This is a genomic window from Enterococcus sp. 9E7_DIV0242, from assembly GCF_002140975.2.
In the GTDB taxonomy this organism is placed as follows: domain Bacteria; phylum Bacillota; class Bacilli; order Lactobacillales; family Enterococcaceae; genus Enterococcus_L; species Enterococcus_L clewellii.
In genome coordinates, this window is record NZ_CP147247.1 from 3239386 (window position 1) to 3354728 (window position 115343).

Consider the following 115343-nt stretch of genomic DNA (forward strand, 5'->3'; position numbering starts at 1 on the left):
CGGCATATCACCTGTATCGGTTTTTCAATGGGTGGCTTGTTGACGATTCAGCAATCTCATCGAGCCTCTGTGGATCAAATCATTTTATGCAGTACCCCCATCTATCTTTATAATTTTCCAGTGATTTTTTATGATATCAGTCATGGGCTCTTTTCAAAAGATAAAGAGCGATTAAACTACTATTTTCAATCTTCGAGTACCCCATTGAAGGCTTGCCTGCAATTTTTACAGTTATTTTTCCTGACCAAGAAAAAATTGAAGCTTGGGTTGAAAGAAGAAATCAAGAAAAATATGCTGATTTTGCAGAATCGTCGGGATGAAACGACGAACTATAAGAGCGCCAATTATCTTTGGCAGGTAAGTGGTGGCCAAGCCTCCGTTCGTCTCTACGAAGGCGGCACGCATCAGTTGTTTATGGGAGAAAATAAAGAACGGGCAGTTGCAGACTTAGTGGCGTTTATTCGAGCAAAAAGTTATTCGTTGAATAGTATTTAATAAAGAGCAGAAAACTGTTAAGGGCGCTTATCTAAAAAGCATCCCTAGCAGTTTTCTGCCCGTTTTACCTATTTTTATCTTGTTGCTTGGTTGAATTAATCGTCTTCTAAAGGGATAAAGCTTTTCCGAACAATCAGCTCAGAACCCAGTAGGACTGTTTTCGTTGTTTTTCGCGGATAAATCAGCTGATCGACGAGCATATCGATGGCTGTCTTTGCGATTTCCTCTACATCGATCCTGAATGTCGTCAAAGGGGGCGAAACGAACTTTGCGATATCATTATCATTGATACTCAATAATTCCAAACGTTCAGGAATCAAGATCCCCTTTTCATTGAAGGCTTGAAGGGCGCCTACGGCAATAGTATCCGAAGCGACAAAGAAAGCATCTGGCAGGTCGTTGTCAGAGGTCTCGATCAGCTCGGTAGTCAAGCGATAACCTTGGTCTACAGTAAAGTGGCCACCAGAAAAAATATATTTCTCATTCAACAACCCTTTTTTCTGCAAATAGTCTCTAAAGACAGTCTCTCTACTGTCTTTTTCTTCTGATCCGGTATCTGGATCAAAAAAGGCGCCGCCAATAAATCCGATTTTCTGATGTCCTTTCTGAATAAAGTAATCGATTGCTTTTCGGGTCATATGGTCTGTATCTGGTTTCACTGTATCGAAGAGATCCGGCTGAGGATTGATCTCCAAAAAGACACCGTTTGAGCATCGGTTTTTCAGCTGTTTGATTTCTTTGCTGGTAAAAGAACCAATACCAATAAATCCGGAAACAGTCTTTGGCAACGGATCGATTCCTTCCTCGTGCTTCAGCATGACAATCTCCATGTTGTTGATCTTTGCATATTTTTCGATGGAAAGCCGGAGCTGACGAAAGTAAAGGTCTTGAAGTTCTTCTTGATCAGTTAACCAAAACAGTACGGCAATTTGTTCAATAGTTGTTTTTATTTTCGAACGATCATAACCCATCGCAAGTGCGGTGTGGATGATCGTTTTTTTCGTTTCTTCTGCGATAGATAAGCTGGTATCTCCTTTTAGCAAGCGAGAGACCGTTGCCTGAGAAAAACCAGCTTTTTCAGCAACTTGTTTGATAGTAACCATAATTTCACCTCGAAATCAGTATACATTAATTAGTTGATTTAGTAAATATATTTACTAAATTGTTTTATTAGAATGTGCAACGATATTTTCTAGAAATTTATTGTCCTTACTAATTGTAATCTGCATGAATAGTAAGCTGCAGCGTGTTTTCTTTTCTATGAGCTGTTTTTTTTTGAGGTGATTGGTAAATAAAATTAACCTTTTAAGGAAATTAATTTTATAAATAACTTTACTTATTTAGTAAATTAATTTATTATAGTGGTATGGATAGCGTTTTCAAAAAATGGAAGGTGGAAGATTACTATGAAAAAAGGAAAAAATCTTTTATTACTAGGCGCATTAGCATTAGGTTTATCTGCTTGTGGTCCCCAGGCAAGCAATTCTACTGACGGATCAGGTTCTTCTAAAGGAAACAATAAGGACTATGACTTGCTTGTATGGGAAGATCAGTCGAAATCAGTAGGTATTGAAGAGGCCGTAAAAGCTTTTGAAGAGGAACACGATGTTACGGTAAAGGTTGTTGAAAAAGCCTATGCAGATCAGCTTGAGGATCTACGTTTGGACGGGCCGGCAGGAACGGGCGCGGATGTGATCACGATTCCGGGAGACCAGATTGGAACAGCCGTGACAGAAGGCTTATTAAAGGAAATGGATGTAGAACAAGCAATACAGGATATCTATACGGAAGCAGCCATGCAATCTCAAATTGTTGATGGAAAAGTCTATGGCTTACCCAAAGCTGTGGAAACACAAATTTTATATTATAACAAAGCACTTATATCAGAATCCGATCTTCCGGAAACAACCGATGAATGGTTAACTTATTCTAAAAAAGTGACGACTGACAACAGCTATGGTCTTCTGGCGTTATGGGATCAAATCTATTATGCACAAGGTGTATTGAGCGGTTATGGAGGCTACGTCTTCGGTAGTGATGCTGATGGCAATTACGATCCGGAAGATATTGGACTCGCAAATTCCGGCGCCATCAAAGGGGCAGAGTATATCAAAACGTTTTATGATTCCGGTGTATTTCCAACGGGGATTGTGGGTGAACAAGGGATCAATGTATTAGATTCTCTATTTACGGAAGGAAAAGCGGCGGCAGTGATTTCCGGGCCATGGAACTTGACGCCTTACGAGGAAGCTGGGATTGATTATGGCGTGAAGGAACTACCGATGCTTGCTAACGGCGAACATATGGGATCCTTTATAGGAGTGAAGAGCTACAATGTCAGCAGCTATTCAAAAAATACTGATTTAGCAGAAGAATTCGTGGCTTTTATTGCCAATGAAGAAAATTCAAAAACTCGTTTTGAAAAAACAGCAGAGATTCCAGCTGTTGAAGCCTTAGCAAATGATCCGGCGATTTTGGATAGTGAAAGTGCAACAGCAATTGCTACACAATCAAAATATGCAGAGCTGACACCTGGGATTACAGCGATGAACAGCGTTTGGGAGCCAATCGATTCAGCACTACAAACGATTGCGACTGGAAAAGCAGAACCGAAAACTGCGCTACCTCAAGCGGTCGAACAAATCAAATCAGCAATTGCAGCCACTCAGAATTGACGAAGAATGATCCATGAATGATGCTACTCCGTCATATGTTAAAGAATTAATAATTCGGTTTTAGAGAAAGAAGGGAGCGAGAACGAAGTTGACTCGCTCTCTAGAAGGAGGTTCTATCAATGGAGGCTGTGAAAACCAATGGCTCACAGGCTAAAAAAGCGGCTCTGCTAGCCATTATTCCGGGTGGAGGGCAATTTTATAATCGTCAAAAGCTGAAAGCTGGACTGTTTTTCTTTTTCTTTGTAATGTATCTATTTGTTTTTAAAGACTTATTCAATATGGGGATTTGGGGACTGCTCACACTTGGGACTGAAGTTCCTCGAGATAATTCCATTTTTTTACTTGCTGAAGGATTGGTTGCACTGATCGTAATTGCTTTTGGCTTGTTCTTTTACTACCTTAACATCCGTGATGCGTATAAAAATGGCGAATTGATCGATCAAGGCCTAAGAGTGAATTCACTGAAGGAAAGCTATCACGCGCTTTTGAGTGAGGGCTATCCGTATTTACTAAGTAGTCCTGCCTTTATTCTTCTAGTATTTTCAGTGATATTCCCTATTTTATTCAGTATTGCGTTGGCATTTACCAATTATGATCTGTATCACTCTGCACCGGCAAATTTAGCAAACTGGGTCGGCTTAGAAACGTTTAAAAAGATATTTACTGTCGATATTTGGCGGAATACATTCTTTGATGTTTTAGGCTGGACGGTGATTTGGACGTTGGTTGCATCAACACTTCAGGTAGCGATCGGTATTTTTCTGGCCGTTGTCGTACACCAAAAGGAACTCCGATTCAAAAAGCTCTTTCGAACAATTCTTGTTTTGCCTTGGGCCGTTCCCGGGTTCGTAACGATTTTGGTGTTTGCTGGTCTGTTCAATGACAGCTTCGGAGCAATCAACCATTCATTGTTGAGCTTTTTAAACATTTCACCGATTCCTTGGTTGACCGATGCCAATTGGACACGATTAGCGTTACTGTTGATTCAGGGCTGGTTAGGCTTTCCGTATATTTTCATTGTGACGACCGGAACCTTGCAATCGATTCCCGATGATTTGTATGAGGCTGCAACGATCGATGGAGCTTCATCCTTTCAAAAGTTTCGTCGGATTACCTTGCCGTTGATTCTTTATTCGATGGCACCCATTCTCATCACACAGTATACGTTTAATTTTAACAACTTTAATATTATCTATCTTTTCAATGCGGGCGGTCCAGCAGTACCGGGTTCGACTGCCGGAGGTACGGATATTTTGGTTTCTTGGATCTATAAATTGACGATGCAGAATAGTCAATATGCATTGGCTGCTGCTCTGACCATTTTATTATCGATTTTCGTGATTGGCATAGCTGTCTGGCAGTTCAGACGAACCAATTCGTTTAAGGAGGAGGCATAACAATGAAGGCACATCATTCAAGTATTCAACGACAGCGTCATATAAGGCTTGCTTTGACCTATCTGCTGCTGATTTTTATGGTAGTCGTCATTATTTACCCATTGCTTTGGACGATCGGTGCGAGTTTCAATCCTGGGAACAGTCTGATCAGTACCAGCCTGATTCCTGAAAATCCTACAACAGGACACTATAGTCGCTTATTTGCGAATGAGGGAACCTTACTTTATGGGCAATGGTACATCAATTCTTTAAAAATCAGTTTCTTCACGATGCTGCTTTCCTTGGTTTCCGTTTCAATGACTGCTTACGCGTTTTCTCGTTTCCGCTTTACTGGAAGAAAAAATGGGCTGACGTTGTTTTTACTGCTACAGATGATTCCACAGTTTTCCGCATTGATCGCTATCTTTGTGTTAGCACAAATGCTGGGTCTTATCAATAGTCACTGGCTCTTGATACTTATCTATGTCGGCGGACAAATTCCGATGAATACGTATCTTTTAAAGGGCTACTTTGATTCGATACCAAGAGACTTGGACGAGAGCGCTAAAATCGATGGTGCCAGCAATACACGGATATTTTTACAGATCATTCTACCATTATCACGACCGATGCTGGCTGTGGTAGCGATGAATGGTTTTACCGGACCTCTAGGAGATTTTGCTTTGTCTTCTGTTTTGCTGAGAAATCCGGAGTATTACACCTTGCCTATTGGGCTGTATAAATTAGTCACGGATAAGATGGGGGCAAGCTATACCACCTTTGCGGCGGGAGCGATCCTCATCAGTATTCCAATTGCGCTAGTCTTCCTGTCTCTGCAAAAGCACTTTGTGTCAGGACTGACAGCTGGAGGAACGAAAGGATAGGGAATTCATATGAGACGATACGATTTAGAAACGCGCCTACTTCATGGAGGGGATTACAATCCGGACCAATGGCTGGATTATCCGGAGATATTGGCAAAGGATCTCGAATTAATGGAGAAAGTGAAAGCCAATACTTTTTCATTAGGCATTTTTGCCTGGAGTACGTTGGAGCCGGAAGAAGGGGTTTTTCATTTTGATTGGCTAGATAAAATCATGGACGACATCTATAAAATGGATGGAAATGTTATTCTAGCAACACCGAGTGGGGCCCGTCCCGCCTGGCTTTCTCAGAAATACCCAGAAGTGCTACGCACAAATGAAAGACGAGAAAAGCAGCTTCATGGAGGGCGCCATAATCATTGCTTCTCTTCTCCTGTCTATAGGGAGAAGGTAGGGATCATTAATAAAAAGCTGGCAGAACGTTATGACGATCATCCGGCATTGTTGATGTGGCATATTTCAAATGAATATTCAGGAGACTGTCACTGTACGTATTGTCAGGAAAATTTCCGTCGTTGGTTGAAGAAAAAATACAAGACACTTGAAGCTTTGAACAAAGCTTGGTGGGGCCCGTTTTGGAGTCATACGTATAGTGATTGGTCTCAGGTTGAATCCCCGTCTAGCATAGGGGAAACGATGGTTCATGGGTTGACCCTTGATTGGAAACGATTTGTTACCGATCAGACGATCGATTTTTACCAGCATGAAATCAAAGACATCCGTCGGTTGACACCGGATATTCCGATCACGACTAATTTTATGGCTGATACGAATGATTTGATTCCTTTCCAAAGTCTCGATTATGGAAAGTTTGCCCAGCATGTGGATGTGATAAGTTGGGATTGCTATCCTGCCTGGCACAATGATTGGGGAACAACAGCGGATCTTGCGAGTAAGGTCGGTTTCATCAATGACCAGTACCGTAGCCTCAAGCAACAGCCTTTTTTGATCATGGAATCTACGCCGAGCGGTGTCAATTGGCATGCGGTAAATAAAGCAAAACGACCAGGCATGCATCTGTTGTCTTCGCTGCAATTTATCGCTCATGGCTCAGATAGTAATCTGTATTTTCAATGGCGTAAATCTCGTGGTTCCTCAGAAAAGTTCCACGGAGCAGTGATCGATCATGACAATAGTGAAGAAAATCGAGTCTTTCAAGAGGTGGCGGAAGTTGGTCAAGCACTTGAAAAAATCAAAGCTGTGAAGGGAAGCAATAAAAAAGCAAAAGTGGGGATCATCTTTGATTGGGACAATAATTGGGCCTTGGAAGATGCTCAAGGGTTTTCTCAACAGAGCAAGCGCTATTGCCAGACGTTGCAGGAGCATTATCGTAGTTTCTGGAATGCAGACATTCCAGTAGAAGTGATCACGCCGGCTTTTGATCTGACGAAATATGATTTAGTCGTTGCGCCTATGCTCTATTTGATAGAAGAAACGACGATGGATAAATTTGCTGCGTATGTAGCGCAAGGCGGTCATTTGGTTACTACATATGTGACTGGTTATGTGAATGAAACCGATTTGACCTATCTTAATGGTTGGCCTAAGAAGCTTCAAGAGCTATTTGGTATCACCTTAAAAGAGACGGATACTCTTTATCCGAAGGATCGGAATCAATTGGAGTACCAAGGAAATGTTTATGAAATTCAAGATTATTGCAGTATTATTCAGCTTAAAGGAGCAGAAAATCTGGGAAGCTACACACAGGATTTCTATGCACAGCAGTCAGCTGTGACGAAGCACAAGGTTGGAACAGGCACTGCCTACTTCATAGGAGCAAGAACCCAACAGGATTTTTTGAAGGATTTCTATGGGACGTTGATAGAGGAGCTGGATCTGACCAATCCTTGGATCATAAAAGGGCATCCTGATGTTTCTATCCAAGCCCGTGATTTTGACGAAGAAAGCTTTTACTTTGTCATGAATTTTTCTGAGAAAGTACAAGTCATTGAAGTAGCAGAGGAACGGACTGATTTACTCACAGGAGAAAGAACAGGGCAGACGATTCAATTGCAGCCGTATGGTGTGAAAGTATTACATTGAAGAAATTGATACGTGTTGGAAAATAGTGGATTAAGTAAGTGGATCATAAAGTGAAGAAGAGGGGGCTGTGACATAACTCATTGTGAGAGCCTATCAAAAAGAAGCGAACCAAAAAATTGTAAAATAATTTTTTGGTTCGCTTCTCTTTTTGATTTTTAGCCCTTTATTTTGGTTCTATGTCAAATTGTGTTGGTAGGACAAAAAACTGAATAAAATCGAAGGACTTGAAACAAAAAACAGAGAAATCTCTGATTTTGTTTTAAGTTCTTTTTTTGAAAGAAGGAAAACAGCGCGAATGATCTGGGCAGCTGGCCGGAAGCGACTTGGCAAAAAACGCCAATTCCATTCCTAAATCGAGTCAAAGCAGCTGTAAGAACTTGGATACACAGCTGCTAATTCCCGATTTTCCTATATAGCTGCGGAGATATTCGCTTATTTCTCCTGTTAATGCTATGAAAAAATAAGCCCTTGAATGATATAAATACGAGAACGAAAATGATAGAAATTACGGTAGCCATAAGCAACCCGTTTGATTACCTTGATTTTGTTATTCAAGCCTTCTGTAATCCCATTAGAAAAAGAAAAACTGAACGCATTGGTAATTCCTTGTTTGTGCTTCTTGAAGAATCTCAATTTCTTTTTGAACCAGAAAGGCAGTCGGGGATCTAGTGCATCAAGTTCTTCAAAGAAACGCTTAACATCACGATGAGTAAAGACATATTTGAGAAATTGAACAGTATCGTAAGCAATACGCAAGGTTGAATCATAGCTGAGTAATTCATCGACAATGTCTGTCTGAGTTAATGGACGTTTGAATAGTGAATGATAGGGACGATGTTGACTATCCAATTCAACTGAATCTTTTAGAAGTAACTTCCAATACCGTTTGAGTCGACGGTATTGCTTCTGTTCTTGTGGTGAGGAATGCCGAAAGGCATTCACTGTCTTTATCCGCAGTTGATTTGATGCTCGATTCATCTGTTGGACAATGTGAAATCGGTCAGTGATAAGTTGGGCATTTGGAAACACAGTCTTAATCAACTGATTATAGCTGGCATTCATGTCCATGACCAGGTACTTCACGTTTTCTCGCGCTTCTTTTGTGTATCGCATAAAGTGTCGGGTTAAGTGTATCAGTCGACGGTCTTCAAGTACTTCAAGAATCTTGTTGGTTTCTCCATTAACACAAATAAAACTCATCGCTCCTTCACAAGATTTCATTGATTTGAATTCATCAATACATAAAATCTTTGGAAGAAATCGCCAATTTGGAGAATAAGAAGCAGCTAGCTCCTCCATTAAGCGAAGGACCGTCACGTCTGAAACGAAATGTTTTTGTGCAATCTCTTTCCTAGAAACATTTTTCTTTAAATCAAGTATGATTTGGAGACAGAGCTGCTTTGATAAATGATGATGTTCTTCAACTAACTCTGTCTGAGCGTGAAAAGTTGAGTGACACTCATGACAACGAAAGCGTGAACGTTTTAGTTCCAATAAAGTCAGACGACCATTAAACACAGGTAATTGAGTGTGTGTCCGATGGTAACCATTTTTGATGATCTGTCCTTGATTTTTTATCCCACAGTTTTTGCAATGAGTAGGTATATACGTAAGAGTTGCTTTGATGACCTGAGCCTCGACCCCTTTTAAATGTCTGTATTCAAGCCAATCCTCTCCAAAGGAGAGATGTTTATCTGTTAGTCCAAGCAATAATCTGGTATTCTTATCCATAGAGGAACAACCTTTCTGATGATGTGTGGTTTTTGTCGATTTCATTTTATCAGTTTGTTGTTCCTTTTTTGTGCTTAAACACTTAAAAAGTGTTGGTAGATTTTCCTTAAGGATTTTCCACCAACACAAAATATTGTAGAACCTTTATTTTTCTCTCTAACAGCCAGTTTCATCATATTTAATGCCATGACAACGATGCCTGATTCCTTTCGGACGTTCGCCAATCCTCGAACATGGTATCGTGTGAAACCTAAACAAGCTTTCATACTTCCAAAAACAGTCTCCACATCAATCTTTCGACGCGCGTAAATCTTACCTGTTTCTGAAGTTGAAAGCAATTCTCTTTGTTTTGCCTTAAAATATTCCCACGAAGGATTGACCGTAATCTTTCTTCTGTTTCCTTTTCGAGTCAAAGCTTCTGGAATCACCCGTTTATTCTCATCATACTTCTCTGCTTGGTATTCTTTGAAATCTCGTACAAATCCCTCTTTATCAGGACGTTTTCGATAGGCATTAAAATTGAATCGAACTCCTTTGGAGTCAATGTAATAGTCTTCTTCTGCATGATACATCCAGTTCATTATTTTTCGTTCATCCGTTTGCCATTTACGACTTTTTTCTTTGCGCATTGTCCCATAAGGGATCAATGCAGTATGTGTCGATAACTCATCCTCCAAATAGCGATAGTTTCTTTCAGAACCGTAGCCGGCATCTGCTACAAGGTATGTCTTCTCTTGTTCAGCTATGTTCATTCTTTCCAACAATGGAATCAGTGTTTTTGTGTCTGTTGGATTTTGATAAACGTCATAGCCTAACACAAACTGGTTACAGGTCGCAATTTGTAAATTATAGGCAGGTTTTAATTGACCATTTCTCATCGGGTCTTCTTTGACTCACATAAAAGTAGCCCCATAATCTGTTTTTGAATAACTATTTCGAGTACCACAAATAGACAGTCGAGTTTGGTGTTCAACCATCCTTTCACGCCGTTCTATCAACTTAGGTTTCTGTGATTTTAGTGTCCGCCGTTCTTGTTTCGCTGGGTTAGGAGAGACCTTCTTGGTCTCCTTCACTTTCTCCTCTAACTCTTCAAGACGCAGCTCCATTCGAGTAATGACTTCATCAACCATCTCTAGCGTGAGGGATGAACCATCAGGGATTTGCTTGTTTCGATAAGCTTCTTTCAATTACGCCATCATCTGAAGAATGGTCTCTCGATTCATCTGATCAAATTTAATAGTGCTCTTTTTCCAGACAAAGCTGTATTTATTCGCATCGGCTAGAATTTTCGTTCCATCAATAAACACTGCGTCATCAATCAATTGACATTTCCGCAGATAATCGACCAATGAATCCAGCCCTTTAGTAAGTAGGTTCTCTATTTCGACAGAAACCCTAAAACGAGCAATTGTCCGATAAGAAGGCAGCTGTTCTTGCGTCAACCAACGAGCCGGTAGGCTCTCTTCTGCCAGTTGTTCAATCTTACGACTACTGAACACACTACGAGTGTAGGCAAATAAAACTAATTTCAACATAGCAGCTAAGTCGTATTCTCTAGGTCTTCCAAAAAAATACGGGTCACTGATTTGAAGCGATTCAACCAGTTCATTGATGAACCAAGCCGTATTCTCTTTTTTAGGAATATAGGAAGTAGTAATATCTAAAGTTAGTTGATTCATGTTATAATAAGTATGCATGATTTTAGTCCTTTCGAGGATTAGTGTGAAAACTAATCCATCTAGGATAAGAAGCAGTCCAATAAATAAAGCGCACACCAAATAAACGTCAAAAACGACAGGTCCGACGATAAAAAAGTTATTTAGATGAGTGGTGCTAAGTCTTTTCTAACAAAATCATCTGGTAATAAACCTTCTGAAATGAGTAGTTTGGTTGCTTGTTTAAGAGCTTTATCTTTCTGCTTTTGAATAAGATTGTCTGGCATGTCAATCTTATACAAGTCAGTCGGATTCCAAACTTCTCCAGTCGAAAGCATATGGTAAATAGCTGTAAGCATCATCCGAGCGATTGCGATGATCGCGCGCTTTTTACCTCGTCGTTTATAAATACGCTCATATTTTAAACGGTAATAGGGATGCTTCTCTTTCGCTTTTACCGCAGCGTGAGCACACTGGACAAGTGTTGGTTTTAAATAAACGCCAGCTCGAGAGATGCGGACAGATTTCTTTTTACCAGCAGATTCATTACTACTAGGAGAAAGTCCTGCCCAGCAACATAATCTTTTTGACTGTGAGAACTGAGACATATCAATGCCAATTTCAGAAATAATTTGGATAGCTGATTGGCGACGAATCCCTGGAATCGTCTCTAGTAGTTGAATAGCTGGTTCGTAGGGTTCAACCATTTGGTCCAATAGGTAATCAAGGAAGCTAATCGAGTGATCAAGGTAAGTTTTGTGTTCTTCAATCAGTTGAATTCGAATAATCTGTTCATTTGTAAAAGAGTAACCTTCAATTGATTGGATGAGCTCCTGTCCTTTAGGCTTCATGCTTCCATGAAGCAAGTCGAGCACATGATTCGGATCAAACGCTTTACTTGAAATCAAATAATCTCGGACTCTCTTAGAGCTGACACCAAACATGTCAGAAACTACAGAGTCCATGGCAACATTACCAACGGTAAAGGCATTTTGAAGTCGATTTTTCTCGCTAGAACGATGACTGACTAATCGGGTCCGATAACGAGTAAACTCACGCAAGACTCGAACATCTTTTTCAGGGATAAAACTGCCTCTTACCAATCCCATACGGAATAGTTCGGCAATCCATTTGGAGTCCTTCTTATCATCTTTGTTTCCTTTTACTGCACGAACCCATTTGGGGTTCGCAATCGTGACGTTCATCACGTCTTCAAGCAAATTGGAAACGGGGACCCAGTACTTACCGGTACTTTCCATACAAACATCGTAGCACTTGCATTCTAACAGCCAGTCTTTCAATGCCAGAATCTGGTTGTTAAAAGTTGAAAATCGTTTTTTCTGATAATGCGGCGTTAATTCGCCAGCTTTCGTGGTGATGACGGTAGCTATTAAAAAGCTTTTGTGCACATCAATACCACAACAAACGGGATAAACGACTTTCATGATTCTTCGCCCCTTTCTATAAGTAGCGGAGAGGCAGTGACTGGCCGGGGCAGCATTTAACAGAAGTTGTTAAAACAATGATTAGTGTGCGGACTCTAACGTTCCACTCATTTGTGCTTGAATGCCCTGGCCTTACACTGGTTAGAATACTGGTTTAAACCGGAGGTTTCCTACAACTTACCTCACCGTGCTTTGTAGTGTGCCTCTCCTAGTTCCATTATAAACTGAAATCCGCATCAGTTTTCATTACTATTTGACTCGATGAGCGGAGCGAGTCGAGATGGAGGTTAGAATGGGAAGAGTACGGAGTGCAATCTGTACTCTTTTATTGTACCCAAAAAACCTTATGAAATGAACTGGTTTCAGTCGTTTCATAAGGTTTTTTACTTTTAAATCTATGACTTATTATACGAAAACTAAAACTCTAAAAAAACAAAAAAAGGCTACCTCCTACTAATCGCGTAGTTAGCCAAAATGGTATAGAACACTTCAGTTAATCGTGATTGAGGTGTTCTTTCTATTTGATAAATAATTTCCTCCAAGTTCTTGGTAACGTGACTGATCGGAAAGCATCCGATAAATGATTCGCAACAGTAGATGTACTGTCGCAATAATTGCTTTTTTATGACCGGCGTTCTTTCTTAAACGAAAGAAAAATGCCCGTATTCGATTAGATTTCCCTTGGGAAATCGCCGCTGCTCCTTGAGCCAATACTTTTTTCAAATAAGAATTGCCTTTCCTTACTCTTTTACTTCGCGTTTTTCCGGCGCTCTGGTTGTTTCCTGGACAGACCCCCGCCCATGAAGCTAAATGCCCGGCTGTCGGAAATACCGACATATCTAACCCAATTTCTGCTAGTACAACAGCTGCCGTTCGGCGATTGATTCCTGGTATTTCCTCTAAACGTTCCACATACTCTTCATAAGGCGCGAGATAGTCGTTGATTGTTTCTTCGACTTCTTTTATTTGATTTTCCAAACACTCGATTTGAGTGAGATGAAGAGCTAACATTTTACGATAATGTGGTGTCATAAATCCTTCTAAGGATTCCATCAATTGAGGAACTTTTCTACGCAAAGTCGTATAAACACACGTAAGAATGAGACTTTCTGTAATGGATTTGTCCTCAATCAAGGCATAAAGTAAGGCTCTTCCGGATTTCCCATAGATATCTTTTATCACTGAAGTTAATTTGATTCCGGCATTCTGTAAGACCATATGCCCGCGATTCTTTTCCCGAGTCAAGTCTCTCAATTCCTGAATCGGTTCCGGTGGAACGAAACTGGTAGGAACGACCCCCAAACGAGTAAGGCGGGCGATCCATTCCGCATCCTTCATATCGGTTTTCTTCCCTGGGATATTTTTGATCTGACGAGGATTGGCCAATTGTAGCTCAAAATGGTTCTGTAGAATCCGCCAGACACATTTCCAATAGACTCCAGTACTTTCCATACTGATATGTGTGACGTCATAGGACACCAACCAATCAGATAATTCGAACAACCCACGAGTAGTGGTATCGAAGCTGGCGAAAAACTTTTCCGGGCGTTTTTTTCCATCAATAGAGCGAATAACACAGGCAACAATGACTTTTTGATGGATGTCTAATCCAGCACAACAAGAACGAAGTACATCTTCCATAATAAAAAACCTCCTTGAAAAAAAGGGCAGAAGAGGCTATTCTACTTATAGAAACGATTTATTTTTATACGCAGGTTCTATGACCTAATGATTGGTACAAATAAGTAGAATGATCTAGTTTGTCACTCAAGGTCAACTTGGAGAAGAACCTCAATAAGTAATCGACCTACAGGTCATTTCCTGTCAGTTTTAGTATGACAGGAAATGACCTGTAGGTCGATTCTTTTTTGTTTTCATTCTGTTTGGTGGCGGGAACCGCCATGGGTGTTTGGTGTGCTCCCCGTCAATAGGACAGTGAAATAGTAAAATAGATTTGCAGACTACTTATCAAAATAGATAGGTAGTCTTTTTGATATAGTTCGATGATTTAAGCAGCTTTATAATAATTATTGTGAAACTCTATAGGTGTCATTATCTGTAGTCTTCGTTGATAACGCCCAGTATTGTAATACTCAATATAGCTAGAGATCATGGCAACGAGTTTCTCACGACTAGTGAACTTGCGTCCATAGTAGTTCTCTCGTTTAAGCATTCCCCAAAAACCTTCCATTGGCCCGTTGTCGATACATTTCCCTACACGAGACATACTCGGAATCATGCCGGCTTTTGTGATTCGGGTAAAAAAGTCAGCGTGGGTGTATTGAAACCCTTGGTCACTGTGAAAAAGAGGGTGAGCCTTTGGCTCTAACTCAACCGCTTGATCAAACGTATTGAAAACCAGATTCAAATCATTGGTATCACCTAGTGCATAAGTGACAATGCGATGATCATAGAGATCAAGTATCGCACTTAAATAGAGTTTATGCACAGTGGAACCAATAAAATACTTGTTTATGCTAGTTTAAAAAGGGGCCACTTTTCATAGAAACGATGGTTGAAAAAGGGACCACTACTAACTCACAATAAGTAAAGAATCAATTTACTTATTGGAGGTCTTGGAGTGATAACTTTTATGGATAAATTAACAATCATTCGTCTGCTGGAAGGTGGCCGTTCTCAACGTTCTGTTGCGAAAGAACTGGGTCTCAATCGAAAAACTGTTGGTCGTTACTGGCGGCAGTATCAAGCAGCACAACGATCATTGGAACAAGATCCTGCCAATCCGATAAAAAAAGAGCAGTTAACGGCTCCACCAACTTATCAAACAGAGAATAGGCAACCTAGAAAATATACACCTGAAATCGACCAACGGGTCGAAGAAATTCTCGCATTTGATCAATTAAAAGCCAAACAGCTTGGTCCTCATAAACAACGATTGACCACTGTAGCGATTCACGAAATGTTGGTATCAGAAGGGTTTGATATTGGACAGAGTACATTACGTCCATATATTCGAGAAAAACTTCAAGCAAAAAAAGAGGCGTATATCAAGCAGCTTTACCCATTGGGTTATCGAACCGAGTTTGATTTTGGTGAAGTAAAATGTCTGATCAACCAACAAAAGAGAACATTGACGATCGCGGTATTCTCTTGCCCAGCTTCTGGTTACCGCTGGGGAAAGCTCTATGAATCTGCCAACCAACAGGTTTTCTTGGATGCCCATATTTGTTTCTTTGAACAGCTTCAGGGTGTTTACTCTACGGTTGTTTATGACAATATGCGAAACGTAGTGAAACGCTTTGTCGGCCGACATGAGAAGGAACTCAATGACGAGTTAGTGAAAATGGCTCTTTATTATCGCTTTGAGCCAGTGGTGACCAATCCCTTCAGCGGCCATGAAAAGGGACACGTAGAGAAAAGTGTGCAGGTTTTACGCCGAAAAGCGTTCACAAAACAGTATGAGTTTGAATCGATTGGACATGCCCAAAAACATTTAGATCAAGCTATACTTGAATTAAACTTAGACTCGACGATCGCTGTGGAACAGGCACAATTACAGCCGCTCCGAGGATTTTATGACTACGGTATCACTACAAAGCAAACCGTAGATAAATATAGTTTTGTCCATGTGAATGGCAACTACTATTCCGTTCCAGATTATCTGGTTGGTCAGAAAGTCATCGTGAAACGTTATCTCAATGAACTGAAAATTGTCGGTTCCAGCCAGATTATCGCGACACACCTTATTCAGAAGGGAGAAAAGCAATACTCGATCGATATTCGTCATTATTTAACGACTTTTTTACGGAAGCCTAAGTCATTGGAACACTCGCTTGTTTTGAAGAAGACACCTAAGTTGCGGCATTGTTTTCTTCAGTATTATCAAAAGACCCCGCGTAGATTTCTTCAATTTATTGAAAATCATTTAAGTATCTCTTTGGATCAATTGATCATCCAGTTAGAAGAAGAAGCGTTGAAAGACCATAAGGTCTCTAAAACACCACCTAGTCGAGCGGTAAATGAAGCGAGAAACCAACTGCAGGAATATAATCTGATCCACCAAGTGAGAAAGGCGGCCAATAAATGATCGAAGCATATGCCAAGCAATTAAAATTACCTTATCTGAAGAAAAACTATTCCACTTTACTCCAGCAAGCGATCGACCTGGATCAAAATTTTGAGGAGTTTCTTACACAGCTGCTTACGTTAGAGATTGAACAGCGGCAAAACAATCGGATTCAAACACTGATTCGTCAATCAAAATTGCCAAGTAAAGTGACGTTCGATGACTACATGGACAGTCATTTAGAAGTGAAAATGAAGAAACAAATCAAAGAGTTGAAAACATTACGATTCATCGATCAAAAAGAGAATCTTATTTTAATGGGCAATCCTGGCGTTGGGAAAACCCATTTAGCAACTGTTCTCGGAATGGAAGCCTGTCTTTCCGGAAAAAGTGTCCTCTTTACGAATATCCCTAACTTGGTCATCGAACTAAAAGAATCCATGAGTGCGAACCAGTTGAATTTTTATAAGCGCCGGTTTGGCAAATACGACTTAGTTATTCTAGATGAATTAGGTTATGTGTCATTTGATCAAATAGGAAGCGAGATTCTCTTTAATCTTCTCTCGAATCGAACGACTGCCGGCTCGATGATCATCACGACGAACCTGTCCTTCGATCGCTGGGAAGAAACCTTTAAAGATCCAATGCTTACAGCAGCAATGGTGGACCGTTTGGCCCATCGGGCTCATGTGTTGGATCTCAGTGGTCCATCTTTTCGTGTAGAAGATACAAAGAAATGGCTAAACTAATTTTTGGCCCCTTTTTGAATCATCCAGTGGCCCCTTTTTCAGTTGCGTTTAACAATACTTGAATTCAGAAACATCAGTTACCCATTTCTGATTGGGTTTCTCCGCGTGAAACTGCCGATTCAAGATATTCTTCGCTTTATGGTAAGGCACATAAGCATGCCTCGTGATGCAATTCGCTGGATGCTTAATCATAGACTGGATTTGTTCATGACGACAGATGCGCAAAACCCGTTTATCATTAATAATCATGTGATAGGTTCGTTTCAGTTCATCTTTGATGCGGCGATACCCCATATCCGGATGTTTCTCGTGGATGGTATGGATTATCTCTGCAACTTGACGATTCGCTTGTTCGCGCATACTTTTCGGTTGTTTTAACCAGTTATAATAGGCTGAACGTGTGACTTGCAGGAAGGTGCACATCGGTTGGATAGGATACTTTTTTTCTTCGTGTAAGCGCTTGATCGCCTGATAAGCTAAAGCTTTTTTGAATTGCCCCAACGATTCCTCCCTTCTAATTCCTTTAGTTTTTTTAACAAGTCGTTCTCCATGGTCAAACGCTCAATTTCTCTCTTCAACTTAGCCATTTCAATAGCGGTTTCTTCCTCCGAAGTACGGCTAATCTGCTGGGCTTTCCGTCGACCGCGTCGATCTTGTAGTCCTTCAACTCCCAAAGCTTCATACTTCTTTACCCAGTTGTAAACATTTTGATAGGAGACCTGGTATTTAATTGCCATAGCGCCATAGTCCTTATCATGTGCCAGACAATCCAACACAATCATTTGACGTTCTTGTTGACTGGTTTCACGAGATTGACTCATTCTACTTCCACCACTTTCTGACTTGAAGTCTTTATGAGTATTATACCTCCTGACCCAATTAATTAGCTGTGTTTTACTTCTTAATCCATATTTATGGGCGATAGTCATCAGACTTCCATAGCCAGCGAGGTATTCGTGAACAGCTGCCAGTTTAAGTTCTTTGGGATAGCTCTTATAATTCAAAGGGGGCAGTAAGCCCGTGGGACCTTCACTTTTATATAAGGCACACCATTGCCTCATCGTTTCTGTGGAGACAGTTGCTTTCTTCGCTGCACTACTTAAACTGATTTCATGTCTGAGGTATCTTTCGACAATTTCTACGCGTTCTTCTGGGCTGAGATGTATTCTTCTTTTTTTCATGCTAAATACCCCTATCTAGGATTTAATTATTTCCTTGTCCTAGATAGGGGTAGCATACCAGTTTGTCACAGTCCCTTTTTTTATGAGAGAAAACTTTAGTTGTCTAGATTACATAACATGAATCGTTTTAAGTAACATACCTCTTTTTAGGTAGAAAGGATTTTAACAGCAGCTGGAAAAACTGCTGTTTTTTTGTACTTTTTACGTGGAAATTATTTAAACTCTTGCACTTATTTTAGCACAACAATTATTTTGGCGGATTTTATTTGGAATTACTTTGTTACTTTTATTTAGCGCTAATATAATTTTTAGTAAACAAACGACGTTTGCTCCAGTTGATAAAGAGGGTTCTATTGGACATAAATCAATTCCTGCAGAAGAGCAGCTTTCTAATATATTGAGTATAAATGGGGTAATAGAAACAATATACACAGTTGAGGTGATGAATCCCACTATAATGGCTGTCTTAAAAGATACAGAAATATTTGGTGATAATTTATGGTTTGGTAGTGAATATGCTAGTCCGAAGTATGATGACTCGTATTCATTATTAGATATGTCTGTATCTTATTTGCATGGTGAACCATACATTTTAGAAACTGGCGAAAGATTGGATAGTGATATGGATCCAATGTTGCAACATTAGGAGAAATTTGTGAAGACCTATTTTTCTATATATATTAACGATTTTCGACAGATAACCATCGCTTATCGATGCCATGTACATTGCTATATACACAATCGAAATAAGTATATGTGGTATTTGTACCAGAGAATGATGATGTGGCTTGAGAAGCGTATCAACCAAGTCTCATTTCAACCCAACGGGTTTCGTCCTAATTCTATCACTCTGATTTCCGGAATCACTGTTCTTGTCAAGTGTAAACTTAGACTTGGAGTGCTGTCATCTTCAATAATATCTCTAGCCTTCTCTAAAGTTATGGGGTTAGGGTTTGTTTCACAATTTAACTTAATTACAGGTCCACTTACCATATTATAGACGAAAGCTTCCCTTGAAAAAAAACGTTAGGTAGTTGAAGTACCTTTTCACTATAGAAAATGCAGTAGTTTCCAACATTACAGTAATCAGTAACTTTCTAATTTTCCTATTTTGGTATCTTATTACATTATTAACGATATTGCAAACGTTCATCGAAGGAAATTATTTGTTTCTAAAAGTTTTTTTAAAATAAAAAAAGAGGATTTTTTGCGAACTTTATGTCCGCTTTTTAATGGTAATCTATAATTATCAAAAAGACGTTTTTGTAAATATTACTTGTTAGGCCTAATAAATAGAAATTGAGGAGGAAAAAATATGGTTAACGATCCGTTAATGTTTAAAGTGCAAAAATGGTTAAACGATACGTACGTAGGAAAATCAGGATTCTATATAGTAGAATTGACTGGAAAAACTGGTTGGGATACGGTAAATGCACTAACAAGAGCACTACAAATAGAACTTGGAATAAGCGAGTTGTCTAACAACTTTGGGCCGACTACTTACCGACTTTTTGATCAAATTGCACCCACTTTAAAAATCAATGGTAGCTACTCAACTAACGTAGTTAAGATCTTGCAATGTGCATTATGGTGTAAAGGATATAATGCATACGATCAAACTTATTTCGGAGAATTTACTACTTATACAGAAAGAGCAATAAAGCAAATTCGGGTAGACTGTGGTCTTGCCGACAGTATCGATGACTCTAGAGCAGTGGGGAATTTGAACTCGATGCTTATGAAGGCTATTCTAAATATGCAGTCATTTGTACTGATCCCTTGGGGAGACCATCGTATAAGAGATATGCAGAGAAAATTGAACAGAGAGTATTACCCTTACTTTGGTTTGCTACCCTGTGATGGTGTTTATCAACGGGACACGAACCAAGCGATTATTTATGGGCTACAATGTGAGATGGGAATGCCTGTGGGAACAGCGAATGGTTTCTTCGGGGTTGGGACAACTGCTGGATGCCCTACATTGAGTAAAACACAGGGAACAGCAGCTAATATTAAATTATTACAATACGCTTTATATGTAAATGGAGAGTATACTTGGTTGTTTGATGGCAAGTTCTCTGAACATGTAGAAAAAGCTGTAATCAATTTCAGGAAGTTTATGAAAATTGGAAATCAAAACTCACCTATCGCAGATATGCCAGTTATTAAAGCATTGCTATCTACTACCGGGGATACCGCTCGGTCAGCACAAGGATTTGATGCTTCAACTAGAATGACTCAGGAAATGATTAACACTGTGAAATCTTCTGGAATGAGCTATGCGGGACGCTATTTGACGGGAACCGTTGGTGTGGGTGCAAATAGAAGAGCTAAAAATTTGACTATTCCAGAGGCAAAATTATTGCTGGAAAATGGAATCAATATTATTCCAATCTACCAAGATAATAGCGCTCAACTTTCGGATTATACTAGGAAAATTGGAGAAATCGATGGGAATGCAGCGTTTCAACGAGCATTTGAATTGGGGCTGCCAGCAGATACTATTATTTATTTTGCAGTAGATGTCGATATAACTAGCGACCAAATAGAAGAATATATTCTGCCATACTTCAAAGGAATAAATGATGCATTGGTTAGCTTTGGTTTAAAATGGGATTATTTTTACACGTACAGAATTGGTGTATATGGTCCAAGAAATGTCTGTAAAATACTTGCTGATAAAGGCTTGGCTAGTCCAAACTGCTACGTTTCCAATATGTCTTCAGGTTTTTCAGCAAACTTGGGATACCCTCAGCCGAGAGAATGGGCTTTTGATCAATTTTATGAACCACCTTATGGAGTAGGTTCTGGTGCAGGACATATTTACATTGATAAAGTGGCTGTTTCGGGAAAAGATTCAGGAGTTAGCCATATTCAACCTGAAATGAATCAAATGAAAGAATTACTGAAGGAATTGAATCTGCCTTCTTTGACTAACTCACTAAATAGTGGGTCTATACTATTCGGAAAAGAAGTAACAATTGCAGATTTAGGTGTTGCTAAATTAACATTCAAGCCAACATTTGGTCTTTCACCAACACAAGGAGATCAAATATTTAATATTTCCAATGGAAAGCTTGATGCAAAATTTACTCAGGAGCTTGCTAAAAATTTTGATGCTACTTATATACAAAGTTTGAAAGATGGTGCAGAGTCTCTTTCCGCAAGAGTCAAGAATGGTAATATCTCAGTTGCTGTAGGGGCAACCTCTTCTGGGAAAATCTCATACGCAGTCACTGTAAATGTTATTGATCATGAGTTTGAACAAGGTGCAGGAAAAGTTTCGTTTTCTTTTACCTTCAAAGTCGAAATTCAAAAAATATTTTTTGATGATAACCAATTAAGCGATGTTTGGGAAACATTAATGGTAGCTTCAGTAACAGTATTAGCAGTAGTAGCGGTTGTTCTGCTTTTTCTATCTTCGGGTGGGTTAGCATCAGTAGGGGCGCTGGCAACATTTTTCTCTTTTTTGCTGATTCCTTAGAATAAAATAAGAAAATTTAAAATTCCCCGAAAAAGTGCTTATGCCCCCTTTTTCGGGGTGAACATTTTAGTAAATAGTTTATGGCTGGTACTCAATGGGAGTGCTTCTCTTTTTTAAGGAATTAAGAACTTCTTGTAAATCCGTGTTGGAGTCTACTGGATTCATTATATTTATTACAAGAGAGATACCACCTTTACTAAAAGTCGGCCTATAGATTTCTATAAATACATTTTCAATTTGGGTAACTCTAGTGGCATTCAATATAGTTGAAAAAAGCTTATCATCAGTTCTTGATGAAGTATATAGTCTGAATTTGTAAATAGAGATGCATATTCTGCTCCTATTTTTCACTAAACATTTTTTTATATAAAGTTCAATCTTTTTCCTCTGAATGAATTTAGCATAAATGGGTGCTATTTTTAGAAGTATAAATAACCCTACTGAGTATGGAATTAATGAGATAAACAACATAATAATAGCTAGCATTATTCCGTGATTTAGAGCATATATTATATTGATAAAAATAATAAGAGTTGTCATAGCAAGGATTCCTGACCTTATTATGTCCTTAGATTCTTTAAGAAAAATTTCTCCAGAATTACTAGAATCTATAAATTTAGTAGCTATTCTTTTAGGAAAATCATTGCATTGTTGATTCATGTATTTCACACTCCTTTTTGATTACTAGAAAGTAACTATCACTTTGTAAAAAAAAGTTACTCTTATAAATAATAATGTATTTTCAATTTTTTGAAAATACAATGTATCCTAAGTTGTGAAGATTTATTCTTATCCAGAAATAATTTTTAATAACATTCAGAGTATTTTAAATATTATATATTGTTTTAAAAATTAGCATATGGTACTATTTAATAAAAGAGGCATACTTGTATTTAATATAAGGAGAGATTGCGGTGAAAATCAAGGTATTGGGTGCATTAGTAGTGATTTTAGGATTAGTTTTTATCTTCAATGAAAGCATACTACAAACTAAGGATGTAGACAAAGTTTTAGCAAAAGAACAACCAGTGATGGAACAAATGACTATTAGTTCAAGTGATGTAACAGATGAAAGCTCTCCAATTGTCAATTTTGAAAATTTAGATGGGGAAGCACTTTACAATGTTTTTAATGGACCTAATGTTGCTGAAATCATCGATCTTTTAAATATGTATAATGATGATTTAGATAGAGTTGTTGTAACTACAGATGGAGAGATTATGACGGGACAATTCGATTTAAAAAATGGAAATTCAGATAAAATTAGAATAGATGCTGATACTGATCCAAATAGCTTGACTATTCTGGAGCTTAAAGAATTAGTTGAAGCACACCAAGATGAGATAAATGAATTGGCGAAGAATCGTAGTCAATAAATTTATATATAAAAAAAGGAGTTTTGAAGATGAAAAAAGTAATGTTGATTGTTTTATTGGGTGTTGGGATTTCTATTTCAAATAGTCAAGTAGAGGCTGCAGAATATAAAGAACTGGAAGCTGCACCCAAAATGACAGCGGTAGAAGCTGCTTTTGCAGGCTTAGAGGACACAGATAAGGTTGTACAGTTGCCAGATGGAACATTTCTATATGGAGAAGCTACAATTGGAGAAGTTGGAATTCATAGGAACTCCTCTGTTACTGTGAATAGCGAGACAGCAGAGAATGCTGTAACAGTTGAAGAAGCAAAAAATATATTAGAAGAACATAAAGATAAGGTTCCTGATAAACCAATGCTTCGAGGAGTAGTTTCCTCCTTTAACTACAAAGGACTAAGATATGGAGCAAGAGTATCTGGCTATTTTTCAAGAAACACAGGTTGGAACTCTCTAAATACAGTTTATCAATCTACAGAAGGTGGTTCATTTTTAAGATATTACTCAGGTTATGATTCTGCAAGAGTTGGTAGTGCACAACAAGCATTACAGACCTTTTCAGGTATAATTTCAGGGTCAATCGTGTCTGCAGGGAAATATCAGTATTTTAGTGGAATAAATACAATGTATACGTATTATCCAAGAGATCCAGGTCAATGGCAATCGTATCAAATTGTTAATATTGATTAGAAAATACTAATAATCGGATGAACAGGGCACAGCAAGGAAATTTGGTTCCTTGCTGTGTTTTTATTGATGACTTTAGTCGGTTCCAATCACTAAAGTGATTGGAACAAAAAAACACGCGTACTGCGCGCGGAAGAAGTAGCTTTAGCGATAAAACTCCTTTCGATATACTATATAAAGGCTACCGACCGTTATCTAGTATATCGAAAGGAGTTTTTATGTCAAACGACGATAAAAGTTCGGCACACACTCGATGGAATTGTAAGTATCATATTGTATTTACTCCTAAATACAGAAGGAAGGTCATTTATGGAAAATTGAGACAGGATATTGGGGAAATATTGAGAAAGCTGTGTGAGATAAAGGAAGTAGAGATTATCGAAGCACATGCGATGCCAGTCCATATCCATATGTTGGTAAGAATTCCACCAAAACTGAGTGTATCAGCTTTTATGGACTTTTTAAAAGGGAGAAGTGCAGTGATTATCCACGAGCGTCATGCCAATCTCAAGTATAATTATGGGAATCGCTTGTTCTGGTCAAAAGGCTACTATGTGAGCACTGTAGGGCTAAATCAAAAAATAATTGCCAAGTATATACGAGAACAAAAAGCAGAAAATCGAGTAAGAGATAGCGGGTGGCTACTTACTATAATAAAATGCGCAAATTTTATAATCAAGTTAGCCACCTAAGAAACTAAAAAAAATCATAGTGAAAATCGTGTATTATTTAGTTTCCGACACCAATCAATAAGGAGATTTTCACTATGACTTATCCACATTCTTCACCAAAACACAAAAAGGGTGGACACTTATCTGCCATTGAACGAGGAAAAATTGCGGGTTGGTTAGCTGAAAAGCTGTCCAATTGTGAAATAGCTCGAAGAATTAGCGTTCATCATACTACCATCGCGAATGAATTGGAACGTGGACAAGTAAAACAGATCCGGAAAATTAATGGTATCAAGTATATTTATGTGACCTACAATCCTGAATATACCCAAAGTAGTTACGAAACAAAGCGCCAGAAGTGTCATCGGCCCACCAAGTTCAATCAAGTAAAAGCCTTCCTAGCCTACTTTGTCGAAAGGTTCCAAACAGTTGCTTTCGCCCCAGATGTTGCAGTAGGAGTTACCAAGTCAACGGGGTTGTTTCACCTGTCTGAAATGGTCTCAACGACCACTCTTTATAAATATATCGATGAGCAGCGGTTGGAGATCAGAAACATTGATTTTTTGCACAAGCTAGGGCGAAAAAATAACCAAAAGCGGACGTTGATGAACAAAAAAATCTTAGGTAAAAGCATCGAAAGTCCACCGGAACACGTTGAAAGTAGAGAAGAGTTCGGCCATTTCGAGATCGACACAGTCATTGACAAACGAAAGGGAACGGAAACAGCACTATTAATGCTTTACTGAACGCCAAACTCGTTTTGAAATCATTCGACTGATTGATGGAAAAGATGTCGATTCCGTTGCGTATGCGATAACCTTGCGAGGCTACATAGACGTTTACTTCACGCATCCATATACTTCCTGTGAGCGAGGAATAAACGAAAATCATAACCGAATGATTCGTAGAATGATCCCCAAATCCAAAATTCTCGAAGGATATGAACGCAAAGACATTCAGCGAATTGAAGACAGGATGAATGATTTACCTCGAAAGATTCTTGGTATGACACCCCCAGACAACTATTTGAACAAGAAGTTCAGACAGTGGTTCGTTAAGTTGACAGCGAGTCTCTTGGTCTGTGGCTTATGCCAGACTGTCTGTCATACTACCACAGACCAACTCACTGTCAACTCAAAAAGGAATCACGAGATAACAGACGATATTCATTTTTTTCTAAAAGTGGCTAACTTGTTCTTGAAATTTTGGGTTGATCTTTGATTATTGACTAGTGAAAAGAGTCACAGCTCGTTATTTAGTGAGCTGTGACTTTTTCAATGCCTGCTGAATATCCTCAATCAAATCCTCGACTGCTTCGATACCAATTGATAACCGTAACAAATCATCTGTCAGGCCATAGGATTCCCGCAACTCTTTCGGAATGTCGGCATGCGTCTGTGTGGTTGGATAAGTAACTAGGCTTTCTACACCGCCCAAGCTTTCTGCAAAAGTAAACAGATTTAATGCTGCTAGAAAAGCTGGGATTTGTTCTGCAGTCTGCAGTTTAAGACTGATCATACTGCCTTGTTCAGGATAGAGTACTTCCTTAATCTGAGGCGCTTGTTTTAAAACGGCGACTAATGCTTGGGCATTTTCTTGTTGCTGTTTCACTCTCAAGGATAGTGTTTTAAGACCGCGAATCAACAGCCAAGAATCGAACGGCGACAAGACGGCTCCAGTGGTATTCAAGGCAAAAGCCAGCTTTTCACCAAGAAAGTCAGAATCTGTGATGACTGCCCCAGCTAATAAATCATTGTGTCCACCTAGGAATTTTGTAGCGGAATGGACCACGATATCTGCACCAAGAGTCAATGGTTTTTGAAGAATCGGTGTTAAAAACGTATTGTCGACGATCAGTAATGCCTCATATTCTTTAGCAATCACCGAAGCAGCAGTGATGTCTAGCTCATTCATCAGGGGATTAGTTGGCGTTTCCAGAAAGACAGCCGCCGTTTCGGTATCGATCAAGTATTCCAGCTCAGCCAATGTATCAAAATAGGTAAAGTGACAGCTGCCCTTTTTTTCCAAATCATTGAAATAGCGGTAGCTGCCGCCGTATACATCTCGAGAAACAAGAAAGTGACTGCTACAGGGAAACAATTCAAAAACGAGTTGAATGGCACTCATCCCAGAGCTTGTTGCGAAACCGTAGCGACCATGCTCCAACTGCGCTAATGCTTGTTCGACAACCTGTCGTGTGGGGTTAGCTGTTCGCGTGTAGTCAAAGCCTGTACTTTGACCCAACTCGGGATGGGCATAGGTCGTGGATAAATAGATGGGGGTGCTGATAGCGCCCGTTTGATTATCTGTATGGTTGCCGATTTGAGCCAACTTCGTTGCTTCCTGCCAGTGCGCAGAGTCAATAATTTTCTTCATAAACATCCTCCTCGATTGTCGCAAACCCATAATCACGAATATGTTTTTTCAAAGTCTCCAAATAATGACTTCCTAATGGTGAAAGTGTAGTACGTTGACTTTTGATCCAGCCAATTTCAATTTGTTCAGGAACAGCTAATGGAACCGCAACGATACTGTCGTCATTCAGCTCCCGACTGATGATCCCAGAGCTAAAGGTATAGCCATTCAAGCCAACCATCAAATTGAAAATCGTGGCTCGATCGCTGACCTTGATATGTTTTTTGTAAGTACGGGTACTGAGGATTTCTTCAGAAAAATAAAAAGAATTGCTGTTTCCTTGTTCAAAAGAAAGATAAGGAAGATCGTCCAGTTCTTCCAAGGTAACGGATTCTCTTCCAGCCAACGGATTGTCCTTACTGACAAAGATATGTGGTGTGGCATAGAACAGGGAAGAGAAGACCAAATTTTTTTCTTCAAACAGTTTTTCCAATATTTGTCGATTGAAGTCGCTCAAAAAGAGAATCCCCAGCTCACTGCGAAACCCAGCAACATCTTCCAAGATATTTTGTGTTTCGGTTTCTCGCAAGGTAAATTGATACCCATCATCTTCATAAGCGTGGATAAATTCAACAAAAGCATGAACAGAAAAAGCATAATGCTGAGAAGAAATTGATAGTCGGGAGGTCCGTGTATAGCTGTGCTTATAACGTTTTTCCAGTAGATCGACCTGATCGATCACCTGTTTGGCATAGGCTAAAAATTCTTGACCTTCTTCTGTGAGTGAAACGCCGGATTTACTCCGATGAAGGAGACAGATACCCATTTCGCTTTCCAACTCCTTGATTGCATTTGATAGTGTCGGCTGTGATAAAAATAAGCTTTTTGCTGCTTCGTTGATCGATCCGATTGCTGCGATTTTTTCTAAATATTCTAGTTGTTGTATACGCATAAGCCTGCTCCTTTCATGAAATAAATAAAAAAACGCCCTTTTTCTATATAAGAAAAAGGACGAATGATTTCGCGTTACCACCTTTGTTTGTCGTTGCCTTACGAAAACGACCTTAGCCAGTACGAGCTTCTGCTGATACTGCGTTGCTGTAACGGGCACCTCCGTCAGCTGCTTATGTCACCACTCACCACTGAATGCTCAAAGACCATCTTCCAACTGATTTTCTCTGCTCCTTCTCACCTGCCGGAGCTCTCTGTACGAGCCTTTCGAGTTGTACTCTTCTTTTCTGCGCATCTATATTGTCCTATACTATAGCTAAAATTTTTTCAGATGTCAAATGATTCTCTCACTATTTTTTCACTATAATGCCAGATTCATTGTCTGACTTCTCTAATTTAGGAACGAGGGTGTGATAGAGGTGGTCAGCTTCAAGCACCCAGCCAGTTTTTCTAGTTGTCTAGCTTTACAGGCTAACTCCTCTCAACAATAAGGGGAAACATGTCTCATGATAAAGAACATCATGTGTCAGTTTCCCCTTATTGTTCGGGAGCTGTGCGAGCCTGTAAAGCTTTTCTATCTATAGCTTTTTCCTATAACGGGTTATAAAAATTAACAGTTAGTCAGGTGCTCTAGGGTTGTGGTAAAGTTTTTCTCATAACTATTTAGGAGGCGATTCCATGAAAACAACGATCATTGGCTTCCCGAGAATCGGGGAAAACCGTGAATTGAAGCGTGCAACAGAAAGCTATTTCCGCGGAGATATCACACAAGAAGTATTAGTGGACAAAGGAAAGCAGCTGAAGCGAATGCACTGGAATCTGCTGAAGGAAAAAGGAATATCGTTGATACCGAGTAATGATTTTTCTTTTTATGATACGACATTAGACACGGCGGTATTGCTGAACATCGTTCCAAAACGTTTTTCAGCGTTAAAGCTTTCTGCATTGGATACCTATTTTGCGTTAGCGAGAGGGTATCAGGGAGAAGCAGGGGATGTTACTGCATTGCCAATGAAAAAATGGTTCAACACCAATTACCATTACCTGACACCGGAGTTCGAAGCGGACACAGAAGTGAAGGTGGTTGGGACAAAGATATTTGATGACTATTTGGAGGCCAAAGAAATCGGTATTGAAACGAAACCGGTGATTTTAGGGCCGTTTACATTGATAAAATTAGCTGCATTTAAAGGGACGACACAAGAGGCTCATTTACCTGCTATTTTATCCGCATATAAGGGGATCATCACGACCTTAAGTGGCTTGGGTGCATCGTGGTTACAGTTCGATGAGCCAGCTTTAGTGAAGGATCTATCTGCAGAAGATAAAGTGCTATTCCAAGAAATCTATCATGAGTTAGGTGAAGTACCTAGAACAGCTAAGCTATTGCTTCAAACTTACTTTGGCGATGTACGAGACATTTATACAGAGCTTCTGACACTGCCGATAGATGGGATTGGTTTGGATCTGATCGAAGGGAAAAAGACGCTTGAGCTGATTGAGACCTTCGGCTTTCCTCAAAATAAGCTGCTTTTTGCAGGGGTGGTCAATGGGAAAAATATTTGGCGGAACGACTATCGTCAAACATTAGGGCTAATTGAGAAATTGCCACAGGATCAAGTAGTGTTGTCGACATCCTGTTCACTGCTTCATGTGCCTTTTTCTGTCGAGCAGGAGGCGTTCCCGACAGAAACATCTCAGCATTTTGCTTTTGCGAAAGAGAAGCTAGGTGAGCTGACTGATCTGGCGGCCATTATCGGACAAACAGCTGATACATTGATCAATGAGCCATTGGTAAAAAATCAACAGCTTTTCAGTGCAGAACGTGTGGCAGAAAATCAAGAATTGACGCAAAAATTAGCAGGACTAACACCCGTCGATTTTCAACGGCAGCCAGCATTTGAAGCGCGAAGTATTGTGCAGAAGTCTGCGTTGGAGCTGCCTATTTTACCCACAACGACAATCGGTTCTTTCCCTCAAACCAGAGAGGTGAAGGCCACTCGAGCGAAATTTAAAAAAGCAGAGATTCGTACGGAAGAATACCACAAGTTCCTGAAAGAAAAAATTGCGGAATGCGTTGCTTTTCAAGAGGAGATCGGTCTGGATGTTTTGGTTCATGGGGAATTTGAACGAAACGACATGGTGGAATATTTCGGAGAGAATTTGGAAGGCTTCCTTTTTTCTAAAAATGCTTGGGTTCAATCCTATGGCACACGTTGCGTAAAACCGCCGATCATCTGGGGAGATGTTACGCGTAAACGCCCGATTACGGTTGCTTGGTCTACGTTTGCTCAGGAACTGACGGACAAGCCGGTGAAGGGGATGTTGACGGGGCCGGTAACGATTTTGAATTGGTCATTCCCAAGGGAAGATATTTCGATAAAGGACTCTACCTTGCAGATTGCTTTGGCCATTCAAGACGAGGTGTTGGATTTAGAAGCTAATGGCATCAAGATTATTCAAATCGATGAAGCGGCGTTAAGAGAAAAGCTGCCTCTACGAAAAAGTGACTGGTACCAAGAATATCTGGATTGGGCGGTACCGGCTTTTCGACTGGTTCACAGCAAGGTTTCCGAACAAACACAAATCCATACGCATATGTGCTATAGCGAATTTGCGGATATTTTATCTGCAATTGATCAGATGGATGCAGATGTGATTTCTTTTGAAGCATCACGTTCCAATTTAGATTTGCTGGACGCGTTGATTGCCCATCATTTTAAGACGGCTGTTGGACCGGGCATATATGATATCCATTCTCCGAGAGTTCCTTCGGTTGCGGAATTGACAACGACAATTAAGAAGCTATTGGAAAAGCTGCCTGTAGAAAAGCTGTGGATCAATCCAGATTGTGGGCTAAAAACCAGAGGGGAAAAAGAAACTTTTGAAAGTTTGAGCAATTTGACACAAGCAGCTGCTCAAGTAAGGGAGGCGCTTGTGTATGAATCTGTCAGGGAATAACAAGCCAAGTCTGTCCTTTGAGGTTTTCCCTCCTTCCACAGAGGCTACGATCGATAGTCTATACAGCTCTTTACACCAAATGGAGGACTTGCGACCGGACTTTATCAGTGTCACTTGTAGTAATCGACAGCTTTCTTTAGAGGAAAGTACGGTGAAGCTTGCGACGCATATCCAAAAAAAGCATCAGGTACCTAGTATTGTCCATTTAACTGCTGCTTATTCAAGTAAAGAAGCGATTGACAAAATCCTTGCGTCGTTGCATCAGAAAAAGATTCGAAATATCTTAGCATTGCGGGGGGATCTTGATGCTACATTGACCAGAGGAACAGATTTTCTTTATGCAGGTGACTTGATTGCTTACATCAAAGCGTGGGACCAACACTTTTCGATATCTGCGGCTTGTTATCCGGAAGGCCACCCAGAGTCTGTTAACACGATCAATGATATCTATCACTTGAGAGAGAAAGTACAAGCAGGGGCAGATCAACTGATTACACAGCTGTTTTTCGACAATGAGTTGTTCTATCGATTTCAAGAAAAATGTTGGTTGGCAGGAATCGAGGTGCCGATAATTGCTGGGATCATGCCCATCGTGAACAAACGTCAGGCGGAACGGATCATCCGAACTGCCAATGTCCAACTGCCGAAAAAGTTTTTGGCTATATTGGAAAAATACGCAGATAATCCTGTTGCATTACGTGATGCCGGGCTGGCATATGCGATCGATCAAATCGTTGATTTAGTGACTCAGGGAGTTTCCGGTATTCATCTATATACGATGAACCAAGCTAATATTGCACGAAGTATTTACACGGCGACGCATTCCTTGTTTGAGCTAGAATCTCGCGAAGCGTCGTTTATATCCTAATGCTTGCGTTTAAAGTAAGGTGCTCGCATTCAAAATGAGAACAGGCGATGAACTGAATATTATCCCCAATAGTTTTTAATTGAGGTCGGGACAGAAGTTGCTTCTGTCCCGCTGTTTATTTAGGTTTAGATGTATAAAGGAATGTGAGCTTGGGTATATCCCAAGCTCATTTTTGTCTATATAAATCAATGTTTGAACGTGAGATAGCGGAGTTTTGACGGATGAGAAAAGCTGCTTACGTGATGGGAGCCTAGGCAGAATTTTATTATATTATGTCTGTATGTGTTACGCTTTTTTTGAAATAAATAGCTGAGGAGGAAACAACGATGAATGCATTGATTCGGCTGTACTTTTTATGTGCGGGTATTTTTCTGATTTTTGATCTTTTTTGGTTATTGGTTGTTTCAAAAAAAATGTATCAGCATTTTATTGGGTCTTTAATGGGTGAAACAAAAATTGTTCCAGCCATTCTTTTTTATCTTCTTTATATTGTTGGCGTTCTGTTTTTTGTAGTTGTACCGGGAATTGAAAAAAGTAGTCTTTGGTATGTACTTGGCAGTGGGGCGCTGTTTGGGCTGATTTGCTACGGGACCTATGATTTGACCAATCTGGCTACGATAAAGGACTGGCCGGTGATGATGACTGCTATCGATCTTGCTTGGGGGATGTTTGTTACGGCGGCAGCTTCCGGGCTTACGTATTGGTTAAATATTCTGTTATTTGGAGGGAAAGTCTGATGCTGGAAGAACTAGAAGGACGGCGTGTGTTACAAGGCTTTTTTAATGGTGCCTCTATGCTGATCGACAGAAAAGAGGAACTGAATAAAATCAATGTTTTTCCTGTTGCTGATGGTGATACTGGGAGTAATCTGGCTTCTTTGATGCAAGCAATTTTAGACAGTGTTTCTCCTGAGCTCTCTTCCGTTGAATCAGTTTTAGCGGAGATTGCTGATGCTGCGTTGATGGGTGCGAGAGGGAACTCGGGCATTATTTTTGCACAATATTTAAATGGTCTCGCGCAAGCGTTTGACCAGACAGAAAAACAAGCCGAGGATTTTGTTCGAGCATTGAATCATGCGGTTTCCGAGGCATATCAGGCGTTGCTTGAGCCGAAGGAAGGGACGATACTCACTGTCATGCGTACATGGGCAGAGGCTGTTCATCATGCTTTTTCCAAAGAGCATTCTTTAACGCAAGCCTTGCTTTCAGGTCGGGAAGCGGCGGCGAAAGCTATGCACCAAACAGAATTTCAAATGGAAGTATTGAGGAAAAATAAACTGGTGGATTCCGGTGCGAAAGGCTTCTATATATTCATAGACGGATTCACTATGGCTTTTTCCAATCAACTAAAGGAGCGTTCGACCGAAAAAGCGAGTTGGTCAACGACTACATTTCAGACAGAAAGAGTGACGACTCAACCAACCTATCGTTATTGTACGGAGCTGCTGTTGAAAAATGTTGGTGCAGAGAAAGAGACCCTAAAAGAAACGCTGAAAAATGCAGGAGATTCGTTGATCTTGGCCGGTGATTCACATCTTTTAAAGCTTCATGTACATACGAATCATCCCCAACAGGTCTTAGAGACGGTTGAGCAATACGGCGAGATTGTACAACAAAAAGTGGATGATATGCAGTTACAATTTGAAGTGACAAAACAACGAAAGTATCCGATTGCAGTGGTGACTGATTCTGTGGCAGATTTGCCTAAGGAATTCTTATTAGAAGAGCAAGTACATGTGTTGCCGATGAATATTTTAGTAGATGAAATAAGCTATCTGGATAAGCTGACGATCGATAGTGCCTCGATAAAAGGCAAATCAGCACATAGTGAAAAAGTATCAACTGCTCAGCCAACAGTAAGAAGTGTCGATGCGCTTCTATCTTTTTTAGAGGATAAGTATGAAACGATTTTAGTCATCACTGTTTCCGCTCAGCTAAGCGGAACCTATCAGCTTTTGAAGCAACGAGTGAAGGCGAAGCAATTATCGGATGAAAAAATCCAAATTATCGATTCGAGGCTTAATTCAGCAGCGCAAGGGTTACTGATTAAAGAAGCCGTCCAGCTTCTTAAACAAGGGCTGTCTTTTGAAGCAGTGTGTGCGGAAGTAAAAGAGATACGGGAACGCTGTTTTATCTATGTTGCCGTTGCTGATTTAGCTCCTATGGTAAATTCCGGACGAATACCTAAGGGATTGGGGCAGCTAGCTCAGCGTCTTCATTTGTACCCAATTGTTAGTCTGGACATTGAAGGAAATGGAAAACTAAACGGCATTGCATTTAGTCAACGACAGAGTACGAGAAAAATCATAAAGAAAGTTCGGAAATTACAAGCCAAAAATCAATTGACTGCGTTAGCCATTGCTCATGCAGATAATCCAGAAGAAGCCAAAAGACTTGGGACATTGCTTGATATGGAGCAGTTTTGGGTCGATTACATTGTGGACAGCTCTGCTGCAATCACAAGTAGTGCAGGCGTTGGGAGCGTTGCAATAGCTGGAATCAGAAGGGAGGAGAAAGAATGAATTATTCGATAACTGCATTGGTATTATTGGGGTATTTTATTCTTTGGTTTGTTATTTCAAAAATAAAAGATAAGTATTCGTTGGTCGATATTGCCTGGGGATTAGGATTTGTTGTCGTTGCTTGGACGGGCTTTTTCCTCAGTGGACAGTTATATGTTCAAACGGGACTCATTTTATTACTGGTCACTCTTTGGGGCTTACGTTTGTTCATTCATTTAGCCAGAAGGAACTGGAATAGTCCGGAAGATTATCGGTATGTAAAGATGCGTAAACGATGGGGAACAACATTGGTTGATCTCAAAGCATTTCTTAACGTGTTCTTTTTACAAGGAGTCCTGCTATTTCTTATTTCTTTGCCTATAATAACCAGCTTTGCTGATCCGAAAAAGACAATGGCATGGTGGCAGGTTCTGGGTGTATTCATTTGGCTTATTGGTTTCTTTTTTGAAGTCCTCGGAGATCGACAGCTAGAGCAATTTAAGAAAAAAGAAGCAAACAAAGGGAAGCTGTTGACTAGTGGGTTATGGGCATTGACTCGCCATCCTAACTATTTTGGGGAAGCGACTTGCTGGTGGGGGATTTTTCTGATTTCTCTCACAGGCATAGGCAATTTGTGGTTAATCATCAGTCCGATGATCATCACCCTACTTTTGTTGTTTGTGTCAGGCGTGCCACTTTTAGAAAAGAAATATAAGGATAGACCTGATTTTCAGGAATATGCAGCGAAAACAGCCAAATTTTTCCCGATTATTGGAAAAAAAGGGCTGTAAACAAGTAAAACCTGCAACAAAACCCTCTGGAGAAGGAAGCTCTCAAGAGGAATTGTTGCAGGTTTTCTTTAGGTTGCTTCGATTTAGGAGTTTGCCAATAGAACGACATTTTCTCCTTGTTTTTGTAACGTTGAGACGTGCATGGTTCCCCATTCGCAAAGGTTATCCAGCACATTACTCAAGGTATCACCGTAACTGCTTAAAGAATATTCAACCTTTGGCGGTACCTGATTATACGATTTACGGTCGATGATATTGGCGTCTTCCAATTCGCGCAGCTGTTGGGTCAGCATCTTTTGACTGATACCGGGAATTTTTCGTTGTAGATCACTAGGTCTTAAAGCCCCATGACGTAAATTACATAAAATTATCGGCTTCCATTTTCCGCCAATAACATCCATCGTCGCTTCAACACCGATATTATACGTTCGTTCTTCCATTATTTTTTTCTCCTTAAAAGCTTTGTTTGCACAAAACTTACTTTTTGGTGTGTATAGAACAAAAAAGTGGGTACTATACATAAATGTATCTTCATTATATGATAATTCCAGAAAATTACAAGGAGATGTTTACATGATTCACTCACTAAAAGATACAATCACATTAAATAATGGGACAAAAATTCCAGGTCTGGGCTTAGGTGTCTTCCAGATTCCAGAGGAAGAAACAGCGGAAGTTGTAAAAACAGGAATCATTAATGGCTATCGTCTGATCGATACCGCTCAGATTTATGGAAATGAGGCTGGAACTGGCGAAGGGATTAAACAGGGCTTGGCAGCAACTGGCTTGACACGTGAAGACCTTTTTGTGACGTCAAAAGTTTGGAACAATCATTTAACATATGAAGAAACAGTCACAGCATTTGAAGAAAGCTTATCTCGTATGGGCTTGGATTATCTTGATTTATATTTGATTCATTGGCCGGGAGCAGATGCTTTCAAAGAGTCGTGGAAAGCATTAGAAGACCTATATAGAGCAGGTAAAATCAAAGCGATCGGTGTCAGTAATTTTCAGATTCATCATTTTGAATCGTTACTTTCTTATGCCACAGTTGTACCGGTTATTAATCAAATCGAACTTCATCCTAAACTATCTCAGGGAGCACTTCGTGAATTTGGTGAAAAGCATAACATCAAAATCCAAGCATGGTCTCCATTGATGCAAGGGCAGCTGCTGAAGCATCCGGAAATTTTAGAAATCGCAGCGAAATACAATAAATCGACTGCCCAAATCATTCTACGATGGGACATTCAACAGGATATTTTATTGGTGGTAAAGTCTGTCCACGCGGATCGTATGATTAGCAATTCTGCTGTTTTTGACTTTAAATTAGATCAAGAGGATATGGATCGTTTGAATGCGCTAGATGAGTCATTGCGTGTTGGACCAGATCCGGACAGCTTTGATTTCTAAGCAAGTAGGAGGAGAAAAATTATGGATTTAGGCTTGAAAGGAAAAACGGCACTAGTCACTGGATCAACAAAAGGTATTGGCAAAGCGATTGCTATTGAGTTGGCACGCGAAGGCGCAGATGTCATCATCAATGGGAGGCAGGAAGCCTCTGTGAACGAAACTGTTGCAGAATTGAAGAACCTATTCCCAACTACTAATCCGCAAGCAGCAGCTTATGATGTCTCAGATGAAGCTGCACGAGAAAAGCTATTTACGACTTTTCCTGCGGTCGATATTTTGATCAACAATATGGGGATTTTTCAACCGATGGATTACTTTGAGATTACGGATGACATCTGGGAACATTTCTTTTCGGTCAATGTCTTAGCTGGAAATGCACTGGCGAAATTCTATCTACCAAAAATGTTGGCGGAAGATTTCGGGCGGATCATTTTTATTGCCAGTGAGGAAGCTGTCATGCCTTCGGGGGAAATGGCTCAGTATAGTATGACAAAAACAATGAATCTTTCGTTGGCTAAAAGCCTATCGAAATTGACGAAAGGCACGCAAGTCACTGTCAATACGATTATGCCGGGCTCAACATTGACGGAAGGTGTTCAAGATATGTTGGAGGAAATGTATAAAGATAGCTCATTGAATGAAAGCGAGTGGGAGCATGATTTTATGCTGAATCATCGCCCATGGTCTCAAATCCAGCGTTTAATCCGACCGGAAGAAATCGGGCGTTTTGCGGCTTTTGTTGCCAGTCCTTATGCCTCATCATTTTCCGGAGCTGCGCTCAGAGTAGATGGCGGCATGGTTCCGACGATTTATTGATTCTATGTTAGTCACGCAAAAAGGTAACAGGGATAAGAAGCAGATAAGTGCCTAATTATTTTAGTATTGAAAGAGTTTGGAGTGCTATAATTCCAAGCTCTTTTTGCGTTATGGTTCGTTAACTTACTAGGATTAAGCAGGAAAGAACGGACGAAAAACTGTTTTTAGAACACGGCTTATTCGATTTCAAGGAACTAGGGTATACGTATGCCGCAGTCACGAGTTATCTTTTTCAATTTTTGAGTTATTTTGCTACTATAAAAGAGAATGGCAACGTAAGATGGCTATTGACTAGCTAGTGAGTCGAATACTTGCTGGATGAGTGCACAAAAGGGAGATGTTAGAGATGAAAAAAATGTATCGAATACCTACAGTTGCAGCGGTATTGCTATTATTTATGCCTTTTATTCTTTCTGTATTGACGGTGATTTCCGCCTATGCAGATGAAGAGAACCAACAGCTTGTGCTGGATGAAGCGGGAAAAGCAAAGGTGGCACTTACTTATGAGGAGGTAGGTGATGAGCTGCATTGGCAGGTTTCGGTAACGAAAGCAGCCAGTGAACAGCCTCGAGAACTGACAGTAAAGCTGGGGCTTGAACAAGAAGGTCTGGAAAATGCGGTGATTACCAGTTCGAATGCACAGCTCAACGATGGCTGGATCGACTACCATCAAGAAGCCACAACAAATGAGCAGATAGATACGATTTCATTTACAACACCAAATGATGTTGCAGATTATACCTATACATTTGTTCCGGAATTGCAGGAATTAACCGAAACATCTGAGCTTGAAAAAATTGCCTTTGAAAAAGAACAGTATGAAGTGAAGACAATGGTAAGAGCTAATGAAGATGAAGCTACCACTGATTCTTCTGTACAGACAACTGAGTCTACCGCTAGACGTTCAGAAACGGCTGTGCCAAATCCACTGGCAGGAATGATTGGACAAGGCCTGCTAGAACGTGCTGTGCCAACGACCTATGCGTTTGACTATGCCAGTGATAATGGGAATTACCTCACGAATGGTGTTGCTGATGGAAATACGTATAACTATGCATATGGACAAACAGGAGAAGTGCCTTTTGATGATGAAGACTATGTTAATTACGAAGACATTGCGTATCTAAAAAAGAGTGTGGCGGAAAATGCTGCGAAGCAAGGGTTGTTTGATGTCACATTGGATGTGAAAGGGAACCAGACAGAGAACCCGATCGATCTTGTTCTGGTGATTGATTATTCTTCCTCTATGACAGGTGACAAGCTGCAAAATGCAATCAAGGGTGTCTCTGATTTTCTTGAAGAAATCAAGGGTTCTCTGGGTGAGAATCAGGTGAAAATAGCTATTGTTGCGTATAACCGTTATGTGTATTCAACAGGTGGATTTTTAACGGATGCATCACAGCTTCTTTCTTTCATGAGTAACACAGCAGAAAGCCATACGGGCACGTTTATCCAAAAAGGCTTGTATGAGGCAGAATCGCTATTTAATACTGCCGGGCGTAGCAATGCACAAAAAATGCTTATTCATGTTGGTGACGGTAGTGCCAATCGCGCGTATTTGGAGCAGGAAGATGCAACGGTGTATCAAAACAACGGAGAAATCCGCCCACTCAATGGCTACTCTGCTGCCACATATATCACTGATTTTCAGACGAACAGCTCAAAGTACTACAATACTAGCGAGTCTTCTGACAGTGCATCGATTCTATTAGGTAAAACGGAGCTGGCCAATTTGACTTTGGGAACAGCAGTAGCATTGAAAACGCAAGGGATTGAGATGTACTCTGTCGGTGTAAATACTTCCAGTCGCGGGGAGTATATTGCTCAAAATTTAGCAGTAAATGCCAGCCATTACAAATCGATTGATGAGAATCTGGAAGGCTTGGGCGAAGCATTGGGCTCTGTTGCTTCTCAAATCGATAAAACGATTAACAATGGCAGTATTTCCGATCCGATGGGGGATCATATTTTGTTACAAAAAGAGGGGGAAACCCTCGGCGCAAATGATTACCAACTGCAAGGCTGGCGGAAGGATGCAGCTGGCAATTGGCAATCAGCCCCAGAATTGACTACGAATGTAACGGTTTCGGAGACGAACGGGACTATCCAATTACAAGGGTTGAGCTTAGGTAGAGATGAGCGGGTCACCTTGACCTATCAAGTACGTATCGACACGGAAGCAGCTGATTTTCAAGCAGATACTTGGTATCTGGCAAACGGCAGAACAACTTTAGATCCTTCCAGTAACGGGGCGTTGTTAGATTTTCCAATTCCTTCGGTCAAGGCTCCGGGTGTAACGTTGTCTGTAACGAAGAAATGGGAGGATGATGGTTTTTCAGCCAAGCGTCCAGAAGCGATTCAAGTGATTATTCACAGAGAACAGACTGTTAACGCGGATAGTTGGCAAGAAAGCGAAGCAATTGACTTATCCTCATCAGAAAATTGGTCCAAGGAAATCAGCGAAGTGATACCAAAAGGAGCAACAACAAGCTCTCAACTACCACTTTATAACAATCAAGGGGATGATTTTACTTACTCCGTGAAAGAGGTACTGGTCGACGATTCGTATGTCAGCTCTGTAGTTAAGGAAAACCATTACGAGTTTACGATCACCAATACACTGAGAACAACTGACCTGCAATTTACGAAGCGAGCAGTAGATAATGTACCATTATCGGGGGCTGTATTTGAATTATATGATGCTGAGGGCGAGTTGATAGATACGGTCACAAGCGGTAGCGACGGCATCATTCGTTTTACGGATCTGACTATTGGTCTCTATACATTAAAAGAGATACAAGCGCCTTCCGGTTATATTGCTCTTGATCGTGAGATTCCTCTGGAAGTTCGTGTGAATGACTCAGATGAGCTGGAGATACTGATTGATTATGGCGATGGTTTTACTGAATGGCTTGATGATGCATTGTATAACCTGCCGGATGTTTTAGAACCGGATTTGAAAACCAATTTTCTCTTTACAAAGCTTGGAGAAACCAGTGGCAGCAATATTCCGTTAGAAAATGTTCAATTTAGACTAACCTCACTTTTAGATAGAGGAAAGGTGATCGAAGCAACCTCTAATGAAAAAGGGGAAGTATTGTTCAATGATTTGACAGAAGGGGTTTATATTCTAGAGGAGATCTCAACACCAGACGGTTATGACCCAATCGATCCAGTAATTATCCGCGTTTATCGCACGCAGATCAATACCTTAGCTGTAGCTTATCCGGAAGACATCTTTAGTAAAGATGGCGAGACGATTTCTTTGATGAATCAAGCCTCTCTAAATCTTGAGCTATTGAAGGTCACAGATAATGATCAACCACTTGCCGGAGCAGTCTTTGAACTGCAAAATGAGGCTGGTGAACGAGTTGCTGGCCCAGTTCGTTCTGATGATCAGGGCAAGATACTATTTGAAAACATCACCAAGGGAACCTATTATCTAGTAGAAACCCAGACACCTAACGGGTATCAAGGCACTGAAAAAATGCAGCTAGTTGTTGATTATGATGACCAAGGGCAATTGGTCGTCACTAAGCCTGAAGCTTGGGATGGAAAAATTATTAATAAACAGATGACAGATTTCACTTTTGAAAAGCAGAATGAAGAAGGACAACCTCTTAGAGGTGCCGTGTTTGAACTACAGGATTCAGATGGAACGACACAGTATGGGCCAGTTGTTTCAGACCGTCAAGGGAAGGTGACTTTTACAGGAGTCACCCAAGGGACCTATCAGTTGGTAGAAACGGGTGGCCCTGAAAATTACTATTTGGCAGATCCGATTTCGGTAGTTATCGGTTACGATGCAAACAATCAGCTGACAGTATTACAACCAACTGACTGGCAGGAAATCGTTGTAAACAAGGCCAAACGTTCGGATTTTTCTTTTACCAAAATAGGTGAAAATAATCAACCGCTTGCCGGAGCAGTTTTCGAACTGCGAGATGGTCAGGGAAATCTTGTTCAAGGACCAAAAACGTCCGATACTTCCGGAAAAGTGACCTTTGAAGGAATAGCAGTTGGTACGTATTATTTAGTAGAAACAAAGGCACCAGATGGCTATGAGACAATTGATCCTGTGAAAGTAGTTGTGGATCTTGATGGATCTGGTCAGCCGACAATTACGCAACCGTCTGGCTGGAATGATAACTATCAAGTAAAAAATACGCAGTTACGAACAGATTTTATTTTCACAAAAGTAGACTATCTGGGAGACCCGCTTGCCGGAGCAGAATTTGAATTGCGAGATACAGCCGGAAATCTTGTTCAAGGACCAGTAACGACGACTGATGACGGAAAAGTAATTTTTACCGGATTGACGGTAGGCGAGTATCAGTTGATTGAGACAAAGGCACCAGACGGCTATCTCCAAAGAGAACCGATCCCGATTTCTGTTTATGTAGATGATAACGGCCGACTCGTAGCTACGCCTGATTTAGGCGATTATAACGAACTTTGGGATGGCAAAATATATAACATGCCTGATGTAGAAGAACCAAAACCCAACACCGAATTTCCATTTATCAAAATGGGTGAGACGGCCCAAGGGAATATTCCTCTACAAGGGGTAAAATTTGAGTTGACTTCTTTATATGGTGGTCCGTCTTATCAAGCCGTTTCAGATGAGAGTGGAAAAGTTAATTTTACTGGTGTGACTGCCGGATTTTATGCCTTGAGAGAAATAGAATATCCAGATGGGTATGTTCCGAATGCACCAATTCCAGTGCGGGTTTATTGGGATATCCATGGATTTTTACATGTAGAGTATCCGGAAGAGGAATTTGAGAAGAATGAAAATGGGCTGCCGATCATAGTGAATAGACAGGCCACAGCGTTACGATTGACTAAGACGGACGAGCAGGACCGTCCATTAGCAGGCGCGGTGTTTGAGCTTCGAAATGCGGCTGGTGAGGTAGTTGGTAGTGCTCAGACATCTGATGAGCAAGGGAATTTGGTGTTTACAGATGTGCAAGCTGGAACGTATCGTTTGATAGAGACGAAGGCTCCAGATGGATTCACATCAATAGATCCAATAGAAATCACTGTTGCTTATGATGCTGAAGGACAGCTCGTAGTCACAAAACCAGAGGCTTGGGATGGTAAAATTGTGAATAGACAAGTAATCGATTTGCCGATCACGAAGGTCAATGAGACCGGCGAAGTACTGTCAGGCGCGGTGTTTGAATTGAGAGATACGGCGGATCGAGTACTCCAAGGACCAGTAACAACAGATTACGAAGGGCAAGCGCTGTTCACTAAGTTAGGAAAAGGCACCTATTACTTGGTAGAAACAGAAGCACCAACTGGTTATCAGCTATTGAAGGAACCTGTAGAAGTAGTGATCGATTACAATGAAGCAGGGGATCTTGCGGTGATATCTCCAACAGACTGGACGGGTGATATCATCAATACAAAAGATAGTGAGACACCACCGCCACCAGGTTCTTCAGAGGAACCGGGCAATTCCGGTGGGACGCCTAGTGATTCAGGCTCAGGTACAGGTAAGAAACCAGGAAAGTTATTGAATGCCGGAGAGCAACGATCTATCTTGTATTCGACCATTGGTTTGTTGCTGCTGCTCCTTAGTGGCAACTTCTATCTGAAACGCAGACAAAAAAATAGATGAAGCCTTTCAGAAATAAATAGATTATTGTATAAATAAGAAACTCAGAATTTTAAGAAGAGCTCCGCCACTACGTCTCAGAACCTCGACACGTAGTGGCGGGGTTCTTTGTTACTGAGTTACGGCAAGGCATCTCGATCGGTACTGATCTCGATAGAAGATACCAATTTTTGAATCTATCTACTTACGTCATACAGTATGATCGTAATGAGAATAACACCTTTTTCTACGAGCTGTCTCTTATCTTTTTTTGAATAAACCTCAAGATTTCACTCTTTTTTCGCAGCTGCTATAGTATAATTTTAGTAAATGATTTTAGGAGTGATAAAGTATGATCAAAGTAGCAATTGTCGGGTACGGGAACTTGGGGCGCGGGGTAGAACGCTCATTGAAACAAAATCAGGATATGGAATTAGTGGGTGTGTTTACAAGAAGAGCCCCTGAAAATGTAGCGACTGAAGGAGCGAAAGCTTATCATATGGATGAGCTGAAGAATAAAACGAAAGAAATCGACGTATGTATTTTATGCGGCGGTTCAGCAACAGACTTGCCGGTACAAACGCCGGAAGTTACACAACATTTTAATACGGTTGACAGCTTTGATACCCATGCGAAAATCCCTGAGCATTTTTCTAAAGTAGATCAGGCTGCCAAAGAAAATCAAACAGTGTCTGTTATTTCTACGGGATGGGACCCAGGTCTGTTTAGCTTAAACCGTTTATATGCACAAAGCATTTTACCACAAGGCGAAACCTATACATTTTGGGGCAAGGGGGTTAGCCAAGGACATTCCGATGCAATTAGAAGAATTGCCGGTGTCGTTGATGCAACACAATATACGATCCCAAATAGTGAAATTATTGAAAGATTGAAAGCTGGCGAAAAGCTTGAGCTAACAACAAGAGACAAGCATTTTAGGGAGTGCTTCGTTGTAGTGGAAGATGGCGCAGATAAAGAAGCAATCAGAACTGAGATTATTTCTATGCCTAACTATTTTGCAGATTATGATACAGAAGTCCATTTCATTTCTTTAGAGGAATTGATTCGTGACCATAAAGCTATGCCTCATGGGGGAACGGTTCTGCACACTGGAACGACACATGAGCAAACCAAGCAAGTCATCGAATATACCTTGCAGTTGGACAGCAACCCCGAGTTCACTGCCAGCGTACTGGTTGCCTATGCTAGAGCTTGTGTTCGATTGGCACAGGAAAAACAGTTTGGTGCGTATACGGTACTTGATATTGCGCCAAAATATTTATCACCGGTGGCTGATGAAACGTTGAGAAAAGAACTTTTGTAAAGAGAAGAACTAGAGAGGATGCTAGAGCACGAGCTTCTGACTATCCTCTTTTTTTGCTGGGGAAAAAAGGATGTGCAAAAATGTTCATTTGATTATAATCAATGTTATGAAAGTGTTGAGGAAAACGACTGGATTGTTCTACACTTGTGTAAGGAAAGGAGGTTTTGTTTAGCTTATTATCATATTTGATAAAGAAAATAAAAAGGATTCTAATTCTGAATACTACGAATTAGAATCCTTTTTATTAAAATCATGGAATGTAATAGCATCATTTTGCTCCATCAGTTTCACTACATTTATGGTTGGTAGTACATAGGCTGGAAATTTATTAGAACGAAGGGTTAAGTCTGATACTAAAGACCGAATGTAAGGATACAAAATAGCGACAGCATTTTGGCTGAGTAAATCATGTAGTTGCTGTACGTCCTTCGGATCATCGGTAACATCAAATTCGAAGAATGCTTTCAACTCAATATCAATGACAAAAGGGCAATCGTCGTTGTCGAAGTCACCAATTTCAACGGAAAAAATAACTAGAACCAAATCATCATCGAAGGCAATGTCAACCGTGGGAGACAAAGAAACTTCAAGACTTTTTGAGCTTTCGAGATCATAATTAGGGTTTTCCTGATAGATCATCTTATCTACAAAATAATCCGCAAATTTTATATTAGCCATTACGCCACCAAATCTCTTTCAGGGTCTATAGGGGAAGAAAGATCTTCAAATTTATTTTTGATATATTTTTTTTGTATTTTTTCAATAGATTTTCTATTTTTACCTAATTCTGGAGAATCAGAATTAATGTATTCCTTATTTTTAAAAGAAGCAGAAGATTTGATAAAGAATACGTGGAGATCTTCAGAAAAACTTTCGTATCCATCAGGATATTTTTCCATATACCAATCAGCCAGTTCTTCAATTTTTTCATCAGACAATTCAATAGTTGTCGAATTACAATAATCTGCTAAATTAATTCCCATTAATCTCACCTCTTTAAAATATATACTAACATAGTATTTACGATATTTCACACAAATCTATTTTTTCTGGGTTTCTTAGACATAATTCCCGACCATTTGGGATATTGGACTGCTTATATCCTTTAAAATCAAATGGAGTATAGGAATCAACAATTATAGCATCAGGACTAAAGTCAAAAGCCTTAAAAAAAACCTCAAATATCATGCCATCCACTTTTCCACGGTTTTTTGTAGGGTTGTATCTCCTTGAACGAAATTGTTTCATTAGCTTATCCATATTCTTTTCCTTAAAATCTAAAAACAAGGCTTGATTTTTTTCTATGTTCATATTGAGTATTTTATCATCAGAGATTTTAGAAACTACTTTTAAAATTGTTGGTTTTTGGTAGGAAGGTTTAATTGATTTTATATATTTATACGCATTTTTTCTCGGACACTCATTCGGAAAGTTCTCTCTTTGTATAAACATATAAACACCTTCCCCTAAATCGCAAGGCAAAGAAGAAGTAGGACGTGCCATTTTAAATCCAGTTTGGAAGATTTCTTTTGATATCTCGTAATCTGTACCATGATAACCAATATATTCTTTCATAAGCAACGACCTTTCGACTTATTACAAGTCAAAATTATACCTGAGTAATTTATTTTATGCAATATGAATTTAAAGTGACTGATAAGATAGATGCATATAGTATAACCAGAATTTACTAAACTTGAGTTCGAATAAAATCCGTTTTTCAGAAATAATAGCTGTAGGGTTAGGCTGGTATTTTATGAAGAAAAACGGAAAAAAATTTTGCAGATTATTTGTTGTATTATGTAAGAGTGTAAAGTAATATACGCAGAACCCATATAATTTTTTTGAGAGAGGTAAAATAACTTAAATATTTACAAACTTCTATCTTTAAAAAAGGTTTATTCTGGCTTATACTTGCCACAGCAAAGAGCGTTTCAATCAACGAAAAGAGGCTATAGAGGATGATTACATTAAAATCAACAAGAGAAATAGAACAAATGAAGGAATCAGGCGCGGTGCTTGCCGGCATACACAAGCAGCTAAGAGAGGTGATCAAACCGGGGATCACGACGAATGAAATCGATCAGTTTGTCCATAAAAAAATCGAAGAAGCCGGTGCAGTTGCGGCACAGATCGGTTTTGAAGGGTACGAATATGCGACCTGTATCAGCGTGAATGAGGAAATCTGTCACGGCTTTCCTTCAAAGTATCGTTTGAAGTCGGGGGATGTGGTCAAAATAGATTTTTGTGTCGATTTACATGGCGCAATTTCAGACAGCTGTTGGACCTATGCTGTAGGAGAGATTACACCCCAGCATCAAGAATTGATGGTTGTTACTTTGGAAGCCTTGAAGCTTGGGATCGAACAAGCACAGGTAGGAAAGAGAGTCGGAGATATCGGTCATGCAATTCAGAGCTATGCAGAAGCTAAGGGATATGGTGTGGTCAGAGATTTTATTGCTCATGGAATCGGTCCGACAATCCATGAGGAACCATTCTTTCCACATTATGGGATTGCCGGAAAAGGTTTGCGTCTAAAAGAAGGCATGACGATCACGATCGAGCCGATGATCACGACGGGAACCTGGCGCATGCAGATGGATCCGAACGGCTGGACGGCTCGAACGATCGACGGTGGGTATTGCGCACAGTATGAGCATTCGATCGCAATCACGAAGGATGGTCCGGTGATTATGACGGAGCAAGATAGCTAAAAATATAACAAGATACAAGGTCAGATAGACGAGTTAATAGGCTTTGATGCACTCATTTTTGAGAGAATCAAGGCTTTTTTTGAATGGTCAACGTTATACAATCAGCAAAGAAGGATGGAATCAAGAGAAATGTACTGAGAGAATAGACGATTGGATAAAATCATGATAGGATTCTATCAAAGCGACCAGTCGATTGATTCGGTCTGTAAAGCAAGAGTCAATTGAACTAATAATAAAAAAGGGGTTTCTATAATGTCTTTTTTCGGTAAAATCAACTTCAATGAATTGTCAGAAACGGATCGTGCCATCTATCATTTTATGGCCACCAACAGCAGCAAAATTCCTTACATGAGGGTACGAGATATTGCGAAGGAGTCGCATACTTCCACGTCTTCTGTCATGCGCTTTATTCGAAAAATCGGGTACACCAGCTTTACTGAATTTCGCAGTCATTTTAAGGCCGAAGAAGCGACTGAAAACAAAGGCTTTGATTATGGAGAAAAGCTTTTATCCAGAGAGCGATTTCCAGAAGATATCGAAGGAAGGCTTAGAAAGGTTGCCGAAAAGATGGTCACCTGTGAGAATGTTGTCTTTTTCGGGATCGGCTCTTCCGCGGCAATGTGTGAATATGCGGCTAGAAGAGCAGCGATTGCCGGACTCAACAGTTTTGCTTTAGTGGATCATACCTATCCGTTATTCTCTAAACTGAGAAACACGACGGATAATATGCTGATTACCTTGTCTGTAACAGGAAAAACAACAGAGATCATAGAAATCAATAATGGCTACCGCAATGCGCTAGACTACACGACAGTTGCAATCACAAGTGATGAGAACAGCCCATTAGCCAAGATGACGGACTATGTTCTTTCGTATCGGGTAGATGTGGAGCGTTTGGAGCAGCATCAAGATTTAACGAGTCAAATCCCTTGTGTGTATTTGCTCGAAAAACTGATAGATTTATGCAATGAATAAATGGACTAGAATCACGATGGCACAGCCTGTGCCATCGTGATTCTTTTTTCTAATTCGTGGTACAGAAATCAAAAGAGCCGGAAGTGGTTGTTTCTGAAAACGTTTTTATTATATACTCTGCTCATCAAGTAGATGGAGTGAAGAGCATGCAGCAGAAAAATTTTCCAAAAGATTTTTTATGGGGCGGCGCAGTTGCCGCACATCAAATCGAAGGCGCATTTTTAGCAGATGGCAAGGGGATAAGTATTGCGGATGTCGTCACAGCAGGAGGTAATGGGATTTCCCGTGAAATTACTAAAGGAATTTTACCAGGTCGCTATTACCCTAATCACGAGGCAATCGATTTTTATCATCGCTATAAAGAAGATATTCAGCTGCTAAAAGAGCTGGGGATCAAGGTGTTTCGTACATCGATCGCGTGGTCAAGGATTTTCCCAAATGGAGATGAGGAAGTTCCAAATGAAGCTGGATTGGCTTATTATGATGCACTCTTCGATGAGCTGTTAGCTAACGGGATCGAACCAATCATTACATTGTCTCATTTTGAGATTCCTTATCATCTGGCAACAGAATATGGGGGCTTCAGAAATAAAAAACTGATTGACTTTTTTGTTCATTATGCCGAGACCGTAATGGAGCGATATAAGGACAAAGTGACTTACTGGATGACTTTTAATGAAATCAATAATCAGGCTGATGGACAGCATGAGCTGCATACTTGGACAAACTCAGCATTGACCTTTGAAGAAGGGGAAAACAAAGAAGAGATCACCTTTCAGGCTGGGTTGAACGAATTGATTGCCAGTGCGAAGGTCGTCAAGCTGGGGCGCACAATCAATCCAAAATTTCAGATCGGTTGCATGATGGCCTATGTACCTGTCTATCCTTATACTTCAAGACCGGAAGACATGATGGCCTCATTGAAAGTAATGCAGCGACGCTTCTTTTACAGTGATGTTCATGCCAGAGGGACCTTGCCCGGTTATGTCTTGAAATATTGGGAAAAAATGGGGTATCACATCGATTACACCGAAGAAGAGCTGCAAGCACTGAAAGAAGGGACTGTTGACTACATCGGTTTTAGCTATTATATGTCTGGTACGGTTACTACTTTAGAGGAGCTTAACGGCTATCCAGTCAGTGACTTTCAGGAAGCAAAAATGCTTAATAATCCTTATGTTTCAGCGAGTGATTGGGGCTGGCAGATCGATCCGGTTGGCTTGCGTTATACCTTGAATTTAATCTATGAACGGTACAATTTACCGCTGTTCATTGTTGAAAATGGTTTTGGCGCCTATGATCAACTAACCGCTGATGGAAAAATCGACGATTCGTACCGTATCGACTATTTGCAGAAGCATATTCAAGAAATGAAAAAGGCGGTTTTAGAGGATGGCATTGAGCTGTTGGGCTACACACCATGGGGCATCATCGATATTGTCAGCTTTGGATCTGGGGAGATGGAGAAGCGCTACGGCATGATTTATGTAGATAAAGACAATCAGGGAAATGGCAGCCTGAAACGAGTGAAAAAAGAATCCTTTAACTGGTACCAACAGGTGATCAGCAGTAATGGCGAGAAGATATAGGAGCGGATGATATGAAAGAACAGGAACTGAAAAAGCTCGTAGAGGACATGACACTAGCAGAAAAAATCGGTCAGCTGGTCCAAGTGACGCCTGATTTTTTTGATCAAAGCGGGGAAATCACCGGCCCGGCGGCTGAATGGCAGCTGCCGCAAGATAAATTGTTTCAAATTGGTTCGGTTTTAGGTACGCATACAGCCGAACAGGTTTATACGATTCAGAAAATGTATCTAGAGAATAGCCGTTTAAATATCCCGTTACTGTTTATGGCAGATGTGATCCATGGGTACGAAACGATTTTCCCGATTCCCTTAGCATTGGCTAGCAGCTTTTCTTCCGAGCTTACAGAAGAAGTTGCCCGGTTGTCCGCCTTAGAAGCAACACGAGCCGGAGTTCATGTCACTTTTTCACCAATGGCCGATCATGTGATGGATGCGCGTTGGGGCAGAGTACTTGAGAGCAACGGGGAAGATCCGACATTATCTGCGGAGCTGACGAGGGGATATGTCAGAGGGTATCAAGGAACCGATTTAGAGAAAGAGACAGAGCGACTGGCAGCTTGTGTCAAACATTTCGTTGGCTATGGTGCAGTTCAAAGTGGTCGAGATTATAACCACGTGGATTTGTCAGCAATCGAGCTTTATCAAAATTATTTACCAGCATTTCAGGCAGCAATCGATGAAGGGGTTAAGCTCGTGATGACCTCATTTAACCCAATAAATGGGCAACTAATGTCCGTCAATCAATCATTGATCAAAGAAACTTTGCGACAAGAAATGGGCTTTGAGGGAGTTGTCATCTCTGATTGGAATGCCTTAGAGGAACTGTTGGCACACCGTGTAGCTGCAGATAAATATCAGGCGGCATCAGAAGCCTTTCAAGCAGGAACGGATATCGATATGATGAGTGATTGCTACATCAATCATCTAAGCGAGTTTTCCGAGCTGGACAGACAGGAGCTAGATGGAGCAGTCTTACGTGTCCTGACATTGAAAAATGAACTGGGGCTGTTTGAAAATCCATTCAGAGGGATACCAAAAACTCCGGATTCAATAGAGCAAATGCTTCGTAACGCAACGAAAGACGCGGCATTGAAAAGCTTTGTCTTGTTGAAAAATGAGGACGATATCTTGCCATTACAGAAAACACAGCAGATCGCTCTACTAGGTCCTAAAGCGGCATCAAAGGATATCTTAGGTGCCTGGTCGTGGATTGGAAAAACGGAACATGCTGTGAGTCTAGCTGAAGGGTTATCCAGCGGACTTCCTCATCTGACTGTTTGGGATAATGACGGCAGGACAGTGGATATTGCGGAAGCTTATCAAAAAATGAAAGATCTCGCCCATAAGAACGATGTCATCCTTTTAGCTCTAGGTGAAGCTTCGGAGGAGACAGGGGAAGCAGCCAGTAAAGCAGAGATTCAATTATCGGAGGCACAAATAGAACTAGTCAAAGAAATTTCAGCGGTCAATGAAAATGTCGTGGTTGTACTGTTTAATGGGCGTCCGTTAGACTTAACCGCAATCGAGCCTTATACCAAAGGGATATTGGAAGTATGGTTCCCAGGGAGTGAGGGAGGAACAGCGATTGCTGAAACCTTGATGGGAGAGCACAATCCAGAAGGCAAACTACCAATGAGCTTTCCGAGAGCAGTGGGCCAATTGCCGCTTTCGTATCAGGCATATTCCACAGGCAGACCATTAACAGAAAAAAATCAAAACGAAAAATATGTGTCTAAGTATATGGATATAGGAAATGACCCGCTCTATCCATTTGGCTATGGCTTAAGCTACAGTGACTTTTCAATTGACGGGTTCGAGCAATCGGCAAAAATTCTTACAGAGAATCAACCGTTGACGATTCAGGTGGTCATTAGAAATACGTCGAAGAGAGCAGGCGTTGCGACGGTTCAGTTATACGTAGAAGATGTGGTGACAAAGGTTGTTCGTCCGATAAAAGAATTGAAGCAGTGGGAAAAAGTTACGATAGAGGCAGAAACGACAGAGAAATGTACGTTTACGTTGAGTGTAGATGATCTGGCATATGTTCATAAAGAGCTGGCTTGCTATCCGGATTACGGACAGTTCAGGTTTCACATTGGTCTTGATAGTCAACAAACGATAGACGGACAATTCGATTACGTTTCTGATGAGGAGTAATTTTCTGAGTAATCCCATGTGACGGAGCGTGTGCGGTGGAAAAATATATCTATATAAATCCTGTGAAAGATACAATGCGCAAGAAGCGACCTTTGCTCTAGGTGCAACAAAGGAATGGAATTATAAAGCAAATTCTTTTATAGGATTTATACATTATAGGAGATAGTTATGAATAGACTGACAATAAGGGATGTAGCCAAAGAAGCAGGCGTTTCCATCGCCACAGTCTCCAAAGCGCTGAACGATGTAGATGTTGTAAAGCCTGAGACTAAGGAACGGATTTTGGAGATTGCCGATCGACTACATTATGTACCGAATTTAATGGGAAAACAATTGAAAGCTCGACAGACAAAAATGTTGGGCTTCTATACAAACAGTATTACAGGACCGTATTTTAGTACAGTCGTTGAAGCGATTGCCCGCGAGGCGGAAAGAAACGGCTATGGGGTGAATGTGTTCATCTCAACGGATAAAAAAGTCGTACTGAATTCGATAATGGGAAGTGTAGTCGATGGAATCATTGGTTTTGAAGACCTGATCACCGAGGAAGATTTGTTAGCAATCAAACGAGAAAAGATCAAAGCCGTATTTATTGATCGTGATATTTCGGATGAGACAATCGGCAGTGTGGTATTCGATTCTTTTGATAAGGCAAAAGAAGCTACAAAATATTTGGTCGAGCTGGGGCATCGGCGAATCGGTTTTATCGCCGGCTTTGATAATAGCTACGACAGTGATGAACGTTTGGCTGGTTATAAAGCTGGTTTGGCTGAGTCAGATATTGTAGTGGATGATACGCTGATCCTTCAAGGTTTTTTTGAAGAGAATGCGGCGTATTCAAGTGTTCGTTCCTTTGTCCGGAACTACCACGGGGAGCTGCCAACGGCTATTCTGGCAGGAAATGATCTAAGTGCGATTGGGACTGTCAAAGCCCTGAGTGATTCAGGATATGCCGTACCGGATGATTTCAGTGTGATGGGGTTCGATGACATCGACTTGCTGGAGTATTTCACACCGGGACTGACAACGGTTCATAATCCGATTGCTAAACAGGGGACATTGGCGGTGGAGCATTTATTGGCTTTGATCAATAAAAGAACTGTCGGGCAATCGTTCAAACTAAAAGGCGAGTTACTTATCCGTAAATCAACGAAACGAGTAGGACGCGTCTGAAAATGGTTATTACTAGAGGTTTCAGGCGTGGTCTAGTTTACCGACAAATCATTTGTTATAAAATAAAAACGTTTTTATTTTGAGAAGGGGGATTTTTAGTGGAAGCAAAAGTGGTGAAAAAGAGTTCTTTATCGGAACGATTCGTGAGCTTTTGGAGAGCCTTTGCCAAACAATGGCAACTGCAGATGATGGCGATACCGGGAATTGTTTATATGATCATTTTTAGTTTTATTCCAATCTATGGCTTGACGATCGCTTTTAAGAATTACACAGTAATCGATACGATTGGTGGAGCTCAGTGGGTTGGCTGGGATAACTTTGAGATCATTATGAAGGATCGTTATTTCTGGCAATCAGTCGTCAATACATTAGGGATCAGTTTTTTGAAGCTGGCGTTCGGGTTTGTATTGCCGATCATCATTTCTATCATGATTTTTGAGTTAAGAGACAGTGTATTCAAACGTGTGGTTCAAACAATTTCTTACTTGCCGCACTTTCTTTCATGGATTATTTTAGGAGGAATGCTGATTACCTGGTTCTCTTCAACTGGGATGATCAATCAGTTATTGAACATGATAGGAATAGCAGCCGATCAGAATCATATGCTGGATGTCGGGAAATACTGGTGGATCGCTGCACTATCTGATGTGTGGAAAGAGGCTGGGTGGGGAACGATCCTTTATCTGGCGACGATGTCGAAAATCGATCCAACCTATTATGAAGCAGCAAAAATGGATGGTGCCAGTCGCTTGAGACAAACCTGGAGTATCACGATTCCAATGATGCGAAACATCATCTCTTTGAATCTGATTTTGACTGTAAGCGGTTTATTCAATTCGAATCTTGATCAGACCTTAGTGTTGATGAACTCACAGAATCAACCAAAAGCGGAAGTCATCAATTCCTATGTTTATCGTATCGGGTTGATGCAGGGAGATTTTTCTTACGCAACAGCTGTAGGCTTAGGTGTAGCTGTTATCTCGGTAATTCTATTGGCGATCACAAACATTGCGACAAAGAAATTGAACGATAATCAATCGGTCTTATAGGAGGGAACGTATGGAACTGGGAAAGAAAAAAACCATGTCTTTTTCTAAAAAAAGAAGCAATGTCGTACAGGACAAAGACAGCAAAATATTTAGTCTAATCAATGTCATTTTACTGCTGATTTTTACGGTCGTTATCGTTGTTCCAATATGGAACATTATCGCTTCATCTTTTGCTTCAAGTACTGCTTTAGCTGAAGGGAATTTCATTTTCTGGCCGTCGGAAATCTCTTTTGAAAACTACAACCGGGTGTTGAAAGACCCGAGTATCTGGCGTTCATTGCTTGTGTCAATAGGGAAAACAGTGATTGGGGTAGCGGCACATACACTATTTTGCGCCATCATGGCCTATGCCCTAAGTAAACGGGATTTAAAAGGAAGAGCTTTGTATTCCACCATGGGGATCATCACAATGTTTTTCACAGGTGGTATGATTCCGACGTATTTACTAATCAAATCTCTAGGTTTATTGAATACCTTTTGGGTTTACATCATCCCAGCATTGTTGAGCTATTATGATGTCATCATTTTGATGAACTTCTTTAGGGATGTGCCTGTTTCCTTAGAGAAATCCGCAAAGATCGATGGTGCCAGCGATTGGAAGGTCTTTACGAGTATCTACGCACCATTGTCCAAACCGGCGCTCGCAACCATTGCGTTGTTTCATGGGGTCTGGCAATGGAATGATTTCATGACAGCGAAGCTGTATGTAACAGATAAAGCATTGCATCCATTACAGATGAAGCTCTATGAGATCATCACACAGTCACAAGCCGCATCAAGTCAAGGGTTGAACGCCGCATTGACGATCAATACAACTTCCAAAGGTGTTCAATTGGCGACGATCGTGATCACCACAGTTCCGATCATAATGATCTATCCGTTGCTGCAGCGGCATTTCATTTCAGGCATGATGCTAGGCGCAGTCAAGGAGTAGCTTGAGCGCACAAATAGCAGCTGTTCATCAGAGAGGGAATCATTGAAAATCGGTAGCCATACTTGTTGCCGAAAATAAAAATAAATGGTTAGCAGAAAAGAGAAGGAGTGTACAACATGTTGAAGAAATCTTTTGAGAAAAAGCTAGGTATTTCGGTAGTAGCAGGGGCAGCGTTGCTTTCGTTGGCTGCTTGTGGGGGATCAGAAAATAACGCAGGAAAATCAGAAGGAAAAACAACAGATTTACCGTCGATCGAAGATCGATATGAACTTGATAAAACGAAACCGGCTTGGGAGTTGGATACACAGAAAGACAATAAGCTTGTCTGGTATGTCAATGCAGATTGGTGGAATACAGAGTTTGGAAAAGATGTAGTGACGAAAAAAATAAAAGAGGATTTGGCTATTGATATCGAATTTATTACCGGTGATGATACAAAGCTGAATACGTATTTTGCAGGGGGCGATATGCCGGATATCATCACTGTGTTTGACTCAAATTCATCGGTTGCTCGTAAAGCGGAAAGCTGGGCCTTGCCATTGCAGGACTTAGCAGATACTTACGACCCTTATTTCTATGAGGTTGCTCGGGAAGATACATTGAACTGGTATAAACTGAATGACGGAAAGACGTATGGCTATCCGGATTATTCCAATACCAAAGAAGACTTTGAAAGTGGCGAAGTCTTTGCACGGGATGCTTTCATTATCCGTAAAGATGTATACGAAGGAATCGGCAAACCGGATATGACGACACCAGAGAACTTTGTCAAAGCTATGAACAGTATCAAGGAGAAATATCCGGAGCTTATTCCATTTGGTTTTAATGATTTCGCGAAGGATGGTTCTTCTAATGGCTCGATGGATCAGGTCGTTCAGGATATGTTAGGTGTGCCGTACACAGACAAAGACGGCAACTATTATGATCGAAATCTGGATGAAGATTATATCGCATGGATCAAAGCTTTTAGACAGGCACATGAAGATGGCAATGTCAGCGATGATAGCTTTACAGACGACGGTGACCGCTTTAAAGAAAAATTAAAAACAGGTAAATATGCAACGATAATGATCGGCAGCTTTGTGAATCAGGGGATCATGCTACAGGAGTTTGCCGCAAAAGAACCAGATGCACAATATATTGCAGTAGATGGTATTCAGAGTACAAAAGGAAATGAAGCAACCTTGTCACAAGCAGGTATCTCAGGGTGGATGGTCAACTACATTACCAAACAGGCAAAAGATCCGGCAAAGGCAATACAGGTCTTTACGTATCTGTTGAGTGATCATGGGCAAATGTTGACGAACTACGGGGTCGAAGGAGAGACGTATGAAACACTAGCTGATGGAAAAGTTGCCTATACAGAAGAAGCACGTGAGATTCAAAAAAATGATCCGGAAAAATGGCAAAAAGAATACCGCGTCGGTGAGTTTATTCAGTTTGGTCATGACCGCTTCAAAGCGTTGAGTGATGATTCTTACGTAGAAGCTGTTAGACAATTGCAGGAATGGGGCGATGGCAAGCTGCAGCCACAATTTGCGACTGAAAATATCGGTCCGGATGCAGGCACGCAAGAAGCTCGTGCATTAAGTGCCATCCAAACAAATTGGAGCACCACGTTGGTTGGCATGCTTCGTGCGAAAACGGAAGCAGAAGTGGATACGTTGCTTAAAGAGTACAAAGACTTCCAGAAACAAAACAATGTTGAGGATATCAACAAGGTAAGAGATGAAAAAATACAAGAAAACAAAGACAAATTAGGAATGGATTAACTGTAAAAGAGAATAAGTGCTTCAAGATATCCAATTAACGATTTAGATAGAAAGGATGGATCAGAATGCCTCAAATCTTTCATACAGATGGTGTCGTGTATCGCTTGATGACGCGTCTGTATCAGATACTACTGCTGAACCTATTGCTGGTAATTAGCTGCTTGCCGATCATCACGATCGGAGCAGGAGTTACCGCTGCCTATGGGACAGCATTTAGGATGCAGCAACACAATGAAGGAAGCATTCTCAAGACCTTTATTTGTAAATTGAAAGAAGAGTGGAAGAAAAGTACGATGGTTTGGGGAAGTCTAATGGGATTGATCCTTCTTTCATGGATGGGTTATCCAGTCATTCGAGCCTTGCTTTTCAGCAGCCAAATCAGTTTTTATGCGGGGATGCTGCTTCTGACGATCAGCTCACTGGTCCTGTTGTATATCTTTCCGCTACTTGCTCGGTTTGAGAATCGTCTATCGCTAACAGTGCTTAATGCACTGCTGTTATCGATTCGACACATTCCGTACAGTATCATCATTTTCCTGGTATGTGTTGGAGGAGGGCTCGTCTTTCCTTTCTATCTGCCTCAGTTATTTATTCTCTGGCTGTTTCTTGGAGGCGGTGCAGTAATCTATGGAAGCTCCCTAATTTTTTCGAAAGTTTTCAAAACGTATGATACAATCGAATAAAAGTGAAAGTGGCTGATGGTATGTATGTAGGTTTTGATATTGGTGGAACCAATGTTAAATATGGTGTTTTAGATGAACATGGACAAATTATTGAAAAAGCGATGATCGAGACAAAAACGAAAAAAGAAAACATACTCGATGACTTAGTGAAAGTTGTTGACGACTATAAAAAGAGATATGCTATTGAGGGCATTGGGATCAGTGCACCTGGTGTTATTCAGAAAAATGGATTTATGACAACCGCCGGAGCCATTCAGTCCTTATACGAAACCAATTTGAAAGAGGAGATGGAGGAGCGAACTTGCCTACCTACGGCGGTTGAAAATGATGCCAATGCTGCAGCGATCGCAGAAAAATGGATCGGTAACGCGCAAAAACTGGACAACTATCTATGTATTGTTCTTGGAACGGGTGTTGGAGGCGGAATCGTCATCAATGGTCAAGTCTACCGAGGCGCCCATGGTATGGCAGGGGAATTTGGCTATATGATGATCGATGATTTACCATCCTCTGGGAATATCGAAGCTGTCTCTCTGAACTGGCGAGGGGCGGTTGTAGGTGGGTTATACCCTCAGTATAATCGAGCATTACGTAAAGAACAGTCAGACGCGGTAGCGGTAAAAGATGCAAAAGTCATCATGGAACGAGCAAAGAATGGCGAGCGGATCGCACAGAAGGTCTTGGATCGCTTTTATCAGGATTTGGCTGTGGGGATGCTCAATTTGATTGGTTCTTTCGATCCGGAAGTCATCCTTATCGGTGGTGGGATCAGTGCAAATGAAGAGTTTATCCAGCAACTGACGAAAAAAATCGATGTGCTGGAAGAACGTCATGAGAGTATCCGTTTCTTAAAAGATAAAACCATTGGCAAAATCCAACCGGCTAAATTGAAAAATGATGCGGGGATGATCGGTGCCGTTTATCAAGTGAGACAATTTCTGGAAACAGGAAAATAGGGAATGGGACAAAAAGAAATTTGCCAATCTCTCTATACCTAAAATAAGAATAAATGGCGGTCCAAAAGCTGCTTCTTCGGAAATAAGCCGAAGTATACTGAAAATGTGAGTGGCCATTTTCGTATACTCCGGCTTATTTCTTGAAGCAGACCGCTTTTGGCCCAGCCTCGTTTTGTGTAATAGTTGCTTTCGCAGCTGTTTTTTGAACGCTCTTCGTTACAGACTATAAAGAGTCGATGTAGTTATTAATGCGTTCGCCAAACAGTGCCCAAATGATAATGCTCAACATCGTCTTCATTCCTTTCTTTAAAAAATAGATGTACGTGCTTATTTTTCGTTTTCAGCAGAAGTATCTGAAAAATCTTCAAATGGATGATGGTGTCCTTGATGCGGATGGAACGGTCTTTGATCAGGTCCGAAACCAGGGAAACCTTTGCCACCCCTACGTTCAAAATCGGCCATCCCATTAAGTCCAAATCCTTCAGGAGCACCACCACGAGGTCCGCCAAAACCAAATCCGCGACCATCCGGACGTCCGGAGCGACCAATATCTTCAGGCATTTCTGCTTCGACTGCTTTGGTCAATTTGTCAATGATCGTGCTGAATTGTTCCTGCTCTTCGTCAGTCAATATATCAAATATTGTTTCTTCTTCTGTCTCACTCATTTTTTCAACCTCTTTTGCTCCTTCGTCTGTCAGTTTGACGACCATGACGCGTCGGTCTTCTTCCGAAGCCTCCCGAGTGATAAAGCCAGATTTTTCCAGCTTATTCAGTAATTCACCCAGTGATTGTGGACGCATATCCAATAGATAAGTCATTTCCTTTTGGGTGATTTCCGGTTGCAGCTTCAAAATACTTAGGATACGACCTTGCCCTTTATGTGGGTTGGCATGTGGGCCTTGTTCTCTTCTTTTCCAAGCAAAATAACGATGCAGTAACCCTTCTAAGTATAGGTATTTTTCTAAAAAGCTATATTCATAATCTGTCATAGTTGATTCCTCCTAGTTTATATGTTCAGATACCTTTCAGGTACCTTACGAATTTTATTATACAGGCACCTGACTAATAAGTCAAGTACCTTACTATTTAATTTAATAGAAATTGTTAGTGATTTACGCGGCTCCTTGGTATTGGCTGTTATAGATATCTTCATAAACACCAGCAAGTGCCAATAATTCTTGGTGAGTCCCTGTTTCTACCACATCACCATCAGCCATTACAATGATTTTATCTGCATCATAAATCGTGGACAGTCGGTGGGCGATGACAAAGCTTGTTCTGCCTTGCAGTAGTTTGCGCATGGCACGCTGGATCAAGAGCTCGGTACGTGTGTCGACATTGGATGTCGCTTCATCTAAAATCAAGATTTCCGGATCAGAGAGAAACGCTCGAGCGATAGTGATCAGCTGCTTTTGACCTTGAGAAATATTACTGATTTCTTCATTCAAAATAGTTTGGTAGCCATCTGGTAATTTACGGACAAAATCGTCCACAAAGGCGGCTTTGGCTGCAGTGAGGATTTGCTCATCTGTCGCTTCCGGATTGCCGTAGCGGATATTATCATAGATCGTTCCGGAAAATAACCAAGTTTCTTGAAGGACCATCCCAATTTTTTTATGAAGTTCTTCGTGACTAAGATTGCGAATGTCTCTGCCGTCGATTTGGATACTTCCTCCGGATATTTCATAGAAGCGCTGTAGTAGATGAACGAGTGTTGTTTTACCAGCACCTGTATGTCCGACGATAGCCGTCATGTCTCCCTTATCAACAGCTAAAGAAAAGTCCTTCATCACTAATTTTTCTGGTGTATAGCCGAACTGAACATGATCAAAACGTACTTTTGCATGATCTGACACATGGTCAGGAAATTCCTGTTGGTCGTAAATCGTGCGTTCTTCGGCATCCATTACCTCAAAGACACGCTCAGCTGAGGCGATAGTGGAAAGAATACCATTCCAGATCATAGAGAACTGGCTGATCGGTTGAGAAAATTGAGAAGAATACTGTAGAAATGCCTGTAAATTCCCAATCAAGAGACGACCGGCGGCTACTTGTCCAGCACCTACAGAAGCAATGACCACATACAGAACATTTTTTAAGAAAATCATTGCCGGCATCATAGAACCGCCGAAGAATTTCGATTTCCAGCCTGTTTCATACATCTCTTCATTTAGCTTTTGAAACGTAGTGATGGATTCTTTTTGATTGTTGAAGCTCTTGATTATTTCATGTCCATTGAAGGCTTCTTCGATTTGTCCATTCAAAGAGCCTTGTGTTTTTAAATAGGCTCGAAAATTTTGCTGCGTTCTGGGCGTCAATAGCTTCGTCACAAGGAAACTTGCCGGCAAAATCAGGCAGGCCAATGCTGTCAGCTGCCAGCTGATCGTTACCATCATCCAAATCGTTCCAATCAGCAAGATGACACTTGAAATCAGCTGAATCAAGCTTTGTTGTAACATTGTCGCGATATTATCGACATCATTGATTGCGATCGACATCAAATTCCCATTAGAATGCTTATCAAAATAGGTGCTGGATAATTGATTGATTTTCTTTTTCAAGTCATTTCGCAATCGCTGGGTCGTCTTTTGAGAAGCGACGGTCATTGCTGTTGATTGAAGGGCATCCGTGATGAATTTTCCCAAGTACAGCAGACCTACGAATAACAGGATTTGAGCTAAACGAGTAAATTGAATTTGATCTCCTGCGCTGGCATTTTGAAAGATCAATGTGGTCGCTTGTCCCAAAAGCTGAGGACTCAGCACCTGCATGATCGTACCGCCTATCGAAAGAATCAGTGAAGCAATCAAGAGCCAAGTGCTCTCTTTGACATAACGCATCAAGCGAGTGATCGTCCGCCAGGGTTTCTTTGGTTTCTCTGTAAGACCTCCAGGGTGCATACCACCTTTACCCATTCCTCTTTGATTCATTGCTTTTGCCATTAAGCAGCAGCTCCCTTCTCTTCTGTTTGAGATTGCATGATTTCTTGATAAATAGTATTTGCTGTAGCTAATTCTTCATGCGTGCCGTAGCCTACTATTTCACCTTCGTTCAATACTAAAATCTGATTGGCATTTTTAACCGTGGCGATCCGTTGTGCCACAATGATTTTTGCCGCTTTTTCGAAGCTTTCTGCTAAGTTTTTCTGAATCAAGGCATCTGTCTTGAAATCTAACGCAGAAAATGAATCATCGAAAACATAAATCGCTGCGTCCTTTAAAAAGGCGCGTGCTAGACATAGTCGCTGCTTTTGCCCACCGGAAAAGTTATCTCCATTTTTCTCGACAGGTGTCTCTAACCCTTTCGCAGCACGTACAAAATCATCTGCTTTTGCTAATACCAACGCACGCCAGATTTGTTCGTCTGTAGCTGTAGGGTTTGCTATCAGCAGATTTTCACGAATGGTCCCAAAGAACAAGGTGTTTTTCTGAGGAACCAAGCTGATTGATTGGCGGAGAGACTCATCTTTCAAGTGCTTCAGCTCTTCACCGAATAGTTGGATACTGCCTCCTGTAACTTCGTAAAAGCGTGACAATAGATTGATCAGCGTCGTTTTCCCAGCTCCGGTACTACCAATGATTGCCAGAGATTCCCCTTGATTCAACTCAAAGGAAATATCCTTGAATACATCCTTTTCAGCACCTTCATATCTAAAGGACACATGCTCGAAAGACAACAGCGGTTTATGCTGTTTGCTAGGTATCTCTGCTGTTCCTTCTGTTATTGCCAGAGGTAAGTCAAGAACTTCATTGATTCGTTTGGCAGAAACCTGTCCTCTGGGAATGGAAGAAACGATATTCGTCAAAAGGGCAACACCCATCAGAATTTGAGAGGTGTAGGCGATCACACCGATCAATGTTCCGATCTCCATCGTTCCGGCATTGATAAAGCCAGCACCAAACCAAGTGATTGCAATCGTCACAAGACTCATTGCCAAGGACATGAAGGGCATTAGAAAATTCAGCAGACTGTTTGAGAAAATAGAGACTTTTGTGTACGTATTGTTTTCCTCTTCGTAGCGCTGATATTCTGCTTCTTCTTTGTTAAACGCATGGATGACCTTGATTCCTGTAAGCCCCTCTTTGAAAATTCTATTTAGGCTATCGATACTTTTTTGCAGTTTCTCGAATAGCGGATTGGTAAAGTGAAAAATCAAGAACGCAATCCCCAAAAGTATTGGAACAACAAGTAGATAAGCGCTAGTCAACGTTGGGCTCAACCGAAAAGATAGGTAGATCCCGCCGAGTAGATAAATCGGTGTTAATATCAAAAATTTTAGGCCCATTTCAACAAGTGACTGAACTTGTGTGACATCATTTGTATTTCTGGTAATCAGCGAAGAAGCGCTGAAATGATCGAACTCCACATTGGAAAATGCTGTGATTTTTTTATAAATGGCTTCCCTTAAATCATTACCAAGACGATAGGAAACTTTGGCAGAAATATACGTATTCAGCAATGCAGCGACGAAGCTGGCAAGTGAGAAGCTCAACATGATTCCGCCTATTCGTATAATAGCACTCATATCCGAAGTAACCACACCTTGATTGATCATGTTAGCCGTCAGTGTAGGAATGTATAAATCACAGCCCGCCTGGATCAACAGAAAAACGATGGCGATGATCGCTTTACTGATGGACATTTTTTTAAGTATTTTTCCCATTTCTTTTCCTCCATCATTTTTGCAGTAATTGATTACTACAGTATATTTTTGTTATTGATAAGGTACCTTACTCACGACAATATACAGGTACCTTGATAAAAAGTCAAGTACCTTACTAAAAATATTTAGGTACCTGATCAAATATCTGAGAATAAGAAAGAAAAAGCATCATAGAAAATCACTGATAGCGTGGTTTCTCATGATACTTTTTGTCATTAAAAAAATTTAACGATTTTCAATTGTTCAAATCCACTTGGCTAAACTCGAATAATTTTATGAGGGTTTTTCGTGTTTTGTATATTAGTGAAACTACTGAATAATTGCTGAGTAATCCTCGAAGATTCCCGAAATGAAGGCATTTCTTTATTAAAAAGAACATGGTACAATAAATAAGAGATCATTGAAAATGACATAATTTAGAAGTATTTAGAGCTGAAGTCTTGCTATGGACGAGTGGCGCGATTACGGGATTTGGCAGAAATAAAAAATTCTGCGATGTTTTAGAGCTATGCTGTTTTGAATGCTTCCAAAACGGTTCTGCTGCTTTCACATCGACCCGTCCGGTTTTAGAGCTATGCTGTTTTGAATGCTTCCAAAACAATGCAAATTGCATAGAGGTGATCAGATGTGTTTTAGAGCTATGCTGTTTTGAATGCTTCCAAAACCTGATTCGGTGGAATATGGCGAAGAGTGGCGTTTTAGAGCTATGCTGTTTTGAATGCTTCCAAAACTCAGTACCAACCCATGAAGACATAGCCATTGTTTTAGAGCTATGCTGTTTTGAATGCTTCCAAAACTTAGTGTTACAGGTGCTTTACAGACCATGTGTTTTAGAGCTATGCTGTTTTGAATGCTTCCAAAACAAACCAGACAGTATACTAGAGATAAGGTAGTTTTAGAGCTATGCTATTTTGAATGCTTCCAAAACCGAACATCTCCCTTTTATATTAACGGGTCGTTTTAGAGCTATGCTGTTTTGAATGTTATTCCTATTTTTATGAAAAGTGAGGCATATTGTGAAAATAAATGATGAATTGATACTTAAGAAGATTATTTTGGAAAGTCTAAACAATGAGGAAAAATTACTTTCTTTTAGTTTTTCTAAAAATAAAAAATCAGCTTATGTCACACTTGTTCGTGCTAATTTTGAATATATAACCTTTCGAATTAGTGATCATCGAGCTTTTAGCAGGTACTACAGTAATCCAACATTTGTTTTCAATCGATATGACTATACTTCTTTTGAAAAGGAGTTAATAAAATTTATGGGAAAAGCGCAATGGTATAAATTTGAATACAATGACTTCTATCTGTTGTATGTAGTCAAATTTGCTCATAAATATCATGTTACATTTTTGATTGATAACATTTACAATGTTTTTAACAACGAAGATTTTGGTATTGTCTTCTATCAAGAAAAAATTTTTAATAAAAAGAAAAAAGACCTGCGTATAGTTCCAGAAAAAATGATGAAGTATCTAAGAAAACTGTATGCAACAGGACTTATCAATAGCCGTAGTCTAGATGAGCAGGTCATTGATGTGTATATTACTGAGCAAGGGATGAGAATGTTGGATGCTACACTGGCACTGCATTTAGAGCGATTTATGTCAGATTATCGAGAGATAGATTGGACTGTTATTGATATGCCTTGTACAGAAAAATCTTTATAAATACCTTTGCATCTTACAATTGTTGGACATAGTAATCCAAGGATTGTAGGATTTTTTGTTTTACTAATGAATTGCCAAAAGTTGATTTAATATTTTGGATGATGTCTCCTAAAGTAGGAGGCATGGAGGAGAATGTAAAAGCGTGATACTGTTAACATGATGGCAAAAAAAGAGTTCGCATCAGTTCGAGGCTATGATACAATAATAAATGGCTTATTATAGGGAATAGTTAAAGCTGGACAACAAAAAAAGCGCCGAGACAGCGCTACTTAAAAAGTTGATGACGGACAAAGCCTTATTTTAACTTGCTATGTTGTTTTGAATGCTACCAACAATGTAATTGTATCAAATTATAAAAAAATTACAATTGTTAATTTCAAAATTAAGTAGGAGCCACTTGTCTGTAATTATTGACGAGCTTTGTAAATAAAAGAAAACGCTAACAAATAGAAGGAGGAGAAAATGAAGAATTATACGATTGGGCTAGACATAGGGACAAATTCTGTAGGTTATGCTGTACTGACAGAGGATTATAATTTGGTTCGCCGAAGAATGAAAATCAATGGGAATACTAATAAAAAAGAGAGCAAGAAAAATTTTTGGGGCGTTCGGCTTTTTGATGCAGGGAATACAGCTGAGGATAGAAGACTAAAACGGACGACCCGCCGACGCATCGCTAGACGTCGAAATCGCATTACCTATCTTCAGGAAATATTTCATAAAGAGATGAACCGAGTAGATGCAAATTTCTTTCATCGTCTGACAGACAGTTTCTTAGTATCAGATGAGAAACGAAATGAACGGCATCCGATTTTTGCGACTCTTGAAGAAGAGATTGCGTATCATCAAGAGTTTCCAACCATCTATCATTTACGTAAGAAATTAGCCGATTCTAATGAAAAAGCAGATTTGCGCTTAGTTTATTTGGCGGTTGCTCACATAATTAAATATCGAGGACATTTTTTGATTGAGGGAAAACTGAGTACGGAAAATTCTTCTATCGAAGAAACATTCAAACACTTTTTACAGGAATATAATCAGGTATTTTCGCGTCAAGCAGATGGGTCGATGATCAACCCTGTTCTTGAGACAACAGATATTGGTACAGCTTTTACAGAGAAGGTTTCACGAGCGAAAAAGGCTGAAACAGTTTTAAAGATATTTCCAGAAGAAAAATCGACGGGGACATTCATGCAGTTCCTAAAAATGATTGCAGGAAATCAGGGCAATTTTAAAAAGCCTTTTGATTTGGGTGAGGATATGAAGCTGCAATTCCCTAAAGAAGAGTACGATGAGCAGTTGGAAGGTTTGTTAGCTCAAGTTGGTGATGATTACGCAGATGTATTTACAGCAGCGAAAAATGTATACGATGCAGTAGAATTATCTGGAATACTTACTGTTACAGATAGTACGACGAGAGCCAAGCTTTCCGCTAGCATGATCGAACGCTATGAGGAGCATAAAAAGGATTTAAAATTGCTCAAAAATTTTGTTCGTGAAAATGCTCCAGAGTTGTATTATGACATTTTCAACAATAAAAATGCGGATGGCTATGCTGGTTATATGGCACACAGAAAGCTGAAGCAAGAAGATTTTTATAAATATATTAGAAAGCATCTTGAAAAGCTGGAAGGTTCCGAGTATTTTATTGCTAAAATCGATCAGGAAAACTTTTTGCGGAAGCAGCGAACCTTCGATAATGGTGTAATTCCTCATCAGATACATTTGGAGGAGTTAAAAGCAATTATTCATCGACAGGCAGTATATTATCCTTTCTTAAAAGAGAATGAGGCAAAAATCAAAACCTTAGTGACGTTTAAAATACCTTATTATGTTGGACCTCTGGCGAAAAGACATAGTGCTTTTTCTTGGGCTACACGGAAATCTGATGAAGCGATAACTCCTTGGAACTTAGAGGAAGTAATTGACTTAAGTCAGTCAGCAACCGATTTTATTGAAAGAATGACGAATAACGATGTATATTTGCCAACAGAAAAGGTTTTGCCTAAACACAGCATGCTTTATGAAAAATTTGCTGTTTATAATGAATTAACAAAAATCAGTTATATTGATGAACGAGGTCAAACACAAAATTTCTGTGCTCAGGAAAAAGAAAAAATCGTTACTGAGCTATTTAAGAAAAATCCTAAGGTTAGCCGGAAGCTATTCGAACAATTTTTGACGAACGAATATACGATTGAAAATCCTGTTGTTAAGGGAATTGAAAAGTCTTTCAATGCTAGTTATGGCACATACCATGATTTTCTTAAGAGAGGTGTGAGCCGTGAGCTTCTTGATGCGCCGGAAAATGAAGCCATGTTTGAAGAAATCGTCAAAATTTTGACCGTTTTTGAAGATCGTGGAATGATTCGAGAACGATTAAGTGAATTTGCGGATGTCTTAGATAAAGACAGCTTGAAGAAATTGGAGCGACGCCATTACACTGGTTGGGGGCGTTTGTCAGCAAAGCTGATTAATCAGATCCGAGATAAGCAGGCACAAAAAACAATTTTGGATTATTTAATGAATGATGATGATACACCCAAAAACCGTAACCGTAATTTTATGCAGTTGATTAATGATAATCATTTGACTTTTAAAGCAGAAATTGAAAAGGCGCAAGCAATTACGAATACAGACAGTCTACATGATATCGTGAAAGAGTTAGCTGGTAGTCCAGCTATAAAAAAAGGGATTTTGCAGAGTTTGAAAATTGTGGATGAGCTTGTTGAAATTATGGGGTATGCACCGAAAAATATTGTAGTGGAAATGGCCCGAGAAAATCAGACGACAGCTAGAGGAAAAGCAAATGCTAGACCTCGCTTGAGAGCGTTAGAAGAGGCAATGAAAGAGTTCGGCGGAAATGTACTAAAAGAAAATCCAGTTGATAATAAAGCTTTGCAGAATGATCGTCTTTATTTGTACTATTTGCAAAATGGCAAGGATATGTATACAGGGGAAGAGCTGAACATTCATAATCTTTCTAGCTACGATATAGACCACATTATTCCACAAAGTTTTACAACCGATAACTCTCTTGATAATCGTGTACTGGTTAGTTCTTCCAAAAATCGTGGCAAGTCAAATGACGTCCCCGATATAAATGTTGTCAGAAAAATGAAGAGTTTTTGGGAGAGGCTACATCGATCCAAATTAATTAGTGACCGTAAATTGAAGTGGTTGACTAAAGCCGAGAATGGCGGCTTAACAGAAGAAGATAAAGCTGGGTTCATTCAAAGGCAACTGGTAGAGACACGACAAATCACGAAAAATGTTGCGCGAATTTTAGATCAGCGTTATAACACTGAAAAAGATGAGTCTGGTAAAGTGATTCGAAAGGTTCAAATCGTTACCTTGAAGTCTGCTTTGACGAGCCAGTTCCGAAAGAATTTTACCATCTATAAAGTGCGTGAAATCAATGACTACCATCATGCGCACGATGCTTATCTGAATGGTCTCGTTGCCACGACTTTGTTGAAAGTGTATCCTCAGTTGGCACCAGAATTCGTCTATGGTGAGTACCAAAAATTCAATGCTTTTAAAGAAAATAAGGCTACAGCTAAAAAGCAATTTTACACCAATATCATGAGATTTTTTGCGCAGGATGAACCGATCGTTGATGAGAATGGTGTGATTTTGTGGGATAAGAAATCTGTGTCTATGGTAAAAAAAGTCATGGATTATCGCCAGATGAATATTGTGAAAAAGACAGAGCGGCAAAAAGGCAGTTTCTCAAATGAATCGATCTTACCTAAGGGGAAATCAGAAAAGCTTATTGCACGAAAAGACAAGTGGGACACAACAAAGTATGGTGGATTCGATAGTCCGACTATTGCATATTCGATTGTCATTTCTTATGAAAAAGGGACGAAGAGAAAACTGACAAAGGGAATTGTTGGAATCACGATTATGGAGAAAAATAGATTTGAAAGAAATCCGATAGCCTTTTTGTTGGATAAAGGGTATCAGAATCCGGAAGTTCAATTAAAACTGCCAAAGTATGCGCTGTATGAGCTTGAAAATGGGCGGCGTAGATTGCTTGCCAGTGCCAAAGAAGCACAAAAAGGCAATCAGCTGTTCCTACCTAATCATTTGGTCGAGTTGCTTTACCATGCAAAACGTTGTAATGAGATCGATGGCGTTAGTTTGGACTATGTGAAGGAGCATCGTGAGCAGTTTTTAGAAATTCTTGAGCATGTAACAAGGTTTGCAGAGAAATTTACATTAGCGGAGAAAAATATGCAGGTGATTACATCGCTTTATGAAAAGAATGCACAGGTTGACGTTAAAGAGTTGGCAGAATCCTTTGTAAATCTCATGACCTTCAATGCAATGGGCGCACCGGCAGACTTCAAATTTTTTGGCAAAACAATTCCGAGAAAACGCTATACAAGTATTTCTGAAATATTGAATAGTGTTGTCATTGACCAATCGATTACAGGTTTGTATGAAACGCGTAGAAAGTTGGCAGACTGATGGGATGGCGAACGGTGATTGTAAATACTCATTCAAAGCTGTCTTATAAGAATAATCATTTGATTTTCAAGTCGGTAAATCAGCATGAGATGATTCATTTATCAGAAATTGATGTTCTTTTACTGGAGACGACAGATATTACCCTTACAACTATGTTGATCAAACGGTTGGTGGATGAAAATATTCTGGTTCTCTTTTGTGACGATAAGCGACTGCCAATAGGGAAATTATTGCCCTTTTATGGTCGTCATGATAGTAGCTTACAATTGTCAAAACAGCTTGCTTGGAATGAAGAGAGAAAGGCTGCTGTATGGACTGAGATTATTTCTCAAAAGATAGTGAATCAGAGTGAGCAGTTGAAGGGGCAAGGATACACTGAAAAATCAGAAGCGTTACTTGCTTTACATGATGGATTAGAATTATTTGATCCAACGAATAGAGAAGGACATGCGGCAAGAATTTATTTCAACCGACTTTTTGGCAATGACTTCACTCGTGAAGCGGATAATGATATTAATGCTGGATTGAATTATGGGTACACACTTTTACTGAGTATTTTTTCGAGAGAGTTAGTTAGGTCTGGTTGTATGACTCAGTTTGGCTTGAAGCATGCCAACCAATTTAATGACTTCAATCTGGCAAGTGATTTGATGGAGCCGTTTCGTCCATTGGTAGATCAGATTATTTATGCACAACGGAAGAAACCGTTTCCAGTGATGAAGCGTGCGCTATTTGACTTATTTACCAATAATTATATGTACAACAAGAAAAAAATGTTTTTAACGAATATTGTTGGTGACTACACGAAAAAAGTGGTGAAAGTATTGAATGCTGAGATGGAAGGAGTTCCTAAGTTTAGGATATGAGTTATCGTTATATGAGAATGATGTTAATGTTCGATATGCCGACGGAAACGGCAGATGATAGAAAATCATATCGCCGTTTTCGTAAGTTTCTGCTAAGTGAGGGCTTCATTATGCACCAGTTTTCTGTGTACAGTAAATTGTTATTGAACGGTACAGCGAATCAAGCAATGATTGCGCGCTTGAAGCAGAACAATCCAAAAAAGGGCCTGATCACACTGTTAACGGTCACAGAAAAACAGTTTGCTCGTATGCTCTATTTAAATGGTGAGCGAGATCAAAGTGCTGGGAACTCGGATGCCAGGGTAGTTTTTTTAGGAGAAGATTATGATGAAGCTTAATTTTGAATTGTTAGATGAACCACTAGAAATAGAATCAGCCACTACGTTGGTTATTGAAGACGTGCGGGTGTTTGCCCGCCTGGTTAAATGGTTTTATCAGTATGAAGAGCAAAGCGATTTGAAGCTATTTGATGAAAAGCAAAAATCTATCAAAGCTTCTGAACTAATGATTGTTACGGATATACTAGGCTACGATGTCAATTCTTCTGCTGTGTTGAAATTGATTCATGCAGACTTGGAAGAGCAATTAAATGAAAAACCAGAAGTAAAATCCATGATCGATAAATTGACTGCAACAATTAGTGAATTGATTGGCTATGAGCTGTTAGAACATGAACTTGATTTAGAAGAAGATGAAATTACTGTACTGGAATTGTTTAAAGCCTTGGGAATTAAAATCGAAACACAGAGTGATACAATTTTCGAAAAGCTTATTGAAATCATACAGGTGTACAAGTACTTATCAAAGAAACATCTGTTGGTACTGGTAAATAGCTGTGCATATTTGACAACTGATGAACTAGTGGAGTTGAAGGAATATATTTCCCTATGTAATATGGATGTACTATTTATAGAGCCTAGAAAAATAACTGTGGGACCGCAGTATATTTTAGATGAAGACTATTTTTTACATGTGGAAGAAATGGTATAATAGATGTATGTACATTGATAACTGAATAAATAGAAATACCTAATAAAGAAGCGTTCAAAGCAAAAATCTTGCTATGGATGAGTGGCGCGATTACGGGATTTGGCAGAAATAAAAAATTCTGCGAGGTTTTAGAGCTATGCTGTTTTGAATGCTTCCAAAACGAATGAGTTCATTAATGCAGCTATTGCATCGTTTTAGAGCTATGCTGTTTTGAATGCTTCCAAAACTCCGTTTCTCATGGATTGAGCTAACCAATAGTTTTAGAGCTATGCTGTTTTGAATGCTTCCAAAACTATGCTTCTTATTGACGTTGTACGTTGCTAGTTTTAGAGCTATGCTGTTTTGAATGCTTCCAAAACTCTCCTTCTCTTTATCTTATATATGTAGTAGTTTTAGAGCTATGCTGTTTTGAATGCTTCCAAAACCAGGATTTCTTCGCCGTTATAGTTATCCATGTTTTAGAGCTATGCTGTTTTGAATGCTTCCAAAACTTGTATAACGTCTTCCAGAACTTCCGCCACGTTTTAGAGCTATGCTGTTTTGAATGCTTCCAAAACGTAGCAAGAAGTTAGTAGCACAGGTTAAACGTTTTAGAGCTATGCTGTTTTGAATGCTTCCAAAACATGACAAAAAACACGAACGAATAATCAACCGTTTTAGAGCTATGCTGTTTTGAATGCTTCCAAAACTGCAAAAAATTCAAGTAACTGATACGACAAGTTTTAGAGCTATGCTGTTTTGAATGCTTCCAAAACGACTATGTAAAAGGTAATTTTAATGAGGAAGTTTTAGAGCTATGCTGTTTTGAATGCTTCCAAAACCAAAACAACGGCTATACGTTGAATTGGAACGTTTTAGAGCTATGCTGTTTTGAATGCTTCCAAAACTTGACTGAACTCTTCTTTGTCCTTTATAGTGTTTTAGAGCTATGCTGTTTTGAATGCTTCCAAAACAGTTGCTAGAGTTTCATTCACTTCTGATACGTTTTAGAGCTATGCTGTTTTGAATGCTTCCAAAACAGAGGAGTGAACAGATGACAAACAATATATGTTTTAGAGCTATGCTGTTTTGAATGCTTCCAAAACACAACAAGAAGGGGTGACACATGAAGAATAGTTTTAGAGCTATGCTGTTTTGAATGCTTCCAAAACAGTTGCTAGAGTTTCATTCACTTCTGATACGTTTTAGAGCTATGCTGTTTTGAATGCTTCCAAAACTATCAAAGAAAGTCAAAAGAGAACTAATGAGTTTTAGAGCTATGCTGTTTTGAATGCTTCCAAAACAATGTTGTATCTGTTACCATCATTCCGACGGTTTTAGAGCTATGCTGTTTTGAATGCTTCCAAAACAGGCGTTACAACAACAATTGTAACAACTGAGTTTTAGAGCTATGCTGTTTTGAATGCTTCCAAAACAGTTTTTAATAGATGAAGACCCAAACAAATGTTTTAGAGCTATGCTGTTTTGAATGCTTCCAAAACAAAGGAAGTCGTCATGTATCCCCTTTTTACGTTTTAGAGCTATGCTGTTTTGAATGCTTCCAAAACATTTAAAAGCGATTTTCTTTTGAATTTGCTGTTTTAGAGCTATGCTGTTTTGAATGCTTCCAAAACATCAAATGCGGCTACAATGTTCTTAACTGCGTTTTAGAGCTATGCTGTTTTGAATGCTTCCAAAACAACTAAATATAAATTTTTGTCCATATTGTTGTTTTAGAGCTATGCTGTTTTGAATGCTTCCAAAACATACTTTTCTTAGCTTGTTCCAAAATACCTGTTTTAGAGCTATGCTGTTTTGAATGCTTCCAAAACTTTTTACGCTTCAGTTGAGTGTGTGCAACGGTTTTAGAGTTATGTTGTTTTGACTGTTACCAAATAAGCCTGATGATGAATTTTTAAGTTTGCTTTTACAAAGTCAGTTGTGTTCCTTTAGTTGATTAGAAAGGCGGTCGATCGGATGGATTCTTTTTCTTTTGTTCTGAATAATACACCTTGGCAGCGAGCAGCCAGCTGTTTTGTTCGTATGACGGTTTTTGTGTTGGAGAGACATATCCCCATTCAAGATGAGTTTGATGAAAATGATGGGGATGGGACGACGTATGCAGTAGCGTATGAAGGCGAGCTTCCTGTAGCCACAGCCAGATTTACAAAAGTAGCGGATGGCTTCGCTAAAATCACCCGGGTGGCAACGATAAAAGACTATAGAGGCTATCATTTAGGCTCAAAGCTGATTCAATTGATGGAGGAATACGCTGCTTCCGAAGGGATAGAAAAGCTAGATATCCATTCTGAGTTGACTGCTGTCGAATTTTACAAGAAAAACGGATATGTGCTGTCATCAGAAGTCTATCTTGAAGACGGGGTTGAATGTCAGACGCTAACAAAAACGATTATAGATAAATGATTTTTTTAATAAGCAGTGGAGTAACCACAGATAAATGATCTGAGGGTTGCTCCATTTTTTTGATTTGAGCATAACAATAAATAATGAAAAAATCGAAGGTTGACCCTCACATCATGTGAGGCTTTATGATGGAGGTACAGAGCTGGGGTGATTGATAGAGAAGCCCCAGAATCAAGGAGGAGTTCGATGGATAGATATGAACTGAAAGCGATTGGCACTGTTCACAAAGAAGCGGATATGCTGGTTGTTGAAATGACAGAAAAAAGGCTGACAGCTGCGATGAAAAATCTATCCTTGTTCAGCCACGCAACGTTTATTTTTAGTGATGGCCGTGGTCGTTTGAAGGTACGTGTGTTGGCAATGTCTGAGGTAGATGAAAAAAATGGCAGGCTTGTTTTAGCGGAGGGTGGCGGCTTGTTAGAAGGAAATGCAGTCTATGATATCAAGCCATATATTCCTTGTGAGGATCGCCTGCTTACGGAACAACAAATGATTGACACTGCTCAACCGGATAAAGCGGAGAAAACCGGTGGGGATGAGGTACTTCAGCTTGCTTCAGCAGGGCAAATAAGAAAAAAACAGGGACGGTATTTCCTCTACCCTGAGGACTTTGATAGCTTCTTAGCAAGTATCAGTGGCAGCGAGTATGTCAAAGTGTTGTGGTGGTTTTCTCGCTTTGATAAAAAAGAATATCGAAGAAGCTTGCAAGGGGAGCCGCCATACGAAAATGCGCCCAGAAGTGGTGTGCTGGCCACTCGTTCCCCTGTCCGGCCCAATCCGATTGCCTTAACGGTTGTGCAGATCCTAGCGATTGATTATGAAGAGCAATCGATTGAAGTGATTGGTTTAGACTGCTTTGATCGTACGCCGTTTATAGATATTCGATCTTATATTCCGTCTGTGGATGTCGTGTCGGACTACAAGGTTCCTTCTTGGCTGACGCACTGGCCAGAGTATAAAGAGCTGGAGACAACATCTTCTGAGAAAAAGCTAGTATTGGATGACAGCGATGAGGAACAATTAGATTCTTTTCTAAAAACAGGACCAAGTGCTTTAGCCGCAACGATTCTTGAGGAAACGACAGCGGAGCAAGGAGCTGCAAATGAAATCATTATCCATGGCGCAAGGCAGAATAATTTGAAGAATATCGATGTGGTCATCCCGAAAGAAAAAATTATCGCTGTTGCGGGAGTTAGTGGGAGCGGGAAATCCAGCTTTGCTTTTGATACTCTGTATGCGGAAAGTCGTTTACGTCTTTCTGAAACGGTAGACAGTATAGAAAAACCATCAGTTGATACGATTACTGGGTTACCGCCAGCTGTAGCGATCGCGCAACGGTCGATTGGGCGGAATCCTCGATCAACAGTTGGGACATTTACCGGTATTCAAGATCGCCTTCGTTTGCTCTATACAGAGATTGGTCATCGTCACTGTCCGAATTGTGGAAAATCGGTACGACCGAGAAGTCAGGATGAATTAGTAATCATTCTTCGCCAGTTAGGTTCAGAGCATGACCTACAGCTGCTTTCTTATGGAAAAATGGACGTCCTCGTTCAGTCAGGGAAGGGGAAAGAAGTTCGATGGGAAGCTGTTGTTGGACAAGCGTTGGAAGTTGGAAAAGGAGCTTTTTACCTTTCAATTGATGGAGGTGAGCCGATTCTGTTGCAAAACCGCGAGATGTGTTACCAGTGTCAGACGATTTTGTTTGAAATGACACCGGCACTTTTCAGCTTCAATAATCCTGAAAGTATGTGCAGTGCGTGTAATGGTTTGGGAAAAACGATTGCAATCGATCCGGCGCTTGTCGTAGCTCATCCAGAGCGCTCGGTATTGGATGAGGCTTCTACTTACTGGGGCGATGTTCGTGCCTTCAGTAAAAAGCCGACAGCGAATTGGATGCGTGGGGAACTACTGGCCTTGGCGAATGCCAAAGGAATCGACCTCGAACTGCCGTGGCAAGAGCTGCCGGAGACTTTTCGCCAGATGGCACTCTATGGCAGTGGAGAAGAGGAAGTATCATGGAGTTATGTTCATCCGAAAAATGGTCGAAGCGGAACGATCACACGAGTAGTCGAGGGCGCAATCCCAGTTTTAAACCGATTGCTCCAAAAGGGTGGAAATACAGCTGAGCAGATTACGATGGAGTATATGCGTGCGGTGACTTGCCCAGTGTGTGAAGGCGAGCGACTTGCAAGAGAAGGTCGGATGGTCACATTGGCCGGGCTTCGCTATCCGCAGATAGCGGCGATGACAATGGAAGCTTTGCTTGAGTGGGTTCAGTCCTTGCCGTCCGTTTTATTACCTCATGAACTACAAGTAGCTCAACCGTTGTTGAAGGAAATATATCAAAAGGTAATCTGTCTAAAGGAAGTAGGACTCTCTTATTTGACGCTTGCACGCACAATTCCGACCCTCTCAGGTGGCGAGCTGCAGCGATTGAAGTTAGTTGCTCAGATGGGCATTGGGCTTTCGGGACTGCTATATGTCATGGATGAACCAACTGCCGGACTGCATCCAAGAGACTACCCAAGCATTATCCGAGCATTGAAGCAATTGAAAGAGGAAGGCAACACGATCCTTGTAGTGGAACATGAGGAGACGATGTTGCAGGCGGCAGATTGGCTAATTGAGATTGGTCCGGGTGCTGGACAGCATGGCGGAGAAATTATTTGGCAGGGAAATCCTCAAAAGCTTTTTCGTGCCGATACAGAGACAGCGCAGTTTCTAACTGGACGAAAACAGATTCAGCTAAATCGCCCTACGCTAACGAAGTGGGTGACGGTGGCTGATGCTCGAGAAAATAATTTGAAGAATATCACTGTTCAATTTCCTAAAGGACACATGACCTGTATTACAGGAGTCAGCGGGTCGGGAAAAAGCAGTTTGGTCGAAAAAGTACTTATCCCTGCTGTTGAAGCTCATTTGAATCAGGTAGGCAAGCAGGTTCTTTGCTCGATTGAAGGGATAGAGGATATTCAACAAGTGATCCATGCCTCGCAATCACCTGTTTCCGGTAATAAACGTTCGGTTCTTGCGACATTCATCGGAGTGTTTGATGAGATTCGTCTGTTGTTTGCTAGGGAGACACAAGCCGAAAGCGAGAAGCTGACAGCCTCTGCCTTCAGCTTCAACAGCAAAGAAGGGCAATGTGATGCGTGTAAAGGAGAAGGTGTGCAAACAATAACTGTTCCATTTGCAGCAGATATCACAGCTGTTTGTCCAACTTGTCATGGGAAGCGCTATAAGAAACAGGTGTTGGATATTCTCTATGAAGAAAAAAATATCTTTGAGGTATTGGCGCTCCCCGTTGAAGAAGCACGTCACTTGTTTGACAAGAATAAGAAAATTACTGTAGCCTTACAAACGCTTTGTGATGTGGGGCTTGGGTACCTCAAACTGGGACAGGGGATACGGACACTATCTGGAGGAGAGGCACAGCGTCTGAAGCTGGCAAAGGCGTTATGCAAGAAATCATCTGATCGAAACCTGTATGTATTGGATGAGCCTACCTCTGGCCTGCACTTCTCAGATATTCAGAATTTACTTGAACTATTGGCTACATTAGCAGAGGCTGGGCATACTGTTGTTATTGTTGAGCATAATCAGCAGGTGATCCGTAACGTCGATTGGATCATCGATCTTGGCCCTGAAGGTGGAGCTGGCGGCGGCAATCTGGTTGTTCAAGGGACGCCGGAAACGGTTCGGAAATGTAGGGACAGCTACACAGGACGATTTATCTAAGACTTCTAATTCAAATAGAAAAAATGCATCTGACAAAGATGCATTTTTTTCTGGTTGTTATATAAGCTCTGTATGAAAGCGGGCTCTCTGTGCGAGAAAAGTATAGATCAAAAGATGCAAATTATGGATCTGATTCTCTATAGAATGTAATAGAGTTACTTGATTCGATAGTAGCTTGTATTGACCTTTTTCAGTTGGATGGGAAACCGCTCTGTTTCGAGAAGCCTGAGCCAGCGATCGAGGTCTGTTGCTGGTGCTTTCAGCGTAGCGGCAATATCTTCATAAGCGATGGCTTCACCTATTTCATACTGTTGGATCAAAGTAATCAAGCGTTTTAGCGCATTGTCAGCCGGATGCGAAGCGGTTGGTGCTCCAAGAGTCTCGAGTTTGAAGCCAGATTTCTTCAGTTGCTCGATCAATTCTTGACTATCCTCTTCATATAGCGGCAGATCAGCTTTGGCGAATGCAGCTAGTCGCGTCAGAAAAGTACTGCTGCAATGCTTTTTCAAGCCGCGGTTAATAAATAGATTATAGTAACGTCTGGGGAAGCGCAGTCCTTTTGAAACGCTGAGTAAAATCAAATCTACACCGCGATCCAAGTGATGGATGCCAGCTTGTACTTGTTGGGCGACCTTTGGTGTCACACCCAAATGCTGAGAGAAGTGTGTAGAGCCTAAGGTCAATGTTTCACCGGTCTTTTCAGAGGCCAGGATGAATTGGTATTTTAGTTCTCGACCACAACGACAAAAAAGCCTGCCTTCTTCACCGTGGGGGTAGATAGGATTTTCTTTGAAATCAACAAAAAGCCATTCCTCATCCTTCAGAAAGTTTTCTGTTAGAAAAAGCGATTGTATTTGATAGCGTTTAAACTCCTGCAAGGTTTCCTGTTGAAAGGGCGTTAACAGCTGCCAGAGTTCTATCCGTTGTTCACGAGTTAAGTCAATAGCCATGATCACGCCTCCTTTGTAGATAGGATAGCGCGAAAAAAATCCATTGTAAAGGTCATTTTCAGTATGCCGAACAAGCCGGATTATAGTAAAATGAGAGAATAGAATTAGGGTGTGACTGAAAAAGCTGCTAGACATGGGCGTTTTCAAGTAAAGTCTAGCATAGAAAGAATACGACTATCAGGAGAAATGAACAGCTATGTCATATAAACGAGTGAAGGCGGTCGGTGCGAATTGTCCGAACTGTCAGCGAAAACTGGATATTTTATTGACGGACACGGCACATACTGCGCTGTGCATGTGTTTTCGCTGTCGGGCCGTTTATACTTTTGATGGGCAAGAAGTGAAAAAACTATCCGTAAGTAAGCAGACGGCCCTTCAAGAAAAAGAGTTGTTGCATCGGCTCGTTCAGGCGTTACCGGAAAAGCATAGCTATAAAGGACAAGGCAGCCAACTACGACAACAGGAGTGGGGCTTTCAGCGCAGCTGGTTGAGCTTGGCGGAGTATGAACGACAATTTGGAGAGGCGCTGGGCTTTAATGCGTGCGATCTCCGCAAGGAGAAGCAGACGTGCAAGTGGTGTGGCAACCGACTGCCGCAAGGGCGACGCTCTTTTTGTAAGGACAGCTGCTCTCGAAATTACTCACAGGCTACATTTACCAAGCGGCATATGGGAAGTGTTCCTTACCGAATTGCTTGTCGTGACCGTTTCTATTGTCGAATCAGTGGGGAAGATTTGGCCCAGTACAATCGGCATGGCGTGCGGATACCAGCCAGCAACGGTGAGCTGGCGATTCATCATTTGATTTTTGTCTCGCAGAATGGGACGGATCATGAACAGAACTTGCTAACTGTTTCAGCAGAAATTCATAAGGCCTACCATTCCGGTGATCCGACTGTTGTCGAAGCGATTCATACGATCCGTGAGGAACAGTTGAAACAGTATGCAGATAAAATGCAATTCTGATGAACGGCAGTGAATAAACGAAACAAAGAAACAGTCAAGTAGAAAATTTTACTTGGCTGTTTCTTTTATTTAATAAAACACTATTTATTACTGCAAGATACCCCTCAGACTTTTTTGGGTATTCTGATAGTAAAGAGGGTGTAGGAGCCTAGCTGACTTTCAACTGAAATACTTCCTCGTAATTGTTCAGTAATACCTTTGGCAATGGAAAGACCTAAACCGTAGCTGTTTTCACTGTGTCTAGCTTCATCTACACGATAAAAACGGTCAAAGAGCTTTGGCAAATGCTCCGCAGAGATGCCTTTACCAAAATTTTTCACGGTAATCAAGACGACATTTTTTTCTGTTGAGAGGCTGACTTCGACGGCCTCGTTTTTTTCTGTATATTTGACAGCATTATCCATCAGAATTTCGATTAGCTTCTTTAATAGAGTTGGTTCTGTTTGAAGGGTGTAAGGAATCATATCTGTTTTTAGGGAAATATTTTTCGCAGACAGTCGGTATTCGTAAGCCGCGAGTACATGATGCAACAGCTCCTCTACATCAACAGTTTGAAACGTCAGTTCTGGATCGATCGTATCTGCTCGTGCCTGATACAACAGACTATTTACTAGTTCTTCCATTCTTTTCGTCCCCTTTGCGATATAGTTGACCCATTTAATTTGTTCTTCGACTGTTTCTGATCGATTGGCATATAAAACATCTGTATTTGCACGAATGATACTTAAAGGTGTTTTTAATTCATGAGAAGCATCTGTGATGAACTGTTGCTGTTTTTTCCAAGCTTGCGCAATTGGTTTAATAGCGTAATTTGAAAAGAAGACAGTCAAAAGGAAAAAGAAGAGCAGCAGTAGACCACCAACTATAAGTAAGGTTTTGCGAAGAGAAGCCAGTACATTCTTTGAATCAGTGATATCGAGAAAACGGATTTGATACGAAGGGTTTTGTTGACTAATCTGTTGTTTTTGATCCGTGATCAAGGAAGCAACAGCGGGTGATACGAGGTATTGCCATTCTCGATCAGCCAGTTTGAGAGTGCCGCCATCTTGCGCTTTCCAGGCAACTGCTGCAGCTTTTTCGTACTGCTTTTGGGACAGTTTGACAGTGGAATCAATCAGGACCAGCTGTCCGTCCTTGTCGACCAACATATTAAAATAAATACCTAACCCCGGAGAGATGCGATTAACTGTCAATTGCTCATTTTTAGAAAGATCTTCTTCATTTTGATTATCGAAAGCGAGTTCTCCATTTGTTATATATAGTTCTTCGGTGCGATTGAGCCGTTCCTCGTTTTCCGATTGAAGCCGCATAGAGGTTGTAAGATATACGGCAATTAGCGCAGTCACAAGTATTAGGGTGATTAATCCCGTAATAAGAACAATCAGTTGATTTCGAAATTTTATTAGCATAAATCACCTCGTTGGATAGTTTAAGATATAACCTAAGTGGCGAACAACATTGATTTGGGTCGAACTTTGTACATCTCTTAATTTTTTTCGTAAAAGAGATATCTGAATTTCCACATGCTTATCCTCTGCTTCAGAATCAAAGCCCCAGATTTTTTGGATGATCCCATCTTTGGAAGACAATTGGGGGTAATTAGCAATCAGTAGCTCCAGAATACCCGCTTCTTTATTTGTCAGTTTCACTGTATGTTCTTCTTTGGTAAGGAGACAGGTGTAAGGGTTCAGGGTAAAATCGCCAACCGAAAGAAGTCCATCTTTATGATAGCTCTCTTTTCTTCGGTCTAACGCCCGCAAACGAGCCAGCAGTTCTTCGTATTGGAATGGTTTACACAAATAATCATCCGCTCCGCTGTTCAGTCCCTCTACGCGATCCATTAGCTCCCCTTTCGCAGTGAGCATCAAGATAGGGGTATCTATTCTTTTTGCACGAGCCTCTTTCAGTAAGGTTAGTCCATCTTTTTTTGGAAGCATGATATCCAACACTGCTATATCATAAATATCTGAAAGTAGACAGTCCAAGCCGTACTCTCCATCCTCCGCTATATCTACTGAATAACCGTCCTTCTTCAACATTTGTGCGACGGCTTCTGCCAGCATCTGTTCATCTTCAATCAAAAGAAGCTTCATAGCTGTTTTCTCCTTTTCAGTAATTTTTGGTAGTTCTTATTCCTCATTCATTGTATTGTATTCGATTTCCACGTGCCGACCATGTCAAATCAATAGTGGGACATGTCATAGAAAGTATAACGAATCAAGCTTGAATCAAGCCTGAATGTTCTTCCTTATTTTTAATAGAAAAAAATAGGACGATTAGAGGTTCGTTAAAGGTTATGCCCGTATAGTGAGTGTATCAAATAGAACAACAGGAGGAAATCAATATGAAGGATAATCGATTCAATAATAGAAAAAGAGGAAAGCTATTCAGCAGCAGGACAAAGTATGCTTTAAGACAATTACCCGTCAGCGTTCGGACTGGGGCGATTCTTCTGATTGTCGGCTTGACAATAGGTGCCTATCATTTAGGGAAAAACACGACTTTAAAGGAAAATGCGACGTTGCCAGCTCTCAATGTCTCTTCTAAGGTCGAAAAAAGCGCCAATAGTTTGGAAGGGACAAAAATCAGAAGACGCAGCAATAAATGGCAATTCTCTTCTGATGATGGGGCAACATGGACAGATACTCCGCCAGAAGGAATCTACCAAGGAGATGATGGTCGCCTGTACTATGATTCAGCGAAAATGAAGGGCTTGACTAGTTCTGCGAATGGTGAAATTGCGGAGTTTCCGTTTGCGGATGAGGCGGGGAATGGTGTAATTATGAAACGGGAGGAGGATGAATGGCAGTTTTCTTCTGATGGAGGGAAAACGTGGACAGATGACGTACCGGAAGGTGTCGAGATAGCGAAGGATGGGACTTTGACCTGGATGAGCGAAGACGGTAAGCAACTGTCAGAGTTTGATCCAGTTGATGGACAATGGAAATATTCAGAGGATGGAGGGAAAACGTGGTCTGATCCGCTACAGGATATCAACGACTGGATAGAGAACGGGTTTACCATGTCAGTTGCTGATGGGATTTTGATGAAACTTCAAGATGGAAAAGTCGTTTATTCGACGGATGAAGGAAAAACTTGGTCAGAGGAGGTGCCGGAAGGGCTGGAAACACCCGAGAACAGCGTAATCGCAAAAGGTGAGGACGGTAAGATGAAATACTCGACAGATGGTGGAAAAACATGGTCGGAAGAAAAGCCGGAAGGATTCGAAATCCCGACAGTTGAAGACATCTTAGATTCTCTACCGGAAGGGCTGATTCCATCAACGGATGGAACTGAGGCTTCGGATGATTTGGATGCGAATGCGACCTCTCTTTAAAAGCAGAAAGCAAGTTAGAATAAATGCTTGAAAAAGGGAAAGCTTAGTGGGAATAGCTATGTTTTAGGCTCAAATAGCTATAGTTAATTTCTTGACAGGTTCAAGGGACTATATTCAATAGTTCCTTGGGTTTTTTTGTATGTTTTTTTCGGAAAGAATAATAAAAAATATTTTTATAATGAAACATTTCTGCTGGAAATCCAGTCTAACAGATGTAAGGGGAAAGCGGGTGATAGATGAAAAAATTACAGGTAAGAGTGGATAAAAGGGTAAAATGAAAGGTAAATAGGTTTTTATAGAGTGTTGGAAAGCGTATCGATTGATTTTACAGAATCGTACGTTTAGACGATAGGAATAGTTCTTAGAAAATAGGAAGTTGTACCAAGAAAAAATAAATAGGATAAAAATGAAACTTTTATGCAGAAAATGCTGTCTAATAGGCATAGAGAAGAAAGCGGGTGGGGTATGGAAAAGGAATTACAGGTAAGGTTGGTTAAGAGGGCTAAAAAAGGAGATGCCCAAGCTTTTATCGAGCTTTGTACAGCGTATCGAGTGGTTTTATATAATTCAGCTTATAAAATACTTTTGAATGATGCAGATGTGGCTGACTGTCTGCAGGAAACAGAGATTCGTGCTTGGAAGAAAATACGTACACTTAAAAACGAAGCGGCATTTAACTCTTGGATTTTTATGATCATGACCAACATAGCCAGAGATATTCTGGGCAAGAGAGTAGAAGTAATTGCCTTTGAAGAAAAGCATGGAGGCATTGACGAAGGCAGTCATGAAGAGTCTGATCTAACACAGGAATTAAATAAGCTGTCAGAAAGATATAGAATCCCTCTCGTTCTATATTACTATTCCGGCTTTAGCATCAAGGAAATCGCCGGACAACTGAGTCTCTCAGCAAATACGGTCAAAACAAGGCTGGCACGCGGGAAGCAACAGCTAAAGAGAATACTGGAGGTGGAACAAAATGGATAAGAAAATGAGGGAACTGATGAAAAAAGAAAAAGAGATTCCAGCCGAAGTGATGGAAAAATTAGTCCGGAATCAGGAAAAGATTTTAAATCAGGAAATCAAGCAAGAGGAAAACATCGTCAAAAGAAATCCTTGGAAAAGAAGAATAGCGGTTCTGGCAATTGTCGCAGCTGTATTGCTTTTAGTATTGACGCAAACGCCTGTCGGTGCGGCCATTGAGCAAGTACTGGGCATCAGCAAAGATTCAGGTGTGGCAACGGTAGAAAGCAGTGAGATTCCAGTAAATCTTGAATTGACAAGTACGCAAAATGGTCGTGAAATCAAGCTGACAAAATTTGTAGCGACGAAGCAAAAATTTGCCTTCGATTATCAGTTTAAGATAGAGGATGAGAAACTCAAAACTTTATTGGAAAAGCAGATCGCTGCGGGTTCAAATTTCCAGGATATTCGTTTGGGACTTTTTGCTGATGGAAGTACGGAGGACATGTTTGGCGGGGTTTCTTCTATGTCAACCTTTCGTATGGAAGGAGATACCTTTTATGGCTCTGTTGTGTCAACCTTTGATCAAGAAAAAATTCCGGAAAATGCCAATTTATCCCTTCATATCTACCAATTAGCTTGGGAGGATCGTGATGAGTATGAGGCGAAACTTGCCGAGGCGATGGAAAATAATAGCGACTCGTTTAGTGTTGACACGGCGCTAAAATATGAAGGCGATTGGCAATTTGATGTTACCTACAAACCCTTGACACAAACCGCTCAACCGGAAATTATTCAAGCGACGACACTCTATGATATCAAAGCCAATAGTGATGCTTTACAGACAATGGTTACGTTTAGCATCCCTGCAGATGTGGCAGAAGGTTCGGATTGGCCATCTTATAATCTTGAGGTTTATAAAAATGGCGTTAAGACTGAAACACCAAGTTATACCACTGGTGGGGAAAACCGGTTGACAACGTTCAGCTTATCTATTGATTTAAGTGCATTAGACAAAACCTCTGTATACAAGATACAGCTTTATACTGGCGATAATATGGGCAATAACATCGATGAAATAGGCAGTTTTGAGCTTCAAAATCACTAGATGTTTCTGTTATTCCTAAGGTCACTAAGCTTCTTTTTCGACATACTGCTCTTTTATCGTTATCCTGAGTGGAGAGAATCTTTGATGGAGGGAATAGAAATGAAAAAAATCAATGTAGTAAGTGAATTTGCCCCGTTGCGGTCTGTAGTGTTGGCACAGTCTCAATTCTGTTTTCCATCAGAAAAAGGTGACGAAGCATTTGATGATTCATTTTTGACAGAAGAAAATGCGAAGCTTGCAAGAAATAGTGCAGGTAAGGACCTCGCTTTAGTTGATCCTGAAAAGCAACAGCGCTGGGAAATAGAGAAACAGACAATGCAGGCTTTGTTAGAATCTTACGGAGTAGAAGTGCTGAGACCCAGACTTTTGACCGATTATGAAAAAGAATCAGGGGTACAGTCAGGCGTAGGCTACAGCAACTTTTTTTCAAGAGATCCCTTCTTTACAGTTGGAAATCTGTTGATTGAAGGAAACTTGAAGTTTATGCATCGACGCCATGAGATTTTACCCATTCGCCCAATCCTCAATGAATGGATGGCAGAAGCTGATGGGTATTATCTTGCGATACCTCAACCCGATACCTCGATGAGTGAAAACAGTGAAGCAGGGCCTTTTATCGAGGGTGGCGATGTACTTGTTTTAGGAAAAACGGTTTTTGTCGGTTATTCCGGATTAGCCAGTAATCTGCAAGGGATTCTTTGGCTTCAGCATCTTTTGCAACATTTTGGCTATGAAGTCATTCCTGTTCGATTGCATCCGCATATTTTACATTTGGACTGTGCGTTAAGTCTGTTGAGAGAAGGGCTGATGATCGTTTGTGGGGAAGCTTTTTTAGATGGGGTTCCTAAAGAGTTACAGACTTGGGAAAAAATACCTGTTTCTTTGAAAGAGGCATCCTTACTAATGACAAATGGATTGCCGATAAATGACCATGTGTATATTACAGATAGTGCATTTATTGCTCTGATTGAACAGATCCAAGCAAGAGGAATCGTGGTTCATGGAATCGACTATCAAGTTTCCAGAATTTTTGGTGGCTCTTTCCGCTGTACCACACAAGCCTTGGTACGAGAATAATCTGATTTTTGAAAAAGAGTTTTACAGAGAAATTTTCTGTGAAGCTCTTTTTGTATTTATCTAATGGACACGTAACTTTTGTTAACAGTATTTGTTAGGGATGGTTGGTGTGCATGCTTCTTGAAATAGGGTATAGTCAATGGAGAGAGGTGTGAAAAGTATGAATAATCAAAAGAATCTGATTGCTGAAAATTTACGCTATTTACGCAGTAAAACGAGCTGGTCTCAGGAGTTTATCGCAGAAAAAATCGGTGTTTCCCGTCAAGCTGTTGCGAAGTGGGAAAATGGAGAGTCAATGCCAGATTTGATTAACTGTACATTATTAGCTGATTTGTATGAGGTATCATTGAATGATCTTGTTCGTCATGATCCGGAATCAACGGGCATGCCGATTGGTCCGGTGAATAAATATATTTTTGGTGTGGTTACTGTAGGTGAGCGTGGTCAAGTCGTACTTCCGAAGAAAGCACGCGACACCTTAGGCATCAAAGCCGGTGACACACTCGTTGTGCTTGGGGATACGAATCCAGCAACCGAGGGACTTGCAATGCTCAAAAATTCAACGTTTTCTCGAGTGACGGGACAAGCAATAGACAATCTTATACCAAGAAAAGAGGAGCAGTGATGGTATTACTTGAGGTCAAAGATATGGCAAAGGCGTATCCATCTTTTGAAATTCGTGACATCAGTTTTACGATTCCAGCAGGAAAAATCATTGGCTTGATTGGCAAAAATGGTGCAGGTAAATCAACGACTCTGAAAGCTATCTTGAATCTGATTCCAATGGATCGAGGACAGGTGATGATGTTTGGGAAAGAGTTTTTAAAGGAAGAAATTTTTTGTAAGCAAAATTTGGGTGTTGTACTGGGTGGTTTTGATTTCTATAAGGAAAAAAAGCTTAGAGATATTACGAAGGTGACGAAACGATTTTATCCGAATTGGGATGAAGAAGCTTACCAACAATATTTAACGACTTTTTCTTTAGATCCGGACAAAAAGGTCAAAGAGTTGTCTGCAGGGATGCAGGTCAAGTATTCTATTGCGCTGGCTCTTTCTCATCAAGCCAAGCTGTTGATTTTCGACGAGCCGACAAGTGGTCTTGATCCGGTGTCACGTGATGAGTTGATTGCGATTTTTTTACAGATCGTCAAAAACGGGGAACGAAGTATTCTTTTTTCGACCCACATCACATCTGATTTAGAGAAGTGTGCGGATAATGTCATTTATATCAAGGAAGGTGCTATAGTTGGATCGGCGACTAAGCAGGCATTTATTCAGTCTTTCCAGTACCTAAAAACACCAGAAGATCTCGATGATTTGTCTTTGGAGGAAATTATGATCCGAATGGAGGGCAAACGCTATGATTTCTAATTTACTTTATAAAGAGCTGCGCTTGGCTGCACATCCGAACCTGTATGTTTTTACATTGATGGGTCCGTTAATTCTGATTCCGGCATATCCCTACACCATGGTTTTTCTATTTAGCTGCATTGGTAATTTTGTTAATTTTATGTATGTCAGAGAAACGAATGATATTTATTATACGGCATTTCTGCCTATCAAAAAAGCGGACGTGGTTACATCGAAAATGCTTATATTGGTGGCTTCACAGCTAGTTCTGATCCTGTTCTCGCTGCCTTTCGCATGGCTACGCTTAACATTTTTGCCAGCTGGAAACCCAGTGGGGATCGAAGCAAATACGGCCTATTATGGCTTCGGTTTGTTGATATTTGCGGTATTCAATTATCTTTTTTTGACAGGATACTTTAAAACCGCTTATAAAATCGGTGGGCCATTTTTTGCGGGTGCGACAGCCGCGACGATGGTTGCTGTGATTGCTGAAGGGCTTGTTCATGTTCCGCAATTTTCTTGGCTGGACTCGGTTCAATGGACGGATCAGCTTAGTCAGCTACCGATTTTGATCGTAGGGATAGGGGTGTATATCCTTTCGATTGCAATGGCCTATAAAAAATCAGTCAAACGGTTTTTAACTGTTAATTTATAGGGGAAAACTAGGTGGAAAGTCAATGCTTGAAGAAGCAGACAAGATGCATTTTTTTCCACTGCTCATCTATTCAAGTGCAGAGGACAGACAGTTATCATTTTGATGATTGTTTGTCTATTTGCGCTTGTTTATAGCTGTTTCGTTTTCTTTTGATAAAAGGGCTTGAATTTCTTTTCATTTCAGCCTATGATGGTGGTATCTGATTTATTTTTTGGAAATTTAAATTTCTGAATAGGAAAAAATATCGAAAGAAGAAGGAATGTAGGAAGGGTTTAATCAAAATGTTGAAGAATTCATTTTATCAGGAGCTAAGCGAGGCCAATAAATATATCATTCGCTGCTGCTTCTTTATCTTTTTTGTCAATGGACTGTATGCAATGATTTTTGGTTCTTTGTTGCCATTATTAAGTGAGTCGTATGCGTTAAACGATACAGTAAGTGGTATGCTGATTTCCAGTCATCAAGCTGGGAATTTACTTGCTGGCCTGCTTGCAGGCATATTACCTGTCTATCTGGGGCGTAAAAAATCTATTTTATTCTTAAGCAGCTTTGTTATGGTGGGTTTTTTGATGATTGTTGTGACAGGCCAGACGTGGCTCCTGTTAGCTGCTTTTTTCTTTACTGGAATCAGTCGCGGCAGTATATCGAATTTTAATAATAAAACGGTCAATGATGTTTCTGACAGTAGTCCGGCAGCGCTGAATTTTCTTCACAGTCTATTTGCGATTGGGGCACTACTAGCACCATTCCTTGTTATTTTAACAACAATGATAGTTGGCGATTATGGTTGGAAGGTCAGCTGCTTGATCATTGTAGCCTTAATTTTGGTTTCGCAATGGATGTTCTCGAAAATGCCTATAGAGGATGAAATGATACAGGGGAAAGCCTCGTCACAAGGAAAAAATTATGCCTTTTTCAAAGATAAGCTATTTTGGAATACTGTTGTAATCTTGTTTTTCTATCTATGTGCAGAAGCAGCAATTACAGGCTGGTTGGTCAAATATTTTGTGGATGCAGCTATTATGAGTGTTCAGCAAGCGCAACTACTGGCATCTCTTTTATGGTTAGCCATTTTGATTGGACGATTAGCATGTACCTTTTATGGGGACCGCTTGAAGCGTAGTCGTTTACTGCTGATCATTAGCATCGGTGCGAGTTTTTTCTATTTCTTGTTGCTGTCGACACAGAATTTTTCTGTGATCGTCCTAGCCATTTTTGGGCTAGGTGCTTCAATGGGGGGGATATATCCAACTGCAATGACCATCGCAGGACCTTCAATCAGAAAATATCCAATGGCAATGGGTTGGCTGCTGATTATTGGTGGCGTCGGTGGTATCACGATGCCGATCATCACAGGGCTCTTGTCTACTAGCTTTGGCATCTTTGCCGGAATGGCTGCAATCATTGTCGCTATTGTGGTGATGCTTTTGGGTGTAGTGACATATATTTCAATTGAAAAAAGAGGGTAAGTCAATTATTAGGCCAACAGCTTCCAGAGAAATTTTTCTCTGGAAGCTGTTTTTGAACACAATCGCAGTAGAGATTTTTTAGGTTAAAAACCCTTATATATCAACAGTGGAAAGGACTTTCCATTGCCGATAATGAGAAATATAGATAAACTAAATGGCAGATAGTTTGCAAAATTTTAGGGTGTAGGTGAGTAGAAATGGAAATCAGTCAAGTGGTTAAAAGGGAACGGAACGAGCAGCAATTGACACAGGATCAATTGGCAGAAAAGCTATTTGTTTCGAAAAAAACAATCTCCAATTGGGAAACGGGGAGGACTACGCCAGACATAGAAAGCTTGATCCGTTTAGCTCATCTATTCGAGCTATCTTTAGATAGCTTGTTGTTAGAAGGATCAAATGTTGTAGAAGATATAAAGAAGCGTGAGAAGCTTGCGGAGTTGACACAAATTTACTGGTTGGGTCCAGTCATTACAGAGATACTGTTATTGATTTTACTCTATCTTCCATCGGGAAATGCAGAAAATGAGTGGATGCTAGGAATCATTGTTTTGGCCGCAACCACGAATTTGTTGTCGATCATTTATTTCAAATCAAAGATTTATCACTTAAAGGGAACAGAAGAGAAGCTGTACAAAGAACTAAAGTATATGCGGATAACAGGAATAGTCTTTCTTGTAGTTATTCTTTTATTTTTGTTTATTATCTACACTATCTATTCTTGACTATTCATAGTGAGTCACAAAAAAACGAGTGTAGGACATAACTCAATCCCACACACCTCTATACACCTAAAACCGGATAAACGGTGGGACAGAAGCAACTCCTTCGACAATAAGGGGAAATTCAACAAAAATTTGTGATGCAATTTTCGTGAATTCCCCCTTATTGCTTGAAGCTGAACCCTTCTGTCCCAACCTCTCTAGCTATAAGTATTGATTGTACAATCAATAGTAAATGTGTTATTTAGTTATTTGTCCAAACATATATCCCAGTATTCGATTGTCCCAAATTTTGAATGGAAAGTAGCGCTTCTTCTTGTAGATCGTAAACAATTAGGTCATTTACTGTTAAAATTAAGAGCTTATTGTCTTTGGTCGTGTTCACGCTTAAGATCCGTGATGACTCTATATCGTCCGTCTTCAGCAAGTCGTTGACATGAATAAAATAGCTCTCATTATTTTTAGTATTCACTACAGAGATTCCAGTCTTCTGTAACGAATCTTGTTCATGAACAAAGAGAAGGTATTGTTCACTTTTACTCGTGTAAATTAAGTTAGGGAAATTTTCAGGTAGTTCAAAGAATTCTTTTTCCTGTGTTTCCAAATTAAATTTCATATAACGATTATCAGGAATTAACTCATACGTTTCTCTATTTCTAAGAGCTGTGACCGCAGCATATAGATGGTTATTTACAGTTGAGGTATTCGTAAAACCGTAAACAAAGGTTGGATCGTCATCCAAAGAAATTTCTTTGACCAGTTTTAATTCCGGCTTTTCTTCAAAGATGAATACATAGGATTCATAAATATTTTCATCTTCTTCAGAGATTTTTGTAGCTAACAAATTGAGCTGACCATTTTTTCCATCAAATTGCGTGGCTGATGTAATTGATTCATCAAAGGCATATGAACTTTTTTCATCACCTAATGAGTCAAATGCGAATAATCCGCCATCATCTGTCGTTGCTTGGAAAGTATAAAAAAATTCTTCTGAAACACCACTTCCAGTGTAGGCATAATGTGGTGTTTTAAGCTGTCGAATCTTTCCCGTCTGAAAGTCTATAGAAACAAGACGCTCATCATCGGTAGATTCCAAACGATCTCCCGTTGAAAAAACCAGCCTCCTATTGTTAAATTCTCCTTTTACAAACCAAGGGTCTACTACTTCTGGAAGGGTTACATCGACTTTTTCAAGTTCTTGCAGTTCGTTCTTTTCGAACTGGAAAGATGTAATTTTATCTGAAGATACAACAAACACATCTGCTTGATTATTAAATGAAACTTGTTCATCTGAAGCGGTTTGGAAAAGCTGTGGGGCAACAGCTAAACCACCAACTATGATTAGTAAGATAATAGCGACAAAACCAATCTTCTTCGTCATCGGATCACTTGTTTCTGTAAATAATAGAGGTCTGGGAATTGTTTACAAATTCACCTGGATGCACAGCCCATGCAGAACCAATATTATTATCTGTTTTATCTAAATCAACTTTTGCCGTATAGTAATAAGCCGCCCAAGCTAATTGTGAACAGTAGAAAGAGCCTGTCTGTTTAATATTCCAAAAGTTTAAATTATAAGGTTTGCCTACTTGCTTTCCTGCCCAACGACCAGCATTCAAATCTTGCGCAACACTCGTTTTCTTTACCCCGACTTGCCAAACCTTATTTTTAGGAAAGCGACTATTCCAATTTCCACCTTGTAATCGTACTTTTTTGCCGACGCCTTCTGCTTCCGCAACGACTTGAATTTTTTGGGGTGCAACGATTCCTGCATGCCAAGAGTTTGTTACTAACATACTTGACCCTGCATCTGTTACACAAATGACCCCATCTCGCCAGCTCCATGCCCCTACTTTTGCTCGAAGACGGCTTTTCACATCTACTTCAATTGGCGCATTTTCACCATATGCTAAGTAATCATCCACCTTGTTTTCCAATTCGGCTAGTACCTTCAATTGTTTTGGCGTGTAGGTGACAAATTTATTTTCTTTAGCTGAAGCGGTAGGTGCGCTCCCACTAAATATACATAATACCCCCAAGCCCACCAATACTTTTACAAAACTGCTTCTCTTTTTCATTTTAAAACTCCTCTCTCCTTTTTGTAGGAAATATCTCTTCCTTACAAAATAGTCTAATCAATTATTCGCTCACTTGTGATTAGTTATTCAAAATGAACTGTTTTTGAATAAAAATCAACGTTTCAATAATTTGATTTTCTTAGGAGCTATCGCACATCTCTGACCATTAACCATTTCAAGTTCGTATCGTTCGTTATCAATTTTTTTGATATTTTCCAGATTGACGACATAAGATTTATGCACCCGAATAAAAATATCCCCATGATTCTCCATTTCTTTTATTTTTCCATAAAACTCTATCTTTCCAGTCTTTGTATGAACATAAAGTCTGTGTGCCTTTCCAGTTGTTTCAAAAAATAAAATGTCCGAGAAATTAATGAACTGAGTCTGTTTCCCTCTTTTAATGATTACTTGTTTCTTTTGATCACTGTTAAGGCTTTGTCTTTCTGAAATAAAGGTTAAGCATTCTTTGAGGCGAAATGCTGTATCCTCAATGTTAGTTTTCTCAATAAAATCAAGTGCTTCAATTTTATAACGGTAAGTAAGTGGTGCAAACTCATCATGTGTCGTGACAAAAATGATTTTACCTAAAGAGTCTCTTTTTCGAATTTCCATAGCTAGCTCTAATCCGGACAACGAATGGTTTAAATCAATATCTAAAAAGTAGATACCTGTATTAAATGCATTTTTATCTAAGTATTGTAAAATGTCTAATGGATTATCTGTGGTAACAGTCAGCTTCATGTTTAGCTCTTCCATTATGATATGTCGTTCTATTATATCTTTGTATAGTAGCCGCTGTATGGGATCATCCTCGCAAATGAAAACAGTCAACATGTTACCCTTCCTCCTTTTCGGAAAGCGTCAATTTTTGGATAAACAGGCCTGAGTCAATAGACGTTTCAACGAAAACAGGTGTGTGTTGAAACAGTTCGTTTAAATTAGAGAGTCCCAACCCACGATTCTCTCCTTTGGTGGAAAATCCTTCCTCTTCAAGGACAAATAATGGAGGTGTAGTCTCAAGGCAGCTGTTTTGAATCAGTATAATTATATCTCCTTCCTCTTTTATAAAGGCAACATCAATTTTTCCTGAGCCTATGTCTTCGATTGCTTCAATTGCATTATCCAAAATAATTCCGAGCGCACGAACGAGAGGTAACACATGATGCTTAATCTGTATGACCTCTTTTATTTCTAAGTGGGCATCTGCACCAACAGTACTGGCTAATGTCAGCTTAGTATATAGCAAGCCTTTAATTTCAAGATTTTTCATATTTGCTAATTCTGAAAGAGTTACTTCTAGCTGCTCTAAATGGACAGAACTCTGTTGGAGATGGTTATAGTAATACTCTTCAAATTTTTCATATTCCTTTTCAGTAATAAATGCTTCGATACTAGTCAATACATTTTGATAATCATGTTTAAATTTTCGCATTTCCTGATAGTGCTTCTCAAGATTGATTGTATAGTCCAAGTTTATTCGATCATTCATTTTTTCTTGCTCAGCTAATCTTTTCATTTTTTCTGAACGATGGTTTAAGAGAAGCACAAGGATCAAGAGACCAAAAATTCCTCCAATTATTCCGGTTACTGTATCAGCAACTAATTCATTTCCTCGTTCAGAAAGAACTTCAAAAAGATAGATGTTCCTAAAGAAATAGAGGAATGTGGCTGCACCTAAAATCAAAGCAACAGGCTCTACATATTCGTTTTTCTCGGTCAATTTTATAAGGGCTCTTTTTCCGAATAAGGAAAAAGTGACTGAGAGAATCAAAATAATCAGCCCATCAATATAGATAATGCTCGTCGTTCCTGCGAATCTGTCAAGAGGGAGTGCATAGGTTAGCGTGCCTGCCAGTTCTACATTAACAAAAGCAAATAAATAGTAGAGCATTGCTGATAAAATATTTTTTTCAGAATAATAGAGAGAAAGAAAATAGACAAGCATCAGTAGGAGCATGCTTAAGGATGTACTGGACAATGGATAATAGCAAAGTATAGCAACGGCAACGGCTGTTGTGCTAGCAATATCTTGCCACTCTTTTTTTTCCTTAAAGCAAAACACTGAAACTAACAATGGTAGTCCAATCCAAAGCCACAACAAGCGAAACATCATGTTCATTCACCCCCCAACCAATTATATCATTTTTAAGTAGATTTCGAATGGAATTTCGATGATTTTGACAGGGATTATACGCCTTTTGTTTTTTTGTAGTTAAATAGATTTGAGGTGATTACTAATGAAATCAATTTTTCTTTTTATGCTGTGCACGATCGTTCTTTCAGCTCCGGTAAATCAGACAAGTGGAATAAGCACGTCAGCCACTAGCTCAAGCAATAATATGATGAAAAAGAATACGCTCATGTTCAAATTTAAAGGAGTACCGCCAAAAAAAATATAGGAAATTTACGCGAATAAGTTACCAGTATCATTCAAAATCAAAATATTATATTGGGTATTATTGCTAATTTTATTTCTATCTATCGTGAGGTTGTGCCAAAAGTGTGATAAGGCAAAGGATAGTGAGGTCTTTTCAAGAGATTCTTGCATAAGCAAGTTCTAAACGGTAGTAAATGCTTCCCGTTGAGTTAAGAAATCGACCGATTGCATTTATTTCCTACGAGTTCAATTGGGCTCATTACAATGAATAGTGGAAGCAGAAGCAATTCTCACAAAAATAAGAGGCAAGCTCAAAAGTTAGATGAAAAACTTTTGGTGCTTGCCTCTTTTCAGCATTATGCCTATCAGTTTGCGAGGTGCGCCTGATCAAATAGGAGTGGTATTTTGGCATAAAGACGCTTCTCCTACTCTGTGTCTATAACGAGTGTTTCTAAAGCGTAAAATTATAAGGATTTGTTTTCGTCGTACTGATGTTGTCTCTGATTTTTTTCATAGACTCAATGTTCTGGTCATAATTATGGTGCATTACATTCGTATAGAGGATATCCATGACCGTCAGATAACTGATTCTAGATGCTAACGATTCTGTGCGGAAGACGGTTTCTTCGGTCAGCACAATGATTGCCTTATCTGCCAAGGCTACTAGCTCAGAACCACTATTTCCAGTCAATGCGATAAGTTTAGCTGGTGTCTTTTTGATTTGCCGAGCCAGGTTGATTGTCTCTTTTGTTTGCCCGGAATGGGAGAACAGGAATACACAATCTTCGCTCGTCAGTTTTGTCGCAAAGCTCAGCTGCATATGGTAGTCAAACAAATGGTTACAGCGATATTTTGTTCGGATAAACTTATGGAAGCTATCAAACGCGACGATCGTTGAACCCCCTAATCCAAAGAAATGCAGGGTTTTGGCAGAATACATTAACGACAATACTTCATTGAGCAGCTCCTCTGTTAAAAAATGAATTGAGTTGCTTAGCGAATAAATATTAGACTGCAGCACCTTCTTCGCTATATCGATACTGGAATCCTCTGGGCTAATATCGTCAGCACCGGTCATGTGATTGACATTTTGAAAAGCTGGCTGATGGCTGGCATTTCGAGCAATATCGATCTTGAAATCCTGGAAGCCGCTATAGCCGATTTTTTTAACAAACTGATAGATGGATGATTGTGACACACCAATTTCACCAGCCAATTCTTCCAGTGTTTTTAAGGATAGTACCTCATCTGAATGAGTAAAATAATCAGAAATTTTTTGTTCTGTCTCACTAAGAGAACCCATTTTTAAACGGATTCGCTGATCTAAATAATGATTTTTCATCATAGTCTCCAATCTGGACTTGTGCCGCTCATCAAGTCAGGTCATAAAATCAAACAGCAGCGACTGACTGTTTGGCAAGGAGTGAAAACTGAGGAGATATCGGTAAATAGGTTGCAATATATGTACAGGGCGATAATACATGGTAGTTGTCGGTGGTTTGTATGTAATTTGTATTGAGCATTACAAAAACGTTTCAGAATACCCTAAGTGTACTAAATTGCGAAACTCTCTGTAAAGCCTTTGAGCGCTTTTTGTTTGTTCTATATCAAACTAATGAACGGATAGTTGCAGATAATCTTCGATGAGTGGGGAAGAATGATAGGTCTGTAAAAACTAGCTGCAGGGAATGGGAGAACTGTAGATACTATCCGAATCAAAAAATCTCTTCTATAAAAAATAATAGTTTCAGTGTACTATTGATAGATAGGAGATTGTTTAGAAAAGGAGCTATGAAAATGAGTTGTTGGGAATTATTGGGTATCGAACCGATAGCAAATAAAACGGAGATAAAAAAAGCGTATATTAGCCAGCTCAGGCAATTGGTGAACGATGACAAGACAGAGGATATTGAATACTTAAGAGCGGCATTCGAACAAGCGCTGCTATTAGCGGAGAAAATCACTAGTGGGGATTCTGTTGAGAAGTATGGTGAAGCAGACACAGCTGAAATCGTATACAAGGTCAATGAAGAAATTTTAACCAGCATTGAAGGGGAAGCAATGCGAATTTTTTTTGAACAGTTAAATCAATTGTATAATGAAAAAATTTTTTTCGCGGATTTGACAGTTTGGAAAAAGCTATTTGCAGATGAGTTGTCTTGGTCGATCAATGAACGCAAACAAATTGAAAGAAGGATTCAAGAATTTTTGGTAGAGAACTATTTGTTTATTGCTAAACCGATCATTGATTATTTAGGTCAGGTGTTTGACTTTGATGAGTCAGAGGAGGTTGTCGAAGAAAGAACACCATTCAGCTATTCTTGGGAGCAGATACAACAAGCCCCAGATTTTCCTTTTGACTTCTACATACAGATAGAGTTGGCTAAACGTATTCCCTATTTTTTGGCACGCTATGAGCTGTATCAATTGCTAGCTAAAGGAACGATAGAAAGAAATCACTGGAATAAAAAAATGGCGGCCTGTCAAAGCATGTTTATAGGAGATCCTGCTGTTATCCATTTACAGCTTGCTTACACGCTGGTAAAAGATGTAAAGCTGGAAAATGAGCAGTCGAAACAGATGATTTCAGAGCGGTTTGCCGAATTACAAGCGCTAGCTCTTAATGAAACAACCATTTTCTTAAGTGATTATGTTGATTGGGCTTCTAATAAAGGGCGTGCAGATAGGCTTTTGATGTGCCAGCCAGATCAGCTTCCAGGGCTGCCTTACGCTGTGTTTCTTTTATTGACTGGTCAGGTGTACGCTGCCCTTGATCAGACCTCAGAAGCTGATGCCAGATTTGAGCTATTGAAGCAGGTTGCACCTGGGATGATACCCAAAGAGCCTGAAAAAATTGTTGTGAATGAAATCAAATCGACCCATTATTCAGCAAAAGCTGTTTGGGTAGTTGTTAGTATGGTGCTGCTCTTATTTAGTTTTGTCAGACAATCTGAACGAGCTTCAGTTTATGAACCAACACAGGACCTATTGCCGGAGACTAGTATAACCAGCGCCATTTCTGATTTTATAGAGTTGAAAAGCAGCAGTCTTATGTACAATAATTTTACTTACTATTTTTACATTGATAGGGAAGATGCGTCTGGTCGTCAGAAATTTATAGAAGAGCATGTCAATGATGACGCGAAAGCTATGTTTTTGACGCTTGATTTTGAAAAATTAGATTCCTTGGACCTTGAAGATGCAGGATTTTTGTATCCTACTATTGATAATGTTCAAGACTATGGCCAGCTGAATGGTCTACGATTTGAGCTGTTGGAAACACCATTTGTTATTTTGCAAATGGACGAAGACGGAAAAATCAACGATGTTTTTGGTAAAGGATGGACGGAGCTCGAAAAGCAGGAGTATGACCGGTTATGGGAAGACATGGAGATTCGACCGTGGACTTCTGGATTATTCTTTTTGCATTCCTTTTTATTAACGGAGCAACGTGAATGGAGCTTGGACTATCATCCTGAGTTTACGACAGAAGCTGTGAAGGAGCTGTTGAATGAGCATATGGATGATTTGACTGGCACAGATTATCATGATTGGACTCGTCGAGATACCTATGACGATCAAAAGAAGGACTATTCATTTTTTGAGTACAAGAATGGCGAGAAGACATTGATTCTCTCTTATGATGCCTATGGGCAAATCGATCATATCTATGGAGAGGGCTGGGAAGTAATAGATGATGAGATAAAGCAGCAGCTATCTGTAAACAGTGAAGTCGCTGAAAGGAATCAGTAAGAGGGGGGGAACGATTTTGTCTTAGTATGTTTGACTGGAATCAAAAAAATCTTTACCTGTATAAGTGAAAAAGACAAAATTAAAAAAACAATTTTTAATTTCTAGTAGTTTCAGAAAAAAATATTTTCGGAAACCGCTACCAAAAAAAGTGCATTATTTGTAAACGTGTAACTGAATAAAATTTTTAAACGAGATGTATCTATAGAATAAATGATCAAAACAGCTGAATGAAAGCAGCTGTTTTTTTCTTGTCGTGTTATTTTTAATGTTCATTCATATAACCTTGATTAATAAATAAGGAGCATACTGACTGGTAAATAAGGTTGATAGATCAGTACTTTCAGCAAAAGAAGAAATCGTAAAAAAACAACAACATACTTTTTAAACAATCCATTTTTCGGGAAAACAATTCTTACAAGAAGGAAACGTCCAAAAAAAGGAACGAAGTTACTTACTATTTTCATTCATGCTTTTTTTTGAGGAAACTAAAAATATTGGTTGCGCTTACAAGTCTTTCTGTTGTTGGTTTTCACCTGTTAAATAAAAAATATTTTTTATTCTTGTTAAACCTTTACATTATTTTTTTTATCGAGTAAGATGTGAGTGTCGGGAGAGAAAATCGTAAGTGGCAATTTAGTGATTTCGTATGTAAGGGTTCTGTTTGATTTATCTTTGCTATATCCATTTTAAATAAATGTTTATGCAGGAAAATTAGACAAGGGATGGGGAAGGAGGAACAGAAAAAGTTTTTCAGAATATGTTTGGGTGTTATTCTACTTGAAGAACCATAGGGGAAATGGGTTCCGACGATTTTTTCAACAAAACAAAAATTCAGAAAGTTTCTCGAACAAAAGCTGCAGCATCATCGAGACATGTTTTTTTGAACACACTGTAAAAACAACAGTTAAAGGAGAGCTGAGCATGTCGAAGTACAACATTGCAATTGTTAATTCTAGTAGTTTTGGTAAGGTGTTTCCGGAGCATATGGAGAGTTTGCAGAAAATTGGTCCAGTCGAGCATTTTACGGTAGATGGTGAGATTCCAGGGCGCGAGCTGGCGGAAATCCTACAGGGATATAATATCGTGATTGCAAGCGTTACACCATTTTTCACACAAGAATTTTTTGATCATAAAGATGAACTTATTTTAATTTCACGTCATGGGATTGGGTACAATAATGTGGATGTTGAGGCTGCTAGAAAGCATGATACGATCGTTTCGATCATTCCGGCGCTTGTTGAACGAGACGCTGTAGCAGAAAACAATGTGACAAATTTAATGACGATTTTACGACGAACTGTCGAAGCGCAGCAAAGCGTGAGAGAGGATGACTGGGAAGCCCGAGCACATTTTGTTGGTCGAACATTGTTCAATAAAACGGTTGGTGTGATTGGTGTCGGTAATACAGGAAGCAGAGTAGTCGAAATCGTTCGTAATGGGTTTCAATGTGAGGTTTTGGCTTATGATCCGTATAAATCTGAGTTGCATATTCAAAGTTATGGAGCAAAAAAAGTTTCCTTTGATGAGCTTCTTGAGGCATCGGATGTTATCTGTCTATGTGCCAATTTAACAGAAGACAATTATCATATGATTTCAGAAAAAGAAATCGAGAAAATGAAAGATCATGTGTATATATCTAACAGTGCACGAGGAGCCCTAGTTAATGAGGAAGCGATTGTAAGCGGTTTAAAATCTGGTAAAATTGCTGGCTTTGCAACAGATGTGCTTGAAGAAGAGCCAGGCCGAAAGGATCATCCGTATCTTTCTGTCGAAAACGTTGTAATGACACCGCATACTTCCGCTTACACGATGGAGTGTTTAGAAGAAATGGGCAAGAAATGTGTTCGAGATGTAGAAGATGTGGTCAGAGGACAGCTACCTGAACGTTCTGTACAGGCAGAGAGTCGCTATGTTACAGAACAGGGCGTGTCTGCATGCTGAATGATTTGAAGGTAAAAGTCGGACCGCAATTCTATCAGTATCATGAGGGGGCCTTGGATTTTGTACCACAATTGTTAGAGGAATACCAAGCAAAACGTGTACTGATCGTTCATGGGACAATCTCTTGGGAAAAAGCGAAACCGATGCTTTCCTTTTTGACTGATGATCGTTACCAGTTTACGTATCATCAGTATACAGGAGAATGCAGTTATTATGGTACAGATTTAGTGATGGAAGCCGCAAATAAATCTGGCGCTGATTTTATTATCGGTGTCGGCGGAGGAAAATTGACGGATCTGGTTGGTTATGCGGCGCATCGATTGAATGTGAATTTTGGAGTTATTCCTACGTTAGCCAGCAATTGTGCCCCTTGGACACCACTCTCTGTTATGTACAAAGAGAATGGGGAATCCGAAGGGCAAACGGAGCATTTTTTGAGACAGGCTGCCTTTCTTATTACTGATCCAGTTCTGGTCATTGACTCCCCTATCGACTATTTTATCGCCGGACTGGCGGATACCTTAGCTAAATGGTATGAATCGGATGCGATTCTCCAACAAGAGCATTTGAAGAACGAACCCTTTCTACAAATGGCTGGCTTCACATCTGTTCTTTGTAAAGACGCCATCATGAGAGATTCTACAAAAGCGATTCAGGATATGAAGGAACAGAAATTATCAGATGAATTTGTCCATCTATCCGAAATCATTTTCGCAGTTGCCGGAATGGTTGGTGGGTTAGGTGATGCGTACGCTAGGAACGCTGCTGCACATGCTATGCACGACGGTATGAGTAAATACATTCCAGCAAGTCATCAGTTTTTACATGGTGAAAAGGTTGCATATGGTATTTTTTACCAGTTGGCTATCGAAGAAAAATGGTCATTGATCGACCAACTGCTGCCATTTTATCAAGAATTGAAGCTGCCGACATCCCTACATCAGATGGGGATCTATCCAGAAGATGAGACTGTCATCGACGAAATCGTTGCATTTATTTATTCGAAAAAGAAAGTCCATCTCATTCCAGTCCCAATCACCGAAGCCGGGTTGAAACAAGCGGTTTATCAATTGGAAGAATATATGGAAAATAAAGGATAGCGCAGAAAGTAGAAATAGACCGATGGAATGAAGAAGCTAGAGAGAGCATCTGATATCGAGACCTCTCAAGAATCGGACATCGGACCATCAGAATGGAGGAACGGATTAGAGACCTGAGCCGTTTCCTCAACAGAAAGAAGGAGAACTATTTCCCTTTTGCCAAGAATGCTAGGGAAATAGCTATCGGACCACCAAAATGAAGAAACGGATCAGATACCTGAGCCGTTTCCTCAATAGAAAGAAGGAGACATATGGAAACTTTAAGTGTATTGCAGAGTTTATTGATTGCATTGTGGACCGCAGCCGTTATGTCAAGATGGCTGGGAGGAGGAGCGACACTAACGCTCAGATTCTCTCCATTAATGACCGGTCTTGTCGTAGGGATCATCATGGGGAATGTTCCTCAAGCGATGATCGTAACAGCTTCGTTGCAAATGATTTATATGGGGGTATTCTCACCAGGAGGATCGATGCCGGCTGAGCCGTCTATTGCTGCTGCGATTGCTGTGCCAGTTGCGTTGTTAGGAGATTTATCACCGGAAGCGGCGATTGCCGTAGCAGTTCCGGTAGGACTGTTGGGAAGTTATTTGTATCAATTTAGATTCTTCATCAACACATTTTTAGGAAAATATACGGATAAAGCAGTAGAAGATTTGAATGCTAAAGCAATTGCGCGTTCGGTCATTGTTTATCCAACAATTGCATCATTCTTACTATTTGTTCCACTAGTATTTGTATCTCTTTACTTTGGTGCACCGGTTATTGCGGATGTTATCACTGCTTTGGAAGGAACCGTTGTAATCCACGTTCTTGAAGTAGTCGGCGGCGGTTTGGCAGCAATCGGGATCGCAACAACAATTTATGTTATTGGTCGAAAAGACTACATGGTCTTCTTCTTCCTTGCTTATTTTATGAGTATTGTTATGAAGTCATTGGAAGTAACGATGGTAACTTATGCAATCTTCGGAATCATTATTGCGTTGATCTTTGTACAATCCCAAAAAGGGAAGAATGTGCCGGCTGCAAGTAATGGTGGAGGAAATGCAGGGGCTACCTTTGACGGCGACGATGATGACGATTACGACGACGGCTTCTAGTCTACCAAAGGCTGAACAAGCCAAGATACTTTTTTACAGGAGGGAAAAAAATGACCGAGATAACAAAAAAGACGAATCTCGCACCAGAAGAAATTACGAAAAAAGATGTAACTAAAGCGTATCTTAGATGGCATTTCGCCAATGAAATCCCGCATTCCTTTGAACGCTATTTAGCACCATCCTTACTTTATGCAATGATGCCTGTTTTGAGAAAGCTTTATAAAAATGATGACGCATTAAAAGCAGCTTATAAACGTCAATTGTTGTTTTTTAACACACAGCTGAGCTGGGGTGGCGGTGTCATCACAGGTCTGATGTCATCAATGGAGCAACAAAGAGCACAAGAAGAATACGAAGGCACAGAAGTATTGATGCAGGATGACCTGATGTATAACACAAAAGCTGGGTTGATGGGTGCGTTAGCTGGAATTGGTGATGCAATCGACTCCGGAACGGTACAGTATATCTTTATTGCAATCGCTGTTCCTTGGGCTGAGCAAGGGAGTGCACTTGGTGCCTTGTTCCCATTCGTAGCTTTCGCTCTATATCAGGTCATGTTAGGTGTTTTCTTTGCTCGTCAAGCGTTCTCGATGGGACGGAATGCCACTGGCTTGATGCAAAGCTCAGGTGTTCAAAATGCTATTGAAACACTTTCTGTTTTAGGGCTGTTCATGATGGGGATTTTGGCAGGAAATTATGTAAAAGTCGCTTCGACACTTCAATTCAAGATTTCCGGTCGGGAATTCGTCATACAAGACATACTGGATCAGATTGTTCCGGGGATTCTCCCACTGGCAGTCGTGATGGGTGTCTACTGGTTCTATACGAAGAAGGGTCTGAAAGTAACTCAAGCACTGCTCTGGCTGACGGGGATATTGATTGTACTGGCAGCAATCGGGATTCTGTAATTCAAAAGACCGATCAGTAGGAAAAATCAGGAAGCTAAGCTATTTATTGGTTAGCTTCCTGAACGAATAAAAGAAATCACTTCGTTGGTTTCTATAGAAGAAAAGGGAGTGAAACAGGTATGGGAACAGTTAACTTAGCACGTGTGGATGAACGTTTGATACATGGTCAGGTTATGATGACCTTATCACAAAAAAGTGGTGTCAATTCGATTTTTGTTGTAGATGAAGTGGTAGCAAAGGATAAATTCATGCGCGACTTGTACAAGAGTGCTGGAAGTAGAACAGGACAGAAAACAATTGTTATTACACCGGAAAAGGCAAAATTTTACTGGGATGAGTTCAACTTTAAAGAATATAATTGCATCTTGATTGCGAAAACAGTCAGTGTGATTTATGACTTAGTGAAGCATGGCATACAGATGAAAGAATTGAATATCGGTGGAATTGCACAGAAAGACCCGGAAAAAGATATTCTTGTAACAAAATCCGTTTACCTAAACAAAGCAGATGCTGAAAAATTGAAGGAAATGAACGAACAATATGGAGTAGAGGATATTTATTTCCAAGCAACACCATCTGCACCGAAGTCTACATTGAAAGATGTGTTAGGACAGTTCGGGTTATAACCAAGGGCTAAACTGTCTATATCTAGTTAGACAGCTTGTTAAAAAGATAGAAGATTCCAACTGAAAGATTTACAGCGATCTGAAGACAGGAAGTGATGGAACGATGGAAAAAACAGAAAAGAGAGTACAAGATGAGACATTCAAGGACTGGCTGTTTCGTTATCAGCATATCTATCGTCTGCGTCGGACAAAGAAACAAAAGCAACGGTTTCTTTCAGCGTTAGTAACGGATATCGCTGAGATGAGAACCGATATTCAAGTGATTGAATACCAGCAGAATAAAAAGTATGTTTCCAGTAATTTGTACGTTGGTAACGTCGAAACAGCAGACCGAATCCTCTGTACGTATTATGACACACCACCTCAAGGCTTTGGTTCGTATGACCTGTTCGATCGTGAAAAACAGAAAAAATCGATTACCGGCTTTATACTCGTTAGTTCGCTACTCATGTTATTAGTGGGAGGATTGCTGACGATGTTGTATATGAACCAGTCTGGGAATACATTTGATCTGTTTTCGATCCAGACACTTTTTGTCATTCTTGGGTATGGACTCTATTTCTATCTTTTAGGTAAGGTGGCCAAAGGGCTGTCGGTTCGGAAAACACTGATTCGCAACACCTCATCGATTCTTGCTTTGTTGGCATTGATTGAGGAGAACAGTGACAAGAAAACGGCCTTTGCGTTTGTAGATGAGGGCTGTTTTGGTGAAATAGGACTGGATGTTTTGAAGAGCTCCTGCAAAGCTTCAGCGAAAATTTATTCTCTTGATTGTGTCGGTGCAGAGCCGGAGCTGTATCTGGCAGACCGCACAAAAACACCAATCAAGCTAGAGGATACAACTCAGCTAGGCAAGCAGTCAGAGCAAATCAATTACATTTTTAGTGCGAGAGCAGCAAGTAGCGCAGCAGAGACATCGTATTATTTGGAGCAGTCTGATTTGAAGCAGAAACAGCTGAATAGTACGAACATGCGGAAGCTTATCCAGTTATTCAGCTAGAATGTAAGTTTTATAGAAACAAGTGGCAGTATACACTTGAGAGCTTTTAGCAAAGGTCTGATTTACAAGAAATATAGCGATATAAACAATCTGTGGTACCAATAATGACCCTCATTTTTTGCTACCGTTTATTTCGCTATGCCGTTTTCCTTTTATCAAGAGCGCTAGGAAAACGGACATCGGACCTCGAGAATGAAGAAACTGACCAATTGCTTGGACAGTTTCATTAACAATAAAAGGGAGAGCCATTATTCTGATGTAGGAACCTCTAGAAATAATGGACATCGGACCTCAAGGATGAAGAAAGCAGGCAAACTTGCCTACTTTCAACAGCAACACAAAGGAGAGCCGTTTCCCTTTTACCAAGAATGCTAGAGAAACGGACATCGGACCACCAGAAAGGAGAAACTGCCCAATTACTTGGACAGTTTCATCAAAAATAAAAAGGAGAGTGATGCACATGCTGGGAATAGTCCTTGCGACACACGGTCAGTTAAGCAATGGCCTGAAGGATTCAGCCGAGGTAATTATCGGGGCTGTCAGTAATACTGAGACAGTTAATCTGAATCAAGGGGATGATATTCAGGAATTAGGACAAAAGATAAAGCAAGCAATTCAACAGGTGGATAAAGGCGAGGGTGTCATTGTATTGACGGATTTGGTGAGTGCCAGTCCTTACAATCAATCGGTATTGGTAGTCAATGCATTAGAAGGTTCAGCAAGAGAAACAACCTTCGTCATTGGTGGTGTCAATTTACCGATGCTGTTGGAGACGATCAATCATCAATTGATAGGCACAAAAGCGGATGAACAAATGATTCAAAGTATTGTAGCGCAAGGTGCAAATGGCATCAGTCTTTGGCAGGCAGCTGATACAGCAGCAGATATGGATGATGAAGAGGAAGACGATTTTTAAAGAATTTTTTTATAAAAGCAATAGATAAACCGAGGTTTTCCTCTAAAAAATTAGCGAAGGATGATTAGTGATGAAATGGGGATTCAGATGGTATGGAGAAAAAGGCGATTCCATCCCATTACAATATGTGAAGCAGATTCCCGGTATCACCGGAATTGTAGGAACATTATTAAACAAATTGCCGGGTGATGTGTGGGAAGTCAATGAGATTCAGGAACTAAAGGATTCTGTTGAAAAAGGCGATTTGGAATTGCTGGGTATCGAGAGCGTGGCTATCCACGATTCCATCAAAGCGGGTGCACCGGACAGAGACAAATATATTGACAATTACATCCAGACAATCAGAAATCTATCTGCTTGCGGTGTAAACTTGATTTGCTATAGCTTTAAACCGATTTTTGGCTGGGCAAAAACGACATTGGCGCATGAAAACAGCGATGGCAGCTTTTCTTTGGTTTATGATCAGGCTGTGGTCGATAATATGGAACCGGGCGATATGTTCAAGCTGATCCACAGTCAGTCGAAAGGCTTTGATTTACCTGGTTGGGAAGAAGAACGTCTGAAAAAATTTGATTCATTGGTCAAAATTTATGAAGGTGTAACAGAAGAAGATTTGTTCGAAAATCTCAAATACTTCCTGTTGAAAATTATCCCTGTGTGTGAAGAAATGGATGTAAAAATGGCCATTCATCCGGATGATCCACCATGGGAAATCTTCGGTTTTCCAAGAATCACCAAGAACTTGGAAGACTTGCAAAGAATACTGGATATCGTCGATTCACCATACAATGGATTGACTTTCTGTACAGGGTCACTGGGTGCTGATCCATCCAATGATTTAGTTGAAATGATCAAACAGGTTGGTCATAAAATCAATTTCGTTCATTTCCGTAATGTAGGATTTCTGGGTGAAAAGAAATTTATCGAAACAGCGCATTTGAGTACAGAAGGCTCGTTGGATATGTATGCGATTATGAAGGCTTTGGTTGATGCTGGCTTTGATGGAGTGATTCGTCCGGACCACGGAAGAACGATTTGGGGCGAGCATGCCATGCCGGGCTACGGTCTTCATGACAGAGCGATCGGTATTGGTTATATGCAAGGATTGCATGAAGCGATCATTAAGGACAAACAATAATTCTGTCAAAGGAAAGCGAGGCTAAAAATCGTGACGATAATGACACACGAGATTTACGAGCAACTGGCAAAAACAAAGCTGTTGCCGTTATATACAGCTACTGATTTGAGCTGCTTGGATAAGCTGGAAGAAATCCTTGTCAAAAATGAGGTTCGCTTTATTGAAGTGACCTTCCGTAGTGATTTGGCAGCCGAAGCGATGAAACAGCTATCCAAATCAGGTGAACTGACAGTAGGAGCCGGAACAGTTAGAAGCTTAGCAGAAGCAGAGCTTGCCGTGGCAAGTGGGGCGAAATTTGTTGTGTCGCCAGCTGTGGTTCCTGAAGTTATTGACTACTGCTTAAGTAAGAATATACCTGTTTTTCCAGGAACAGCAACGCCTGGGGATATCCAGCGCGCGCTAGACTATGGGATCAAGGTAGTGAAATTCTTTCCGGCAGATATCTATGGTGGCTTGAAAGCAATCAAAGCATTGGGTGGGCCGTTTTATGATGTACAGTTTTTACCTACAGGGGGCATCGATAAAAGCAATTTCATGGACTATCTATCTGATGCACATGTGATCGGTGTCGGTGGTTCCTTCATTATTTCAGAAGCATTGATTCAGAAGGATAATGGTAAAACTGCGAATGAAGCATTGAAAGAGCTTGTTGATTTGTTGGAAGAACGGTGAGTCGCGTCTAGTCTCAATAACGGGTCAATGGCTAATAGAAATATGAACTACTAATCATTTTGGTTAGTAGTTTTTTTGTTTGGAACTAATAGTTGAAGGTAGGAAGAAATGAGGCGGAACGCAGCTTGCTTGCATGGTATAATAAGTGAAAAAGCAACTGTTATTTGGAGTAAGTTCCATTTATTATTGGTAGAACAAATTCATTTTAGTACAAATCTGATTCTGCTAAATAGCTAATCTAGATAACTATTAAGGAGGAAAATCGTGAAAAAATTGTCTTTAAATACAAAACTTGCAGCAATCATCTTAGGAGTTATTTCTGTAGCACTTTTGACACATCTGACACCGGAATGGGCTGTTAGAGCCAATTTATTTTCTTCTGGTCACTTTAAGGAAGCTTTTTCCAGTAAAATCGAGCAAGTTGAATCAAAGGAAAAAGCAAGCTTTGACTATGCAACATTCTTCAAAGTTTCACCCCCTCCATTAGAAAAGAGTACACATGCTTACTTAGAAACCTATGAAGTAAAATCTATAGCTGGGCTATTTCATTCAGCACAATATTTTGGAGAGGTGTAGTTTCAATAGTTTTTTTAGGAGAAGAAGGTTCATTCAAGTGAACTAATACTGTAAACAACAAAAAAGAACAATCAAATTCTGGAAATGAATGGATTGTTCTTTTTGATTTTCTTTTAGAGTGTGGTGTCTTTTTCAACTAAGGTTGCAGCTACAACATTTTCATGTGGTATATAGGTTTCTAAAGAATTAACAGCAATCGTTGCCATTAAAGGAATGTTTTGGTCGATCGATGTGATAGGGTAGATAGCATTATTAGAGACTGGCGAATTATCGTAGCCGATGATTTCAACTTCTTCTGGAATTTTAATGTTTTTTCTTATGCAATCTCGTTGCAAAATAGTTGCGATGTCATCATTCGAACAAAAAATGCCAATTTTCTTTCTTGGATATTTTTTAAGTAGTGTATCAACTATCGGAGACATCGCTTTGATAGCAGCATCTGAATATGGATCAGTTAGGTCCGGATTAATGATTGTTTCATTTAGCCTGTCCTTTACTGCAAATTCAAAGCCAACAATACGCTTGAAAGAAGGCCAGTCTTCATGATACCCATTATTGATGTGTACAAAAACGTCACAGCCATCCGCTATCAGCTTATCACCAGCAAGCTTCCCGCCAGTATAATTATCATTGTTGATTTGGCAATAATTCCCCCCAGATCGCTCTATCGAGATGATTGGGACATCTAGTTTTTCAATATCTGAAGGACTCAAAATATGGCTAAGTAAAATAATTCCTTTTACCCGATAAGATGTCAGCATATTGATTAACTGCAGTTCCTCTTCTTTGGTATCACGGGAAGTATAGACAATAAAACTGTAGTCTTTTTCTTCGCCGGCCTTTATTAATTGGTTCAACAGCTCTGTGTAAAAACTGAGGTGTAGCTGAGGAAAAATTACACCAACCAAATTTGACTTGCCAGTTACTAAAATCCTGGCCACATTGTCTTGACTATAATTCAGCTCTTTGATAGCTGCACGTATTTTATCTTTTGTTCTATCTGATAAAAGCTCTGGCTTATTAAAATATCTTGATACTGTCGCAAGAGAAACTCCGCTTTTTTCCGCAATGTCTTTTATACCAACTTTATCCATGTTCGTTACCTCTCATCTAGGGATCGGAACTCCCTTTTTATCACAGGATTGTTTCTGACGTAGACTATGAATATCTATATCATACAATGTGATCCGTACTTCTTCAAGAGAAATGAAAAAATTTCAGCTTAAAAAATGAAAAATTTTTCATTTAATAAGAAGGTGATACAACTTTTATAAATAATAATTTCTACTATAACACGCAATATTTATAGATGTATTGCCAATACATAAGGGTTATCAGTCTTACTAATGGGAATTTACGGATCAGACCCTTAATGAAATTGATGAAAAATATTTTGAAAACGTTTGACAAGGAAAATTTCATACGCTATACTAGCGGTGTAAAACGCTTCCAGTTGGGAGGAGGAAAATAGACTAGGTTGGTTGGTGCTGTTTTCTCTTAATGAAAGATGGGCATAGCTACTTGATTATATAGAGTGGGACCTATCACTTTAAGGGAGAGGGATGGAGTCGTTAAGAAAGGTAGAGTGGAAAAGATGAAGAAAAGAAGTGTAAAAAAAACTTGTGCCATTATTTTAGCTATAGGAGCAATGATGAGTTTATTGTTTACTGGTTGTGGAAACAACGCAGCGAAATCGAATGAAAGTAAAGAAAAGAAAATTACTGTATTGGTTGAAAGCGGCAGCCCTGCTGAAAAAATTGCTAATAGTACAGCTGCAGCTTTTAAGGAAGAAACCGGCTATGAAGTTGTTGTTGATTCTGTTCCGTATTCAGGTATGTACGATAAAGTATCTACCGAAATCAAAGCCAAGGCTGCGGCTCATGATGTTGTCTGCTTAGATGTATTATGGTTATCTGCATTTGAAAATGCACTGACGCCTCTTGATGAACATGTTGACAGCAGTATTACATCGGATTTTCTCCCTACGCTAGAAGATGGAGGAACGCTAAATGGTCAGTTATTAGGTTTGCCAATGTGGATCAATAGTAAAGTTCTTATTTATCGTAAAGATATTTTTGCTGATGAGTCAAATAAGTCCGCGTTTAATAAAAAGTATGGGTATGAATTGAAAGTACCTGCTACTTGGGATGAGTATAAAGATTGTGCGGAATTTTTCACCAAAGATGATATGTACGGAACATCTGTATTTGGTATGGCCGGAGGCGACACGGTCTGCAGCTTTCTCGATCATGTGTCACAGGCAGGTGCGATGCCGTTGGTATTAGATGATAAGAATAACGTTCTTGTTGATGAGCAGCCCTATATAGATGCATTGCAATACCTATGTGACATTTATCAAGCTGGTTATGCGCCGGAAGAAACATTAGCGGTAGCTTCAACAGAATCACAAGAAATGTTTAATAACGGAAAGCTGGCTATGCAATTGAACTGGAGCCATCAATACCCAGCTGCGTATGCTTTAAATGAAGAAAATGTTGGTGTGGCCCCGATGATTGGTGGAACAGAAGGTGTAGCAGCAACGACAGGTCCTTGGTATGAGTGTGTGATGAAGAATTCTGAAAATCAAGAAATAGCCATTGAGTACTTGAAATTTATGTATGACAACAATGAAAAATATATGACGGAAGGTGCCTTGAAAATCGCAGGCCGGACCTCAGTCTATGAAAAATATACATCAGAGCCTGGGAATGAGCATTTAGGAGCAGTAATGGACACATTGGATAATAAATTTTCACAAAACAGACCGGCAACCCCTTACTGGACTGAAATAGAAGAAGTATTAGCTGGTGCTATTCAATCCTCATTATCTGGTAAGGCAACTCCTGAATCTGCTTTAAAAGATGCTAAAAAAGCTATTGAGGGAATCGTTGAGTAATTTGAAGAAGTATAAAGTGTCCCTTAAAAATAGATGTTTCACATACAATTTTTAAGAGTCACCTCAGTAAGCAAAACGAAAATGTCACATACTCTAAATACGATTAAATGGCGAGCTAAAAGCCACACGATATCCTAGTACGATCTTATCCAAATTCGAGGCTATAACTAAACATCACCTTTATCTGTTTATTTGGGGGAAGGAGTCAATAGATGCTGATGTCTCAGCCTTTGATAGGAAAGCGACTGCTTGATTGTAGCAACATATCAAGAATGTGGCTACTTGCAAGATTTCACCTTTTTCAGTCTTGCGATTATTCGTTTATTAGAAGCTGGTATCTTCGCATTTAGCCACTTTTAGCTCAACCTCATTATTATGAAATTTTAGGAGGGAAAACCTATGCAATTGATTTCCAGAAAAACAGTCCTTGCTTTTTTTCTGCCAGGTGCACTATTTATGGGAATTTTTATGATTTACCCAATTTTTAAAATGGGTTTCGATAGTCTGTTCACTATTGATGCAAGTGGCGTAAGAGAATTTGTGGGTTTAGATAATTATGTAAAAGCTTTTACCACGGATAGTTTTTTACATCCTTTGCGCAATACATTGCTCTATATTGTTATTGCGGTATCCATTGAGCTTGTTCTAGGTACCGCTTTAGCATTGGTGTTTGAAGCCAAATTTAAAGGAAACAATCTCATCCGATCGTTTATTTTGACTCCGTTGATGATCGCTCCATTGGTTGCCGGTCTTATTTGGAAGCTCATGCTGAGTGCTCAATTCGGTATCGTGAATCAGCTTCTTGTGAATACAGGGATTCTAAAAAATACGAACCAAATACTATGGCTTGCTGACGAGAAATGGTCTTTGATATCATGCTGTATCGCTGATATATGGCTTACTACGCCATTTATGATGCTGATGATTTTGGCTGGGCTGCAAGGGCTGGATAGCAGTATGTTGGAAGCGGCTACGATCGATGGTGCCAACTGGTGGCAGAAAATTTTGCAAATTAAATTACCTAATATTAAGCCTGTGCTTTTAACCGCTCTGTCTATCCGGATTATCGATGCTGCAAGAACCTTTGACATTGTTTGGGCAATGACACAAGGAGGCCCAAATAATTCTTCTGAATTGCTTAGTGTAGTGATTTATAAGACGTTGACAAGGTATAACAAAGTTGGCTTTGCCAGTGCCATGGCGTTGATTCTAGTTGTTGTTCTTGTTATTTTCACCCTCGTATTTATGCAAGGATTGTGGAATCCTAAAAAGAAACAAACCGCTTAAGGAGGCAGACAATGGAAAAGAAAAGTAATTTACATTTAAAAATAATGGTAATTGTAGGAATAATTTGTGCAATCATCTGGTCATTTCCTTATCTGTACCTTATTAGTTCAGCATTCAAACCTGGAACGGAGGTAGTGTCTATACCGGCTAAATTTTTTCCAAAAGAATTATCAATAGAAAATTTTACTGGTTTGTTTGACCGAATGCCTGCATTTCAATATATTTTTAATAGTTTTCTTGTGGCGATCTGCAGTACCTTGATCGCGGTGGTGTTAGGATCGCTTTCTTCTTATGCGATTCAACGCTCCGGAGCGAAAATTGCTGTTTTTCTAACGATCGTAGTTCTTTGCTTAAAGATGATTCCAACCTCAAGTATTGCTGTACCGATTTATGAACTGATTACAAAAATGGGATTATATGATACAAAATTTGCATTGATCATCGTTTATGCTGCAATCAATATGCCGTTTGTCATGTGGATCATGTTGGGCTTTTATGAAGGAATTCCCATTGATATTGATGAAGCTGCTTGTGTGGATGGTGCGTCTAGCTTGAAAACATTCCTATATATTATTTTACCGATTTGTAAGCCAGGATTAGCGACATCGTTTGTGTTCACGCTCTTTCTTTCATGGAATGAATTTTTACTAGCACTGCTACTTACGAGTACAGAGGCTAAAACCTTCACTGTCGGATTATCAGAATTTCTATCTGCGTATAGCATGGACTTAGGGCCTATGTGTGCAGGGGCATTGATTTTCAGTTTACCGGTTATGGTATTGTCGGTCTTTGCTCAGAAATTTATCGTTCAAGGTCTTACAGCAGGTGCTGTTAAATAGAATAAACACTATCGTTTTAAAATAGAGGATTATCGACGTCTAGGTAGGAGGAAGAAGCATGAGCAATAGTAAAAATTATTATGATGTCACTGATTGGCCTGTGGGCGATCCTTATGAAGATATCGGTGAAGTGATCAATAGTATCATTGAAGACATAAAAAAAAGACAAGCCATCACAGACGTAAATGATGGGGGGAAACCAGGAGCGGTCATTTATCTTCCACCAGGAGATTACCATTTGAAAACACAAGTACTTATTGATATCAGCTATCTAAAAGTCATGGGATCAGGTCATGGATTTACTTCTTCAAGTATCCGCTTCAATGTTCCGCAAGAGGAGTGGTCTGAGTTACATGAGCTATGGCCTGGCGGAAGTCGTATTTTAGTGGATATTTCAACGGAGAATCTTGAAAATGAGGCAGAGGGAGCAGCCTTTTATATAGCTCGTGAGGGAAATCCACGAATCAGCTCTGTTGAATTTACCAATTTCTGTATTGATGGTCTTCATTTTATTGAGGATGGAACAAAGGAATTGAATCCGGAAAATACCTATGTTAATAAAAAAACAGGGATTTATGTGGCCAGCGCACAGGACTCCTTTAGAATTACAGAAATGGGCTTTGTCTACTTAGAGCATGGCCTAACGATCTACCATGCTGATGCACTCACGGTTCATGATAATTTTATTGCGGAATGCGGCAATTGCATTGAGCTACGCGGTTGGGGACAAGCATCGAAAGTGACTGAAAACTTGATTGGTGCTGGTTTTAAAGGGTATTCAATTTTTGCAGAAAATTTTGGTGGGTTGATGATCACGTCAAATAATGTTTTTCCCAGAGGGAAAAGTAGTGTGCATTTGTCTGGTGTAACACGCTCGTTAGTTGCGAGTAATCGGCTACATGCATTTTACCCGGGAATGTTAGTACTTGAAAAAAATTGTTCTGAAAATCTCGTTTCTTCTAATCACTTCCTAAGAGACTATGAACCGTGGGCGCCTTTACAGCATCGAAATAATGGCTTGGATGATTTATATGGTCTGATTTATATCAATGGCAATAACAATTCGTTCCTTGGAAACCATATATCTAACGTGCTGAATGAGGAAGGAATCACACCATCTGGAGCGACTCCGGTAATTATTCGGATTGCTGAGGGGCAGGGCAATTGGATTTCCAATAATCATGTTGTGGCAACCGAGGCTGAGGTTGAGAGCAGTGACTCCTGTTTTTCTGCACAAGTTGAATCACTACTGAAAACAGATACTGCAGACCAGCTTTCAGTAATCACTGTTTTAGTCGAAGATAGCTCAAATGGAAATACAATTCTTGATTCAGGAACGGAGAGTCAAGTGAGTATGAATCGTACATTAAATGCTTTTAGACCAACGCCTGATATTGGGGTAGAGCATAAGGAGGATGAACAGCTTGTTCAATGAGCGAATGACTGAAAAAATCAGAGCTGCCCAAAGAGTGATTGATGCGAATAAGGAAACTGTCAGTAAAGGGGAAATGAGACAACAGTATCATTTCATGCCGGAAGCAGGTTGGCTTAATGATCCGAATGGTTTGATTTATTTCAAAGAGAACTATCACTTTTTTTATCAGTGTAATCCATATGATTCTTTTTGGGGAGCGATGCACTGGGGGCATGCAGTAAGTGATGATTTATTGCATTGGGAATATTTACCATTGGCTTTAGCCCCTAGTCATGAATACGATGACCATCCACAGGGCGGCTGCTTTTCCGGAAGTGCTATTGAGCACAATGGCAGGCTATACCTTTTCTATACAAGTGCTGCTAATAGTGGAGGTGGTGTGATTCAAAATCAAAGCATGGCCTACAGTGACGATGGAATCAATTTTCAAAAGTTTGAGAAGAACCCCATTATTGTTTCTCCACCATCAGGATATGACATGGTTGATTTTCGAGATCCTAAAGTTTGGAAACACGACGAGTTCTTTTATATGGTTGTCAGTGGTAAAAAGGATCAGTTAGCTCATGCGCTTTTGTATCGTTCGAAGAATCTGGAAGATTGGGCGTTCTTTAATGTATTAGCTGAAAGCCGTGGTGAGTTGGGTTATATGTGGGAATGTCCGGACTTCTTCTCTATAACAAATGAACAAGGCGAAAAATACGTTCTGACTTTTTCACCGATGGGTGTTGAGGAAAGAACCAGTATTTACTTAGTTGGAGAGATGAATTATGACACTGGTAAATTCAATTATTCCACGATGGGGACGATCGATTGGGGATTGGATTACTACGCACCACAATCCTTTTTGGATAAAAAGGGCCGTCGTATCATGGTTGCTTGGGCAAATGAATGGCAGTGGATGCCTTGGTGGAAGGACTGGGGACCGACCTATAAGGAAGGCTGGTGTGGATCGTTCAATCTTTTGAGAGAAGTCGTACTTGATGAGGACAACAGACTGAAGTTTTTACCCATTAATGAATTGAAAAGTATTCGTTTGCGGGAATGTACGCTTGAAAAAGAAATAATTGAACAAGAAGAGCTGTTGATTCCAACGGCTGATGGAAATAGTTTTGAAATGATGTTGACCATTGATTTGACAAAAACGACGGCAACACAGTTTTCGCTGAAATTGAGATGTAATGAGGAGTTGGCAACTATAGCGACCTTTGATTTAGCGAAGCAAATGCTCTATGTGAACCGTGA

The 115343-nt window shown here is 40.1% G+C and carries 90 protein-coding genes, 2 pseudogenes, 2 CRISPR repeat arrays and 1 other annotated feature (2 of these 95 only partly in view); of the genes and pseudogenes, 65 read left to right on the top strand and 27 right to left on the bottom strand.

The genetic code is table 11. The features are described from left to right. Positions 1-495, top strand: partial view of an alpha/beta hydrolase gene (locus tag A5888_RS15415; protein WP_339101674.1) — the 3' portion only. 213 nt of this gene lie to the left of the window's left edge; 495 of the gene's 708 nt are visible here — the last part of the coding sequence; the start codon falls outside the window, past its left edge; it ends in the stop codon at positions 493-495. A 95-nt stretch (positions 496-590) separates the two neighbouring features. Here A5888_RS15415 and A5888_RS15420 read toward each other — a convergent pair whose 3' ends face one another. Next, entirely contained in the window at positions 591-1598 is a 1008-nt protein-coding gene (locus A5888_RS15420; protein ID WP_086351106.1) for a LacI family DNA-binding transcriptional regulator, read from the bottom strand. Positions 1599-1895: 297 nt separating this feature from the next. Here A5888_RS15420 and A5888_RS15425 point away from each other — a divergent pair, with 297 nt between their 5' ends. The 4 genes from A5888_RS15425 to A5888_RS15440 all read left to right on the top strand — a co-directional run bounded on the left by A5888_RS15425 (position 1896) and on the right by A5888_RS15440 (position 7473). Next, positions 1896-3170, top strand: a complete 1275-nt coding sequence (locus tag A5888_RS15425; RefSeq protein ID WP_422389752.1) for an extracellular solute-binding protein — start codon at positions 1896-1898, stop codon at positions 3168-3170. A 119-nt stretch (positions 3171-3289) separates the two neighbouring features. Next, positions 3290-4567: a carbohydrate ABC transporter permease gene (locus A5888_RS15430; RefSeq protein WP_086351102.1), complete on the top strand. Its 1278-nt coding sequence runs from the start codon at positions 3290-3292 to the stop codon at positions 4565-4567. A 2-nt stretch (positions 4568-4569) separates the two neighbouring features. Continuing rightward, positions 4570-5430, top strand: a complete 861-nt coding sequence (locus A5888_RS15435) for a sugar ABC transporter permease (protein ID WP_086351103.1) — start codon at positions 4570-4572, stop codon at positions 5428-5430. A 9-nt stretch (positions 5431-5439) separates the two neighbouring features. After that, positions 5440-7473, top strand: a complete 2034-nt coding sequence (locus A5888_RS15440) for a beta-galactosidase (protein ID WP_086351104.1) — start codon at positions 5440-5442, stop codon at positions 7471-7473. A 450-nt stretch (positions 7474-7923) separates the two neighbouring features. Here the strand turns inward: A5888_RS15440 and A5888_RS15445 are convergent, their stop codons facing one another. From A5888_RS15445 to A5888_RS15465, 5 genes and pseudogenes are all read right to left on the bottom strand, one after another. After that, complete coding sequence (locus A5888_RS15445) at positions 7924-9204, bottom strand: ISL3 family transposase (RefSeq protein WP_086351107.1); 1281 nt, start codon at positions 9202-9204, stop codon at positions 7924-7926. Positions 9205-9368: 164 nt separating this feature from the next. Next, positions 9369-10901, bottom strand: a pseudogene (locus A5888_RS15450) (IS1182 family transposase); the annotation flags it as partial. Between the two features lie 122 nt (positions 10902-11023). Continuing rightward, positions 11024-12304, bottom strand: a complete 1281-nt coding sequence (locus A5888_RS15455; protein WP_086349540.1) for an IS110 family transposase — start codon at positions 12302-12304, stop codon at positions 11024-11026. A gap of 489 nt (positions 12305-12793) precedes the next feature. Next, a complete protein-coding gene (locus A5888_RS15460) occupies positions 12794-13945 on the bottom strand; it encodes an IS110 family transposase (protein ID WP_086350917.1) in 1152 nt (383 codons plus the stop codon). Between the two features lie 367 nt (positions 13946-14312). Continuing rightward, entirely contained in the window at positions 14313-14753 is a 441-nt protein-coding gene (locus A5888_RS15465) for an IS3 family transposase (RefSeq protein WP_170924904.1), read from the bottom strand. Between the two features lie 144 nt (positions 14754-14897). Here A5888_RS15465 and istA point away from each other — a divergent pair, with 144 nt between their 5' ends. Together istA and istB are read left to right on the top strand one after the other, a co-directional pair. Continuing rightward, positions 14898-16352, top strand: coding sequence for an IS21 family transposase (gene istA / locus A5888_RS15470; protein WP_086348506.1), 1455 nt, complete (start codon positions 14898-14900; stop codon positions 16350-16352). Next, positions 16349-17080, top strand: a complete 732-nt coding sequence (gene istB / locus A5888_RS15475; protein WP_086347227.1) for an IS21-like element helper ATPase IstB — start codon at positions 16349-16351, stop codon at positions 17078-17080. The genes istA and istB overlap by 4 nt, the downstream gene beginning before the upstream one ends. 48 nt (positions 17081-17128) lie before the next feature. On the opposite strand, the gene A5888_RS15480 is transcribed toward istB, so the two are convergent. Next, the gene (locus A5888_RS15480) at positions 17129-17581 is read right to left on the bottom strand and encodes an IS3 family transposase (RefSeq protein WP_086350915.1); all 453 of its coding nucleotides are present in this window, start codon (positions 17579-17581) and stop codon (positions 17129-17131) included. Further along, positions 17557-18261, bottom strand: coding sequence for a helix-turn-helix domain-containing protein (locus A5888_RS15485; protein WP_086350914.1), 705 nt, complete (start codon positions 18259-18261; stop codon positions 17557-17559). Before A5888_RS15485 ends, A5888_RS15480 begins: the two co-directional genes overlap by 25 nt. A gap of 277 nt (positions 18262-18538) precedes the next feature. Between A5888_RS15485 and A5888_RS15490 the strand changes: the two genes are divergently transcribed. Further along, positions 18539-18907, top strand: a complete 369-nt coding sequence (locus tag A5888_RS15490) for a hypothetical protein (RefSeq protein ID WP_139843917.1) — start codon at positions 18539-18541, stop codon at positions 18905-18907. A 669-nt stretch (positions 18908-19576) separates the two neighbouring features. Next, the gene (locus A5888_RS15495; protein ID WP_339101677.1) at positions 19577-21745 is read left to right on the top strand and encodes a glycoside hydrolase domain-containing protein; all 2169 of its coding nucleotides are present in this window, start codon (positions 19577-19579) and stop codon (positions 21743-21745) included. Positions 21746-21823: 78 nt separating this feature from the next. Here the strand turns inward: A5888_RS15495 and A5888_RS15500 are convergent, their stop codons facing one another. Then, on the bottom strand, positions 21824-22405 hold the full coding sequence (locus tag A5888_RS15500; RefSeq protein WP_086350912.1) for a hypothetical protein: 582 nt from the start codon (positions 22403-22405) through the stop codon (positions 21824-21826). Positions 22406-22659: 254 nt separating this feature from the next. Between A5888_RS15500 and A5888_RS15505 the strand changes: the two genes are divergently transcribed. From A5888_RS15505 to A5888_RS15520, 4 genes and pseudogenes are all read left to right on the top strand, one after another. After that, positions 22660-23121, top strand: a complete 462-nt coding sequence (locus tag A5888_RS15505) for a hypothetical protein (protein WP_086350911.1) — start codon at positions 22660-22662, stop codon at positions 23119-23121. 29 nt (positions 23122-23150) lie between these two features. Then, complete coding sequence (locus A5888_RS15510; RefSeq protein ID WP_086350910.1) at positions 23151-23807, top strand: hypothetical protein; 657 nt, start codon at positions 23151-23153, stop codon at positions 23805-23807. Between the two features lie 215 nt (positions 23808-24022). Continuing rightward, complete coding sequence (tnpA, locus tag A5888_RS15515) at positions 24023-24496, top strand: IS200/IS605 family transposase (protein WP_086350909.1); 474 nt, start codon at positions 24023-24025, stop codon at positions 24494-24496. A 74-nt stretch (positions 24497-24570) separates the two neighbouring features. After that, positions 24571-25533, top strand: a pseudogene (locus A5888_RS15520) (IS30 family transposase). 193 nt (positions 25534-25726) lie between these two features. Here A5888_RS15520 and A5888_RS15525 read toward each other — a convergent pair. Together A5888_RS15525 and A5888_RS15530 are read right to left on the bottom strand one after the other, a co-directional pair. Then, positions 25727-26851, bottom strand: coding sequence for a PLP-dependent transferase (locus A5888_RS15525; protein ID WP_086350908.1), 1125 nt, complete (start codon positions 26849-26851; stop codon positions 25727-25729). Continuing rightward, entirely contained in the window at positions 26835-27782 is a 948-nt protein-coding gene (locus A5888_RS15530; RefSeq protein ID WP_086350907.1) for a LysR family transcriptional regulator, read from the bottom strand. The genes A5888_RS15525 and A5888_RS15530 overlap by 17 nt, the downstream gene beginning before the upstream one ends. 52 nt (positions 27783-27834) lie before the next feature. After that, positions 27835-28080 (bottom strand) — a binding site (T-box leader). 379 nt (positions 28081-28459) lie between these two features. Here A5888_RS15530 and metE point away from each other — a divergent pair. The 5 genes from metE to A5888_RS15555 all read left to right on the top strand — a co-directional run bounded on the left by metE (position 28460) and on the right by A5888_RS15555 (position 34901). Next, positions 28460-30742 carry a 5-methyltetrahydropteroyltriglutamate--homocysteine S-methyltransferase gene (gene metE / locus A5888_RS15535; RefSeq protein ID WP_086350906.1) on the top strand — a complete coding sequence of 761 codons (2283 nt, stop codon included), beginning with the start codon at positions 28460-28462 and terminating at the stop codon, positions 30740-30742. After that, positions 30723-31610: a methylenetetrahydrofolate reductase [NAD(P)H] gene (gene metF, locus A5888_RS15540; RefSeq protein WP_086350905.1), complete on the top strand. Its 888-nt coding sequence runs from the start codon at positions 30723-30725 to the stop codon at positions 31608-31610. The genes metE and metF overlap by 20 nt, the downstream gene beginning before the upstream one ends. 326 nt (positions 31611-31936) lie before the next feature. Next, a complete protein-coding gene (locus A5888_RS15545) occupies positions 31937-32347 on the top strand; it encodes a DUF2177 family protein (RefSeq protein ID WP_086350904.1) in 411 nt (136 codons plus the stop codon). Further along, entirely contained in the window at positions 32347-34131 is a 1785-nt protein-coding gene (locus A5888_RS15550) for a DAK2 domain-containing protein (RefSeq protein WP_086350903.1), read from the top strand. The genes A5888_RS15545 and A5888_RS15550 overlap by 1 nt, the downstream gene beginning before the upstream one ends. After that, positions 34128-34901 carry a DUF1295 domain-containing protein gene (locus A5888_RS15555; RefSeq protein WP_086350902.1) on the top strand — a complete coding sequence of 258 codons (774 nt, stop codon included), beginning with the start codon at positions 34128-34130 and terminating at the stop codon, positions 34899-34901. Before A5888_RS15550 ends, A5888_RS15555 begins: the two co-directional genes overlap by 4 nt. 83 nt (positions 34902-34984) lie before the next feature. Here the strand turns inward: A5888_RS15555 and A5888_RS15560 are convergent, their stop codons facing one another. Next, complete coding sequence (locus A5888_RS15560) at positions 34985-35341, bottom strand: winged helix-turn-helix transcriptional regulator (RefSeq protein ID WP_086350901.1); 357 nt, start codon at positions 35339-35341, stop codon at positions 34985-34987. A gap of 133 nt (positions 35342-35474) precedes the next feature. On the opposite strand from A5888_RS15560, the gene A5888_RS15565 reads away from it, so the two are divergent. From A5888_RS15565 to A5888_RS15580, 4 genes are all read left to right on the top strand, one after another. After that, entirely contained in the window at positions 35475-36314 is an 840-nt protein-coding gene (locus A5888_RS15565; RefSeq protein WP_086350900.1) for an aldo/keto reductase, read from the top strand. A gap of 21 nt (positions 36315-36335) precedes the next feature. Continuing rightward, complete coding sequence (locus A5888_RS15570; RefSeq protein WP_086350899.1) at positions 36336-37130, top strand: SDR family NAD(P)-dependent oxidoreductase; 795 nt, start codon at positions 36336-36338, stop codon at positions 37128-37130. Positions 37131-37476: 346 nt separating this feature from the next. After that, positions 37477-42756, top strand: coding sequence for a SpaA isopeptide-forming pilin-related protein (locus A5888_RS15575; protein WP_170924902.1), 5280 nt, complete (start codon positions 37477-37479; stop codon positions 42754-42756). A gap of 328 nt (positions 42757-43084) precedes the next feature. Next, positions 43085-44056 carry a diaminopimelate dehydrogenase gene (locus tag A5888_RS15580; RefSeq protein ID WP_086350897.1) on the top strand — a complete coding sequence of 324 codons (972 nt, stop codon included), beginning with the start codon at positions 43085-43087 and terminating at the stop codon, positions 44054-44056. Positions 44057-44278: 222 nt separating this feature from the next. Here A5888_RS15580 and A5888_RS15585 read toward each other — a convergent pair whose 3' ends face one another. From A5888_RS15585 to A5888_RS15595, 3 genes are read right to left on the bottom strand one after another with little or no spacing between them, the layout of a single operon-like run. After that, positions 44279-44734 (bottom strand): protein-export chaperone SecB, encoded by a 456-nt coding sequence (locus A5888_RS15585; RefSeq protein ID WP_339101684.1) that lies wholly within the window; start codon positions 44732-44734, stop codon positions 44279-44281. After that, positions 44734-45039, bottom strand: coding sequence for a hypothetical protein (locus tag A5888_RS15590; RefSeq protein ID WP_339101685.1), 306 nt, complete (start codon positions 45037-45039; stop codon positions 44734-44736). The genes A5888_RS15585 and A5888_RS15590 overlap by 1 nt, the downstream gene beginning before the upstream one ends. 37 nt (positions 45040-45076) lie before the next feature. Next, on the bottom strand, positions 45077-45631 hold the full coding sequence (locus tag A5888_RS15595) for a hypothetical protein (protein ID WP_339101686.1): 555 nt from the start codon (positions 45629-45631) through the stop codon (positions 45077-45079). A 386-nt stretch (positions 45632-46017) separates the two neighbouring features. Here A5888_RS15595 and map point away from each other — a divergent pair, with 386 nt between their 5' ends. The 10 genes from map (at position 46018) to A5888_RS15645 (ending at position 58057) form a co-directional block, all read left to right on the top strand. Then, positions 46018-46770 carry a type I methionyl aminopeptidase gene (gene map, locus A5888_RS15600; RefSeq protein WP_086350895.1) on the top strand — a complete coding sequence of 251 codons (753 nt, stop codon included), beginning with the start codon at positions 46018-46020 and terminating at the stop codon, positions 46768-46770. Between the two features lie 252 nt (positions 46771-47022). Continuing rightward, on the top strand, positions 47023-47745 hold the full coding sequence (locus tag A5888_RS15605) for a MurR/RpiR family transcriptional regulator (protein WP_086350894.1): 723 nt from the start codon (positions 47023-47025) through the stop codon (positions 47743-47745). Positions 47746-47891: 146 nt separating this feature from the next. Beyond that, positions 47892-49334 (top strand): 6-phospho-beta-glucosidase, encoded by a 1443-nt coding sequence (locus tag A5888_RS15610; protein WP_086350893.1) that lies wholly within the window; start codon positions 47892-47894, stop codon positions 49332-49334. A gap of 11 nt (positions 49335-49345) precedes the next feature. Beyond that, on the top strand, positions 49346-51490 hold the full coding sequence (locus tag A5888_RS15615) for a glycoside hydrolase family 3 N-terminal domain-containing protein (RefSeq protein ID WP_086350892.1): 2145 nt from the start codon (positions 49346-49348) through the stop codon (positions 51488-51490). A 168-nt stretch (positions 51491-51658) separates the two neighbouring features. Then, entirely contained in the window at positions 51659-52663 is a 1005-nt protein-coding gene (locus A5888_RS15620) for a LacI family DNA-binding transcriptional regulator (protein ID WP_086350891.1), read from the top strand. A gap of 185 nt (positions 52664-52848) precedes the next feature. Then, positions 52849-53712, top strand: coding sequence for an ABC transporter permease (locus A5888_RS15625; RefSeq protein WP_170924906.1), 864 nt, complete (start codon positions 52849-52851; stop codon positions 53710-53712). Positions 53713-53746: 34 nt separating this feature from the next. Then, on the top strand, positions 53747-54646 hold the full coding sequence (locus A5888_RS15630) for a carbohydrate ABC transporter permease (RefSeq protein ID WP_212647230.1): 900 nt from the start codon (positions 53747-53749) through the stop codon (positions 54644-54646). Positions 54647-54762: 116 nt separating this feature from the next. After that, the gene (locus A5888_RS15635; protein ID WP_086350888.1) at positions 54763-56418 is read left to right on the top strand and encodes a sugar ABC transporter substrate-binding protein; all 1656 of its coding nucleotides are present in this window, start codon (positions 54763-54765) and stop codon (positions 56416-56418) included. 65 nt (positions 56419-56483) lie between these two features. Further along, positions 56484-57101 carry a DUF624 domain-containing protein gene (locus tag A5888_RS15640; RefSeq protein WP_086350887.1) on the top strand — a complete coding sequence of 206 codons (618 nt, stop codon included), beginning with the start codon at positions 56484-56486 and terminating at the stop codon, positions 57099-57101. 20 nt (positions 57102-57121) lie between these two features. After that, positions 57122-58057 carry an ROK family protein gene (locus tag A5888_RS15645; RefSeq protein ID WP_086350886.1) on the top strand — a complete coding sequence of 312 codons (936 nt, stop codon included), beginning with the start codon at positions 57122-57124 and terminating at the stop codon, positions 58055-58057. Between the two features lie 327 nt (positions 58058-58384). Here the strand turns inward: A5888_RS15645 and A5888_RS15650 are convergent, their stop codons facing one another. The 3 genes from A5888_RS15650 to A5888_RS15660 all read right to left on the bottom strand — a co-directional run bounded on the left by A5888_RS15650 (position 58385) and on the right by A5888_RS15660 (position 62721). Next, positions 58385-59047 (bottom strand): MarR family winged helix-turn-helix transcriptional regulator, encoded by a 663-nt coding sequence (locus A5888_RS15650; RefSeq protein WP_086350885.1) that lies wholly within the window; start codon positions 59045-59047, stop codon positions 58385-58387. A gap of 123 nt (positions 59048-59170) precedes the next feature. Beyond that, positions 59171-61000: an ABC transporter ATP-binding protein gene (locus A5888_RS15655; RefSeq protein ID WP_086350884.1), complete on the bottom strand. Its 1830-nt coding sequence runs from the start codon at positions 60998-61000 to the stop codon at positions 59171-59173. Then, a complete protein-coding gene (locus A5888_RS15660; protein ID WP_086350883.1) occupies positions 61000-62721 on the bottom strand; it encodes an ABC transporter ATP-binding protein in 1722 nt (573 codons plus the stop codon). The genes A5888_RS15655 and A5888_RS15660 overlap by 1 nt, the downstream gene beginning before the upstream one ends. A 497-nt stretch (positions 62722-63218) precedes the next feature. Continuing rightward, positions 63219-63649: direct repeats of the CRISPR family, unit length 36 nt; unit sequence GTTTTAGAGCTATGCTGTTTTGAATGCTTCCAAAAC. A gap of 88 nt (positions 63650-63737) precedes the next feature. Here A5888_RS15660 and A5888_RS15665 point away from each other — a divergent pair. The 7 genes from A5888_RS15665 to uvrA all read left to right on the top strand — a co-directional run bounded on the left by A5888_RS15665 (position 63738) and on the right by uvrA (position 76870). Next, positions 63738-64394: a hypothetical protein gene (locus tag A5888_RS15665; RefSeq protein WP_339101687.1), complete on the top strand. Its 657-nt coding sequence runs from the start codon at positions 63738-63740 to the stop codon at positions 64392-64394. Positions 64395-64856: 462 nt separating this feature from the next. Then, positions 64857-68870, top strand: coding sequence for a type II CRISPR RNA-guided endonuclease Cas9 (cas9, locus tag A5888_RS15670; protein WP_086350882.1), 4014 nt, complete (start codon positions 64857-64859; stop codon positions 68868-68870). Beyond that, positions 68870-69736 (top strand): type II CRISPR-associated endonuclease Cas1, encoded by an 867-nt coding sequence (cas1, locus tag A5888_RS15675; protein ID WP_086350881.1) that lies wholly within the window; start codon positions 68870-68872, stop codon positions 69734-69736. Before cas9 ends, cas1 begins: the two co-directional genes overlap by 1 nt. Further along, positions 69733-70074, top strand: a complete 342-nt coding sequence (cas2, locus tag A5888_RS15680; RefSeq protein ID WP_086350880.1) for a CRISPR-associated endonuclease Cas2 — start codon at positions 69733-69735, stop codon at positions 70072-70074. Before cas1 ends, cas2 begins: the two co-directional genes overlap by 4 nt. Next, on the top strand, positions 70061-70726 hold the full coding sequence (gene csn2, locus A5888_RS15685) for a type II-A CRISPR-associated protein Csn2 (protein ID WP_170924901.1): 666 nt from the start codon (positions 70061-70063) through the stop codon (positions 70724-70726). The genes cas2 and csn2 overlap by 14 nt, the downstream gene beginning before the upstream one ends. 125 nt (positions 70727-70851) lie before the next feature. Then, positions 70852-72603: a CRISPR direct-repeat array (repeat unit 36 nt; unit sequence GTTTTAGAGCTATGCTGTTTTGAATGCTTCCAAAAC). A gap of 79 nt (positions 72604-72682) precedes the next feature. Further along, positions 72683-73129 (top strand): GNAT family N-acetyltransferase, encoded by a 447-nt coding sequence (locus tag A5888_RS15690; RefSeq protein ID WP_086350878.1) that lies wholly within the window; start codon positions 72683-72685, stop codon positions 73127-73129. A 186-nt stretch (positions 73130-73315) separates the two neighbouring features. Then, positions 73316-76870: an excinuclease ABC subunit UvrA gene (gene uvrA, locus A5888_RS15695; protein WP_086350877.1), complete on the top strand. Its 3555-nt coding sequence runs from the start codon at positions 73316-73318 to the stop codon at positions 76868-76870. A 155-nt stretch (positions 76871-77025) separates the two neighbouring features. Here the strand turns inward: uvrA and A5888_RS15700 are convergent, their stop codons facing one another. Then, positions 77026-77820 carry a hypothetical protein gene (locus A5888_RS15700; RefSeq protein ID WP_086350876.1) on the bottom strand — a complete coding sequence of 265 codons (795 nt, stop codon included), beginning with the start codon at positions 77818-77820 and terminating at the stop codon, positions 77026-77028. A 196-nt stretch (positions 77821-78016) separates the two neighbouring features. Here A5888_RS15700 and A5888_RS15705 point away from each other — a divergent pair, with 196 nt between their 5' ends. Beyond that, positions 78017-78784 carry a hypothetical protein gene (locus tag A5888_RS15705; RefSeq protein ID WP_086350875.1) on the top strand — a complete coding sequence of 256 codons (768 nt, stop codon included), beginning with the start codon at positions 78017-78019 and terminating at the stop codon, positions 78782-78784. A 104-nt stretch (positions 78785-78888) separates the two neighbouring features. Here A5888_RS15705 and A5888_RS15710 read toward each other — a convergent pair whose 3' ends face one another. Together A5888_RS15710 and A5888_RS15715 are read right to left on the bottom strand one after the other, a co-directional pair. Continuing rightward, positions 78889-80193, bottom strand: coding sequence for a sensor histidine kinase (locus A5888_RS15710; RefSeq protein WP_249274555.1), 1305 nt, complete (start codon positions 80191-80193; stop codon positions 78889-78891). Positions 80194-80196: 3 nt separating this feature from the next. Next, a complete protein-coding gene (locus A5888_RS15715) occupies positions 80197-80877 on the bottom strand; it encodes a response regulator transcription factor (RefSeq protein WP_086350874.1) in 681 nt (226 codons plus the stop codon). A 251-nt stretch (positions 80878-81128) separates the two neighbouring features. Here A5888_RS15715 and A5888_RS15720 point away from each other — a divergent pair, with 251 nt between their 5' ends. The 9 genes from A5888_RS15720 to A5888_RS15760 all read left to right on the top strand — a co-directional run bounded on the left by A5888_RS15720 (position 81129) and on the right by A5888_RS15760 (position 89462). Further along, positions 81129-82121, top strand: coding sequence for a hypothetical protein (locus tag A5888_RS15720; protein ID WP_086350873.1), 993 nt, complete (start codon positions 81129-81131; stop codon positions 82119-82121). A gap of 465 nt (positions 82122-82586) precedes the next feature. After that, positions 82587-83105, top strand: a complete 519-nt coding sequence (locus A5888_RS15725) for an RNA polymerase sigma factor (RefSeq protein ID WP_086350921.1) — start codon at positions 82587-82589, stop codon at positions 83103-83105. Beyond that, positions 83098-84189, top strand: coding sequence for a hypothetical protein (locus tag A5888_RS15730; RefSeq protein ID WP_086350872.1), 1092 nt, complete (start codon positions 83098-83100; stop codon positions 84187-84189). Before A5888_RS15725 ends, A5888_RS15730 begins: the two co-directional genes overlap by 8 nt. Positions 84190-84288: 99 nt before the next feature. Beyond that, positions 84289-85266, top strand: coding sequence for a dimethylarginine dimethylaminohydrolase family protein (locus A5888_RS15735; protein WP_086350871.1), 978 nt, complete (start codon positions 84289-84291; stop codon positions 85264-85266). A 160-nt stretch (positions 85267-85426) separates the two neighbouring features. Then, a complete protein-coding gene (locus A5888_RS15740; protein ID WP_086350870.1) occupies positions 85427-85891 on the top strand; it encodes a helix-turn-helix domain-containing protein in 465 nt (154 codons plus the stop codon). Next, positions 85891-86637, top strand: a complete 747-nt coding sequence (locus A5888_RS15745) for an ABC transporter ATP-binding protein (protein WP_086350869.1) — start codon at positions 85891-85893, stop codon at positions 86635-86637. The genes A5888_RS15740 and A5888_RS15745 overlap by 1 nt, the downstream gene beginning before the upstream one ends. Next, positions 86627-87271, top strand: a complete 645-nt coding sequence (locus A5888_RS15750; RefSeq protein WP_086350868.1) for an ABC-2 transporter permease — start codon at positions 86627-86629, stop codon at positions 87269-87271. Before A5888_RS15745 ends, A5888_RS15750 begins: the two co-directional genes overlap by 11 nt. Before the next feature lie 281 nt (positions 87272-87552). Next, positions 87553-88740 carry an MFS transporter gene (locus A5888_RS15755; RefSeq protein ID WP_086350867.1) on the top strand — a complete coding sequence of 396 codons (1188 nt, stop codon included), beginning with the start codon at positions 87553-87555 and terminating at the stop codon, positions 88738-88740. Between the two features lie 197 nt (positions 88741-88937). Beyond that, a complete protein-coding gene (locus A5888_RS15760; RefSeq protein WP_086350866.1) occupies positions 88938-89462 on the top strand; it encodes a helix-turn-helix domain-containing protein in 525 nt (174 codons plus the stop codon). Positions 89463-89703: 241 nt separating this feature from the next. Here A5888_RS15760 and A5888_RS15765 read toward each other — a convergent pair whose 3' ends face one another. From A5888_RS15765 to A5888_RS15785, 5 genes are all read right to left on the bottom strand, one after another. Continuing rightward, entirely contained in the window at positions 89704-90840 is a 1137-nt protein-coding gene (locus tag A5888_RS15765) for a hypothetical protein (RefSeq protein WP_086350865.1), read from the bottom strand. Between the two features lie 4 nt (positions 90841-90844). Further along, positions 90845-91537, bottom strand: a complete 693-nt coding sequence (locus A5888_RS15770) for a YiiX/YebB-like N1pC/P60 family cysteine hydrolase (protein ID WP_086350864.1) — start codon at positions 91535-91537, stop codon at positions 90845-90847. A gap of 114 nt (positions 91538-91651) precedes the next feature. Then, the gene (locus A5888_RS15775; RefSeq protein ID WP_086350863.1) at positions 91652-92374 is read right to left on the bottom strand and encodes a LytR/AlgR family response regulator transcription factor; all 723 of its coding nucleotides are present in this window, start codon (positions 92372-92374) and stop codon (positions 91652-91654) included. A gap of 1 nt (position 92375) precedes the next feature. Beyond that, positions 92376-93653, bottom strand: a complete 1278-nt coding sequence (locus A5888_RS15780; protein ID WP_170924900.1) for a GHKL domain-containing protein — start codon at positions 93651-93653, stop codon at positions 92376-92378. A 715-nt stretch (positions 93654-94368) separates the two neighbouring features. Then, positions 94369-95259, bottom strand: a complete 891-nt coding sequence (locus A5888_RS15785; RefSeq protein WP_086350861.1) for a MurR/RpiR family transcriptional regulator — start codon at positions 95257-95259, stop codon at positions 94369-94371. A gap of 455 nt (positions 95260-95714) precedes the next feature. Here A5888_RS15785 and A5888_RS15790 point away from each other — a divergent pair, with 455 nt between their 5' ends. From A5888_RS15790 to A5888_RS15840, 11 genes are all read left to right on the top strand, one after another. Then, a complete protein-coding gene (locus A5888_RS15790) occupies positions 95715-97670 on the top strand; it encodes a hypothetical protein (protein ID WP_086350860.1) in 1956 nt (651 codons plus the stop codon). Positions 97671-98591: 921 nt separating this feature from the next. Beyond that, positions 98592-99611 carry a D-isomer specific 2-hydroxyacid dehydrogenase family protein gene (locus tag A5888_RS15795; protein WP_086350859.1) on the top strand — a complete coding sequence of 340 codons (1020 nt, stop codon included), beginning with the start codon at positions 98592-98594 and terminating at the stop codon, positions 99609-99611. After that, positions 99605-100711 (top strand): iron-containing alcohol dehydrogenase family protein, encoded by a 1107-nt coding sequence (locus tag A5888_RS15800; protein WP_086350858.1) that lies wholly within the window; start codon positions 99605-99607, stop codon positions 100709-100711. Before A5888_RS15795 ends, A5888_RS15800 begins: the two co-directional genes overlap by 7 nt. Before the next feature lie 251 nt (positions 100712-100962). Next, a complete protein-coding gene (locus A5888_RS15805) occupies positions 100963-101808 on the top strand; it encodes a PTS mannose/fructose/sorbose/N-acetylgalactosamine transporter subunit IIC (protein ID WP_086350857.1) in 846 nt (281 codons plus the stop codon). A gap of 50 nt (positions 101809-101858) precedes the next feature. Further along, positions 101859-102716 carry a PTS system mannose/fructose/sorbose family transporter subunit IID gene (locus A5888_RS15810; protein ID WP_086350856.1) on the top strand — a complete coding sequence of 286 codons (858 nt, stop codon included), beginning with the start codon at positions 101859-101861 and terminating at the stop codon, positions 102714-102716. 119 nt (positions 102717-102835) lie between these two features. Beyond that, complete coding sequence (locus A5888_RS15815; RefSeq protein WP_086350855.1) at positions 102836-103342, top strand: PTS system mannose/fructose/N-acetylgalactosamine-transporter subunit IIB; 507 nt, start codon at positions 102836-102838, stop codon at positions 103340-103342. 103 nt (positions 103343-103445) lie between these two features. Then, positions 103446-104342 (top strand): hypothetical protein, encoded by an 897-nt coding sequence (locus A5888_RS15820; protein WP_086350854.1) that lies wholly within the window; start codon positions 103446-103448, stop codon positions 104340-104342. A 460-nt stretch (positions 104343-104802) separates the two neighbouring features. Then, positions 104803-105258, top strand: a complete 456-nt coding sequence (locus tag A5888_RS15825) for a PTS sugar transporter subunit IIA (protein ID WP_086350853.1) — start codon at positions 104803-104805, stop codon at positions 105256-105258. Between the two features lie 70 nt (positions 105259-105328). Further along, positions 105329-106396: a mannonate dehydratase gene (gene uxuA / locus A5888_RS15830; RefSeq protein WP_086350852.1), complete on the top strand. Its 1068-nt coding sequence runs from the start codon at positions 105329-105331 to the stop codon at positions 106394-106396. Between the two features lie 39 nt (positions 106397-106435). Then, positions 106436-107068 carry a bifunctional 4-hydroxy-2-oxoglutarate aldolase/2-dehydro-3-deoxy-phosphogluconate aldolase gene (locus tag A5888_RS15835; RefSeq protein ID WP_170924905.1) on the top strand — a complete coding sequence of 211 codons (633 nt, stop codon included), beginning with the start codon at positions 106436-106438 and terminating at the stop codon, positions 107066-107068. Positions 107069-107332: 264 nt separating this feature from the next. Continuing rightward, positions 107333-107644: a hypothetical protein gene (locus tag A5888_RS15840; RefSeq protein ID WP_086350850.1), complete on the top strand. Its 312-nt coding sequence runs from the start codon at positions 107333-107335 to the stop codon at positions 107642-107644. Positions 107645-107757: 113 nt separating this feature from the next. Here the strand turns inward: A5888_RS15840 and A5888_RS15845 are convergent, their stop codons facing one another. After that, positions 107758-108738, bottom strand: coding sequence for a LacI family DNA-binding transcriptional regulator (locus A5888_RS15845; protein ID WP_086350849.1), 981 nt, complete (start codon positions 108736-108738; stop codon positions 107758-107760). Between the two features lie 500 nt (positions 108739-109238). On the opposite strand from A5888_RS15845, the gene A5888_RS15850 reads away from it, so the two are divergent. The 5 genes from A5888_RS15850 to A5888_RS15870 form a co-directional block, all read left to right on the top strand. Beyond that, positions 109239-110540, top strand: a complete 1302-nt coding sequence (locus A5888_RS15850) for a sugar ABC transporter substrate-binding protein (protein WP_086350848.1) — start codon at positions 109239-109241, stop codon at positions 110538-110540. 399 nt (positions 110541-110939) lie between these two features. Further along, positions 110940-111827, top strand: a complete 888-nt coding sequence (locus A5888_RS15855) for a carbohydrate ABC transporter permease (protein WP_086350847.1) — start codon at positions 110940-110942, stop codon at positions 111825-111827. Positions 111828-111838: 11 nt separating this feature from the next. Then, a complete protein-coding gene (locus tag A5888_RS15860) occupies positions 111839-112666 on the top strand; it encodes a carbohydrate ABC transporter permease (RefSeq protein WP_339101690.1) in 828 nt (275 codons plus the stop codon). Positions 112667-112724: 58 nt separating this feature from the next. Next, complete coding sequence (locus A5888_RS15865; protein ID WP_086350845.1) at positions 112725-114101, top strand: NosD domain-containing protein; 1377 nt, start codon at positions 112725-112727, stop codon at positions 114099-114101. Next, on the top strand, positions 114091-115343 hold the 5' portion of the coding sequence (locus A5888_RS15870; protein WP_086350844.1) for a glycoside hydrolase family 32 protein. It continues 247 nt past the right edge of the window; only the first 1253 of its 1500 coding nucleotides appear in the window; it begins with the start codon at positions 114091-114093; its stop codon lies beyond the right edge, outside the window. The genes A5888_RS15865 and A5888_RS15870 overlap by 11 nt, the downstream gene beginning before the upstream one ends.

Bases quoted from the DNA above. Each gene is read 5' to 3' on its own strand.
- A5888_RS15420 (WP_086351106.1), bottom strand. From the start codon at position 1,598: ATGGTTACTATCAAACAAGTTGCTGAAAAAGCTGGTTTTTCTCAGGCA.
- A5888_RS15430 (WP_086351102.1), top strand. From the start codon at position 3,290: ATGGAGGCTGTGAAAACCAATGGCTCACAGGCTAAAAAAGCGGCTCTG.
- A5888_RS15435 (WP_086351103.1), top strand. From the start codon at position 4,570: ATGAAGGCACATCATTCAAGTATTCAACGACAGCGTCATATAAGGCTT.
- A5888_RS15440 (WP_086351104.1), top strand. From the start codon at position 5,440: ATGAGACGATACGATTTAGAAACGCGCCTACTTCATGGAGGGGATTAC.
- A5888_RS15445 (WP_086351107.1), bottom strand. From the start codon at position 9,204: ATGGATAAGAATACCAGATTATTGCTTGGACTAACAGATAAACATCTC.
- A5888_RS15455 (WP_086349540.1), bottom strand. From the start codon at position 12,304: ATGAAAGTCGTTTATCCCGTTTGTTGTGGTATTGATGTGCACAAAAGC.
- A5888_RS15460 (WP_086350917.1), bottom strand. From the start codon at position 13,945: ATGGAAGATGTACTTCGTTCTTGTTGTGCTGGATTAGACATCCATCAA.
- istA (WP_086348506.1), top strand. From the start codon at position 14,898: ATGGATAAATTAACAATCATTCGTCTGCTGGAAGGTGGCCGTTCTCAA.
- istB (WP_086347227.1), top strand. From the start codon at position 16,349: ATGATCGAAGCATATGCCAAGCAATTAAAATTACCTTATCTGAAGAAA.
- A5888_RS15485 (WP_086350914.1), bottom strand. From the start codon at position 18,261: ATGAAAAAAAGAAGAATACATCTCAGCCCAGAAGAACGCGTAGAAATT.
- A5888_RS15495 (WP_339101677.1), top strand. From the start codon at position 19,577: ATGGTTAACGATCCGTTAATGTTTAAAGTGCAAAAATGGTTAAACGAT.
- A5888_RS15500 (WP_086350912.1), bottom strand. From the start codon at position 22,405: ATGAATCAACAATGCAATGATTTTCCTAAAAGAATAGCTACTAAATTT.
- A5888_RS15510 (WP_086350910.1), top strand. From the start codon at position 23,151: ATGAAAAAAGTAATGTTGATTGTTTTATTGGGTGTTGGGATTTCTATT.
- tnpA (WP_086350909.1), top strand. From the start codon at position 24,023: ATGTCAAACGACGATAAAAGTTCGGCACACACTCGATGGAATTGTAAG.
- A5888_RS15525 (WP_086350908.1), bottom strand. From the start codon at position 26,851: ATGAAGAAAATTATTGACTCTGCGCACTGGCAGGAAGCAACGAAGTTG.
- A5888_RS15530 (WP_086350907.1), bottom strand. From the start codon at position 27,782: ATGCGTATACAACAACTAGAATATTTAGAAAAAATCGCAGCAATCGGA.
- metE (WP_086350906.1), top strand. From the start codon at position 28,460: ATGAAAACAACGATCATTGGCTTCCCGAGAATCGGGGAAAACCGTGAA.
- metF (WP_086350905.1), top strand. From the start codon at position 30,723: ATGAATCTGTCAGGGAATAACAAGCCAAGTCTGTCCTTTGAGGTTTTC.
- A5888_RS15545 (WP_086350904.1), top strand. From the start codon at position 31,937: ATGAATGCATTGATTCGGCTGTACTTTTTATGTGCGGGTATTTTTCTG.
- A5888_RS15550 (WP_086350903.1), top strand. From the start codon at position 32,347: ATGCTGGAAGAACTAGAAGGACGGCGTGTGTTACAAGGCTTTTTTAAT.
- A5888_RS15555 (WP_086350902.1), top strand. From the start codon at position 34,128: ATGAATTATTCGATAACTGCATTGGTATTATTGGGGTATTTTATTCTT.
- A5888_RS15560 (WP_086350901.1), bottom strand. From the start codon at position 35,341: ATGGAAGAACGAACGTATAATATCGGTGTTGAAGCGACGATGGATGTT.
- A5888_RS15565 (WP_086350900.1), top strand. From the start codon at position 35,475: ATGATTCACTCACTAAAAGATACAATCACATTAAATAATGGGACAAAA.
- A5888_RS15570 (WP_086350899.1), top strand. From the start codon at position 36,336: ATGGATTTAGGCTTGAAAGGAAAAACGGCACTAGTCACTGGATCAACA.
- A5888_RS15575 (WP_170924902.1), top strand. From the start codon at position 37,477: ATGAAAAAAATGTATCGAATACCTACAGTTGCAGCGGTATTGCTATTA.
- A5888_RS15580 (WP_086350897.1), top strand. From the start codon at position 43,085: ATGATCAAAGTAGCAATTGTCGGGTACGGGAACTTGGGGCGCGGGGTA.
- A5888_RS15585 (WP_339101684.1), bottom strand. From the start codon at position 44,734: ATGGCTAATATAAAATTTGCGGATTATTTTGTAGATAAGATGATCTAT.
- A5888_RS15590 (WP_339101685.1), bottom strand. From the start codon at position 45,039: ATGGGAATTAATTTAGCAGATTATTGTAATTCGACAACTATTGAATTG.
- A5888_RS15595 (WP_339101686.1), bottom strand. From the start codon at position 45,631: ATGAAAGAATATATTGGTTATCATGGTACAGATTACGAGATATCAAAA.
- map (WP_086350895.1), top strand. From the start codon at position 46,018: ATGATTACATTAAAATCAACAAGAGAAATAGAACAAATGAAGGAATCA.
- A5888_RS15605 (WP_086350894.1), top strand. From the start codon at position 47,023: ATGTCTTTTTTCGGTAAAATCAACTTCAATGAATTGTCAGAAACGGAT.
- A5888_RS15610 (WP_086350893.1), top strand. From the start codon at position 47,892: ATGCAGCAGAAAAATTTTCCAAAAGATTTTTTATGGGGCGGCGCAGTT.
- A5888_RS15615 (WP_086350892.1), top strand. From the start codon at position 49,346: ATGAAAGAACAGGAACTGAAAAAGCTCGTAGAGGACATGACACTAGCA.
- A5888_RS15620 (WP_086350891.1), top strand. From the start codon at position 51,659: ATGAATAGACTGACAATAAGGGATGTAGCCAAAGAAGCAGGCGTTTCC.
- A5888_RS15625 (WP_170924906.1), top strand. From the start codon at position 52,849: ATGATGGCGATACCGGGAATTGTTTATATGATCATTTTTAGTTTTATT.
- A5888_RS15630 (WP_212647230.1), top strand. From the start codon at position 53,747: ATGTCTTTTTCTAAAAAAAGAAGCAATGTCGTACAGGACAAAGACAGC.
- A5888_RS15635 (WP_086350888.1), top strand. From the start codon at position 54,763: ATGTTGAAGAAATCTTTTGAGAAAAAGCTAGGTATTTCGGTAGTAGCA.
- A5888_RS15640 (WP_086350887.1), top strand. From the start codon at position 56,484: ATGCCTCAAATCTTTCATACAGATGGTGTCGTGTATCGCTTGATGACG.
- A5888_RS15645 (WP_086350886.1), top strand. From the start codon at position 57,122: ATGTATGTAGGTTTTGATATTGGTGGAACCAATGTTAAATATGGTGTT.
- A5888_RS15650 (WP_086350885.1), bottom strand. From the start codon at position 59,047: ATGACAGATTATGAATATAGCTTTTTAGAAAAATACCTATACTTAGAA.
- A5888_RS15655 (WP_086350884.1), bottom strand. From the start codon at position 61,000: ATGGCAAAAGCAATGAATCAAAGAGGAATGGGTAAAGGTGGTATGCAC.
- A5888_RS15660 (WP_086350883.1), bottom strand. From the start codon at position 62,721: ATGGGAAAAATACTTAAAAAAATGTCCATCAGTAAAGCGATCATCGCC.
- cas9 (WP_086350882.1), top strand. From the start codon at position 64,857: ATGAAGAATTATACGATTGGGCTAGACATAGGGACAAATTCTGTAGGT.
- cas1 (WP_086350881.1), top strand. From the start codon at position 68,870: ATGGGATGGCGAACGGTGATTGTAAATACTCATTCAAAGCTGTCTTAT.
- cas2 (WP_086350880.1), top strand. From the start codon at position 69,733: ATGAGTTATCGTTATATGAGAATGATGTTAATGTTCGATATGCCGACG.
- csn2 (WP_170924901.1), top strand. From the start codon at position 70,061: ATGATGAAGCTTAATTTTGAATTGTTAGATGAACCACTAGAAATAGAA.
- A5888_RS15690 (WP_086350878.1), top strand. From the start codon at position 72,683: ATGGATTCTTTTTCTTTTGTTCTGAATAATACACCTTGGCAGCGAGCA.
- uvrA (WP_086350877.1), top strand. From the start codon at position 73,316: ATGGATAGATATGAACTGAAAGCGATTGGCACTGTTCACAAAGAAGCG.
- A5888_RS15700 (WP_086350876.1), bottom strand. From the start codon at position 77,820: ATGGCTATTGACTTAACTCGTGAACAACGGATAGAACTCTGGCAGCTG.
- A5888_RS15705 (WP_086350875.1), top strand. From the start codon at position 78,017: ATGTCATATAAACGAGTGAAGGCGGTCGGTGCGAATTGTCCGAACTGT.
- A5888_RS15710 (WP_249274555.1), bottom strand. From the start codon at position 80,193: ATGCTAATAAAATTTCGAAATCAACTGATTGTTCTTATTACGGGATTA.
- A5888_RS15715 (WP_086350874.1), bottom strand. From the start codon at position 80,877: ATGAAGCTTCTTTTGATTGAAGATGAACAGATGCTGGCAGAAGCCGTC.
- A5888_RS15720 (WP_086350873.1), top strand. From the start codon at position 81,129: ATGAAGGATAATCGATTCAATAATAGAAAAAGAGGAAAGCTATTCAGC.
- A5888_RS15725 (WP_086350921.1), top strand. From the start codon at position 82,587: ATGGAAAAGGAATTACAGGTAAGGTTGGTTAAGAGGGCTAAAAAAGGA.
- A5888_RS15730 (WP_086350872.1), top strand. From the start codon at position 83,098: ATGGATAAGAAAATGAGGGAACTGATGAAAAAAGAAAAAGAGATTCCA.
- A5888_RS15735 (WP_086350871.1), top strand. From the start codon at position 84,289: ATGAAAAAAATCAATGTAGTAAGTGAATTTGCCCCGTTGCGGTCTGTA.
- A5888_RS15740 (WP_086350870.1), top strand. From the start codon at position 85,427: ATGAATAATCAAAAGAATCTGATTGCTGAAAATTTACGCTATTTACGC.
- A5888_RS15745 (WP_086350869.1), top strand. From the start codon at position 85,891: ATGGTATTACTTGAGGTCAAAGATATGGCAAAGGCGTATCCATCTTTT.
- A5888_RS15750 (WP_086350868.1), top strand. From the start codon at position 86,627: ATGATTTCTAATTTACTTTATAAAGAGCTGCGCTTGGCTGCACATCCG.
- A5888_RS15755 (WP_086350867.1), top strand. From the start codon at position 87,553: ATGTTGAAGAATTCATTTTATCAGGAGCTAAGCGAGGCCAATAAATAT.
- A5888_RS15760 (WP_086350866.1), top strand. From the start codon at position 88,938: ATGGAAATCAGTCAAGTGGTTAAAAGGGAACGGAACGAGCAGCAATTG.
- A5888_RS15765 (WP_086350865.1), bottom strand. From the start codon at position 90,840: ATGACGAAGAAGATTGGTTTTGTCGCTATTATCTTACTAATCATAGTT.
- A5888_RS15770 (WP_086350864.1), bottom strand. From the start codon at position 91,537: ATGAAAAAGAGAAGCAGTTTTGTAAAAGTATTGGTGGGCTTGGGGGTA.
- A5888_RS15775 (WP_086350863.1), bottom strand. From the start codon at position 92,374: ATGTTGACTGTTTTCATTTGCGAGGATGATCCCATACAGCGGCTACTA.
- A5888_RS15780 (WP_170924900.1), bottom strand. From the start codon at position 93,653: ATGATGTTTCGCTTGTTGTGGCTTTGGATTGGACTACCATTGTTAGTT.
- A5888_RS15785 (WP_086350861.1), bottom strand. From the start codon at position 95,259: ATGAAAAATCATTATTTAGATCAGCGAATCCGTTTAAAAATGGGTTCT.
- A5888_RS15790 (WP_086350860.1), top strand. From the start codon at position 95,715: ATGAGTTGTTGGGAATTATTGGGTATCGAACCGATAGCAAATAAAACG.
- A5888_RS15795 (WP_086350859.1), top strand. From the start codon at position 98,592: ATGTCGAAGTACAACATTGCAATTGTTAATTCTAGTAGTTTTGGTAAG.
- A5888_RS15800 (WP_086350858.1), top strand. From the start codon at position 99,605: ATGCTGAATGATTTGAAGGTAAAAGTCGGACCGCAATTCTATCAGTAT.
- A5888_RS15805 (WP_086350857.1), top strand. From the start codon at position 100,963: ATGGAAACTTTAAGTGTATTGCAGAGTTTATTGATTGCATTGTGGACC.
- A5888_RS15810 (WP_086350856.1), top strand. From the start codon at position 101,859: ATGACCGAGATAACAAAAAAGACGAATCTCGCACCAGAAGAAATTACG.
- A5888_RS15815 (WP_086350855.1), top strand. From the start codon at position 102,836: ATGGGAACAGTTAACTTAGCACGTGTGGATGAACGTTTGATACATGGT.
- A5888_RS15820 (WP_086350854.1), top strand. From the start codon at position 103,446: ATGGAAAAAACAGAAAAGAGAGTACAAGATGAGACATTCAAGGACTGG.
- A5888_RS15825 (WP_086350853.1), top strand. From the start codon at position 104,803: ATGCTGGGAATAGTCCTTGCGACACACGGTCAGTTAAGCAATGGCCTG.
- uxuA (WP_086350852.1), top strand. From the start codon at position 105,329: ATGAAATGGGGATTCAGATGGTATGGAGAAAAAGGCGATTCCATCCCA.
- A5888_RS15835 (WP_170924905.1), top strand. From the start codon at position 106,436: ATGACACACGAGATTTACGAGCAACTGGCAAAAACAAAGCTGTTGCCG.
- A5888_RS15845 (WP_086350849.1), bottom strand. From the start codon at position 108,738: ATGGATAAAGTTGGTATAAAAGACATTGCGGAAAAAAGCGGAGTTTCT.
- A5888_RS15850 (WP_086350848.1), top strand. From the start codon at position 109,239: ATGAAGAAAAGAAGTGTAAAAAAAACTTGTGCCATTATTTTAGCTATA.
- A5888_RS15855 (WP_086350847.1), top strand. From the start codon at position 110,940: ATGCAATTGATTTCCAGAAAAACAGTCCTTGCTTTTTTTCTGCCAGGT.
- A5888_RS15860 (WP_339101690.1), top strand. From the start codon at position 111,839: ATGGAAAAGAAAAGTAATTTACATTTAAAAATAATGGTAATTGTAGGA.
- A5888_RS15865 (WP_086350845.1), top strand. From the start codon at position 112,725: ATGAGCAATAGTAAAAATTATTATGATGTCACTGATTGGCCTGTGGGC.